At 64.3% G+C, this 115,343-nt stretch carries 103 protein-coding genes and 3 pseudogenes (2 of these 106 running past the window's edge); 51 read left to right on the top strand and 55 right to left on the bottom strand.

Going from position 1 to position 115,343, the window contains the following annotated elements; all coding sequences use genetic code 11:
• From EDF69_RS17320 to EDF69_RS17275, 10 genes are all read right to left on the bottom strand, one after another.
• Positions 1-186 carry the start of a DUF2231 domain-containing protein gene (locus tag EDF69_RS17320; RefSeq protein ID WP_084718461.1) on the bottom strand. It extends 351 nt beyond the left edge of the window, so the window shows 186 of its 537 coding nt (coding positions 1-186); its start codon is at positions 184-186; the stop codon falls past the left edge of the window.
• Positions 187-533: 347 nt separating this feature from the next.
• Complete coding sequence (locus EDF69_RS17315; RefSeq protein ID WP_047100380.1) at positions 534-983, bottom strand: DUF411 domain-containing protein; 450 nt, start codon at positions 981-983, stop codon at positions 534-536.
• 58 nt (positions 984-1,041) lie between these two features.
• Positions 1,042-1,425: a DUF305 domain-containing protein gene (locus tag EDF69_RS17310; protein WP_037472990.1), complete on the bottom strand. Its 384-nt coding sequence runs from the start codon at positions 1,423-1,425 to the stop codon at positions 1,042-1,044.
• 48 nt (positions 1,426-1,473) lie between these two features.
• On the bottom strand, positions 1,474-2,751 hold the full coding sequence (locus tag EDF69_RS17305) for a copper resistance protein B (protein WP_047100381.1): 1,278 nt from the start codon (positions 2,749-2,751) through the stop codon (positions 1,474-1,476).
• On the bottom strand, positions 2,741-4,801 hold the full coding sequence (locus EDF69_RS17300) for a copper resistance system multicopper oxidase (RefSeq protein WP_132884042.1): 2,061 nt from the start codon (positions 4,799-4,801) through the stop codon (positions 2,741-2,743). Before EDF69_RS17300 ends, EDF69_RS17305 begins: the two co-directional genes overlap by 11 nt.
• Before the next feature lie 87 nt (positions 4,802-4,888).
• Positions 4,889-5,461, bottom strand: a complete 573-nt coding sequence (locus tag EDF69_RS17295; RefSeq protein WP_088181961.1) for an RNA polymerase sigma factor — start codon at positions 5,459-5,461, stop codon at positions 4,889-4,891.
• The gene (locus tag EDF69_RS17290) at positions 5,458-5,877 is read right to left on the bottom strand and encodes a periplasmic heavy metal sensor (RefSeq protein ID WP_037473048.1); all 420 of its coding nucleotides are present in this window, start codon (positions 5,875-5,877) and stop codon (positions 5,458-5,460) included. Before EDF69_RS17290 ends, EDF69_RS17295 begins: the two co-directional genes overlap by 4 nt.
• Before the next feature lie 20 nt (positions 5,878-5,897).
• Entirely contained in the window at positions 5,898-6,182 is a 285-nt protein-coding gene (locus EDF69_RS17285) for a hypothetical protein (RefSeq protein ID WP_043150728.1), read from the bottom strand.
• Positions 6,183-6,766: 584 nt separating this feature from the next.
• Positions 6,767-8,917 carry a TonB-dependent receptor gene (locus tag EDF69_RS17280; protein ID WP_339538884.1) on the bottom strand — a complete coding sequence of 717 codons (2,151 nt, stop codon included), beginning with the start codon at positions 8,915-8,917 and terminating at the stop codon, positions 6,767-6,769.
• 210 nt (positions 8,918-9,127) lie between these two features.
• A complete protein-coding gene (locus EDF69_RS17275) occupies positions 9,128-9,724 on the bottom strand; it encodes a recombinase family protein (protein WP_021245550.1) in 597 nt (198 codons plus the stop codon).
• Between the two features lie 94 nt (positions 9,725-9,818).
• Here EDF69_RS17275 and EDF69_RS17270 point away from each other — a divergent pair, with 94 nt between their 5' ends.
• On the top strand, positions 9,819-10,697 hold the full coding sequence (locus EDF69_RS17270) for an APC family permease (RefSeq protein ID WP_081764078.1): 879 nt from the start codon (positions 9,819-9,821) through the stop codon (positions 10,695-10,697).
• 23 nt (positions 10,698-10,720) lie between these two features.
• On the opposite strand, the gene EDF69_RS17265 is transcribed toward EDF69_RS17270, so the two are convergent.
• The 8 genes from EDF69_RS17265 to EDF69_RS17230 form a co-directional block, all read right to left on the bottom strand.
• Positions 10,721-11,158: a DUF411 domain-containing protein gene (locus EDF69_RS17265; RefSeq protein ID WP_043150644.1), complete on the bottom strand. Its 438-nt coding sequence runs from the start codon at positions 11,156-11,158 to the stop codon at positions 10,721-10,723.
• 76 nt (positions 11,159-11,234) lie between these two features.
• Positions 11,235-12,479 carry an MFS transporter gene (locus EDF69_RS17260; RefSeq protein WP_132884043.1) on the bottom strand — a complete coding sequence of 415 codons (1,245 nt, stop codon included), beginning with the start codon at positions 12,477-12,479 and terminating at the stop codon, positions 11,235-11,237.
• Entirely contained in the window at positions 12,473-13,459 is a 987-nt protein-coding gene (locus EDF69_RS17255; protein WP_204991460.1) for a copper resistance protein B, read from the bottom strand. The genes EDF69_RS17260 and EDF69_RS17255 overlap by 7 nt, the downstream gene beginning before the upstream one ends.
• Positions 13,456-15,162, bottom strand: coding sequence for a copper resistance system multicopper oxidase (locus EDF69_RS17250; protein ID WP_043150648.1), 1,707 nt, complete (start codon positions 15,160-15,162; stop codon positions 13,456-13,458). Before EDF69_RS17250 ends, EDF69_RS17255 begins: the two co-directional genes overlap by 4 nt.
• Before the next feature lie 420 nt (positions 15,163-15,582).
• Entirely contained in the window at positions 15,583-16,212 is a 630-nt protein-coding gene (locus EDF69_RS17245; RefSeq protein ID WP_132884044.1) for a superoxide dismutase, read from the bottom strand.
• Between the two features lie 43 nt (positions 16,213-16,255).
• Entirely contained in the window at positions 16,256-17,779 is a 1,524-nt protein-coding gene (locus tag EDF69_RS17240; RefSeq protein WP_081764079.1) for an efflux transporter outer membrane subunit, read from the bottom strand.
• On the bottom strand, positions 17,772-20,858 hold the full coding sequence (locus EDF69_RS17235; protein WP_132884045.1) for an efflux RND transporter permease subunit: 3,087 nt from the start codon (positions 20,856-20,858) through the stop codon (positions 17,772-17,774). Before EDF69_RS17235 ends, EDF69_RS17240 begins: the two co-directional genes overlap by 8 nt.
• Position 20,859: 1 nt before the next feature.
• A complete protein-coding gene (locus EDF69_RS17230) occupies positions 20,860-21,993 on the bottom strand; it encodes an efflux RND transporter periplasmic adaptor subunit (protein WP_132884046.1) in 1,134 nt (377 codons plus the stop codon).
• 167 nt (positions 21,994-22,160) lie between these two features.
• On the opposite strand from EDF69_RS17230, the gene EDF69_RS17225 reads away from it, so the two are divergent.
• Together EDF69_RS17225 and soxR are read left to right on the top strand one after the other, a co-directional pair.
• Complete coding sequence (locus EDF69_RS17225) at positions 22,161-22,853, top strand: helix-turn-helix transcriptional regulator (protein WP_239556193.1); 693 nt, start codon at positions 22,161-22,163, stop codon at positions 22,851-22,853.
• A gap of 84 nt (positions 22,854-22,937) precedes the next feature.
• Positions 22,938-23,405, top strand: coding sequence for a redox-sensitive transcriptional activator SoxR (gene soxR, locus EDF69_RS17220; RefSeq protein ID WP_043150653.1), 468 nt, complete (start codon positions 22,938-22,940; stop codon positions 23,403-23,405).
• Positions 23,406-23,661: 256 nt separating this feature from the next.
• Here the strand turns inward: soxR and adhP are convergent, their stop codons facing one another.
• From adhP to EDF69_RS17200, 4 genes are all read right to left on the bottom strand, one after another.
• Positions 23,662-24,690, bottom strand: coding sequence for an alcohol dehydrogenase AdhP (gene adhP / locus EDF69_RS17215; RefSeq protein ID WP_132884047.1), 1,029 nt, complete (start codon positions 24,688-24,690; stop codon positions 23,662-23,664).
• A gap of 26 nt (positions 24,691-24,716) precedes the next feature.
• Positions 24,717-26,237: an aldehyde dehydrogenase family protein gene (locus EDF69_RS17210; protein ID WP_043150655.1), complete on the bottom strand. Its 1,521-nt coding sequence runs from the start codon at positions 26,235-26,237 to the stop codon at positions 24,717-24,719.
• 253 nt (positions 26,238-26,490) lie between these two features.
• Complete coding sequence (locus tag EDF69_RS17205; protein WP_132884048.1) at positions 26,491-26,820, bottom strand: hypothetical protein; 330 nt, start codon at positions 26,818-26,820, stop codon at positions 26,491-26,493.
• 154 nt (positions 26,821-26,974) lie between these two features.
• Positions 26,975-27,391 (bottom strand): hypothetical protein, encoded by a 417-nt coding sequence (locus EDF69_RS17200; RefSeq protein WP_043150657.1) that lies wholly within the window; start codon positions 27,389-27,391, stop codon positions 26,975-26,977.
• Positions 27,392-27,789: 398 nt separating this feature from the next.
• On the opposite strand from EDF69_RS17200, the gene EDF69_RS17195 reads away from it, so the two are divergent.
• Positions 27,790-28,011 carry a hypothetical protein gene (locus EDF69_RS17195; RefSeq protein WP_037479748.1) on the top strand — a complete coding sequence of 74 codons (222 nt, stop codon included), beginning with the start codon at positions 27,790-27,792 and terminating at the stop codon, positions 28,009-28,011.
• A gap of 621 nt (positions 28,012-28,632) precedes the next feature.
• On the top strand, positions 28,633-30,099 hold the full coding sequence (locus tag EDF69_RS17190; RefSeq protein WP_132884049.1) for a multicopper oxidase family protein: 1,467 nt from the start codon (positions 28,633-28,635) through the stop codon (positions 30,097-30,099).
• 1,331 nt (positions 30,100-31,430) lie between these two features.
• Here the strand turns inward: EDF69_RS17190 and istB (EDF69_RS17185) are convergent.
• The 6 genes from istB (EDF69_RS17185) to EDF69_RS17160 all read right to left on the bottom strand — a co-directional run bounded on the left by istB (EDF69_RS17185) (position 31,431) and on the right by EDF69_RS17160 (position 37,944).
• Positions 31,431-32,237, bottom strand: coding sequence for an IS21-like element helper ATPase IstB (istB, locus tag EDF69_RS17185; protein ID WP_165890053.1), 807 nt, complete (start codon positions 32,235-32,237; stop codon positions 31,431-31,433).
• A gap of 20 nt (positions 32,238-32,257) precedes the next feature.
• Positions 32,258-33,757 carry an IS21 family transposase gene (gene istA / locus EDF69_RS17180; protein ID WP_132884051.1) on the bottom strand — a complete coding sequence of 500 codons (1,500 nt, stop codon included), beginning with the start codon at positions 33,755-33,757 and terminating at the stop codon, positions 32,258-32,260.
• Positions 33,758-33,814: 57 nt separating this feature from the next.
• Positions 33,815-34,834 (bottom strand): Cj0069 family protein, encoded by a 1,020-nt coding sequence (locus EDF69_RS17175; protein WP_162182219.1) that lies wholly within the window; start codon positions 34,832-34,834, stop codon positions 33,815-33,817.
• Positions 34,835-34,922: 88 nt separating this feature from the next.
• Positions 34,923-35,591, bottom strand: a complete 669-nt coding sequence (locus EDF69_RS17170) for a superoxide dismutase (RefSeq protein ID WP_017184236.1) — start codon at positions 35,589-35,591, stop codon at positions 34,923-34,925.
• Between the two features lie 74 nt (positions 35,592-35,665).
• Positions 35,666-37,063, bottom strand: a complete 1,398-nt coding sequence (gene chrA, locus EDF69_RS17165) for a chromate efflux transporter (protein WP_017184237.1) — start codon at positions 37,061-37,063, stop codon at positions 35,666-35,668.
• 2 nt (positions 37,064-37,065) lie between these two features.
• Complete coding sequence (locus EDF69_RS17160) at positions 37,066-37,944, bottom strand: chromate resistance protein ChrB domain-containing protein (protein WP_232307676.1); 879 nt, start codon at positions 37,942-37,944, stop codon at positions 37,066-37,068.
• A gap of 240 nt (positions 37,945-38,184) precedes the next feature.
• Here EDF69_RS17160 and EDF69_RS17155 point away from each other — a divergent pair, with 240 nt between their 5' ends.
• The 7 genes from EDF69_RS17155 (at position 38,185) to EDF69_RS17130 (ending at position 42,487) form a co-directional block, all read left to right on the top strand.
• Positions 38,185-39,075 (top strand): DUF1259 domain-containing protein, encoded by an 891-nt coding sequence (locus EDF69_RS17155; protein WP_008603797.1) that lies wholly within the window; start codon positions 38,185-38,187, stop codon positions 39,073-39,075.
• Positions 39,072-39,476 carry a PepSY domain-containing protein gene (locus tag EDF69_RS17150; protein ID WP_239556187.1) on the top strand — a complete coding sequence of 135 codons (405 nt, stop codon included), beginning with the start codon at positions 39,072-39,074 and terminating at the stop codon, positions 39,474-39,476. Before EDF69_RS17155 ends, EDF69_RS17150 begins: the two co-directional genes overlap by 4 nt.
• Positions 39,477-39,551: 75 nt before the next feature.
• Entirely contained in the window at positions 39,552-39,878 is a 327-nt protein-coding gene (locus tag EDF69_RS19975; protein ID WP_223178489.1) for a Rap1a/Tai family immunity protein, read from the top strand.
• A gap of 182 nt (positions 39,879-40,060) precedes the next feature.
• Entirely contained in the window at positions 40,061-41,410 is a 1,350-nt protein-coding gene (gene zwf, locus EDF69_RS17145; RefSeq protein ID WP_081912901.1) for a glucose-6-phosphate dehydrogenase, read from the top strand.
• 34 nt (positions 41,411-41,444) lie between these two features.
• The gene (locus EDF69_RS17140; RefSeq protein WP_037476108.1) at positions 41,445-41,639 is read left to right on the top strand and encodes a hypothetical protein; all 195 of its coding nucleotides are present in this window, start codon (positions 41,445-41,447) and stop codon (positions 41,637-41,639) included.
• Complete coding sequence (locus EDF69_RS19970; RefSeq protein ID WP_409592948.1) at positions 41,548-41,808, top strand: HAD hydrolase family protein; 261 nt, start codon at positions 41,548-41,550, stop codon at positions 41,806-41,808. Before EDF69_RS17140 ends, EDF69_RS19970 begins: the two co-directional genes overlap by 92 nt.
• Complete coding sequence (locus EDF69_RS17130) at positions 41,741-42,487, top strand: HAD-IIB family hydrolase (protein WP_009824013.1); 747 nt, start codon at positions 41,741-41,743, stop codon at positions 42,485-42,487. Before EDF69_RS19970 ends, EDF69_RS17130 begins: the two co-directional genes overlap by 68 nt.
• A gap of 146 nt (positions 42,488-42,633) precedes the next feature.
• Here EDF69_RS17130 and EDF69_RS17125 read toward each other — a convergent pair whose 3' ends face one another.
• From EDF69_RS17125 to EDF69_RS17085, 9 genes are all read right to left on the bottom strand, one after another.
• Positions 42,634-43,074: a four-helix bundle copper-binding protein gene (locus tag EDF69_RS17125; RefSeq protein ID WP_037476106.1), complete on the bottom strand. Its 441-nt coding sequence runs from the start codon at positions 43,072-43,074 to the stop codon at positions 42,634-42,636.
• Positions 43,075-43,088: 14 nt separating this feature from the next.
• Positions 43,089-43,532, bottom strand: coding sequence for a DUF1622 domain-containing protein (locus EDF69_RS17120; protein WP_037476104.1), 444 nt, complete (start codon positions 43,530-43,532; stop codon positions 43,089-43,091).
• The gene (locus EDF69_RS17115; protein ID WP_043150670.1) at positions 43,519-44,241 is read right to left on the bottom strand and encodes a hypothetical protein; all 723 of its coding nucleotides are present in this window, start codon (positions 44,239-44,241) and stop codon (positions 43,519-43,521) included. Before EDF69_RS17115 ends, EDF69_RS17120 begins: the two co-directional genes overlap by 14 nt.
• Positions 44,238-44,966 (bottom strand): hypothetical protein, encoded by a 729-nt coding sequence (locus tag EDF69_RS17110; protein ID WP_043150673.1) that lies wholly within the window; start codon positions 44,964-44,966, stop codon positions 44,238-44,240. The genes EDF69_RS17115 and EDF69_RS17110 overlap by 4 nt, the downstream gene beginning before the upstream one ends.
• Entirely contained in the window at positions 44,966-46,876 is a 1,911-nt protein-coding gene (locus tag EDF69_RS17105) for a 2Fe-2S iron-sulfur cluster-binding protein (RefSeq protein ID WP_132884055.1), read from the bottom strand. The genes EDF69_RS17110 and EDF69_RS17105 overlap by 1 nt, the downstream gene beginning before the upstream one ends.
• 23 nt (positions 46,877-46,899) lie before the next feature.
• Positions 46,900-47,220 (bottom strand): hypothetical protein, encoded by a 321-nt coding sequence (locus EDF69_RS17100; RefSeq protein ID WP_132884057.1) that lies wholly within the window; start codon positions 47,218-47,220, stop codon positions 46,900-46,902.
• Between the two features lie 58 nt (positions 47,221-47,278).
• Positions 47,279-47,500, bottom strand: coding sequence for a hypothetical protein (locus EDF69_RS17095; RefSeq protein WP_062345065.1), 222 nt, complete (start codon positions 47,498-47,500; stop codon positions 47,279-47,281).
• Positions 47,497-47,976, bottom strand: coding sequence for a heavy metal-responsive transcriptional regulator (locus EDF69_RS17090; protein WP_062345064.1), 480 nt, complete (start codon positions 47,974-47,976; stop codon positions 47,497-47,499). The genes EDF69_RS17095 and EDF69_RS17090 overlap by 4 nt, the downstream gene beginning before the upstream one ends.
• A 142-nt stretch (positions 47,977-48,118) precedes the next feature.
• On the bottom strand, positions 48,119-48,457 hold the full coding sequence (locus tag EDF69_RS17085) for a hypothetical protein (RefSeq protein ID WP_132884076.1): 339 nt from the start codon (positions 48,455-48,457) through the stop codon (positions 48,119-48,121).
• 260 nt (positions 48,458-48,717) lie between these two features.
• Between EDF69_RS17085 and EDF69_RS17080 the strand changes: the two genes are divergently transcribed.
• The 7 genes from EDF69_RS17080 (at position 48,718) to EDF69_RS17050 (ending at position 57,312) form a co-directional block, all read left to right on the top strand.
• Positions 48,718-49,080: a hypothetical protein gene (locus EDF69_RS17080; RefSeq protein WP_132884058.1), complete on the top strand. Its 363-nt coding sequence runs from the start codon at positions 48,718-48,720 to the stop codon at positions 49,078-49,080.
• Between the two features lie 77 nt (positions 49,081-49,157).
• Entirely contained in the window at positions 49,158-49,415 is a 258-nt protein-coding gene (locus EDF69_RS17075; RefSeq protein ID WP_132884059.1) for a hypothetical protein, read from the top strand.
• Positions 49,416-49,477: 62 nt separating this feature from the next.
• Complete coding sequence (locus tag EDF69_RS17070) at positions 49,478-50,740, top strand: TolC family protein (protein WP_132884060.1); 1,263 nt, start codon at positions 49,478-49,480, stop codon at positions 50,738-50,740.
• A complete protein-coding gene (locus EDF69_RS17065; RefSeq protein WP_132884061.1) occupies positions 50,737-52,227 on the top strand; it encodes an efflux RND transporter periplasmic adaptor subunit in 1,491 nt (496 codons plus the stop codon). Before EDF69_RS17070 ends, EDF69_RS17065 begins: the two co-directional genes overlap by 4 nt.
• Positions 52,224-55,367: an efflux RND transporter permease subunit gene (locus EDF69_RS17060; RefSeq protein WP_132884063.1), complete on the top strand. Its 3,144-nt coding sequence runs from the start codon at positions 52,224-52,226 to the stop codon at positions 55,365-55,367. Before EDF69_RS17065 ends, EDF69_RS17060 begins: the two co-directional genes overlap by 4 nt.
• Entirely contained in the window at positions 55,364-55,768 is a 405-nt protein-coding gene (locus tag EDF69_RS17055) for a copper-binding protein (protein WP_132884065.1), read from the top strand. Before EDF69_RS17060 ends, EDF69_RS17055 begins: the two co-directional genes overlap by 4 nt.
• 281 nt (positions 55,769-56,049) lie before the next feature.
• Positions 56,050-57,312, top strand: coding sequence for a type II restriction endonuclease (locus EDF69_RS17050; RefSeq protein WP_132884067.1), 1,263 nt, complete (start codon positions 56,050-56,052; stop codon positions 57,310-57,312).
• A 122-nt stretch (positions 57,313-57,434) separates the two neighbouring features.
• Here the strand turns inward: EDF69_RS17050 and EDF69_RS17045 are convergent, their stop codons facing one another.
• Complete coding sequence (locus EDF69_RS17045; protein ID WP_339538966.1) at positions 57,435-58,547, bottom strand: site-specific integrase; 1,113 nt, start codon at positions 58,545-58,547, stop codon at positions 57,435-57,437.
• Positions 58,548-59,041: 494 nt separating this feature from the next.
• Here EDF69_RS17045 and EDF69_RS17040 point away from each other — a divergent pair, with 494 nt between their 5' ends.
• A complete protein-coding gene (locus EDF69_RS17040; RefSeq protein ID WP_190288249.1) occupies positions 59,042-59,815 on the top strand; it encodes a hypothetical protein in 774 nt (257 codons plus the stop codon).
• Between the two features lie 1,086 nt (positions 59,816-60,901).
• On the opposite strand, the gene EDF69_RS17035 is transcribed toward EDF69_RS17040, so the two are convergent.
• The 3 genes from EDF69_RS17035 to EDF69_RS17025 all read right to left on the bottom strand — a co-directional run bounded on the left by EDF69_RS17035 (position 60,902) and on the right by EDF69_RS17025 (position 64,575).
• Complete coding sequence (locus tag EDF69_RS17035) at positions 60,902-62,245, bottom strand: replication initiator protein A (RefSeq protein ID WP_030541358.1); 1,344 nt, start codon at positions 62,243-62,245, stop codon at positions 60,902-60,904.
• Between the two features lie 99 nt (positions 62,246-62,344).
• Positions 62,345-63,379, bottom strand: coding sequence for a ParB/RepB/Spo0J family partition protein (locus EDF69_RS17030; RefSeq protein WP_030541359.1), 1,035 nt, complete (start codon positions 63,377-63,379; stop codon positions 62,345-62,347).
• Positions 63,376-64,575, bottom strand: coding sequence for an AAA family ATPase (locus EDF69_RS17025; protein ID WP_051585712.1), 1,200 nt, complete (start codon positions 64,573-64,575; stop codon positions 63,376-63,378). The genes EDF69_RS17030 and EDF69_RS17025 overlap by 4 nt, the downstream gene beginning before the upstream one ends.
• A gap of 263 nt (positions 64,576-64,838) precedes the next feature.
• Between EDF69_RS17025 and EDF69_RS17020 the strand changes: the two genes are divergently transcribed.
• The 5 genes from EDF69_RS17020 (at position 64,839) to EDF69_RS17000 (ending at position 71,838) form a co-directional block, all read left to right on the top strand.
• A complete protein-coding gene (locus EDF69_RS17020) occupies positions 64,839-65,693 on the top strand; it encodes a DUF7146 domain-containing protein (RefSeq protein WP_030541361.1) in 855 nt (284 codons plus the stop codon).
• Positions 65,694-65,770: 77 nt separating this feature from the next.
• On the top strand, positions 65,771-68,224 hold the full coding sequence (locus EDF69_RS17015) for a strawberry notch-like NTP hydrolase domain-containing protein (protein WP_132884068.1): 2,454 nt from the start codon (positions 65,771-65,773) through the stop codon (positions 68,222-68,224).
• A gap of 145 nt (positions 68,225-68,369) precedes the next feature.
• Complete coding sequence (locus EDF69_RS17010) at positions 68,370-69,917, top strand: tyrosine-type recombinase/integrase (RefSeq protein WP_016510927.1); 1,548 nt, start codon at positions 68,370-68,372, stop codon at positions 69,915-69,917.
• Positions 69,911-70,825: a tyrosine-type recombinase/integrase gene (locus tag EDF69_RS17005; RefSeq protein WP_043059022.1), complete on the top strand. Its 915-nt coding sequence runs from the start codon at positions 69,911-69,913 to the stop codon at positions 70,823-70,825. The genes EDF69_RS17010 and EDF69_RS17005 overlap by 7 nt, the downstream gene beginning before the upstream one ends.
• Positions 70,822-71,838, top strand: coding sequence for a tyrosine-type recombinase/integrase (locus EDF69_RS17000; RefSeq protein ID WP_043059021.1), 1,017 nt, complete (start codon positions 70,822-70,824; stop codon positions 71,836-71,838). Before EDF69_RS17005 ends, EDF69_RS17000 begins: the two co-directional genes overlap by 4 nt.
• Here the strand turns inward: EDF69_RS17000 and EDF69_RS16995 are convergent.
• Complete coding sequence (locus tag EDF69_RS16995) at positions 71,828-73,132, bottom strand: hypothetical protein (protein WP_239556180.1); 1,305 nt, start codon at positions 73,130-73,132, stop codon at positions 71,828-71,830. The two genes, EDF69_RS17000 and EDF69_RS16995, sit on opposite strands and share 11 nt — an antisense overlap.
• Before the next feature lie 312 nt (positions 73,133-73,444).
• On the opposite strand from EDF69_RS16995, the gene EDF69_RS16990 reads away from it, so the two are divergent.
• From EDF69_RS16990 to EDF69_RS16970, 5 genes and pseudogenes are all read left to right on the top strand, one after another.
• Positions 73,445-75,148 (top strand): strawberry notch C-terminal domain-containing protein, encoded by a 1,704-nt coding sequence (locus tag EDF69_RS16990; RefSeq protein ID WP_425336692.1) that lies wholly within the window; start codon positions 73,445-73,447, stop codon positions 75,146-75,148.
• Between the two features lie 110 nt (positions 75,149-75,258).
• Positions 75,259-76,332 (top strand): type IV toxin-antitoxin system AbiEi family antitoxin, encoded by a 1,074-nt coding sequence (locus EDF69_RS16985; RefSeq protein ID WP_037471312.1) that lies wholly within the window; start codon positions 75,259-75,261, stop codon positions 76,330-76,332.
• On the top strand, positions 76,329-77,198 hold the full coding sequence (locus tag EDF69_RS16980) for a nucleotidyl transferase AbiEii/AbiGii toxin family protein (RefSeq protein ID WP_030540690.1): 870 nt from the start codon (positions 76,329-76,331) through the stop codon (positions 77,196-77,198). Before EDF69_RS16985 ends, EDF69_RS16980 begins: the two co-directional genes overlap by 4 nt.
• Positions 77,195-78,061 carry a restriction endonuclease gene (locus EDF69_RS16975; RefSeq protein WP_204991458.1) on the top strand — a complete coding sequence of 289 codons (867 nt, stop codon included), beginning with the start codon at positions 77,195-77,197 and terminating at the stop codon, positions 78,059-78,061. Before EDF69_RS16980 ends, EDF69_RS16975 begins: the two co-directional genes overlap by 4 nt.
• 101 nt (positions 78,062-78,162) lie before the next feature.
• Positions 78,163-78,390, top strand: a pseudogene (locus EDF69_RS16970) (ParB/Srx family N-terminal domain-containing protein); the annotation flags it as partial.
• 140 nt (positions 78,391-78,530) lie between these two features.
• Here EDF69_RS16970 and istB (EDF69_RS16965) read toward each other — a convergent pair.
• Together istB (EDF69_RS16965) and istA (EDF69_RS16960) are read right to left on the bottom strand one after the other, a co-directional pair.
• Positions 78,531-79,364, bottom strand: coding sequence for an IS21-like element helper ATPase IstB (istB, locus tag EDF69_RS16965; protein ID WP_204991410.1), 834 nt, complete (start codon positions 79,362-79,364; stop codon positions 78,531-78,533).
• A 14-nt stretch (positions 79,365-79,378) separates the two neighbouring features.
• Entirely contained in the window at positions 79,379-80,866 is a 1,488-nt protein-coding gene (gene istA, locus EDF69_RS16960) for an IS21 family transposase (protein WP_132884630.1), read from the bottom strand.
• Between the two features lie 80 nt (positions 80,867-80,946).
• On the opposite strand from istA (EDF69_RS16960), the gene mobF reads away from it, so the two are divergent.
• The 4 genes from mobF (at position 80,947) to EDF69_RS16940 (ending at position 85,572) form a co-directional block, all read left to right on the top strand.
• The gene (mobF, locus tag EDF69_RS16955) at positions 80,947-83,787 is read left to right on the top strand and encodes a MobF family relaxase (protein ID WP_339538848.1); all 2,841 of its coding nucleotides are present in this window, start codon (positions 80,947-80,949) and stop codon (positions 83,785-83,787) included.
• 31 nt (positions 83,788-83,818) lie between these two features.
• Positions 83,819-84,034: a hypothetical protein gene (locus EDF69_RS16950; RefSeq protein WP_226998467.1), complete on the top strand. Its 216-nt coding sequence runs from the start codon at positions 83,819-83,821 to the stop codon at positions 84,032-84,034.
• A gap of 57 nt (positions 84,035-84,091) precedes the next feature.
• Positions 84,092-84,649 carry a DUF2726 domain-containing protein gene (locus EDF69_RS16945; RefSeq protein WP_066547538.1) on the top strand — a complete coding sequence of 186 codons (558 nt, stop codon included), beginning with the start codon at positions 84,092-84,094 and terminating at the stop codon, positions 84,647-84,649.
• Between the two features lie 275 nt (positions 84,650-84,924).
• Positions 84,925-85,572 (top strand): hypothetical protein, encoded by a 648-nt coding sequence (locus tag EDF69_RS16940; RefSeq protein ID WP_051585638.1) that lies wholly within the window; start codon positions 84,925-84,927, stop codon positions 85,570-85,572.
• Between the two features lie 19 nt (positions 85,573-85,591).
• Here the strand turns inward: EDF69_RS16940 and EDF69_RS16935 are convergent, their stop codons facing one another.
• The 3 genes from EDF69_RS16935 to EDF69_RS16925 all read right to left on the bottom strand — a co-directional run bounded on the left by EDF69_RS16935 (position 85,592) and on the right by EDF69_RS16925 (position 86,975).
• Complete coding sequence (locus EDF69_RS16935) at positions 85,592-85,885, bottom strand: hypothetical protein (RefSeq protein ID WP_223308181.1); 294 nt, start codon at positions 85,883-85,885, stop codon at positions 85,592-85,594.
• Between the two features lie 74 nt (positions 85,886-85,959).
• Positions 85,960-86,193: a hypothetical protein gene (locus EDF69_RS16930; RefSeq protein ID WP_030541288.1), complete on the bottom strand. Its 234-nt coding sequence runs from the start codon at positions 86,191-86,193 to the stop codon at positions 85,960-85,962.
• Between the two features lie 203 nt (positions 86,194-86,396).
• On the bottom strand, positions 86,397-86,975 hold the full coding sequence (locus EDF69_RS16925; protein WP_239556178.1) for an SOS response-associated peptidase family protein: 579 nt from the start codon (positions 86,973-86,975) through the stop codon (positions 86,397-86,399).
• On the opposite strand from EDF69_RS16925, the gene EDF69_RS16920 reads away from it, so the two are divergent.
• The 10 genes from EDF69_RS16920 to zwf (EDF69_RS16875) all read left to right on the top strand — a co-directional run bounded on the left by EDF69_RS16920 (position 86,968) and on the right by zwf (EDF69_RS16875) (position 102,907).
• The gene (locus tag EDF69_RS16920) at positions 86,968-87,579 is read left to right on the top strand and encodes an SOS response-associated peptidase (RefSeq protein ID WP_037486161.1); all 612 of its coding nucleotides are present in this window, start codon (positions 86,968-86,970) and stop codon (positions 87,577-87,579) included. The two genes, EDF69_RS16925 and EDF69_RS16920, sit on opposite strands and share 8 nt — an antisense overlap.
• A gap of 2 nt (positions 87,580-87,581) precedes the next feature.
• On the top strand, positions 87,582-88,007 hold the full coding sequence (locus EDF69_RS16915) for a DUF1810 domain-containing protein (RefSeq protein WP_037486162.1): 426 nt from the start codon (positions 87,582-87,584) through the stop codon (positions 88,005-88,007).
• A 66-nt stretch (positions 88,008-88,073) separates the two neighbouring features.
• Positions 88,074-88,850, top strand: coding sequence for an ImuA family protein (locus EDF69_RS16910; RefSeq protein ID WP_132884018.1), 777 nt, complete (start codon positions 88,074-88,076; stop codon positions 88,848-88,850).
• Entirely contained in the window at positions 88,768-90,609 is a 1,842-nt protein-coding gene (locus tag EDF69_RS16905) for a DUF6504 family protein (protein ID WP_132884019.1), read from the top strand. The genes EDF69_RS16910 and EDF69_RS16905 overlap by 83 nt, the downstream gene beginning before the upstream one ends.
• On the top strand, positions 90,609-93,869 hold the full coding sequence (locus tag EDF69_RS16900) for an error-prone DNA polymerase (RefSeq protein ID WP_132884038.1): 3,261 nt from the start codon (positions 90,609-90,611) through the stop codon (positions 93,867-93,869). Before EDF69_RS16905 ends, EDF69_RS16900 begins: the two co-directional genes overlap by 1 nt.
• Before the next feature lie 670 nt (positions 93,870-94,539).
• Complete coding sequence (locus tag EDF69_RS16895) at positions 94,540-95,472, top strand: YfdX family protein (RefSeq protein WP_051768283.1); 933 nt, start codon at positions 94,540-94,542, stop codon at positions 95,470-95,472.
• A gap of 95 nt (positions 95,473-95,567) precedes the next feature.
• Positions 95,568-97,640 carry a transketolase gene (gene tkt, locus EDF69_RS16890; RefSeq protein WP_132884020.1) on the top strand — a complete coding sequence of 691 codons (2,073 nt, stop codon included), beginning with the start codon at positions 95,568-95,570 and terminating at the stop codon, positions 97,638-97,640.
• Positions 97,641-97,642: 2 nt separating this feature from the next.
• A complete protein-coding gene (locus EDF69_RS16885) occupies positions 97,643-100,447 on the top strand; it encodes a bifunctional transaldolase/phosoglucose isomerase (protein ID WP_132884021.1) in 2,805 nt (934 codons plus the stop codon).
• A gap of 16 nt (positions 100,448-100,463) precedes the next feature.
• A complete protein-coding gene (gnd, locus tag EDF69_RS16880; protein WP_037486173.1) occupies positions 100,464-101,450 on the top strand; it encodes a phosphogluconate dehydrogenase (NAD(+)-dependent, decarboxylating) in 987 nt (328 codons plus the stop codon).
• A gap of 11 nt (positions 101,451-101,461) precedes the next feature.
• Positions 101,462-102,907, top strand: a complete 1,446-nt coding sequence (gene zwf / locus EDF69_RS16875; protein ID WP_204991457.1) for a glucose-6-phosphate dehydrogenase — start codon at positions 101,462-101,464, stop codon at positions 102,905-102,907.
• A 158-nt stretch (positions 102,908-103,065) separates the two neighbouring features.
• Here zwf (EDF69_RS16875) and EDF69_RS16870 read toward each other — a convergent pair.
• The 4 genes and pseudogenes from EDF69_RS16870 to EDF69_RS16855 all read right to left on the bottom strand — a co-directional run.
• Positions 103,066-103,320, bottom strand: a pseudogene (locus tag EDF69_RS16870) (2,3-bisphosphoglycerate-dependent phosphoglycerate mutase); the annotation flags it as partial.
• On the bottom strand, positions 103,305-103,481 hold the full coding sequence (locus EDF69_RS16865; RefSeq protein ID WP_425336682.1) for a hypothetical protein: 177 nt from the start codon (positions 103,479-103,481) through the stop codon (positions 103,305-103,307). The pseudogene EDF69_RS16870 and the gene EDF69_RS16865, both read right to left, overlap by 16 nt.
• A gap of 9 nt (positions 103,482-103,490) precedes the next feature.
• Entirely contained in the window at positions 103,491-104,471 is a 981-nt protein-coding gene (locus EDF69_RS16860; protein WP_116462799.1) for a mechanosensitive ion channel family protein, read from the bottom strand.
• Between the two features lie 52 nt (positions 104,472-104,523).
• Positions 104,524-106,332, bottom strand: a complete 1,809-nt coding sequence (locus EDF69_RS16855; RefSeq protein ID WP_116462798.1) for an SLC13 family permease — start codon at positions 106,330-106,332, stop codon at positions 104,524-104,526.
• A 182-nt stretch (positions 106,333-106,514) separates the two neighbouring features.
• On the opposite strand from EDF69_RS16855, the gene EDF69_RS16850 reads away from it, so the two are divergent.
• A complete protein-coding gene (locus EDF69_RS16850) occupies positions 106,515-106,739 on the top strand; it encodes a DUF2171 domain-containing protein (RefSeq protein WP_116462797.1) in 225 nt (74 codons plus the stop codon).
• Between the two features lie 71 nt (positions 106,740-106,810).
• On the top strand, positions 106,811-107,368 hold the full coding sequence (locus EDF69_RS16845) for a DUF305 domain-containing protein (protein WP_116462796.1): 558 nt from the start codon (positions 106,811-106,813) through the stop codon (positions 107,366-107,368).
• Here the strand turns inward: EDF69_RS16845 and EDF69_RS16840 are convergent.
• The 3 genes and pseudogenes from EDF69_RS16840 to EDF69_RS16830 form a co-directional block, all read right to left on the bottom strand.
• Positions 107,365-108,621: a cation:proton antiporter gene (locus tag EDF69_RS16840; protein ID WP_116462795.1), complete on the bottom strand. Its 1,257-nt coding sequence runs from the start codon at positions 108,619-108,621 to the stop codon at positions 107,365-107,367. The genes EDF69_RS16845 and EDF69_RS16840 overlap by 4 nt on opposite strands.
• 5 nt (positions 108,622-108,626) lie before the next feature.
• Positions 108,627-110,033, bottom strand: a complete 1,407-nt coding sequence (locus EDF69_RS16835) for a DUF2254 domain-containing protein (RefSeq protein WP_132884023.1) — start codon at positions 110,031-110,033, stop codon at positions 108,627-108,629.
• Positions 110,034-110,336: 303 nt separating this feature from the next.
• Positions 110,337-110,678 (bottom strand): annotated as a pseudogene (locus tag EDF69_RS16830) (DUF4158 domain-containing protein); the annotation flags it as partial.
• A 192-nt stretch (positions 110,679-110,870) separates the two neighbouring features.
• Between EDF69_RS16830 and EDF69_RS16825 the strand changes: the two are divergent.
• The 4 genes from EDF69_RS16825 to EDF69_RS16810 all read left to right on the top strand — a co-directional run bounded on the left by EDF69_RS16825 (position 110,871) and on the right by EDF69_RS16810 (position 113,810).
• Complete coding sequence (locus tag EDF69_RS16825; protein ID WP_132884024.1) at positions 110,871-112,214, top strand: IS1182 family transposase; 1,344 nt, start codon at positions 110,871-110,873, stop codon at positions 112,212-112,214.
• 93 nt (positions 112,215-112,307) lie between these two features.
• A complete protein-coding gene (locus EDF69_RS16820; RefSeq protein ID WP_132884025.1) occupies positions 112,308-112,928 on the top strand; it encodes a recombinase family protein in 621 nt (206 codons plus the stop codon).
• Complete coding sequence (locus EDF69_RS16815; protein ID WP_132884026.1) at positions 112,925-113,455, top strand: GNAT family N-acetyltransferase; 531 nt, start codon at positions 112,925-112,927, stop codon at positions 113,453-113,455. Before EDF69_RS16820 ends, EDF69_RS16815 begins: the two co-directional genes overlap by 4 nt.
• Before the next feature lie 79 nt (positions 113,456-113,534).
• Entirely contained in the window at positions 113,535-113,810 is a 276-nt protein-coding gene (locus tag EDF69_RS16810; protein WP_132884039.1) for a hypothetical protein, read from the top strand.
• Here EDF69_RS16810 and EDF69_RS16805 read toward each other — a convergent pair.
• A complete protein-coding gene (locus tag EDF69_RS16805) occupies positions 113,777-114,355 on the bottom strand; it encodes a lytic transglycosylase domain-containing protein (RefSeq protein WP_239556176.1) in 579 nt (192 codons plus the stop codon). The genes EDF69_RS16810 and EDF69_RS16805 overlap by 34 nt on opposite strands.
• Positions 114,356-114,915: 560 nt before the next feature.
• On the opposite strand from EDF69_RS16805, the gene EDF69_RS16800 reads away from it, so the two are divergent.
• A protein-coding gene (locus EDF69_RS16800; protein ID WP_029623217.1) for a ParA family protein crosses the window boundary here: on the top strand, positions 114,916-115,343 show its 5' portion. It continues 202 nt past the right edge of the window; the window shows 428 of its 630 coding nt (coding positions 1-428); its start codon is at positions 114,916-114,918; its stop codon lies beyond the right edge, outside the window.

Here is a 115,343-nt window from a genome sequence, read left to right as displayed (position 1 = left end):
CCCGAACGCACCGATGAACAGTGCGATGGGAAAATGAATGACCATGGTGTGCAGCCGACCCAGCCAACTCACAAGACGTTCGCCGAAACTCTTGTTCTTGTTAGCGGTCTCCTCGTGCATGCCGCCCATGTCCATGTCATCGCCGGCGATGTCGCGGCCGGCCATGTTCATGTCCACGGTCGACATAGAGCCCATCCCCATGTGACCGTCGCCAGCGTCTGCTCCATCCTTTTTCTGAGTCTCGCCTGCGCTGTTAGCGGCCGGCCCGGGACCGGCCCCGAGCGCATCGTGATCTTCATGAGCCGATGCCGACGTGCTTACTGACATTGCAACCGCAAGGAGCAAAGCGAAGGTCCCGCCTCGTTTACCGCCCATCACCCGACCCCTTGATCCGTGTTCATCGATTCCCGTTTTCCTCACCCGTCCGAATCCTTTTGTGAACTCTTCGCCTGCTCTTTCAGACGAACTGGACCGTGGAGCTACGCCGGCTGCGGCGGCCGGGTCCTGCGCCGCTAGCCTGAAAAAACCGCCGATCAGCTGCCGTGGCGCGCGAACAGGCGGCGCCCGCCGGGACCGAAGGCGACCACGTCATAGGCCTGCGTCTTGACGCCCGGCACTTCCATTCCCGGCGAGCCGAGCGGCATACCGCCGACCGCGAGGCCTCGCACACCCTTGGGCCGGGTCGCGAGAGCCCGCTTCATATCGGCAATCGGCACGTGGCCCTCGAAAGCCATGCCATCGGCGATTGCTGTGTGGCAGGACGAGACGTCCGCAGGGACCCCCGCGCGCTTCTGCAGCGCCGGGCGATTGGAATCATCGACGACGCGCACCTGGCGCCCGAGCTGCCGCTGCACCTGCGCTGCCCACTTGGCGCAACAGCCGCAGCCGGGATCGCGGTGCATAACGATCGGAGTGGCCGCGCTGACGGCAACCGGAACCAACAAGGCTGCGGCAGTAAGCGCGGATCGTAAAGCTGTCTTCATGGAAAAACTCCTTGGTCATTCCTCCCGCCCCCTCGTGGGGCGGGAGGAACGAAGATTATCACTGAGGTCGCTTGCTCATCGACCGGAGCATCGCCTGGAGTTCACCGATGCTCTTGTTTTGCTCGGCAATAGACTTCTGAGCCATTTGCCGGGTCTTCGCATCGGGCGCCTCGCGGAGAACGATCTGCGACATGGCAATCGCACCGCGGTGATGCTCGATCATCTTGCGGGCCCACGTCTCATTTGCATTGGCGCCTTTGGCCCTCATCATCTTCTCGTGCATCGCCATCTCGGCGGGCATGAAGGGCGTGTTCATGCCAGGCATGTTGTCGTGGTTCATGCCCTGCATTTTCGAGTGGTCCATGCCTTGCATCTGCTGCTGAGCCAAAGCCGGGCTCGCTGCCATCGCCGCCAGAGCCAGAGCTGTAAGTGTCTTAAACATTGCCTGCTCCTTCTTGGACTTAGTCAACGCAACAAAGCCCAATCGGCCTCAAAACCATGTGCGAATGCCCAGAACAAGGCTGGTCGATGACGCATCCTCGCCGTCCTCGCGTGCAAAACGAGCAGAGCGGCCCACTCTGCGCTCGTATGAAACACCGATATAAGGGGCAAACTCGCGCTTCACCTCGTAGCGCAGCCGCAAGCCAAGCTCGAGGTCCGACAAGCCCGAGCCGATCCGGTCTTCCGGAACGTCTTGCGCCGCAAATTCCGCTTCGAGACGAGGCTGGAGGATCAGGCGCTGGGTGATACGCTGATCGTAATACCCTTCAACGCGGCCGAGCACGTCACCCTTGCTAGACAAGAACAGTGCGCCCTCCACATCGAAAAAGCCTGGGGCCAGGCTCTCGAACCCAACCGTAGCGTAGACACGGGAGGGGTTGGGCTTGAAGTCGTAACGAATCCCGGCCTGGAAGTCGGTGAAGGGTCCGATCGCCCGTGCATAGAGCGCCTGCAGCTCCGCCCTTTCCAGGCTTCTCCCAAAGTTCCCTTCGCCTTCGGTTTTAAGAACCAGGCGATTGATGTCGCCACCGTACCAGGCACCGCCATCCCATCGATAGGCGTCGCGACCGTCGCGGACCTGGTATTCGGCCAGGTTAAATATGACCTGCGAGAAATTCTGGCCGCCGTGCATCGACTGCAGATGCTGCTGCGAATGCGCCATGGCGGGGGCAGAGTAGACTTGGTCTGCGGCCCGATCCATCGGGATGGGCGGCGGCGGAGCGTTGCCGGCCGGCAGGTTGGTCCCGACCATTGTCGTGCCGGTCGCCGAAGGAGGCATGCTTCCCATGTCGTGACCTGCCATGCCTTGCATAGCGCCCGAACCATGGTCCATGCCCTGCATGGCACCTGGCTGGCCGGGGGCGGCACCGCCGGAGGTATCTGGCATCGCCGACATGTCGTGCCCGGCACCAGGATTGGGGTTGGCTCCAGGCGTAGTCATGCCCGGCATGGCCGTCATGTCATGACCGGCGTGAGGATCGGCAACGACCGCTCCAGGGGCCGGCGGCTTGGCGGACCGACTTGCGGCGGGCTTGGCCCCCGATCCCGCCTTCGCGCGCGGTGTCGACTTGGCGGCGGGCTTCACGGACTTCTTGCGCGCGGCGGGCTTGGTCGCTGCTGGCTTCTTAGCGGCAGGCTTTTTCACCGCTGGCGTCTTTGGCGGCGGCATCTTCATGCCGGGCATATTGGAATGGTCCATCTGCGCGGCCGCCGGGGTTGCCAGGCCGAGCGCTGCGCCGCTCGCGATCAGGAGGAGCTTAAGCTGCATCGCGATTCTCCTCGCCCATCGGGCGAACGGTCACGACACGCATCATCCCTGCGGTCATGTGATAGAGATTGTGGCAGTGGAACGCCCAGTCGCCGACCGCATCGGTCGTCACGTCGAACGTCATCTTGCCGCCAGGCGCTACATTCACCGTGTGCTTGCGAGGCGCCAAGTCGCCATGCCCGGTCACCAGTTCAAAGAAGTGCCCGTGCAAGTGGATTGGGTGCGGCATCATCGTGTCATTGATCAGGGTGACGCGCGCGCGTTCGTCCTTGCGGAACGGGATGGGGTCGGCGGGGTCGCTGAGCTTCTGGCCGTCAAAGCCCCACATATAGCGCTCCATATTGCCCGTCAGGTGGATCTCCAACTGGCGCGCCGGGGCACGAGCGTCCGGGTTGCGATCCAGCGCGACAAGGTCGCGATAGGTGAGCACGCGATGATCGACGTCCTCCAGCCCCTGCGGCGGCTCGGCCGTGCGGTCCTTCGGCATCGGCGAGATGGTCTGCACCCCCGGCCCCATCTTGACGCCGGGCGCGTTCTTCGGGTTGCGCATGTTCATGTCCATGCCCCCGGAGCCGTGATCCATTCCGGCCATCCCACCGGCCTGCCCTGCACCGCCTTGCATGGCGCCGTGGTCCATCCCCGCCATGCCGCCGCTGCCCGTCTGGCTTGGGGTTATGCCCGACGCGCTGGCACCCATTTGGCTGTGGTCCATTCCCGCCATCGCGCCGGAGTTCATTTGGCCATGATCCATGCCGGCCATGCCGGCCATCCCGGACGCAACCGCGACCGCCCCGTGGTCAGTCGGTCCCTTCCAGCCGGTTAGCTTCCACAGGTTACGCGATGCGTTCTGCTGGACCGTGGGGTCGAGGCCGCGCTTCGCCACCGGGTTCTCGTCGGACATCCCCGACATTCCCTCCATCCCCTTCATGCCTCCCATATCCATGCCCATGTCGGTCATGGTCAGGAGCGTGCGCGGGCGAAGCGGCGGGACTGGGGCGATCATGCCCTCGCGCGGTGCCAGGGTGGCGCGCCCCATGCCGGAACGGTCGATCGCTTCGGACACGAAGCTGTAGGCGCGGTCGCCGGGCGTCACGATCACGTCGAACGTCTCCGCGACCCCGATCTGGAACTCGTCCACTTCGACGGGCCGGACGTTCTGGCCGTCGGCCTGCACCACTGTCATTGGCAGGTCAGGGATGCGGACGTTGAAGTTGGTCTGCGCCGCGGCGTTGACGATGCGTAGCCGGACGCGCTCCCCCGGCCGGAAGAGACCCGTCCAATTGTCGTAAGGCCCAAAGCCATTGACCAGGAAGGTGTAGGTCGAACCCGTGACGTCCGCGATGTCCGCCGGGTCCATCCGCATCTGCCCCCACTTCAGGCGATCCTTGAGGGGCATTTCCCGTCCGGCGAGCAGTCCACTCAGCGTCGGGCGCTGATAGTTGAAATAGGCACCGCCCATCTGCTTGAGCTTGCGGAAGATCTCCTCACCGGTCATCTGGCTGTGATCGGAGAGCACGATCACATGCTCGCGGTCGAATGCGATCGGGTCGGGTCCCGCGGGATCGATGACGATGGGGCCGTAGAGCCCGCCCTGCTCCTGCTCGCCCGAGTGGCTGTGGTACCAGTAGGTGCCTGACTGCACGACTGGAAATTCGTACACGAAAGTCGAACGTGCCTTGATGCCGGGGAAACTGATGCCCGGCACGCCGTCCATTTGGAACGGCAGAATGAGGCCGTGCCAGTGGATCGAGCTATCCTCGTCAAGATTGTTGGTCACCGCGAGCCGGACCTTCTGGCCCTCCTTGAGGCGGACGAGTGGCGCCGGGACCGTGCCGTTCACCCCGATCGCGGGCGTTGTAATTCCGTCCATGACCAGCTTCATCCGGTCGATCGTCAGGGCGATTTCCGTACCCGATACGATCGGCAGCGGCTTGGCGATGCCGCGCGACACGGGTTGCGCCCAAGCTGGCAGGTAGGCCGACATGGCCAGCGTGCCGCCGAGCATGGCGGTTCCGCGCATCACGTCGCGCCGGTTCAGATTGCGGCTCATGCCGTTCTTTCGCTCCATTCAATGCTTGCGGCCGGCGGGAGGGGCCGCCGTCGTTACCCTTCATTACGCGCGAACCGGCCCATCCCCTCATGCGAAGTCGAAAATTTTCGACAACTTCGCGCGCGCGCGCCGGAGCCGCATCTCTACGGCCTTGCCGCTGATCCCCAGCGCGGCTGCGGTCTCCGCTTCGGACAAGCCTTCCACGGTCCGCAGCAAGAGCGTCTCCTTGAGCGTTGCCGGCAGCTCGGACACCGCGCGCGAAAGCCGGGCAAGTTCTGCGCGATCGAAGGTGACGGTGTCGGCACCTGGCGCCTCGTCTCGCTCACCCTCGATCGTCTCAGGCGGCAGCGAAGAGGCGAACGATAGTATCTGGCGTATGCGTCGCCGCCGAAGCCAATCGCGGCTCTTGTTGATTGCCACGCGGGCCAGCCACGCAGCGAGCGGCCGATCTCCGTCATACTTTCGCAAGTTCTGAAAGGCGGCCGCGAAGCATTCCTGAGTGAGGTCAAGCGCCTCTTCGGCATCGCCGATATGTGCACGGATCAGGCGGTAAACCGGCCCCTTGTGCCGGCGCATGATCTCGGCGAAGGCGGCCTGACGTCCAGCGAGCGTCAAGGCGGCGAGTTCGCCGTCCGTGCAGGCCGAAAGTTCAAGACTCACCGCGCGTCTGCGGTCAGCGCCTTAACCACCGCGCGGTCGAACGTCCTCGCCTGGTCGGGCCGCAGGATCTGCCGCATCGCGAACATATGGTTCAACGTCTCCTTTTGGAGCTCGCCCATCGCGCCGTGCGAACGATCGACGGCCGCCGCGACCTGCGGCCCGTTACCATGTTCGGCCTCGATGGCGTCGGCAAGCCGGGCGTTGTCGGCCCTGAGTTCAAGCTCCAAGGCACGCCTTCGAACGGCGAAGCGTGACTCCAGCGTCTCGAGCTTGGTCCGTTGAGCTTCGTCCAGCTCGAGCCCGTCGTGGAGCAAGCTATGAAGTTCCACGCCCGGGCTCGGTGGGGAAGGGAACAACTCGCGCCCAGCCCACACGCCTGCGATCGCTGCCAAGAACACGACGGCCGCGATCAGCATCGTTCTCCGGGCGCTGCTCGTCACTGGAACGCCAGCAAGGTCGAAGGCGCTAGCGGCGTGGCGGGCCCGAAAGGTGTCAGCGCCGGCACCTGCGCAGTCGCCGCTGCGGACGACAAGCCGCCGCCCACCACTCCCAAGGCGACTGCGCCTACCGCTGCCAGCATGCCAGTCCGCAGTGTCACTCCGCCGCCGGCGCGCCGCTCCGCCGCGATCAACCGCATGACATCGCCTTCCAGTTCAGCGAGCCGGGGGTGAAGCGGCTGCTCGGCAAGGCGGCGCAAGGCGCTGTCCAAATCCATATCCATGTTCATTCCTCCGCCGTGCTCACATCCTTTACGCACGGCCGGCGAACACCCCTCGAATCCGACGTGAACGAATGTCACTAAGCGGGAACGCCCCCGGGCGCGGCGGCGCACTTTTCCATTGCGTCCAATCGTTCACAGCTCGCACGCAGGCCGGCGATCCACGCGTCCCGCTGTTTCAATTTCCCTGATTAACCTCTGTTGACATTCCGAGCGCAGCTACGGCGGCAACCATGGTGCTCGTTAGGTCAAGCGAGGCGGCGACTATTATGTGCGTAGCGGCTGCCGGCAAGGGCATGGCCGTACATATGCCGACGTTTATCGGGGCCACATAGCGCGATTGGCGACAAGCCGCCGATATTGCTCGTGAGCCGGGCAGCGGCACATGGCCATGCCGCTGCCCGCAGGAGCTGGACGATGGCCAGCGGAATCGTCAAAGAATGGTAGCGGCTCGGTAGATGGACCGACACTATCGACTTCTGGAGGAAATGAATGGGGCGGTTCAGTGTGCCCCCCCAACGAGGAGGCGGTTTAGCGCATGCTGAACGACTGTGGTGAAGCATCCAGCAGCAACGGGAACTCCTTGTCTAAAAGCTCATTCTAACCGTCGCTCGCGCCGTCGTCGGCGCACCGGGCATGATGTTGTTGTCGTTGTAGGCGGACGAAAAATAGCTGCTATTAAGGAGGTTTTCGACGTTGATTTGCGCCTCAATCTGGGGGGTGAGCTTGAAGAATGCGGCCGCATCGACGCGAGTAAATGCGGGCAGGATGGCCGCATTGCTGACCGAGGTGAAACTTTTCGATTGGTGGTAGATACCCGCCCCGGCCCCGAGGCGAGGGGTGAAATCGTAGCGGGTCCAGAGCGAGGCCTGCTGCTTGGGTACAAGCGGGACATCGCGGCCGGCAGGAGCCGCACTCGTTGTCTTGCGGATTTCCGCGTCCTGCAAGGCATAGCCCGCACTAACCTGCCATTGGGGTGTGATCGCGCCGCTGAGGCCGATCTCTAGCCCTTTGCTGCGCTGCGCGCCCGTAAGTACCGTTCGCGTGGCGTCGTTGAGATCGGTCGCGCGGGTGTTGGTGCGGTCGAGTTGGTAGACGGCAGCCGTCAAGTTGAGCGTTGGAAAGATATCCCATTTGAGGCCGAGTTCGTAATTGTCGAACTTCTCCGGCTCCAGCGCGGCGCTTGTAATGTCGAGCGATGAAAACTGATCGCCCGATTGCGGTAGGAAGGACCGGCTGTAGCTGGCGTAAATCGATACAGGTTGCACCGGCTTCAACACCACGCCCAGACGAGGAGACCAGAGCGTGTCCGTCCGGCTATAGCTCCGCCCGGCGACGAGATCGTCGATGCTAAGCTTGAAGCGGTCGCGGCGAACGCCGCCGATGACATCGACATGTTCGCCGATCGAGATTTGGTCCTGCACATAGAAGGCAGTGGCGTCGGTATTTGCCCGGATCGACCGGTAGCCGGTATTGGCAGTGGTGCGCAGCGTGACCGGCGGCACCGTGATCCGGTCGGCTAATCCCACAAAGACGCGCCGGCCCCCGTTCACGATATCGCCGCTTTCGAAAAAGCCATTGATCCGCTGGTTGCGCGTGCGCTGATCGCCGAACTCGAAGCCGGCGAGCAGCACATGGCGAACGGGTCCGGTCGTAACCGTCCAGACGAGATCGTTCTGGTTGAGCAGGTTTTTGCGCGTCGTGGGATCGCTATAGGCTTCAAGGCCGACGCTCTGGACGCCCCCGCGCAGGGTGACCGGGGTTACCGCGAAGGCATTTCGATAGAGCTTGTCATAGTCGCCATACAGGACCCGACTTGTCAGAATCAGGTTGTCGCCGAACCGATGCTCGATGCGCCCGCTCAGAACCTTGGCCTCGAAATCGCTGACGTTGAACCCCGGCACACCGAAGAAGGTGTCGCGGAAGCCGGTGAGGGGGCGGGAGGGGCTCGTCAGAGAGCCTTGCGTAGCTGAGGGGACGCCCCGATCGATCGTGCGCTTGTCATTATTGTATTCGAAGCCCAGGTCTATCCGGGTGGTGGCGCCAAGTGAGAGCGCGACGGTGGGATTGATCGCAAACCGGCGTCCGTCGTAGAAGTCGCGGTTGCTGCTGAACTCCTCGTAAACGGCGTTCAGCCGAGCGGAGGCGGACCCACTGATCGGCTGATTGATGTCGGTATCGACATACCATGCGCCATATGTGTCCGCCGAGCCGCTGCTGCTGATGAAGGCGTTGGCACCCGGGCGCTTGGTGACGCGGTTGACGATCCCGCCCCCACCGCCGCGCCCGAAGATCATCGCGTTGGGGCCTTTCAGAACCTCGATCCGCTCTGCGTTGTAGAGGCCGCGGTAATATTGCACGTCGTCACGCAGGCCATCGACGAAGAAATCCGCGGTGCTGTTGTTACCGCGCAGGATGATCTGATCGCGGTGGCCTTCGCCTTGAGAGATCACCGCGCCGGGTACATAGCGAAGCACGTCGGCGATCGAGCGCATCGCCTGATCGTCAATCTGCGCTTCCGTGATAACGGAGACTGATTGGGGGACGTCGTTGAGCTCCGTCGGCGTGCGGGTGGCGGTGCTGGTCGTATCAGCCTGGTAGCCGTCCCGAACGCCGGTCACGATGATCGTCTGCGAGGGACTTCCCTGCGCCAAGGCAAGCTGATCCTGAGCCTGAGCCGCTGCTGGGACGGCAATCACCCCAAAGCTGAACATAGCTGCAAAACCAGATTTTTTCACCACACCGCCCCTTTGCGAACTATTCTCAACTGAGTAGAGAAGTTGGTAATGCATCGCAATAGACAATCCGGGAGGCATTGCGTCGATTTCGAGTAATCTCCCGCGAACGGTCGTTCGCGCGACAGCCCCGCCGATCGCGGCCGGAGCTGTCGGTTTTCAAAGTCGATGTCAGCTATATGTCAGAGACGATGACAGCCACGACGTTACGGCTCATTCTGCGGCGTTGAGTGCGGGCGTGGTGGGTGCCTCGGTTTTGAGTGCAGCGAGTTCGCGGTAGAGAGTGGATCGGCCAAGCCCAAGCTGCTTCGCCGCCTGCGCCGGACGCACGCCGGCCTCGATCAGCTTGAGCGCCGACGCCAGCTTGTCGGCGTCGAGCGTAGGGCGTCCAGGCACTTTTCCCCGCGCGCGCGCCGCGGCGATGCCGTCGCGGGTGCGCTCGACGATCAGCCGGCGCTCGAAATGCGCGATGGCACCGAACACATGGAACACCAGCTCGCCTGCAGCCGAGGATGTATCGAGCCGTTCCTCCAGCGAACGGAATGCGAGCCCGCGCGCCTTGAACATGTCGACGGTTTCCAGCAGCTCCTTGAGCGATCGGCCGAGGCGATCGAGCCGGACGACGCAGATGATATCGCCGGGTCGGCAGAAGCCAATCAGCTCGTTTAGGCCGGGCCGATCGAAGCTCTTGCCCGAGATCACATCGTCGAACACGCGGATCGCGCCCGCTTCGTCGCGCAACCGGCGACGCTGCACCTCCAGGTCCTGGTCGCTGGTGGAGACGCGGGCATAGCCCAGCACGTCCGGCATCGTGGTGTAACCCCTGTCCCTAATCCGCTCCCGACGAAGACGGTGTCAGGCGAGCTGAACGGTAGCTTCGGGACGGTCAACTCTTCTGAATGCCATGGGCGTGCGCGCCGGTATGACGGTCCTGTACCTGATCAGCATCCTGAAACTCGCCCCATTGCTGCTACTGATCGTCATCGGCTTCCCCGCCATCGAGTGGGCACGTGTCGTCGACAGCGGTCTGATCGCGCCCACGCAGCTTGGCCAGTCGATGCTCGTCCTGATGTACGCCTTTATCGGCTTTGAGTTCAGCCTCATCGCCGCGGGTGAAACACGGAATGCAAAGGCAACCGTTCCCCGCGCCTTGATCGGTACGGTGATCGCCATCGCCCTTTGCTATGCTCTGATCCAGCTCGTAGCCGTCTCGGTAGGCCCCGACCTCGGGAACAGCGCCTCACCACTCGTCGAGCTGGCGAGGCGATTGACAGGAGCGACCGGGGCAATAGCCCTTTCGCTGGGCGCTATATTCTCGATTGGCGGAGGCAGTCTGACGTCTTTGCTCACCGCGCCACGCCTCACCTTCGCACTGGCCCGCGATGGAACGCTCCCCATGTGGTTCGGTATTGTGAACGAGAGAACCCGCACGCCGGCGAACTCGATCCTGTTCTGCGGAGCGCTCAGTCTGGCGCTTGCCGTCGGGCAGCAGTTCGTGTGGCTCGTGCTCTTGAGCACCTCGGTCCGCTTGATGACCTACGCCTTGTGCATTGCAGCCTTGCCGAAGATCGAGAAGAGCTTGCCGAAAGATCCAGGGCAATTCGCGCTGCCCGGGGGGCTTGTCATTCCTGCATGTGGCCTCCTTCTCACGATCTGGCTTTTGAGCCATTCAAGCATGGAATCCTTTGCCATCATGGGCATTGTCGTCGCCCTTGGCAGCATCATCTATTGGGCCTGCATCAGCCGGTCAGGCGATGCCTTCCCTATAGACAGGCAATCCTGACCAGACCTGTGACGCGAGCGATATCAGTGCCGGGCGAAAGTACGCTGACCGGCGCTGCCGAACGACACTACTGTATAGGGTTGGTGGGCAGCGCCTGCCACTTCCATGCCCTCCGAACCGATCGGCATCCCTGCAACCGCAATGCCTTTGACACCCGCAGGACGGGTCGCCAGCAAGCGCTTGACGTCGGATATCGGGACATGGCCCTCGATCATATAGCCATCGACGATCGCGCTGTGGCAGGACGCCAGCGTCCGGGGCATGCCGGCCCTGCGCTGAAGCTCGTTGCGCGACGCATCGTCACGCATGACGACCTTGCGTCCCAGCTTCTCGCGCACGGCCTGCGCCCACTTCTCGCAGCATCCACATCCCGGATCCCGGTGGACTACGACATCACTGGCCGCAAGCGCTACGCCGGGCATGGCGAGGAACAGCAAGGCGGCGGATAGGCGGGTCTTCATGAAATGACTCCCGGAAGAACGATGAGCATGGGACAGTGGCCCCTCCTTTACTATACGCATCAATGCGCCCCTCCCCTCATCGCGCAGATGATTTTCCGATGGCGGGCGGCCTCCAGGCTAGCGGCAGGGACACAAGCAGCGCTAGCGATAGACCACCAATCCCCCACAAGACTAAGTGCTGTGCCCCCGGAGCGACCACAGCGATCGCCAGCGGCGCGAGCGCCTGCCCGATGCTGGCGGCGGAATGCTGGAGACCGAGCTTCAGACCCGAAGGGGCTGCCGCACCGCTGATCCAGAAGCTGGTGACCAATCGAAGGGTTGCCGAGCTCCAGCCGGCAGCAACGATGATCCCACTGAGCTCGGCCATGCTCGCGGCGACAGGGAACAGGAAGAGCGCCACGGCCAGCAGGCCGAGCGTCAGCCCCGCAAGCCGCCTCGGCATGGTCACCAGCCAATCGAGCCTCGCATGGAAGATCTGTGCCGCCAGCATGCCCAATCCGCAAAGACTGAGCATCCAGGCGATCTCTTCGCGGCTCAGCGAAACGGCGCTCCGCGTCACCAGGAGATTGACATGCATCGCCGCCAGCCCGCCGCCCGCGACGATCGTGACGAAAAGCAGGATCAACGTCGCGCCGAGCGTCGGCGCGGGCAGGTCTCCGCCATCGTTGCAGGGTGCACACCAGCGCGGCAGACGCACGGCGCAAAGCGCCGCCCCGACGGCACCGATGCCGAGAGCGAGGATCATGAGGGGAGCGCGGGGCAGGATCGCGGCCGAGACCTCCGCCACCAGCGGACCGGCGAGATCGCCCAGAAACACGAAGGCGGTCAGCCAGGTGAAGCGCCGCGCCTGGCCCGCGCGCCCCCTTGCGGCAAAGCTCGCGCAGAGCAATCCCAGCGGTATGATGGCGGCGGCCGCCATCCCCGCCACCAGGCGCAATGCATAAAGCTCAGGCAGCCCGATGAGGCCGATCGGCGCGGTCACCAGCGCGAGGATGACCAGCGCTGCGCGCAACATCGCCCGATAGTCGACCCGGTCCGCGATCCAGCCCCAGAGCGGCGCCGCCAGCAAGGCAGCGAGGGGGTGGACCGCGGTCAGGCTCGCGACATGAAAATCATGAGCGCTTGACGATAGCGCGCCACGAGCCGGGTCGACCAGTGTCGGAAGGAAGGCGAGAATGGCCGTCTGTCCCGCCGACGCCGCAGCCGCCGCGAGCAGCAAGACGAAAAAAGAGGCCGGCCAGCGACCGTTGGCTTGCGATCCAGCCTTGTCACGCGGCGCGTTCGCGGTCGATCCCTCAAGTCGCCATCCGCGGATCACCACCAGGCGCGCAAGCCGATCACCACCCTGTGTTCGGAAGGCCCTTCCCCGCGCAGGCGACGGAAATCGGCCGTGCCGTCAAATGCGCGCTCCCAGACAAAGCCGATATAGGGCGCGAACTTGCGCGACACTTCGTAGCGCAACCGCCCGCTCAGCTCGACATTGCTGAAACCGCTGCCGAGCTGCCGATCGCTCGACCGCTTCGAATAGATATTGGCCTCTACCTGCGGCGTGAGGATCAACCGATTGGTGAACAGGACCTCATAGGACGCCTTGGCGCGCGCCGCGAGACGCCCATCGGTTCCTACATAGCCGGTGAGCTGGACGTCGAACCAATAAGGCGCCAGTCCCTCGACGCCGGCGGCCAGCCAGGTGGTCGCACCCTTGCCGAGATCCTGCCTGACCCCGAGCAGCGTGCCCCAGAACGGGTTCTTGCTGTGCCACCACAGCGCCTCGACGCTGCTCTCCGGATCGAGACGTTGGTCGCGGGAGTTCTTGAGCCCCTGGCTGCGCAGCCAGAGCTTGTCATTGTCCTGACCCTTGGTCACGAGCACGGTCCAGCCCACGCCCTGACCCTCGTTGCCGCTGGTGAATTCGAGCTCATCCACAAGTATCTTGGGGATCGACAGCTTGTCGGCCATCTCATAGCCCGGCAGCGTCGAGTTGCGATAGCCGTCGGCATAATCGTCCGAGTTGCGCGCGTCCGGCGGGGCCTTGCCACCCTGCATCGAGCCCATGTCCATCGTGGCGCCGTTACCGGACGCCGTCGTGTCGGTCATATCCATGCCCGGCATGTCCATGCCCGCATGGTCCTGAGAGCCTTGCGCGGAAGGAGTCTGCGGAGCGGGAGTGGCCGTTTGGGCAGGGGTGGTGGCGGGCGACGGGGGCGAGGCATCCTGCGCGAGAGCGGGAGCCGTGATCGCCGGCGCCAGGAAGAGGGCAGCGCCAAGAGCGATGCCGCGCGAGGGGAAAATCCGGATCATGCGACCACCACCTCCCGGAACATGCCGGCCGCCATGTGATAGAGCAGATGACAGTGAAAGGCCCATCGACCCAAGGCGTCGGCGGTGACGCGGAAGCTCACCCGTTGGGCGGGCTGGACCACGACCGTATGCTTGCGGACCTGGAAGGCGCCGTCCGGGCCTTCGACATCGCTCCACATGCCGTGCAGATGCATCGGATGCGCCATCATCGTGTCGTTGACGAAGGTGACGCGCAGCCGCTCGTTCGGCCTGAAATGGAGCGGCCTGGAATCGTTGAGCTTGATGCCGTCGAGCGACCAGATGAACCGTTCCATATTGCCCGTGAGATGCAGCTCGATGTCGCGCTCGGGCTCGCGCGGGTCGGGATCGCCGCCCGGCGTGCGCAGGTCGGCCAGCGTCAGCACGCGCCAGTCGCGCCCGCGCAGGCCTGCGCCCGGATCGTCGAGATTGGTGCGCGGATAGTCGACGCGCATGTCGGTATTGGAGCCATATTCGGTGCGGGCGTGCCGTGCCCTGGCCGGCATCTCGGTCATGCCGTGCCCGGCATGCGCGTCGCCTCCCATTGCGCCCATCGTCGCCATCGCGCCCATCATGTCGACCGGCTCGAGCCAGGTCCGGGCATCGAGCGGCGGCACGGCTGCCGCCATGCCCGGGGCCGGTGCGATCGTGCCACGCGCATAGCCGCTCCGATCGATCGCCTGCGCGAAGATGGTGCGGGCGCCGCCCTCGGGCATGGTGAACTCGACGTCGTAGGTCTCGCCCGGGCCGATCCGGAATTCCTCGACCGTGACCGGCTCGACCGGCTGCCCGTCGGTCGATACGACCGTCAGCTCGACCCCGGGGATCCGCACGTCGAAGAACGTCGCCGTCCCCGCGCCGACGAAGCGCAGGCGCACGCGCTCGCCGGGCGCGGCGATACCGGTCCAGTTGCCGGCGGGCGGCGCGCCGTTCATCAGATAGGTGTAGGTCGCGGCAGAGACATCGCTGTAGTCGGTCGGGTTCATCCGCGAGCTGTTCCACATCCGCCGGCGCTCGAGCGCCTTGCCCAAGCCCATGGCGCCGACATCCTTGAGGAAATCGCCGGCGGTCGGCTGCGCAAAATTATAGTAGCTGCTCTGCTTCTTGAGATTGAGGAAGATCTGCAGCGGCGGCTCGTCCGACCAGTCGCTGAGCACGATGCAATAGTCGCGATCGGGCGCCCGCGCCGTCGGCGCCTGTTTCGGCTCGACGATGATCGCTCCATAGAGTCCCGTCTGCTCGGCGAGCGTGTGAGCGTGATACCAGTAGGTTCCGCTCTGGCGGACCTCGAAGCGATAGGTGAAGGTCTCACCCGGCGCGATGCCGGCAAAGCTGATGCCGGGCACGCCGTCCATCTCCGCCGGCACGATGATGCCGTGCCAATGGATGCTCGACATCTCCTTGAGGCCGTTGCGCACGCGCAGCGTGACCGTGTCGCCTTCGCGCAGGCGCAGGACCGGCGCGGGCACGCTGCCGTTCACGGCGGTCGCGATACGGCGCTTGCCGGTGAAGTTGACCGGCAGCTCGGCGATCTCGAGGTCGAACTCGGTCCCGCTCAGCTCAGCGGGCGAGACTGGGGCGGATCGCGCGAGAAGCGCCGGGGCGAAACCGGCGACCGCGCCGCCGATCGCCAGCCCCTGGACGAATTGGCGCCGCGCAATCGGGCGGGCGTTCAGGTCGAACATGGATCGTGCATCTTTCTGGAACAGGGTTTGCCTGCGGCGCCAGGCGCGCCGGCTTGTGCCATCTCGCCGACCGTCAGGGTGCGCTGGCGAGGGGGCGTGATCTTCACCCGCGAACTGGGGCAAGACCGTAGCGGCACCGGCTTCACGGCGCGCGATCAGAACCTTGTTCCAGTGAGGATTGTCGTGTTTGCATGGGCGATCTCCAAGAGCCTGCGCCGCGGTCACCGGCTTGCGAACCGGGTGGCGCTGGCCCCTCCATGCGATGTCATCACGTCGAGCAGTATACGTATGTTACGAAGCGGGCGCTTGGCTGACGCCCCGCCGCGCAGTTGGCGGTCGGCTCTGCGGCCTCGCCGTCCTGATTCTCCTTTCGAACCCCACGCCCATCGCGCGACCAGCTCGATGAGCGTGGATGCCTGGTCAACCGCCTGGTATTTGGTCGGCTCGAGTCAGTCCCAGGCCGTCGAGGTTCAGGGCGACAAAATCCCAGTCGATCGCATTGCGCAGAATCTTGTCGGCATAGTCGGGTCGCGCGTTGCGATAGTCGACATAATAAGCGTGCTCCCAGACATCGAAGATGAAGAGGGGCGCCGCACCATGCGCGACAGGGGTGTCGGCATCGTGATAGGAGGTTACCTCGAGCTTGCCGTCCTTGAGGTTGAGCGCGGCCCATCCGCTGCCGAAATGACCGACGGCCTCAGCCTTGAGCGTGTCGATCAGCCCGTCCACCGATCCGAAGGCCTGGGTGATGAGATCGAGCAGCGGGCCGGTCGGCTGCTTCTTTTGCGGGCTGAGACCGCGCCAGTAGAAACTGTGGTTCCAGATCTGGCCGACCTGATTGAACAGCCCCCTGGGGCCATTGGTAGCAGCAAGCTCGATCAATTCCACGAGCGACTTGCCCTGCAGCGCGGGATCGGCCGCGACCAGTTCGTTCGCCTTGACGACATAGGCGTTGTGATGCTTGCCGTGATGATAGTCGAACGTCTCAGGTGAGATCAGGTCACCAAATGCATCCTTAGGATATGGCAGGGGCGGGAGGGTGAAGCTCATTCCTGGTCTCCTTGGTGTCTTCAGATGGCGCTCGAAAAGCGGGTCAGTGCCGTAGCGCCTTCGTGGCATCCCTGAACGGAAGGGAGTCCTGCTCTGTCGCGGCAGATGCGTCCCCAGACCCGGCCGGCTCTTGCACAGGGCCCTGTGCGCTTTGGATGCCCTGCCATCCCCCGCCCAGCGCCTTGAAGAGATCGACCCGGGCCGAGGAAAGCCGCTGGATGGAGCCGGCATAGCTGCTGCGGGCGTTGAGCATCTCGCTTTGCGCCACCAGCACGTCGAGATAGGCGACAGAGCCAGCGCGATAGCGCAGGTCGGCAAATTCATACGCCTTCTCCGCCCGGGCCTGCGCTTCGCCCAGCGCATCGAGCCTGCGCTGTTCGGTGGTGACCACCGTCAGCGCCTGCTCGACCTCCTTGAGCGCAGTGATAAGCCGCCCATCAAAGGCCGCGAGCGAGGCCTCGCCCTGCGCCTGCGCCTGCCGGATACGCGTGCGGGCGACCGCGATATTGGGGAAGCTCCAGGAGATGAGCGGTCCCAGCGAGAAGGAGAAGCTGTTGGCACCGCGCACCTGGTCGTTGCGAAAGAAATTGCCCGAGCCGCCCAGGCTGATGCGCGGATAAAGATCGGCGGTCGCCACACCGATGCGCGCCGTATCGGCCGCAAGCTGACGCTCGGCTTGCCGCAGGTCAGGTCGGCGGCGCAGCAGGGCGGCGCCATCGCCGACGGGGATCGACGCCTTCGGTTCGGGTGGGGTCGTACAGCGCCGGGCAGATTCCGGCACCTGATCGGGCGTGGTGCCAAGCAGCGCCGCCAGTTCGAAGAGCGCCACCTGCTGCTGGCCTTCGAGCGCCGGGATCGCCGCACGCGCCGTCGCGGTCGCGGCGCCCGCGCGTTCGACGTCGAGCTTGCCGACCGAGCCCGCCTTCTCCTGTTCCGAGACAAGCCGGAAGCTGTCGCCACTCGCCTTGTAGGACTGGCGCGCGACATCGAGCGCATAGGCGGCCGCGCAGGCGTTGAGATAGGCACGCGTCGTCTCGGCCGCGACCGTCACCCGCACCGTGTCGCGCGCCGCCTCGATCGCGCCGGCATCGGCGCGGGCGGCCTGGATGGCGCGGGACACGCGGCCGAACAGGTCGGCTTCCCACGATAGCGACATGCCCGCGAACTGCGACCATTGCGCATCGCCAAGGTTGCCTGGAAAGCCGCTTTGCCCGGCTCCCTGGATGCCGTCGCCATAGGGAGCGCCGCCGTTGAGGGTGGTGGAGGGCAGCCGCCCCGCCCGCGCCTCGCTCAGCACCGCGCGCGCCTTGGCGAGATTGGCGGACGCGACACGCAGGTCGGTGTTGGCAACAAACGCTTGTGTGACCAATGCGTCGAGTGCCGGATCCTCATAGAGCTTCCACCAGTCGTCGGGCAGCGCGGCGGCCGCATCGATCCGGGGCGCGGTGGTGACGAAGGCTCCCGCAGCGGCCGAAGGCGGCGCGGGCGGCCGGTAATCCGGTCCCACCGCGCAGGCAGAGAGCGCCAGCCCGGCCAGCGGCGCGAGGACATGAGGGAATTTACGCATGGGCCAGCCCTCCTTCGAGCGGCGGGACGGTGGGTTTGCCGTCCGGCTTCGGCTTGGGCCGATGGTCGGCGGCGAGCAGGGTATAGATCGTCGGCAAGACGAAGAGCGTGAAGAGCGTGCCGATCAGCATGCCCATCACCACCACGATGCCGATGGCAAAGCGGCTGTTGGCGCCCGCACCCGATGCGAACAGCAGCGGCACGAGCCCTGCGACCATCGCCGCGGTGGTCATGAGCACCGGCCGCATACGCACCGCGGCAGAATGCCGGATCGCCTCGATCTTGTTCCAGCCTTGCGCATGCTGCATCTCGTTGGCGAAGGACACCATCAGGATGCCGTGCTTGGAAATCAGCCCGATCAGCGTGACGAGGCCGATCTGGGTATAGATGTTGAGCGTGGTAAAGCCGAGATAGAGCGGCACCAGCGCCCCGCAGACCGCGAGCGGCACGGTGACGAGGATCACCAGCGGATCGCGGAAGCTCTCGAACTGGGCGGCCAGCACCAGGAAGATCACGATCAGCGCGAAGCCGAAGGAGATGGTGAGCTGGTTGCCTTCATGGACATATTGCCGGCTGTTGGAGAGCCAGTCGACCGTGGTGCCCGGCGGCAGGGGCTGACTTTTCAGGAAATCGACCGCCTGGCCCATGGTGACGCCGGGCAGCAGCACCGCCGAAAGCGTCGCCGAGTTCATCTGGTTGAACTGCGGCAGGCGGTTGGGCTGCGGGCGCACCTCGACATGGGCGACCGTCGAGAGCGGCACGAGCTTGCCCGAGGCGGTGCGCACATAGAATTGTCCGAGATTGTCGGGGCTGATGCGCTTGCCCTGCGGCACCTGCGCGATCACGTCGTAGGAGCGATCGTGCCAGTTGAACCGGTTGACGTAATTCTCGCCGACCATCACCGCCAGCGTATCGGCAATCTCCGACATGGTGACGCCGATCTCGCCGGCCTTGGCCCGATCCACGCTGATATGCGCCTCGGGGCTGTCGAAGGCGAGATCGCTGTCGACGAAAGCGAAGAGGCCGCTGCCCCAGGCCGCACCCTTGATGCCTTCCAGTGTCTTGTAGATCGCCGGGAAGTCGTCGGCCGAGCGGATCACCATCTGAACCGGCAGGCCGCCGCTGCCCGCGGGGAGCGGGCTGTCCTGGAAGACGGCGGTATAGACGCCCGTCACGCCCGCGGTGCGTCCGGCCAGCTCGCCCTGGATCGCGTCGCCATTGCGCTCACGATCGGCCCATTTCTTGAGGACGATGCCGCCAAAGCTGCCATTGGCATTCTGATCGCCGCCGATGGCGAAGAAGCTGCCGGCATATTCCGGAAAACCGTGAAAGATCCGCTCGATCTCGGCGGTGAAGCGCGCCGTATAGCCGATATTGGCATATTGCGGCGCCTTGGCCTGGACGAAGACATAGCCCATGTCCTCCTGGGGCGCCAATTCGCTCTTGGCGCCCGAGAACAGCACGACGATGCTGCCCATGATGACGACGCCGACGATCAGTACCGCGGCTCGAGCCGCCAGCGTCCTGTCGAGCAGGCGGACATAGCCCGAGGTCACCTTGTGCATGGTGCGCTCGACCGCCTGCGCCAGGCGCCCCTCGCCTATCTTCGAATGGAGCAGCATGCCGCTCATCATCGGCGAAAGCGTCAGTGCAATGACCCCCGAAACGATCACCGAACCGGCAAGCGTGAAGGCGAACTCGCGGAACAGCGCGCCGGTGAGCCCGCCCATGAGCCCGATGGGCGCATAGACGGCCGCCAGCGTGATGGTCATGGCGATGACGGGACCGATGATCTCGCGTGCGCCCAGGAGCGCGGCATCGAGCGGTGTCTGCCCATCCTCGATATGGCGGTGGATATTCTCGACGACGACGATGGCGTCATCGACCACGAGGCCGATCGCCAGCACCATCGCGAGCAGGGTCAGAAGATTGAACGAGAAGCCGAAGGCCAGCATCAGCGCGGCCGTGCCGAGCAGCGACAGCGGGATGGTGACGACGGGGATGATCACGGCGCGAAAAGTGCCCAGGAACAGGAAAATCACGATGATGACGATCACGATCGCCTCGACCAGTGTATGTTCCACCTCCTCGATCGCCGCCTCGACGAACTGGGCGCGGTCGAACTGATTGTTGACCTTGAGGTCGGCGGGCGCGACGCGCTGGATCTCGGGAAGAAGCGCATTGACCGCTTTGACGATCTCGAGCGGGTTGCCGTCTGGCGTCGGCGAGATCGCGATCGAGACGGCGGGGCCGCCGGCGACAAGGAAGCCGCTGTCATAATTCTGGCCGCCCAGTTCGACGGTCGCGACATCCCGGATGCGCACGACGCTGTCGGCACCTGTCTTGATGACCATCTGACGGAACGACTCGATATCGCGCAAATCGGTGCCCGCGGTGATGTTGATCGCCGTATCGCCGCCCTTGAGCTGGCCGGGCGCCGCCTGAACGTTATTGGCCCGCAGGGCGTTGGCGATGTCGCTGGCGGTAAGGCCACGCGCGGCGAGCTTCACCGGGTCCACCCAGACGCGCATGGCAAGCGGGGCGCCGCCGTTGATCTGGGCGGAGGCGACGCCGGGCACCGAAGTGATGAGGGGCTGCGCCACGCGCGACGCGAAATCCGCCATCTGCGAGGCGGTCATCTTCTTGCTGGCGAAGCCTACATATTGGATCGCCGATGCGCCATCGGTGATCTTGGCGATGACCGGATCGGTGACACCGGCAGGCAGTCGATATTTGACCTCCTGCACCTTGGCGAGAATCTCGGTCATCGATCGGTCGGCGTTGGCATTGAGCACCAGCTTGGCGTTGATCTGGCTCTTGCCCTGCAGGGACGTCGAGGTCAGATATTCGATGCCGTTGGCGGTGGCGATCGCCTGGGCGATCGGCGTGGTGACAAAGCCCTGCATGACGTCCTGCGACGCGCCAGGCAGCGACGTGTTGATGGTGATCGTCGCGCTTTCCATGCCCGGATACTGGCGGATCGGCAGCGCGAACATGGCGCTCAATCCCACGAGGAGGATGAGCAGGCTGACCACGATCGCGAGGATCGGGCGCCGGATGAAGATATCGGTAAAGGCCATATCAGCGCGCTCCGGTGCCCAGAAGTTTGTTCACCTTGACCTCGGCGCCGGGCTGGACCCGGAGCTGGCCTTCGGAGACGATGACGTCGCCGGCTTTGAGGCCCTTCTCGACCACGACCTCGTTGCCGAGCCGGCAGCCGGTCTGGATCGGCACGATCTCGGCCTTGCCGCCCTTTCGTGCATCGGCCCCGCGAATGACGATCACGCTGTCGCCCTGCGCCGAGGTCTGGATCGCGGTGGCCGGGACCACGATCGCGCCGGTCTGCGGCGGCAGCGCCAGCGAGGCGGTCACATACATGCCGGGACGCAGCGCGCCGCCGGGATTGGGAAGCAGCGCCTGAACACTCACATTGCGCGTATCCTCGCCGATCTTGGGTTCGATGGCGTTCACGCGGGCGGTGAAGCTGCGCCCCGGATAGGCGTCACTGGTAACCGACACCATGGAGCCGGGCCTCAGGCGGGCCAGTTCCTGCTGCGGCAAGGCGAACTCGACATAGAGCTGGTCGAGGGCCGTCAGCGTCGCGACCGCATCTCCCGGATTGAGATATTGGCCGAGATTGACACGGCGGATGCCGATCTCGCCCGAGAAGGGCGCCTTCACCTGCTTCTGCACGATGCGTGCATCGATCTGGCGCACCGCCGCCTGGGCCTGGTCGCGCTCCGCGCGACGCTGTTGCAGCAGCTCGCGCGGCTCGGCCCCGGTCGGGGCAAGCTGCTCGGAGCGGGCAAGCTGGACGCCAGCGAACGCTGCACGCGCGCGGGCAGCGTCGCGATCCGCCCGTTCGGGACCGTCGAAAAGCTGAACAAGCAGCGATCCGGCCCGAACCTGCGATCCGGCGCTGAAGTTGATGGCCGTGACGCGGCCTGCGACTTCGGACGAGAGCGTCACCTCGCGCACGGCGGTCAATGTGCCGACCGCGTCGAGCGACACCGGTACGTCGCGCGGCGCGACCAATGTGGCGGCGACCGGCACCGCCTGCTGCTGCCAACCCTGCCCCTGGTCTGAGCGCAAGCTGCGCCAGAGGAAAAGCCCACCCAAAAGGAGGACGAGGACGATTACCGTAACGATTATCGTGCGCGTCTGCCCATGCCGGACGGGCTCCTGGTCGGGGATGTCGTGAAGCGAATCGCTCATGCCGCCGCTCCCTGGCTGCAAGGGCATGAGGCGAGCGCGATCGAGACCTCTGATCCCGAAGGGGGCGCATATGCGGGAGGCAGGGCTTTCATCGCAGCGTCTTTCTGTCTGGCTTCGATCCCGCGCCGGTCTTGTCGCAGAGGGCGGGAGTCGCTATTAAACAAGTCATGGCTTTGAAAACTGAATCGCCGAATATGTCAAGTTATGACTTGGAAAACTATTCGTCGCGCACGAAGACGCCTGCCGATCGGATCCTGATGGCGCTCAAGATGCACGGTGCGCTCTCGTCGGCGGCGCTCGGCAAGCAGCTCGGCATTACCGGCGAGGCGGCGCGTCAGCAGCTGCTGCGCCTCGCCGAACAGGATCTCGTCGTGTCATCCAGCGAGGCAAAGGGCGTGGGTCGCCCACTTCTCCTCTGGGACCTGACGTCAGCGGCGCAGTCGCGCTTTCCTGATACGCATGCGAGCCTCACCGCCCAGCTTCTCGGCATCATTCGAACGCATATGGGCGAAGGCGCGCTCGAGACGATTATCGACGTGCGCGAGGCTGAGACCCGCACGCGCTACCAGAGCGAACTTGCAGGCAAGCAGGACCTTGCCGACAGGGTGGCCGCCCTCGCCGCGCTCCGCACCGAAGAAGGCTATATGGCCGAGTGGCGCGAGGAACCCGATGGATCTTTCGTCCTCATTGAAAATCATTGCCCGATCTGCGCCGCCGCCGCGGCCTGCGTCGGTTTCTGCCGCGCCGAGCTCGAGGTTTTTCGCTCGGCTCTTGGGCCCGGCGTTTCCATTGCAAGGGCTGAGCATATCATCAGCGGCGGGCGTCGATGCACCTACATCATCAGGGCCAATCCACAATGACGCACGCTCTTCGCACCCATCGGGTTCGCCGGAAGCGATCGCCGAGGCCATGCACGCGCGCAAGTTCAGCCAAACAGCCGCGCCATGGCCAGGCAGTCTGAGCCGGAACGACTGCCGGCAGAGCAGCTGACGGTGGGCGATATCGCGCGGCGGAGCGGCGTCGCGGTTTCGACCCTTCATTTCTATGAGGCAAAAGGCCTGATCGAAAGCACGCGCACGAGTGGAAACCAGCGGCGATACGAACGCACGGTCTTGCGACGGATTGCGATTATCCGCCTGGGCCAGCGGGCCGGGCTATCGCTCGCCTTCATCAAGCAGCATCTGGGCAAGCTGCCACACGGACCGGTCGATCAAAGCGCCTGGCGAGACCTTCGTGAAGCGTGGCGCTCCGACCTCGATCAGCGCATTGTCAGCCTGGTTCAACTGCGTGATCAGCTTGACCATTGCATCGGCTGTGGATGCCTTTCGCTGGCCGAGTGCCAGATGCGCAATCCGCAAGATATTTTAGCTGGCGAAGGCTGCGGGCCGTGCCTCCTCGACGCGGACAGATAACAAGCGGTCCCACGCATCACGAGCGATGGAGCCCGCCCATCCATCGGCCCAGCCTTCATTCGACGGCCGGGCAAGACCCCGGTCGTGCCGTCGCCGGGCCGGATGAAGGCAAACACCCCTCGTCCCTACCCATAGGCAATCTGACCCTATGCGCGGCAGCGCCAGGAGCCGGTAAGATCCGCGGCTGTGCGGTTCCCACAGCCGCGAGGGTGCGCCAGGCTGGTTCAGCCTTGCATGAAGAGGCGCCCCCTGGATCTTACCGCTCCATATCGATGACGATCCTGCCCTCGATATGGCCATGGTGCATGCGCGAGAAGACGTCGTTGATGTTCTCGAGCCTGTCCGCATGGACCGTGGCCTTGACCTTGCCCTCGCCGGCGAACGCCAGTGCCTCGAGCAGATCGAGCCGCGTGCCGACGATCGAGCCGCGCACGGTAATGCCGTTCAGCACGGTGTCGAAGATCGACAGCGGGAAGTCGCCCGGCGGCAGGCCGTTGAGCGCGACCGTGCCGCCGCGCCGGACCATGCCGAGCGCCTGCTGGAACGCCTTGGGCGAAACGGCGGTGACGAGCGCCCCGTGCGCGCCGCCAATGGCTTTCTTGAGCGCTGCCGAAGGGTCCTCGTTGCGCGCGTTGACCGTCAGTGTGGCGCCAAGGCGTGTGGCGAGGTCGAGCTTGCTGTCGTCGATGTCGACCGCGGCCACATTGAGACCCATGGCTCGGGCATATTGCACCGCCATGTGGCCGAGCCCGCCAATGCCGGAGACGACCACCCACTCGCCGGGCCGGGCCTCGGTGGCCTTCAGTCCCTTGTAGACGGTGACGCCCGCGCAGAGGATCGGCGCAATGTCGAGGAAGTCGACATTGTCGGGAAGGTGACCAACATAGTTGGGATCAGCCAGGACATATTCGGCAAAGCTGCCATTGACCGAATAGCCGGTGTTCTGCTGTTCGTGGCAAAGCGTCTCCCAGCCACCCAGGCAATGCACGCAGTGCCCGCAGGCGGTGTAGAGCCAGGGCACGCCGACCCGGTCGCCTTCCTTCACATGGGTGACGCCCGCACCGACGGCGGCGACATGCCCGACGCCTTCATGGCCGGGAATGAAGGGCGGGTTGGGCTTGACCGGCCAGTCTCCTTCTGCCGCGTGCAGGTCGGTATGGCACACGCCGGTTGCCGCAATCTTGACCAGGATCTGCCCGGGGCCGACCGTCGGGATCGGCGCCTCCTCGATGACCAGGGGCTTGCCGAATTCGCGGACGACCGCCGCCTTCATGGTTTTCGCCATGTCCGTTTCTCCTTTTGAGCGAGGGGTCAGAACAGGCCGAGCGCGTGCTCGTCATAGGAGACGAGCAGGTTCTTGGTCTGCTGATAATGGTCGAGCATCATCCGGTGATTTTCACGCCCGAAGCCCGACGCCTTGTATCCGCCGAAGGCGGCATGGGCGGGGTACTGATGATAGCAGTTGGTCCAGACCCGCCCGGCCTCGATCGCGCGGCCGAGCCGGTAGGCGGTGTTGCCGCTCCGGGTCCAGACGCCCGCGCCAAGACCGTAGGCGGTGTCGTTGGCAAGTGCGATCGCCTCCTCGACCGTCTTGAACGTGGTGACCGACAGGACGGGACCGAAGATCTCCTCCTGGAAGATGCGCATGTGGTTCTGACCCACGAACACGGTCGGCTGCACGAAATAGCCCTGGTCCAGCGCACCGCCCGGCAGCGCCCTGGCGCCACCGACCAGACACTGCGCGCCCTCGGCCTTGCCGATATCGATATAGCCCAGGATCTTGTGGAGCTGGTCCTCCGACGCCTGCGCGCCGACCTGGACCGAGGGGTCGAGCGGATCGCCCTGGCGGATCGCGGCGACGCGCGCCACGGCGCGCTCGATGAAGCGGTCGAAGATCGACTCATGGATCAGCGCGCGCGACGGGCAGGTGCAGACCTCGCCCTTGTTGAACGCGAACAAAGTAAAGCCTTCGAGCGCCTTGTCGAAGAAGGCATCGTCCTCGTCGAGCACGTCCGCCATGAAGATGTTGGGCGACTTGCCGCCAAGCTCCATCGTCTGGGGGATCAGATGGTCGGCAGCCGCGTGCATGATCTGCTTGCCGGTGACGGTCTCGCCGGTGAACGAGACCTTGGCGATGCGCGGATTGGCGGCGATCGCCTGGCCGACGGTCCGTCCCGGGCCGGTGACGACATTGAGCACGCCGGGCGGCAGGATGTCGGCGGTGAGCTCGGCGAACATCAGCAAGGTGAGCGGCGTCTGGGATGCGGGCTTGATGACGGTGCAGTTGCCCGCCGCCAGCGCCGGGGCGATCTTCCACGCCGCCATCAGCAGCGGGAAGTTCCACGGGATGATCTGGCCGACGACGCCGAGCGGCTCGCGGAAATGATAGGCGATGGTGTCCGCATCGATCGTCGAGATGCCGCCTTCCTCCGCCCGGATGCAGCCGGCGAAGTAGCGGAAATGGTCGATCGCAAGCGGCACGTCGGCAGCGCGGGTCTCGCGGATCGGCTTGCCGTTGTCGATCGTCTCGGCAAGCGCCAGCAGCTCCAGATTATCCTCGAGCCGGTCGGCGACGCGATTGAGAATCCTGGCGCGCTCGGCGGGCGCGATCCTTGCCCATTGATCCCTGGCGGCGTGCGCCGCATCGAGCGCGCGCTCGACATCTTCCGGCGTCGACAGCGCGAACTCGGCGATCTGGGCGCCATTGATCGGGCTCGTGTCCGCGAAATACTCGCCGCCCGCAGGAGCGCTCCAGCGGCCTCCGATGAAATTATCATAGCGGTGTCGGAAGGAGGCCGCCGCATTGATGGTCCCGATCGCCTTCTCGAACATAACCTGACTCCATCTCTATCGATAGCCTGACGGAGTAATCTCTTTGCCCGGGCGGCCTATAAGTAAGTTCCGCAGAAGGTAGTCTGGTGTCGCTGTCGCGGGCTTTGAGGGTCAGACACGCCGACGGAGCCGATGAGTATTCATCGACTCCCGAACCTATTCGCGCACGCCTGATCGGAATTATGCCGAGACAGGCGTTACTCGGCCGCTTCTTCTTTTGGCGAGGGCGGCGCTTGGCATTCCAATTCTGGCGTTACGCCCGGACGCGCTTTAGGCTCACCCAATCGCCTTTCTGAAGCGTCCCGTCCCTCACGCGGAAATGAGCGTAATGGTCGTCGAAAATCTGGTCGACTTCGACATGACCGACAAGGCGGCGGTGGCGCGGCCTTGCGTGATAGACGTCGAGTATCTGCCCGATGTGTGCGCCATCGGCTTTGCCCAGGCAGGCCACTGTGCCGCCCGCATCCATACGGACGATCTTGCCGCGCATGAACAAGCGATGGCCGATACCCTGTGCGAGGAGCGGCGTGCTGCCAAAGAGCAGAAAGCCAACGGCAGCACCGACGCCAAGATGTTTTCGCATCACTGTTTCCTCTGTCACGTCAGACGCTCGGACCCGGCTTTGAAGGCCGGGAGCACGGGGCGACGCTGGGCATCGTCAAAGAACTGGCCCGCCGCGGGGGCGGCGGCGGGCCCTCAGCCCCGGGGGGGGGGGTGTTTTATCGGGGCTGGAAACGTCACATGTCGCTCATCGGCTTGTCGGCCATGGGCTTGTCGGCCATGGGCTTGGCGGTCTTCTTCTTCGCGGCCGGCTTGGCCTTCTTCATCGGCATCTTGCAGCAGCCACTCTTCGCCTTACCGGCCATGCCCGAGCCGTTCGATGCAGGCGACCCGCCGGACATGCCGGCCATCCCCGACATGCCCTGTTGATCCTGCTGGGCCGGTTTCCCCTGCTGCTTCTGCGCGCCGGCCTGATGATCCTTCATCATCTGATCGTGCATCTGCTGCCCGCCATGATCCATGCCCTGCTGGTGGGCATGGGCCGGCGCAGTCTGCGCGGGCGCGGGCGTCGACTGGGCGAGAGCGGTGCCGGCGGCGAAGGTTAGCGTCACGAAGAGGCTGATGGTCGCCGCGCGAAATGTCGTCTGTCGCATTGAGGGTCTCCGAGTGTTCGTCCTGTTGCCCGATCGACGTTCCGATCCCGGCAATTCCGAAGCTTCAATGCTGCTAGCGAGACGCAGTCTGTATACGTAACTTACGAATCCGCTTTTGATCGCGACAAGCATGCGCGGGATCGTGCGGGGTGGACCATGGTCCAAGGTCAAGCCAATTCATGATCCCGCTTGATGGCGGCCGGCAGCGAAGTGCAAAAACCAATTGGCCCGCCGTGGGAGAACGGCGGGCCAAAGCTGCGGTTGAACCAGGCCACGGTCGTTGGCCACCCCGCCTCGTGGTCGGAGCTGGCTTAATTGCAGGGTCAGCAACCGCCCCGCGACCTATGCAACATGCGGGAGGCTCCGTCCTGGGTCCCCATCTCCCGCGTAGCGATCCGATGGTCCTGCATCATCTCACCGGGCATCCGCACTTCGCGGTGTCGCATGCCTTGCATCTGGGCCGTGTCGGACCGAGCCGGCGCCGGCTTCGCCTTGAGCGTCTGTTCAAGGTCGGGCATGCCCGGCGGCATCCCATCGGCGAGAACTGGCCCGGCGCCGACGGCAAGGACGCCAAAGGCTGCGAGCGAAGCGATAATCGCTGCTTTCTTGCGCAAATATGATTCCTTCAAGTCTGAGTTTCAGTTCGACCGGACACATGCCCGGTCGATTCTCGCTCCCCAGGGAGCTTGCCGTTGAGATGGTATCGGCCTGGAGGTGGCAGTATGCGTAATTTGCGAAGCTGGCGGTCAGCCTGCAATGTCAGCTTTAGTTCGGCTACTAGCAAAAGCTGGGCGCGGATGACCGAAGACGGCGGCCATCAAAGCCTCCGCCTAGCCCGAGCACTGGAAAGCGACGCCGCCTGCTGCAGTGGCGAACAGCGAAACGTAAATCGCACGCCGCTTTTGCTTCGGCGCGATCGTGGCAAGGCCCACCGCCGAACCAGCCACTCGGACTGGCCCAGGCTAAATTGTCGGAATAGACGCTCGCTCGGATCGGTGCCGCAGTGATTGAACGCTCGCCTGGCTGATTATTGATCAACTGGCGAGGGCCGCAACCAGCTTAGAAGGGCAATTTTGTCTTCCCAGAGGGGGCGGGCACAAAAGCGATCGGTTCGGGTATTACGGATATTGCCCTCCCGCGCGCCCTTTAAGGGAAGAGCGGCGCTTCGCCTCGGTGGATCTCATCGGATCGAGAAAAGCGCGTTTGCGTCAGTTTCACGATTGCTCAGGAGGGGCTTCGAAATGACTTTTCTGAGCCGGCGAACTGTCTTGGCGGGCGGAGGCCTCCTGCTGGGGGCGGCATGCACGCGCAGATTTGCGACGCCGGACCAAGCAGGCACGCTGCCCATTCCTCGCCTGTTAGATGCACGCGACCATGGGCAGAGAATTGGACTGAGGGCGCAGGAAGGGGAAACCACTTTCTTCCCAGGGCGGCGGAGCGCCACCATGGGATACAACGGAAGCTATCTCGGCCCGACTCTGCGGGTACATCGCGGGGACGACGTGACGGTGACTGTCAGCAACAATCTGTCTGCTGATACCACGGTTCACTGGCACGGGCTGCTCGTACCGGGAGAGCTGGACGGCAGCCCCCACCAGACCATTAGTCCAGGCGAGACTTGGCGTCCGACGCTGCCGATCCGTCAGCCGGCGGCCACTCTCTTTTATCATTCGCATGCACATGGCCGAACGGCGGAGCAGGTCTATGCAGGCCTAGCGGGATTGCTCTTCGTCACCGACGAGGAAGAGCAAGGTCTCGGTTTGCCTTCGGATTACGGCGTCGACGATCTACCAATCTTGATCCAGGATCGGCAGTTCGTGGATGGCCGTCTGGTGTTACCGGCGGGCATGATGGTGGCGCTGGACGGGAGGCGGGGCAACGTTATTCTCGTAAACGGCGCGTACAACCCGCGAGCAGACGTTCCCAGAAGCTTAGTGCGGCTGCGGCTTGTAAATGGTTCGAATGCCCGGACTTACGATCTTTCGTTCAGCGACGGACGAGCCTTTTATTGGATCGGCACCGAGGGCGGCCTTTTGGAAAAGTCCGTCGAATTGCAGTCCCTCACTCTGGCCTCCGGTCAGCGGGCTGAGATCTTGGTGGACTTCAGCGATGGCAAACCGGTCTCGTTGGTATCGGCTCCGGACCAAAGCACCCTCAGGGTGCATGGCATGGGCATGATGCATCGGCACGAGGCTAGCGAAAACAACGCAGGGAATGAAACTGTCCTCACATTTTCACCGCGCTTGGCATCGAGTAAGCGAGGTAGCACCACGCTTCCGCTCCTCCTGGCGTCCCGCGCGGTGCCAGATCCGGCGACGGTCGTCGCACGGCGACGTCTGGTGCTCAACATGAGGCTGGGAGGTATGATGGATAGCGACGAAGAGCCGCTAACGATCAACCACAGGCGATTCGATATTGATCGCATCGATGAGGAAGTCGAGCTTGGCGCCGTCGAGATATGGAAAGTCTCCGGGCAGAAAATGGCCCATCCCTTCCACATTCATGGAGTGCACTTCGACGTGCTACGTCGCGATGGCGAGGAACCAGATCTTCTTGATCAGGGGCCACGTGACACCATCGTCGTGGACGAACCGGTCGAGTTATTAATCCGCTTCGACCAGCCTGCTCCAAAAGCGCCCTTCCTGTTCCATTGCCATATCCTGGAGCACGAGGACGAAGGCATGATGGGTCAGTTTTCCGTGACGTAGTGGGAACAACTCAAGAAGCGAAATCCTGCATATGCCAATAAGGGGGCAATGCTCGACGTGTGACTTCGAACTCCGCTCTCGTTTTTGTTCCCTTTTCGGGCTTGGGCCAGAACGTTTCGCACATCTCGATCGAAGGCATTCGATCATCCCGGACACTTGTGCATCACATGACGAACCCTGCGGTTCGTCACGGCCACCAGGCGCCGCGGGCCGCGCTCTATAATGACCATACGCTTGTCGGGCCGTCCCGCGGCCGCTGTCAGTACTCGCGGCAATGAGTAATAGATGGTATCGCCGCGTTCATACCACTTTCCTCCGCCAAGCGGCGTCTGGTCAGGCAATCGGATTTCGCTGTAAGATCCGTTGCGATTAAGAACCCAGGCCATCCCCGACTTACAGCCGGATCGGCCATCAAATGACCAGACACCCGCGAGCTTGGTGGTCGAGGTATCTTCCCCTGCGGGAACGACCCTGGCCGGCGAAGGTAGCGTTGGCACAGTGAGCGCGGCGAAAATCGCCCAGATGGAACACGACCACCGTGTGAAAGTGAGCAGCCGGCATCGATATAACCCGTTAAGCGCGATCGTCATACTGTTCCCTTCCGATCCACACTCACTCCGCTGCGAGCTTCGTTGGTTGCCCTGGGCAGACTATGCCGACCATCTGCCGGTGGTAATGCGTATTTGTCGCTAGACAGAAGAGACGCCTGCGATGGCATCTGATCGCAGATCGCCCAGGACAAGGCAGCCGGCGCAGAACTTGGGATGACGGTGATCGTCTCATGCGCAGTGCAAGCGAGCAACCACATGAGCGGTAACGGGGGTGACGAGTTCGCTTCCGGACGAGGAAAAGGTGACCAGGTGACCTTCATTCTATCCCGACATGTTGGTTTGGACGCTCAAGCCGGGTGCCGAGGCGGAGGCATATAGGCCCGCCCGATGTACTAATCGCAAGCGACCGGTTTTCGGTTCTGATGCTCTTGCGCCCCAGTCAACCGACCGATCGCCATTCGTATATATCACAATTTCGCGGGTCGTTCGCCCCAGATAGGGTCAGAGCAGGTTCGAGTCGTGGAGGGGACGCCAGGCCGAAATGCCGGTTGTTCCCGCTGTCCTAGCCGCCACGAATTCGATGGAGATCCAAGGCAAGAGGAGCATTTGATGTCAGCCGCTTCAGCATTTCCAGCTCTGGCGCAGGCGTCCCCCCGACTGTCAACGGCGGTCGGATTTTAGGCCAGCATGGCGGAGTAAAAGCAGGCCAGTGAATGTGGCGCGGATGATATGCAAAGGGCCCCGATCGGGGCCCTTTGCATATTGGCCGTTTTCGGCATTTCAGTCGGGCGTGGTGGCCTGGTTTTGGTCCGCCCCGGCGGTGCGGCGGCGGCGGGCAGACTGCTTGAGCCGGTAGCTGTCGCCATTCATGGCCAGGATGCTGACGTGGTGGGTAAGGCGATCAAGGAGCGCGCCAGTCAGCCGCTCAGAGCCCAGGACCTGGGTCCAGTCCTCGAAGGGTAGATTTGAGGTCACGATCGTGGAGCCGCGCTCGTAGCGCTGGGAGAAGGTTTCGAACAGCAGTTCGGCCCCCGTCGGCGAGAGCGGGACATAGCCCAGTTCATCGACAATCAGCAGTTTTACGGCGGCAAGTTCGCGCTGCATCCTCAGGAGCCGCTTTTCATCGCGGGCCTCCATCAACTGGTTCACCAGGGCGGCAGCGGTGGTGAACAGGACGCTGAAGCCCTTCTGGCAGACGGCCAAGCCCAGGGCGAGCGCTACATGGGTTTTGCCTGTCCCGCTGTTGCCCAGCGCGATGATGTTTTCCCGCCGCAGGATATACTCGCAACGCGCCAGTTCGAGCACGAGCATCTTGTTGAGGCTGGGGATGGCCGTGAAGTCGAAGGTGTCCAGGCTCTTGACCGCCGGGAACCGGGCGGCGCGGATACGGCGCTCCACCGTGCGCCGCTCCCGGTCGATGAGTTCCAGCTCGATAAGGCGCAGAAGATAGCGGGTATGATCCACGCCATCGCGCGCACATTCCCGGGCCAGCTTCTCATACTCGCGCAGCACGGTGGGCAATTTGAGCTGCTTGAGATGATGCGCCAGCAGCACCTGCGGCGTGCCCGCCGTCGTGCCGATGGGCATCTTGTCATCCCCCGCCCGGCTCATGCAGCGATCCCCGGCAGCAGGCTGGCATAGTCGGCAGCGCGTGTGGTCTTGACCTCCATCCTGGGCAGGTGCGGATACGCTTCCAGGTCGAGCCGGGCGGGTCTACGCTCGATCCGCGCCAGTGCGATCTGCTTGACCGCATCGAAGCCGATAGCCCCGATGTGGATGGCCTCTTTCACCGCGAAGGTCACCACCTCCATCGGCATTGCCTCAAGCAGGCGCAGGACCTGAATGAACTCGCGCTTCCCCTTGTTGCCCATCCACACCTCAAGGAGATGCCGCAGGTGCTGGAAGTCCTCCGGCAGGGTCCAGTCCTGAAGCGCGGCGGCCTGATCGAGCGCGCCTGGCTTGGTCTCGATCAGCGCTAGATAATGCAGCGGGTTTGCCACAAACATGGCCTCGCCATAACAGCGCGGATGACGGGCAATCTCCTCGCCCCCGCACAGGATGACAACCCGGTCGACGAAGCCCTTCACTACAACGTCCTGGAAGCCATAGCAGGTCGGCACCGAGTAATCGTTGGTGCGGTAGCGCACGAGCGCGGTCGAGGAGACGCGTGCCCCCTTGGTCTCGCATGGTTCGAACGTGCCGGCGGGCAGCGGGCGCAAAGCCGCCAGATCTGCCGCCAGGCGCTCCCCGATCGTCTCGGTGTGGCGCCCGGCTCGCTCTTCCTGCCGGGCCCGGCACCGCCGTTCCAGCTCTGCGTTGAAGTCGTCATAGGTCGCCGCGCGCGGGATCGGCACCATGAAGTGCGAGCGCGCATACTTCACCAGCCCTTCGACCTTCCCCTTGTCGTTGCCCTTGCCTGGGCGGCCAAAGCGATCGGCAAACAGGTGGTGGCTGACCAGCCCCGTGAAGGCCTGGGTCCGCTCACGCTTGCCATCCCCGCAGATTTTGGCGACCGCGATCTTGGTATTGTCGTACAGGATCGAGAGCGGCACCCCGCCAAAGAAGGCGAACGCGCAAACATGTCCGTCCAGAAAGGCTTCCGTCGTCTCGGCAGGATAGGCCTTCACAAAACAGGCATCCGACTGCGGAAGGTCCATGCAGAAGAAATGCACCTTCTGCCGCACTCCACCGATCACGCCCACCGCTTCGCCAAAGTCCACCTGAGCGTGCCCTGGCGGATGCGCCAGCGGCACGAAGGTCTCGCGGCTGCGCACACGGCTCTGCCGCACGTAATCCTTCACCACCGTATAGCCACCGCCGTAGCCATGTTCATCGCGCAACCGCTCAAAAATCCGCTTGGCCGTATGCCGCTGCTTGACCGGCGCGACGTAATCCTCAGCCAGTATCCGGTCGATCACCGGCAGCAACAATCCTAGCTTCGGCTTGGCGACAGGCTTGGAGCGCGTGTAGCCAGGCGGCAGCGAGAAACGGCACATCTTCGCGATCGTCTCTCGGCTCAGGCCGAAAACCTTCGCTGCCTCCCGCTGGCTGTTCCCTTCAACAAACACAAAGCGGCGTACCGCTGCATAGCTCTCCACGGCAAACATCCCCGGCCGCTCCAAAAAGAGCAACCTTACCAATGGCTGGTTTTTACTCCGCCGCGCTCAGCAATTTGCCGGCGCTCCATTGGCCTGGTTTGTCACCGCCCTGCACACTGGCTGGACGGCGCTTGGCGGAAATGGTGCAACCGAACTAGCATTGATCTCGCAAAGCGCATAGGAGCCATCGCTGATGGCTTCACCAGGGCGAAATAGGAAGTCGGCGTCCCAAAGAAGCGGAAGATCGTGGTCGGCGATCGACAGCAACCTTTGCATCTCTGGAATCCAGCGATCCTCCATCGCTTTCCGTAAGGCTGCGAAGCGCGTCACCTCCGGTCCGAACATGGCGCGGCCCATCGGCTGTGGGGTTGACGACGTTGTATCAATGGCCGTTGGCGTCATCAGCGCAGTGATCAGGTTGTGCCCAAAGCCAACCACTCGGTGCCCGCACACGTAGCAGCGGACCATGCCCTCGGACGACTGCGGCTGATAAGCCTGATCGATCAGCACGCCGCCGTCGTTTAGAAACGGCACCCACCTTTCCAAGCACTCGGCTAGGCTGATGCGCTCCGATTTGCTTCCTTGGCGGGCCTCTTGAACTTTCACCGACGTTTTCAAAGCCGGAGCGTTTCCCGCTTCGTCTAGTTGGACACGCCATACATTCCTGCCGCCGTTGCCGTAGTTCGGCTTCAGCACGCGCGGGCCTGCGGCAAGATGTTCGGGGAAACGAGCGCGAAGGCCTTCAGCGTCCACGTATCGATCGACATCGCTGCCCCATTCCATGGATCGCGTTGTGTAGAGCACTTCCTTGACGCCGATTTTGGCGATCACGTCAGGATGCGCGCTGACGACAACGCCGCACCCCGCGACTTCGCGCAGCATTGGATCGAGCTGCGAGCGGTCGCCTGAAATGTCCAACGGATTCACCCAGACCAGCACTGCGTCGCACGACAGCAGCTCGTCCCGAATCTCGCGAACCGCCTCGTCCCTGTACAGTACAGGCCACTGCCGGGCTTCATGAAAGCGATGCGTCCACTCGGCTGCTTGCCCACGCCAAAGAAGAGCGATGTTCGGGCCGGATGTCATTGTTGCATCTCCCCATCGGACCTGTCCCCTTTGTGGTCGCGAACTCAGGTGTCGCGCAGCAGTGGGTGTTAAGCCACGGCGGTCGGGTTCAGCCGCCGCCGCGCAAAGCCGCGGCATAGCGCCGGTCGACCACTTCCCAGTCGATGTTGCGGAAGAAGGCGTCGACATATTTGGCGGCGGCGGTGCCGTAATCCATGTGGAAACTGTGCTCGTACATATCGAGCGCGAGCAGCGGCACGCCGGCAATCGCACCGTGCATATGATCCCACGCCCAATGGTTGTGCAGCGAGCGCGTGTGGAGATTGTAGACGAGCACGCACCAGCCCGATCCGCCGGCAAGGCTCATCCCGGTACGGCGGAAGTCGGCTTCCCAGCGGTCGAACGAGCCGAACGCCGCGCCCAGCGCGTCGCGGATGGAACCGGCTGCCTGGCCGTTGCCGCCGAGCCCGTCGAAATAGACCTCATGGAGCACGACCGAGCCGGTGCGGTGCAGCTCCTCGCGCTTCAATCCGCCATAGACCACCGGCGGCAGGTCCGTGTCAGCGAGCGCGGCGGCAAGTCGTGTCTCGATCATATTCAGGGCCTTGACCGAGCCCGCATAATTGTTCTCGTGGTGCGATGTGATCAGCCTTTCGGAGAGGCCGTGAAGCCTGGCGGGATTGAACCTGAGCGGCTTGACCTGATGATTTCCGGCAAAGGCGGGGACAGCCGCCGGCGCTGCGGCCGGCGTCTGCGCAGAGGCTTCGTTGATAGTCATGGCGGCGGCTCCGATGCCAAGAGTTGCGATTGCACTGCGTCGGGAAAGATGGTCGATCGTCACGCGTCACTCCTTCAGATGATCATTACATATGCGGCCCCGAGGACCGAGCAGACGCCGAGCACCGGCAGCATGCCGGCCTTGAACCGGAACATGGCGAGTATCGCACCCACCGCGAGCGCCAGCGCCGGCCAGTTGACGGACGTTAGGACTGGGAGATCGATGGTGCCGGCTGCGAACGGCACTTCGCGGACTTGCTCGAACAGAGTGTGGATACCAAACCAGACCGCCAGATTGAGGATCACGCCGACCACTGCGGCGGTGATCGCCGAAAGCGCGGCCGACAATGCGCGGTTGCCGCGCAGCCGCTCGATGAATGGCGCGCCGGCGAAGATCCACAGGAAGCATGGCAGGAAGGTAACCCAGGTGGTGAGGATTGCGCCGAAGGTCGCGGCGACGAGCGGCGGCAGCCCGGTCGCTTCGCGGAAGGCCGCGAGGAAGCCGACGAACTGCGTCACCATGATCAGCGGCCCGGGCGTGGTCTCGGCCATGCCGAGCCCGTCGAGCATCTCGCCGGGCTGGAGCCAGCCATAGGTCTCGACTGCCTCCTGCGCGACATAGGCGAGCACCGCATAGGCGCCGCCGAAGGTCACCACCGCCATCTGGCTGAAGAAGGTGGCGATGCGGCTGAACACGTCGTCGGGGCCGAACGCGAACAGCAGCGCTGCGACCGGCCCGAGCCAGAGCAGCAGCAGGACGCCGGAGATGCGCAGCGACCAAGAGAGGTTCGGCCGGGCATGGTCGGGAAGGCCCTCGCCAAGAGCGGTGTCGCGGTCGTGGATTATCTCAGCGCCGGCGGGACCATGTCCGCCGCCGCCCTTGAATGCGGCGTAACCAGCGCGGCCACTGAAGAAGCCGATCAGCGCGGCGGCAAGCACGATCAGCGGGAAGGGCACGTCGAGCACGAAGATCGCGACGAACGCCAGCGCGGCAAAACCGCGCATGACGTTGTTCTTCAAGGCACGCGAACCCACCCGGACCACCGCCTGTAGCACCACCGCCAGCACGGCGGCCTTCAATCCGAAGAACAATCCCTCGACCAGCGGCACTTCGCCGAGCAGCACATAGACATAGCTGAGCCCTAAAATCGCGAGGAAGCCGGGCAGCACGAATAGCGCGCCCGCGACCAGGCCGCCCTTGGTCTTATGGAGCAACCAGCCAATATAGACAGCTAGCTGTTGCGCTTCAGGGCCGGGCAGCAGCATGCAATAGTTGAGCGCGTGGAGGAACCGCTCCTCGCCGATCCAGCGCTTCTCCTCGACCAGGATGCGATGCATCACCGCTATCTGGCCCGCCGGTCCGCCGAAGCTGAGCAGCGCGACCCTGATCCAGACGCGCACCGCCTCGCCAAAGCTGATGCCGTGCTCGTGCAGCGTCTCGACTGCGATTTCAGCGCGTGCGCTGGCCTCCATCTTTAGTCCTCTTTTCGCCGGGTGAAGTGAGCATAGAATCCGTCGAGCGCGGTCGATCCGCGCGCGATCCGCTCCTCGTCGTCGTCGGTGCCGGCACAGATGCCGGCGATAAGCGCGCTCACTCCCGGAGTTTCCGGGCGCTCGAACCGAGCATCGGCAATATCAAGGTCGTGAACAATTTCGCCGAGCGCCCGCAGCGCGGGGTCGGTCTCGAGACCGGTGAGGAACACCAAGGTCTCGAAGGAGCAGCGGTCGCCTTCGTGGGTGAACTCAGCGTCCGCCATGTCGAACCTCAGTTCGTCAGGCTCCGGCACATATCCTTTGCCCTCGACGAACTTGAAGCTCGCCTCGGGGTCGATGAAGCGGCGAATGAGCCAGGCGGACGCGATGCGATCGACATGGACATGGCGGCGCGTCACCCAAACGCGGCGCTTTAGCTCCGCCGGGGTCAGCTCGGGCGCACCGGGGCCGCTCACATCGGGATGTTGGTGAGAGCGGCGGTCCGCCTCGGTGATGGCGGCCTGTGCCGCCTGCCGACCATGCGCACCGAAAAAGTCGATCGCGGCGACCTCGTTCAGGCGTTTGCGCAGGCGGCCCACATCCGCCGCCGCGACATACTCGCCCTCACACAGCGCGCGCGCCTCGCGTGCCAACTCCTCATAGTCGGCGTCACGCGCAGCGTCGAACACTCCGCGCAGCTCCGCATCGCCCATGCCGCCGACAAGGCGCGCTTCGAGGATCAGCGCCTCGCCGCCATTTTCGGTGATCTCGCGATGCAGTTCTTCGAACAGCGCGCGCGTGTCCTCGCGATTGGGGAGCGCATGGACGGCGTTCTTGAGCGGCGCGGCCCCGATCGCCTGCAAACGCCGCCAGACCTTCACCCGCAAATAGGCAGGCTTAGCCGGAAGCTGCGGGATCAGGAGCAACCAAGGGGAAGCTTGTGTATTTGTCATAGTTGTATCGTCACTAGCCTACAAGTGTAAGGGTTGCATCACAAGCCTCATGAGCATAGGACTGCTTATCCCGAAGAAAGAAACCGGAGCGCAATGTCGCGGCTCGCCGGCGGCGCGCTCGCATGACGTGAGGCTTTCCGTGTCGAGTGCGCTGCTGAAGGATCAATTATGCTGAAAAAGACCATCGCCTTGGGATTCGCCAGCCTCCTGCTGGCAAGCCCGGCATGGGCAGCGCCGGACTGGTCGGCTGTCGACCGGGCGATAGGACGAGCGGGGGCCGAACAGCCGGGGGGCGTTCACCGCTACAGCTTCCCGCGTTCGGACCTGAGCGTCACGCTGGATGGGGTGACGATCAAGCCCTCCCTCGCGCTCGGCTCTTGGGCGGCGTTTCAGCCGATGGGCGACGAGGCGATGGTGATGGGCGATCTCGTGCTGACCCACGACGAGGTGAACCCCGTTTTGAGCCGCCTGCTCGCAAGCGGTTTTACGATCACCGCGCTCCACAATCACCTGCTCCGCTCTTCGCCTGCGACCATGTACATGCACATTGCCGGCCACGGCGACCCGGTGAAGCTCGCGGCCGCGCTCCGGCAAGCGCTATCAGCCAGTCGGACCCCGCTCGCCGCGCCGCAATCGCCTTCGGCCAGCGCAGCCGCATCGCGGCTCGACCTCGATGTGGCCGCGCTCAACCGGTTGATGGGCGGTGAGGGCAAGACGGCCGGTGGCATCCTCCAATACAGCTTTCCGCGCGCCGAGCGGCTGATGGACGGCGATATGGAGACTCCGCCGACGATGGGCACGGCGACCGCGATCAACTTTCAGCCAACCGGGGACGGCCGAGCCGCCATCACCGGCGATTTCGTACTTGTCGCAAACGAGGTCGATCCGGTCCTGCGCGTGCTGCGGACGAACGGGATCGAGGTCACGGCGCTGCATAATCATATGCTAAACGACGAGCCGCGGCTGTTCTTCATGCACTTCTGGGCCAACGACGACGCAGCCAAGCTCGCCCGTGGGCTGCGCGCGGCGCTCGACAGGATGAACAATCAGAGGAGTTGAACTCGGACGACGGCTCATTGGGCCGTAACCGCCGCCCGCCCGACCCCACGGCCCTTATGCAGGAAGTGGAATGGAACATGGCTAGCAAACGAACTCTCACTGTTGTCGCAGGCGTGGGCGCGGCCGCGCTGGCGATCGCGGGCGTGGCGATCGCGCAAAACCACGAGGCGAACGAAAACCGGATAATCGGCAAGCACAGCGAACGAGACATCCCGCTTGCTCAGGTGCCCGAGGCCGCGATGGACGCGGCACGCGCGCAACTCGCGTCAATAAGCAAAGCGGAGCAAGTCACCCGAAAGGCGGACGGAAGCACGCTCTATGAAATCAAGGGCAAGAACAGCGACGGAAAGACGATCGAACTGTTCGTCACGCCCGAAGGCCAGGTGCTCGGCCGCGAATGATGGATCAGCACGGGGCGCCGGCCGTCGAGGGCCGTGCGCCCCTTCCGAAATGATACTGCGGAATAGGAGACGAAAATGCGGCCAAGGCGATGGATATTGTTATGCGCCGCTTTGGCCGCCCTGCCTGATAGTGCGATCGGCCAAACCGAACCCGCGTCGGCGACGGGCTCGGCGTTGTTCGTAAGCTGTCAAGCGAATGAGCCGCGATGCGGCGCTTACCTCCAAGGCGTGCTCGACATGATGATCGTCGCGCGAAAAGCGGAATGCCGCGCTCCACGCTATGACCGATCGGCGCTGCGCGCGGCATATTTACGCTGGGCGGAGCAGAATAGCTATTTTATGAGTGTTCATATGGTGGCCGGAGCTGAACGCTCGTTAGCGAAGGCTTGGCCATGTCAGTAGCATCGTACCCCGCGGCGTAGCCTGCCCGGCGGCTGCCTTTGAGGGCAGGCGGAGCGTCCGCCTGGCGGTGAATTCCGCCAGCTCAACGATCCCATGTCGCGCCTCAAGCTCGCTAATTAGCCGATGTTCGCATTATGTCTGCCAAATCGTTGTCTGGCGCACAAACCTTGAGGTGACGCCATCTGTGCACCGACGGATTACTGGGAAAGGAATTCACCATCCTCGGCATCGGCCGCAGCGATGGCGATGACGAGACGTTGCGCGCCAGCCTGGATAAGTTCGCGACCGAGGGCGATTGCTGGCGTGATCTGCGCAAGCGCATCGCCTACCTCCAGGGCGATTTCACCGCAGACCGGGTGTTCGACGATGTCGCCCAGGCGTTGGGCGACCGAAGCGCGGTCTTCTACCTTGCCACGCCGGCGCAATTCTTCGGCGCCATCGTCGAAAAGCTTGCCGCCAAAGGCCTGATGGCGGAAGCGGGCAGTCGGTTCCGCCGCGTCGCGATCGAAAAGCCGTTCGGCCACGACCTCGCCTCGGCCAAGGCGCTTGACGCCCGAATCCTCGCCTTGCTCCCGGAAAGCCAGATCTACCGGCTCGACCATTTCCTGGGAAAGGAAACTGTCCAGAACATCCTGGTCGCGCGCTTCGCCAACCAATGGTTCGAAGCGGTGTGGAACAATCGCTATATCGACCATGTCCAGATCACCGCCGCCGAGACGGTCGAGGTCGGATCGCGCGGATCTTTCTACGATGCAACCGGCGCGCTCCGCGACATGGTCCCCAACCATCTGTTCCAGCTGCTGGCGATGATCGCGATGGAGCCGCCCAACAGCTTCGATGCCGACGCGATCCGCGACGAAAAGGCCAAGGTGTTGCGCGCGATCCGCAAGCCCACCGCAGTCTGCGCAGTGCGCGGCCAATATGGCAAGGGCCGTGTCGGCAGCCGCAACGTGCCGGCCTATCGTAAGGTCCCGGATGTCGCTGCCGACAGCAGGACCGAGACCTATGTCGCACTGAAGCTGGAAGTCGACACCTGGCGCTGGGCCGGCGTGCCCTTCTACCTGCGCACCGGCAAGGCGCTGGCAGCGCGCGATACGGAGATCGTCGTCACGTTCAAGGCAGTGCCCTACGCTTTATTCCGCGATTGTCCGATCGACCGCCTGCCAGCCAATCGCCTGATCTTCCAGCTGCAGCCGGACGAAAGCATCGTCTTAGACATGCTGGTCAAGAAACCGGGTCCAGTGATCAAGACCGCAGGAACAACGCTCGATTTCACTTATGCCGACCACTTCAAGCTGTCGGGCCGGACCGGCTACGAAACCTTGCTCTATGACATGATGACCGGCGACCAGACATTGTTCCAGCGCGCCGAGCAGATCGAGGCGGGCTGGGCCGCGGTCCAGCCGATCCTCGATCGCTGGGCCAAGGGCAAGGGCAGGCTTGAATCCTATGCACCAGGCAGCGCCGGCCCGGCCGGCGCAGATGCCCTACTCGAACGCGATGGCCGCTTCTGGCACAGGATCGGCCAATGATGCTTGGCCTCGTCATCTCCGACATCGACGGACTTTGGTTCGCAAGGACAAGAGCCTGGCGTCGGCGACGACTGCCCGGTCGCGGACCTACTATCTGGACATCACCAACTCCTATGCCAACAAGCGAGCTGGCGTCGATGCCCTGGCGCGGGCGCTCGGCCACATGCCCAATGACCTGCCCTTTGCTCGTGCGCACCGGGCTATCGATCGCCATGGGCAAGACGCCTGAGGAGATCCGTAGCGCAGCGCACTACATTTCAACCAGCAACGACAAAGATGGCATCGCCGATGCCATCGACGCATTTCTGCTGCCGCTTGTGGGAGATCATCATGAAGCGACTGGCCGCTTTCGACCTCGACGGAACGCTCGCGCTCAGCAAGCAGCCGCTCGACGATGAAATGGCGGATCTGCTTACCCGCCTGCTCGACGTGACGATGGTAGCGATCATCTCCGGAGGCGACTGGCCGCAATTCGAGAAACAGGTGGTGTCACGCATGCCTGCCCGGGCGCGGCTCGACAATTTCATCATCCAGCCGACCACGGGCACCAAGCTCTATCGTCACGCCGACGGCCAATGGACGCGTATCTATGCCGATCTGTTCACCGGCGACGAAAGCCAGCGCATCCGCGAAGCACTGACCAAGGCGGTCGAGCAGGCGGGCTATGCAAACGAGAACATCTGGGGCGAGCAGATCGAGGATCGCGGCAGCCAGATCACATTCTCCGCGCTCGGTCAGCAGGCGCCGCTCGAGGCCAAGGACACGTGGGATCCGGATCACGCCAAGCGCAAGAAATTGCAGGCCCTGCTCCAGCCGTTGCTGCCAGGCTTTGCCATCAATATCGGCGGGGCGACATCGATCGACATCACCCGCGAAGGCATAGACAAGGCCTATGGCCTTAAGCGCCTTTCCGAGCAGACCGGCGTCGCACTCGACGAGATGATCTTCTTCGGTGACGCGATCTTCCCGGGCGGAAATGATTATCCGGCCAAGCACCTCGGGCTGGATACCGTGCGAGTCCGCGACGTTGCCGAAACCAAGTCGGTGGTTGGCGCGATCGCTGCCTGGCTGGTCTAGATGCGCTACCGCCGATCCTTAACCAGTCCCGCTTTCGCACCCATACGACCCAGCTTCGCAGCGGCCCCACATTGTGGAGCCGACGGATCGCTTCAATAGTGCCGGATCTGCTTGACCCCACTACGCCTGGGCGTGTCCGAGGAAACTCAGCTCGCCATGTCCGCCATCATCCGACAGCTGGCGGCGCAGTCCTTGCAGGTAGCCGAGCAACGCTTCATCCGCTCGTCCACGACGTGGCTCAGGCATTCCCGCGCACATCGTTCGCAGGCGTCAGCGCAGGCGCGACACAGGATGGTATGGAGGGGGGATTCGCGCAGCATCGAGTTGGCGGACGCCTGGCACAGTTCCGCACAGTCGTTCAGCATGGCGATCAGCGACGCCGTGGCTGACGCGCCGCCTCGCTTGGTCAGCCAGGTGGCGGTCTCCAGGCACATGCGGTGCGAAGCCACGCAATCGTCGATGCAGTCCGTCATCGACATCGCCATCCCTTCCATTGGATGCTGCTGCCCCGCCGCCGGCACAGCCAGCGTTCCAGCGGCGGCAAGGCCGGCGCCGGCCATCAGCAATTCGCGTCTCTCGATCATCATGCACCTCCCATCTGCTATCCCTTGAGCGCTGTACCGCATCCGGCGGCCTCAGCCGTCGCAGGCGACCCATCCCACGCCGCGCGTGCCTTCTCCCGCGCCATCCGGGTTTCCTCCCAAGGCCAGTGGCCGTTGATCTCGACCCCGAGCGAGATGCTCAGGAAGGTCCGCACCAGCACCAGCCCTGCCAGCACGATGAGATCGTCGAGCGTCGGGTTGATCACCAGCGACTTGACGATGTCGCCGGCGACCAGGAATTCCAGGCCGAGCAGGATGCTGCGGCCGAGCGCCGAGCGGAACGCGCTATAGGCCTCGGTCCGGTCGCCCGCCCTCGCCCGCCGCGCAAACAGAAAGGTTGCGAGCCCCGCGCCGACCAGGATGGTCAGCGTACCCGCCAGTTCCAGGCCGATCACCGCGAGCCGGAAGAAGGCGCTCAGCCAGTCGGCCTCAATGGTGATCATACCAGCCTCGCTTGCGGATATTGTTGAAGCTGTCGGTGGCGTGACAGGCATAGCATTGGTCGACGCGCGCCTTCGATCCGGCTGCGCGCTGCGAGACCATGCTGAAATGCTCCATGAAGTGACTGGGCGGCGCCTTGTGGCACTCGGCGCACTGCGTCGAATTGACCGACGGATGGCGATAATTGGCGATCTTCCAGCTGTCGGTCTTGTGGCAGCTCGCGCAGTCGGTGCCGAACAGGCCCTGGTGCGGATCGCGGAACGCATGGCAGCTCGCGCAATTGAGCGCGGTCTCGGGGGTCAGGCTTCGAATGTTTGTCGACATGCCCGCCAACGGCTGCCGCCACTTCGCCATGTCGAGCAACGCGGCGTGATCCATGCGGATGATGCCGCGCTCTCCCTCATGTTCGACGTGGCAGGAGGTGCACTGCGTCGCTTTCGCGTGGAACTGCGTCGACTGCTTCGTCCCGAAATCCGTGCCTGCATGGCAGGTGAGACAGGTCCGGGTTTCGACGCCCTTGCCCGGCGTGTGACAGGCCGTGCATTGGCCGGCGAAGGACTGGTGCGCGCTCGAGAGCGGGCCGGGCGAGACGAGCTGCGCCACCAGGCCGGCATCCCTAGGCGCGTCCGATCGCATCCGGATCGCGACCGCGGCGACCATCACCAGCAGGGCTGCGATGAAGACGGCGTAGGAAAGACGCTGCCAGCTCATAGCCAGCGCAGCCCGTAATAGATCGCCGCGCCGACGTGGAGCGCGAGCAGCGCGAAGATGAGACAGCCCAGCAGGATGTGCAGGAACCGCCATCGCGCGAACAGGGTGTTGGTTGCCTCTTCGGCGCGGATCGCGAATTCGGTATCGGCCAGCGCCGCGGCGATCCCCGCCTTGTCCTGGGGGTGCTGGCCCGCGGGCGCATCCCCGGCGACGAACAGATAGCGCTTCCAGCCCGACAGCGGCGCGGCTGCGGTATCGGCCTGCGTCGGCGCCGCCGGCTCCTCGAGGAAGGCGGCGCGAAGCGAGGCCAGTTCCGACCTGCGTCCGCGCAGCGCCCGACCAAGCTGGGCAAGCAGGTAACGGCCGATGAAGCCGGTGATGACCGTCATCAGCAGGAGGACGGTCAGAAGCAGTCCGACCGGGCTTTCGAGCTTGTGCGCGGCGTGGACCAGACCCAGGATCGGCGCCAGCACGCCGGCATAGATGTGGATGGCGAGCAGGGTCGGCTTGCTGACGAGCCGGGAGAGCAGCTTGTCGACCCAGGCGATGTGCTTGGCCGCGACATAGGGAAGCGTCAGCAGCATCAGCACGAGCGCTGCGATCCCGATGATCCCGCCAGCGAGGCTGCCCGGAAAGCGCGGTGACACATGCACGAGGTAGCCGAACGGGAACAGCAGCAGGAACGCGACCAGCAGGCCGACGGCGATGTCGCTGCGTTCGCGCATCAGGCTTCGACCACGAGTGGCGTGCCCGTTCCCTTCGCCTGGCACGCGAGCACATAGCCTTGCGCCTTGTCGGCGGGCGCAAGGCCGGACTCGACCTCCATCGTCACCTCGCCCTGCAGTAGCTTGACGACACAGGCGCCGCATGTGCCCGCACGGCAGGCATAGGGGATCTCGACGCCCGCGCCCTCGGCCGCCTCCAGCACGGTCTCGTCCGCGGGCAAGGCCGCCGACACCCCCGACACGGAGAAGGTCACCGTGCTCGGCGCCACCTCGGCGCTCGGGGCCGGCTTATCCGCTGGCGCGGGCGCGGGCTTGACCTCGAGATCCTCGTGGTCGGCCGGCAGCGAGGCCGGACCGAACGCCTCGGTGTGCAGCTGCGCTTCGGGGACGCCGAGCTCCGCCAGCACGCCGCGCATCGCGCCCATCATCGCCGGCGGGCCGCACATATGGATCCGCCGGCTCGCGATCTCCGGCACCGCAGCCAGGATCATCTCGCGGGTGATCGGCCCTTCGGGGCCCATCCAGACGGTGCCGGGCGCGCGCTGCATCGCGGCGACGACATGGAGGTTGGGAAAGCGGCGTTCGAGCCGCTCGAGCTCGTCGCGGAACACGAATTCCTCGGTCGACCGTGCGCCGTAGAAGAAGAAGATATCGCCCTTCCACGCGGTGTCGGTGAGATAGCGCAGCACCGACATCATCGGGGTGATGCCGACCCCGCCCGCGATCAGCACGATGCTCTGCGCATCCGTTCCCGTGAAGGTGAAGGCGCCGAACGGTCCGCTGACCTTCAGCAGATCGTCGGCGACGACCTTGTCGTGCAGATGTCGCGAGACCACGCCCTGCTCCTCGCGCTTGACCGTCAGCTCGACATAGGCCCGCTGGGTCGGCGAAGAGGCGATCGTGTAGGAACGGCGCGCGGTCTTGCCCGCTTCGGGCTCTACCTCAACCTGCAGAAACTGGCCCGGCAGGAAGTCGAACGGCAGCCGGTCGGCGGCCGGGTCCGCGAGCCGGAAGGTCAGCACGCTCGGCGTCTCTCGCACGATCTGGACCACGCGCAGCTGCCCCGCCCAGCTTTTGGGCTTGCGCAGCGAAGCCCCACCGGGTGCGGCCGCATTGCTCGGCGCGAGCCCAGCGCTGTCGGCAACGGGTGCAGGCGCGGGCGCAACCCTGGTAGCGGGAGGGGCAGCCGTCGGCTCCGGTTTTGCTGGAACCTTGGCGGTGGCGACACCGCCGGCGATCGCTCCGATCCGCCGCAGGCGGAAGATCTGCAGCGCGATCAGCGTGGCGCTCACCAGCCCCAGGAACAGCATGAGAAGCAGGTGCGAGGGCGAGATGCCGAACCAGTGACCGGCATGGCCGGGCGCGGCCTGGTCGATGTCGAGCTGATCGCGCAGCCAGGCAAGCCCGACCTCCCGGGGCGGCTGCAAGCCGCCGATCGCGCCCTGCGCGGCGGTGCCGGAGCGGAACAGGTCGGTTCCCTCGCGCAGGCGCCGCGCCGCATCGAGCCGGGCTGAGACCGTGGTTGCACGCGCGCCGTCGGCCGAGGCGGCGTTGATCATCGCCAGGCCCGTGCTTACCCGTTCGCCAGCCTGCGCAGCGACCCGCTGCCTTGCCGCTTCGTCGAGCGCGGGAAAGGCGAGCAGCTGCGAGATGAAGCCGGTCCGGCGCGATTCGTGGCCGTGCTCATTCTCCCCTTCCCCATTGATCATGCGATCCATCATGGGGTTCATCATCTTCGCCATGTCCGACGACCCCGGCTCTGCCGGTGCGGACATGCCCCCGCCGGCCGGCATGCCTGCGCCATGATGCGCGGCATGATCCCCGCCCTCCTGCGCGCCCGCGCTCGCGGACAGGCTGAGAGCGATTGCGCAGCCGAGGCTCAAGCGTCGAAGGCTGATCCGCCTGGACATCCTCATCCCCTTTTTCAGCGCGCTTACATATCCTTCATCGGCATCGCCGAATTGCTCGGCGCGGGATCGGGTGCCGGCACGGTCTGGTTGCCGGCCCCGGCGCGCATCGCGTCATGGTCCATCGCCTGACGGTGATGCCGCTCCATCTCGGCCTGGTTGCTCATCGCGTCCATCGGCGCCGCGTCTGCAGCGTTGCCGCTGTCGGTCAGGACCGGGGTGGCGGCGACGCTGTTCGCCGCGGGCGGCACCGTCTGGTCGGCCTGGCGGTCGCAGCCCGAAAGCGCGAGCGCCAGCAACAGGCTTCCGCCGACAAGCGGAAGGGCTTTTTTCGCATGGTTGATCATAGCTTGCTCCTTGGCTTGAAAACTGTGTCCGGGCGCCAGGGATGGCGCCCGGACCCGATCATTGCGCGTTGCGCAGGATCTGAAGGCACCGGTCGTGCGAGAGGTTCATCGGGTTGCGCCCCTGCCCCTTCATCTCGCCATGATCATGCGGCGTCTGGAGACCCATATTGCCCTCCATCGCCCGGCAACTCTCGACCTGCGCCGAGGTCGGCCGCGTGGTCACACAGGCGCCCAGAAGCAGCGCCGGCGTGAGGACGGCGATCAAACGCATTTTCGTCATGACAAAACCCCTTTCGCTAGTGATGATCGTTCGTCCTGCGCTGCCTGAAGTTTCTTGTTATGCTGCTGGTCTTTCCGCCGCGCCGTCAGGAAGGCGAGGATCGGGCAATCGGAGACGGGTACTTCACCCGGGCATTCATCGGCGAGCATCCGCAGCATGTCGCGGATATCGGACAGGCGCTCGAGCCGGGCTTCGGCATCCGCGATCTTGGCGAGCGTGATATCGAGCACGGCCTGGGCATGCGCGGTGTCCGACGCCCTGAGCGCCAGCAACTTCCGGGCCTGCTCGAGTGTGAAGCCAAGCTCCTGCGCCGAGCGGATGAAATTGACGCGCTCGAGGTCGGTCGCGTCGTAGAGCCGGTAGCCCGCCGCCGTGCGCGCGGGCTCGCGCAGCAAGCCCATCCGCTCATAATAGCGGATCGTGTCGCGGCCCACGCCCGCGGCGGCGGCGAGTTCGCCGATCTTGAAATTGCCCATGTCATCCGCTCGATCATGCCGGTTGGACCATGGTCCAGGGTCAAGCGGTTTCGCCTCGAGCCCGAACGGTCCCATGCCGCCGGCAACCCGCTGCCCCGACGCCTCGCATCACGGCAGCGTGTGCCGCCGGGCCACCGGCGCGTCAGTTCTTGCGAAGCTCGACGATGTCGTGCTTGGCAGGCGTACCGTCGGCGACGGACACGTGCGCGAAGTGATCATCGAAGATATGATCGATCGTCACATGGCCGACGAGCTGGCGGTGGTAGGTCGGCGCCACGCCCTTGGACGGACCCGGATGGGTCACGACGCGATAGACCTCGAGCTTCTGGCCGACCTCGGCGCCATCGGCCTTGCCGATGCAGACGACCGTGCCGTTGCTGCCCGTGTCGACGATCGAGCCGCGCATGAACAAGCTGTGCCCGATGCCCTGGGCCATAGCGGGGACGGCAGCAAGCATCGAAACGCCGGCAAGCGCGACCATGAGAGTTTTTCTGACCATATTCACCTCCTTGGATGGTAAGCCACCGCCCGGACCTGCCGAGGGGAAGAGCGTCTCTTCAGGCTTGGGACTACGGTCCCGGGTCCAGCCTCGATATACGTAGAGGCCGCAGCCGGTCTTCTTTCCCGGGCCGGGTCTTTATTGACGCGGAGTTGACGGAATCGGCCGTCAGCACTTCAAAATCCGCGCGGCGCGAGACTTTGGTTGGCTGCGCCCGCGAAACCCGCTAGATATCAAGGCTCGTGAAACGCCTGCTCGCCCTTCTGCTCGTCATCGGAGCGCTGTCCGGTCTCTTCGGAGCCCAGATGGCGGCCGCACACAGCGTGCCCCAGGCGGCAAGCGCGCCGCTGGCCAAGGGTATGGATGCGGACTGCATGGCGATGATGGCCAAGCAGCAGCCTGCGCCCAGCGAAAAGCCTTGCAAGGGCCTGACGCTCGATTGCATCGCCGCGATGGGGTGCGTGATCCCGCTGGTCGCAGCTGACCTGGCAGGCGGCGTTGCGCCTGCGCGTCTCTACGACGCGCCCAGCTTCTGGACGACCGACACGATATTGACCGGCAAGGCGGTTGTGCCCGAGCCGGATCCTCCCACCAGCCTTGCCTGATTGAACGAGCACGGGCTGCGCGCATCGATCGATGCGTGCGCGCCCGGTTTCCTTCTTTTCAGTCAAAGGTCTTCGTGATGATCAAAATGCTTCCGGCCGCCCTTGTGGCGGCCCTCGGTCTCGCCGCGCCTGCGCTTGCAGCCGACGCGAGCAGCACGCCGCAAGGCCATTGGGAATGGCGGTCGGCGCCGCAATATGGTCCGCGGGCGACCGGCCCTGCGCGTGTCCGCATATGGGTGCCCCAGAGCCGGGACATCGCCAGCTGCGATTGCGCGATGATGCAGGCAAGCGCCGCCGACTGCATGCGCGGTGCAGTCAGGTCGGACAAGGGTTAACCCACTCCAGAGCGGCGCGTCACATGTTGGCGCGCCGCCTCTGTCATGAGGGGCGGATATCCATGATCATGATGCCGAGGCGCGCTGTGCGACGCCTGTTGCTCTCTCTCGGTGCGACGCTTGCGAGCGCCTGGGCCGTGCCGGTGTCGGCCGGCCCGCTCACCTACGAGCAGGCACTGAGGCTCGCTGCCGCCAATGCGCCGAGCCTCAAGGCGCGCGCGGCGGCGACAGCTGGCGCCCGCTCGTCGGCGGTCGCCGCCCATCGCCTGCCCGATCCCACGCTCGACCTGGGCCTGCAGAACTTCCCGGTGAGCGGCCCCAATGCCGGCAGCTTCACGCGCGACGATTTCACCATGGCGACGATCGGGTTAAGCCAGGCCTTCCCCAATCTTGCCAAGCGCCATGCACGCGCCGCGCGCGCCGCGGCCGATATCGGTGTCGCCGAGGCCGGCGAGCTGGTCGAAGGCCGCAACGTGCGGCTCGAGACCGCCCTCGCCTGGGTCGATCTCTATTATGGCGAACGCCGGCTCCGGCAGCTCGACCTGCTCGATGCCAGCCTCGACGACCTGCAGAAGACCGTGACCGCGCGCCTGGCGTCGGGCAGCGCCCGACCGAGCCAGGCGCTCGAGCCCGACCAGCTCCGCGCCGCCATCGCCGATCGCCGCGCCGAGATGGCTGCGGTGGTGGCGCAGGCGCGGGCCCGGCTCGCGCGCTATACCGGCGACCCCGACCCGCAGGCGATGGGCGACCCGCCGATGCTCGATGTCGATCCGATCCGGCTGCGGGCCGGGATCGATGCGCTTCCCGCCCTGCGCGCGCAGGACGCGCGGATCGCAGTCGCCGAAGCGGACGTGCGCCTCGCGCGCGCCGACAAGCGCCCCGACTGGAAGGTCGGCGTCACCTATGGCCGGCGCGATTCCATGTACGGCGACATGGCCTCGGTCGGCGTGTCGATCGACCTGCCGCTGTTCGCCGGCAAGCGCCAGAATCCCAGGATCGCTGCCAGCGAGAGCCTCGTGCAAGGGGGGCGGTTCGACCGCGAGGCGATCCGCCGCGAACTGGTGGCGCAGCTCGACGCCGACCTTGCCGATCATGCCATGCATCTCTCCCGGTTGCGCAATGCCCGCGAGACGCTGGTGCCCCTCGCCAGGCACCGCGCCGAGCTCGACCGCGACAGCTATGGCGCCGGCAAGCTCGACCTTGGCGCCGCGCTGCTCACGACGCTCGGGCTCGCGGAGGCCGAGGTCGAGGCGCTCAACCGCGAAGCCGACGTCGCGCGCGACGCGGTCCGCATCACCATCACCTATGGGGAGGAGCGGCCATGACGCTCGATAAATCCGCACTGCGCTGGGGCGCATCGATCCTGGCTGTCGCGCTGCTGGCCGGCGGCACAGGCTATTGGGCAGGCCATCGCCAGGCACCGCAATCGGAGGCGACCACGCCCGCCGGGGCAGGCAAAGTCCTTTACTGGTACGATCCGATGTTCCCCAACCAGAAGTTCGACAAGCCCGGCAAGTCGCCCTTCATGGATATGCAGCTCGTGCCGCGATACGCGGACGGAGGAAGCGCCGGCGCGGCCCCCACGGTCGCCGTCGATCCCGCCGCGCGGCAGAGCCTGGGATTGCGGGTCGTCGCGGCGAAGATGGGCAGCCTTGCCTCGGCCCTCGAGGTCACCGGCACGATCGACTTCAACCAGCGCGACGTCGCCGTCATCCAGGCGCGTTCGGGCGGGTTCGTGAGCCGCGTCTATGCGCGAGCGCCCGGGGACGTGGTCCGCGCCGGCGCGCCGATCGCGGACCTGCTCCTGCCCGAATGGGGCGGCGCGCAGACCGAATATCTGAGCGTCAGGCGGCTCGGCAAGCCCGATCTCACCGCGGCCGCGCGCCAGCGGCTGCGGCTGATGGGCATGTCCGACGGCCTCATCGCCAGCGTCGAGCGGAGCGGTCGACCGAACGGCGTGGTGACGATCACGACGCCGATCTCGGGCACCATCCAGACGCTCGACGCCCGTGCCGGCGTGACGCTCGCCATGGGCCAGACGCTCGCCCAGGTGAGCGGGCTCGGCACCGTCTGGCTCAACGCCGCGGTGCCCGAAGCGCGCGCGGGCGATGTCCGCGTCGGCCAGAATGCCAGCGCCACGCTGGCGAGCTTCCCCGGCGAGCGCTTCGCCGGCCGGGTGATCGCGATCCTGCCGACCACGCAGGCCGACAGCCGCACGCTCACCGTGCGGATCGCGCTGCCCAACCGCGACGGCCGGTTGCGGCCGGGCATGTTCGCCACCGTCGCGCTTGGCGGCGATGCCAAGCCGGCGCTGCTGGTGCCGAGCGAGGCGGTGATCCGCACGGGCAAGCGCACGCTCGTCATGCTCGCCGCAGGCGACGGGCGCTATCATCCCGCCGAGGTCCGTATCGGCCGCGAGGCGGGCGGCGAGACCGAGATCCTTGCCGGCCTGTCGCCCGGCGAGAACGTCGTCGCCTCGGGGCAGTTCCTGATCGATTCCGAGGCGAGCCTGTCGGGCATCGAGGCGCGGCCGATCGGCGGCGGTGCGGCATCGGCGACCCTCGCCGCGCCGGCGTCGAAAGCCACGCTGTACGAGACGACGGGCAAGATCGAGCGGATCACGGCCAATTCGGTGACGCTCAGCCACGAGCCGGTCCCCGCGCTCGACTGGCCAGCGATGACGATGACCTTCGCACTCGCCGATCCGGGCATCGCGCGCGGCTTCAAGGCGGGTGACCGGGTTCGGTTCGGGTTCGACCGGCCCCCGGCGGGACCGACGCTGCGGCATATGGCGAAGGTGGCGGGCCGATGATCGCCCATCTCATCCGCTGGTCGGTCAGGAACCGCTTCTTCGTTCTGATCGGGATGCTGGCGCTGATCGGCGCGGGCCTGTGGGCGGTGCGCTCGACCCCGATCGATGCCCTCCCCGATCTCTCGGACGTGCAGGTCGTGATCCGCACCAGCTATCCCGGCCAGGCGCCGCAGATCGTCGAGAGCCAGGTCACCTATCCGCTCACCACCACCATGTTGTCGGTGCCCGGGGCAAAGACCGTGCGGGGCTACAGCTTCTTCGGCGACAGCTTCGTCTATGTGATCTTCGAGGATGGCACCGATCTCTATTGGGCGCGCAGCCGCGTGCTCGAATATCTGAACCAGGTGCAGGGGCGCCTGCCGGCGAACGCCCGCAGCGCGCTCGGTCCCGACGCGACCGGGGTTGGCTGGGTCTATGAATATGCGCTGGTCGACCGCACCGGCCGGCATGACCTGTCGCAGCTGCGCGGGCTGCAGGACTGGTTCCTGCGCTATGAACTCAAGACCGTGACCGGCGTCGCCGAGGTCGCCAGCATCGGCGGCATGGTCAGGCAGTATCAGATACTGCTCGATCCGGTGAAGCTCGCCGCCTACGGGGTGACCCACGCCCAGGCGGTCGAGGCGATCCGGCAGGCCAATCAGGAAGCGGGCGGCTCGGTGCTCGAGCTGGCCGAAGCCGAATATATGGTTCGCGCCTCGGGCTATCTGAAGACGCTCGACAATTTCGGCGCGATCCCGCTGAAGACGGCGGCCGGTGGCGTGCCGGTCCGTCTCGGTGACGTCGCCACGATCCAGGTCGGTCCCGAAATGCGACGCGGCATCGGCGAACTGAACGGCCAGGGTGAGGTCGCCGGCGGCGTCGTGATCCTGCGTTCGGGCAAGAATGCCCGCGAGACCATCGCGGCGGTCAAGGACAAGCTCGCCGATCTCAGGAAGAGCCTGCCGCCCGGCGTCGAGGTGGTGACGGTCTATGATCGCTCGCAACTGATCGATCGCGCGGTCGAGAACCTCACCCACAAGCTGGTCGAGGAGTTCATCGTCGTCGCCCTGGTCTGCGGCCTGTTCCTCTGGCATGTCCGCTCGGCGCTGGTCGCGATCCTGACGCTGCCCTTGGGCGTGCTCGCCGCCTTCGTCGTGATGCGCTACCAGGGCGTCAACGCCAACATCATGTCGCTGGGCGGCATCGCCATCGCGATCGGCGCGATGGTCGATGCGGCCGTGGTCATGATCGAGAACGCCCACAAGAAGATCGAGCGCTGGGAACAGGACCATCCGGACACCCATCTCGACCGCGAGACGCGCTGGATCGTCGTCACCGAGGCGGCGGCCGAGGTCGGGCCCGCGCTGTTCTTCAGCCTGCTGATCATCACGCTGTCCTTCATCCCGGTGTTCACGCTGGAAGCCCAGGAAGGCCAGCTGTTCGCGCCGCTCGCCTTCACCAAGACCTATGCGATGGGCGCCGCCGCGATCCTGTCGGTGACATTGGTGCCGATCCTGATGGGCTGGCTGATCCGGGGACGTATTCCGGCCGAGCAGGCCAACCCAGTCAACCGCTGGCTGACCGATCTCTACCGGCCCGCGATCGACTGGACGATGCGGCGGCCCAAGGCGGTGCTGCTGATCGCGACGCTGGTATTCGCGACCACGGCCTGGCCGCTGTCGCGGCTCGGCGGCGAGTTCATGCCCAACCTCGACGAGGGCGACCTACTCTACATGCCCTCGGCATTGCCCGGCCTCTCGGCGGCTAAGGCGAGCGAGCTGCTTCAGCAGACCGACCGGCTGATCAAGACCGTGCCCGAGGTCGAGACCGTGTTCGGCAAGGCGGGTCGCGCCGAGACTGCGACCGATCCCGCGCCACTCGAAATGTTCGAAACAACGATCCAGTTCAAGCCGCGCGACCAATGGCGGCCGGGTATGACGCCTGAGAAGCTGGTCGACGAGCTCGACCGCACGGTGAAGCTCCCGGGCCTCGCCAATATCTGGGTGCCGCCGATCCGCAACCGCATCGACATGCTCGCGACGGGCATCAAGAGCCCGATCGGGGTCAAGGTGTCGGGCAGTGATCTCGCCGAGCTCGACCGGATCGCCCATGATGTCGAGACGGTGGCTAGGACCGTGCCCGGCGTCAGCTCGGCGCTCGCCGAGCGGCTGACTGGCGGACGCTATGTCGATGTCGACATCGACCGCGCCGCCGCCGCGCGGTTCGGGCTCAACATGGCCGACGTGCAGGCCATCGTCTCGGGCGCGATCGGCGGCGAGACGATCGGCGAGACGGTCGAGGGCCTCGCCCGCTATCCGATCAGCGTGCGCTATCCGCGCGAATTGCGCGACAGCCTCGAAGGGCTGCGGGCGCTACCGATCCTGACGCGGGCGGGCCAGCAGATCACCCTGGGCACCGTGGCAAACGTCTCGATCGCCGAGGGCCCGCCGATGCTCAAGACCGAGAATGCCCGGCCTTCGACCTGGGTCTATGTCGATGTGCGCGGGCGCGATCTCGCCTCGGTGGTCGGCGATCTGCAGCGTGCGGTGGCGAAACAGGTCAGGCTCTCGCCGGGCGTCAGCATCGCCTATTCGGGCCAGTTCGAATATCTCGAGCGCGCAGTCGACCGGTTGAAGCTGGTCGTGCCCGCGACGCTGCTGATCATCTTCGTGCTGCTCTACCTGATCTTCGGCCGCTTCGACGAGGCTGCGCTGATCATGGGCACGCTGCCGTTCGCGCTGACCGGCGGCATCTGGACGCTCTATCTGCTGGGGTTCAACCAGTCGGTTGCCACCGGGGTCGGGTTCATCGCGCTCGCCGGCGTGTCCGCCGAGTTCGGCGTGGTGATGCTGATCTATCTCAAGAACGCGCTGGCGGAGCACACCGCAAATCCGGACGCCGCCGAAGTCGAGGCCGCCGTGCGCGAAGGCGCGCTGCTGCGCGTCCGGCCCAAGGCCATGACGGTCGCGGTGATCCTCGCCGGCCTGCTGCCGATCCTGCTGGGATCGGGTGCAGGCTCGGAGGTCATGAGCCGGATCGCGGCACCGATGATCGGCGGCATGCTGACCGCGCCCTTGCTCTCCATGTTGGTGCTGCCCGCCGCCTATCTGCTGCTGCGCCGGCCCAAGACCGATCCTATCCTTCAACCCGCTTCATCATGAAGGAGAAGACGATGAACCATGCACGACTGACCATTGCCCTCGGCCTCGCCGCCCTGACCGCCGCCTGCGGCAAGAAGGACGAGGCGCCGGTTGCGGCCGAGACCAACCAGGCGGCCGCGGCTGCGACGATGGACGGCGATATCGACAATAGCACGACGGTGTCTGGCGTGAGCGGCGCAATCAAGGCCAAGGGCCATGGCACCGTCACCGCGATCGACAAGGCGGCGGGCACCATCACGCTCGATCATGGTCCGATCCCACAGGCCAAGTGGCCCGCGATGACGATGGCGTTCAAGGCGGCGCCGTCGATCACCGATGCGGTCAAGGTCGGCGACAAGGTCGATTTCGACCTCTCGCTCAAGGGTAGCGATGGCGAGGTCACCGCGATCGCAAAACAGTGATCCGCTAAATTCGACCGGAAAAAGCTGGTTGCGTCGCCGCTCCCGGGCGGCGGCGCCCGTGCCGGCCGTCTGCCTGGCCGTGCGCCCGGTCTACGGATGCGACCGGCAACACCCATGCCAGCGCCGTTTCCCTGCACGATGACCGGCAGTTTGAGCACGCTTCGCGGATCGCACATTGAACGTGCAAGCCGCCCTTGCCCGCGATAGCCTGAACGGCAAGGAGCCCAGTTCAGATGACCCAGCCAGTACCGAACTTGTTACCCACGACACATCATGATCTCGTGAGCGAGCTTGTCCGTCGTTGGCGAGACGATCCCGGCGCCACCTATCGCTCCTGGTTTCTTTGGGACGAACGGCTGAAAAACTTCCGCTCCATCCGTCGCGGGCTGCAGCAGGTGGTCGCGGAAATCGAAAGTGGGCGGTTCGGCGTCGCCTATCGCGGCTCGTCATTGGAGACGGTTGTCCACTCGATCGCCGAACAGCGGCAGATCTTCAAGGGCGCCGACCATGCCTGGCTGTGGAAGCCCAAGCTGCGCATTCCCGACATTTACGAAAGCCCGGACAATCAGCGGGCGTTCGGCCGCCTGCTCGACAATTGCTCGTGCTGCGATACCGCCGAGGAGATCATCAGCCACATCCGCAGCATAGACGCGCTCAAGATCAAGGGGCTGGGGCCGGCGGCGGCCAACCTGCTCTATTTCCTTCACCCGACGCTGGTGCCGCCCTTCAATACCGCGATCGTGAAGGGCTACAATGCCGTCACCGGCGCCAAGGTGAAGCTCGGGTCATGGGATCATTTTCTCGCCATGCGCGCCGGCATCCTCGACCTCAACGACCGTTACCGCGAGTTGCTCTCCAACGATCTCGGCGCGATCGGCGGACTGCTGTTCGACATCGGCTCGGGCCGCTATCCGGCGCCACCGCTGCAGGATGACGCAACGGCGGCCGACCACTGGCTCGGCAGATTGGAACATGCCAGAGCGGAGGCAAGCCGGCTCGACAAGACAGCCGCCGCGCAGGGCGAAACCGATCGCACGCACGCCGAGATCCAGGCATGGCTGCGCGATCTCGGCCATGCCCTCGGTTACGATGTGTGGATCGCCGCCAATGACCGCGGTCGGCTTCACGCCGGCTGTCCCCTTGGACAGGGATGCCTCGAGCGCCTTCCAGACGCCATTGCGACCTCTCCCGGAGCGGACTCGATCCGCCTCATCGACGTGTTGTGGCTGGCGAAGGGTGGCGACGGCGTCGCCGCCGCGTTCGAGGTTGAACATTCGACCTCGATCTACTCGGGGATCGTGCGCATGCTCGATCTGGCGCTGTCGGGGAGCGATCTGCACGCTGCCGCCGGGCTGTTCCTGGTCGCACCGAATGCGCGCGAGCAGGACGTTCGCGCGCAACTCCGTCGCCCGGCCTTCAGCCGTATTGCCGATCTCGACTTCGCCTATCTGCCCTATGACGAGTTGGAGAGAAACAGGGACGCGATCGCTCGTTTTGGAACGGGATTGAAGGCCATCAAGGCAATCTCAAGCCCCCTTCCCTGAAACACGGACCAATCGTGCCGCTGCGGGCAAGGGCCACCGGCCAGCTCCATAAGCTCATGCCGGTCCGATGAGGTTGCTTGGGGAGCGACGCCCTCCCGCAATCGAGTCGACCAGCGACCCCATCAGCCGATCTTCGCCATCAGCCGGCCCGCTGCGCCCTGCTCTGCAGCAAGGTTGCGATTATAGGCGAGCGGCATTCGCGGCGACTTCCACCGCAGCGCGTCCATTATCCCGGCGAGATCCTCGCCGCTCGCAAACAGATCCTGGTTGAGCCCGATCCGCGTCGAGTGCGCGCTGATCCCTTTGAGGAGCCGGGCCAGATCCTCGGCCGTCAGATCGGGAAGCCCGCCGAGATTGAACGCCCGCTGGGTGATCGACCGGAAGATCGGCCCGATCGAGCCCGGATGCAGCGCGACGGTGCCGATGTCATATTCGACACGTGCCTGCACGGCGGGCTTGGAGAGGGTCTTGCGGAGATCCCAAGTCTCCCGGCCCGATATGCTGTCGATCGGGCGCCCGCGCACGGCGGCGCGGGCCTTGTAGCGCCGCACCTGCACCCGCCGGAACAGTGGCCCTTCCGTGATCTCGGCCGCCTCCGTCCAGGCCGCGATCGCCGCGACCGTGCGCGGGCTCAGGTAGGCGGTCGCCCCCTCCCCTTCCTGATCGCCCTTGCTCCGCAAGATCCGCAGCAGGCGGGCGTCGGGATCGATCGCTTCCTCGATATGCTCGACGGCGACCGCCACCAGCTCGGAAGCGCGCAGGCCGGTGTCATAAGCGGCAGACAGCAGCGCCCGATCGCGCAGCCCGGGCAGTTCCTCCCCGCAGCTCTCAAGCAGCGCACGGATGTTGAGCCCGCGCGCCTTATCGCGCTCGACGTCGCGCACCGGCCCTTTGAACCGCAGCGGCCGCGCCTGCTTCTGCGCCGCCCCCTTTTCGCGGCGCACCGCCTGCAGCCGTAGCTTCACCAGCGGGGCCAGCGTTGGGTCTTTCAAATCGAGCAGCTGGTGGATCTTGGCGATCGACGCCTTGTAGCGGGATAGCGAGGCCGGGCGGCTCCCCTTACCGGCCCGCGCATCGAGATAATCGACGACCGTCTCGGCCGTCGCCGGGAGAGCGATCCGATTGGTGCGACGGCACCAGGCATCGAACGCTTTAATATCGGACTTCAGCGCGCGGATGCTGTGGGGCGATGACGCGCGCTGGTAAGCCGCAATCAGCGCCTCATTGATGATGATCCGCTAGCCCGCCCGCATCTGCACGATCGCCCAGCCAAGGTCGCTCGGCGCCGGGACAGCCGGCAGGGCCGCCTCAGAAGGCGCTACAGCGGATTCTGGCCCTCCCCGGGCGGTTTCGGTGCTCACGACGCGCCTCGCTCCTCAGCCCCGCTTGTAGCGCACCATATAAAGAACGGTCAATTCCGCTTATGCGATAACTGCAATTATCAGAAGTCCCCTGCGGGCATCGTGATTGGCGCAACAACAAACCGGTGACTTACGTTGAGAACGTGATATCAGAAATTGTGAGCACTTCACCCCCGTTACCTACTCTGCTCGCCCTCGGCCGCCTCGATGGGCGTCTCGCCAACAGCCCGGCTCGAGACATTTGGCTGGCGCGGGAAAGGGTCAGTGGCGCCGCGACCATCGCGGGAATCGCCGGGGTTCCCGTATCGATTGACGATATCATGAATTGGATTTGCGGACGAACGCCACCGCCGCGCCACAGCGAGGGCTTGAACGATCCGATGTCTGTGGCAGCCGTGATGCACTTCGCTCTAGCGGCTCAGCAAACGCCGGCGGACGATCTTACCGCAGCCACGTTCAGGATTCTGCGCACGCTGCTCGACGATCGGGCCGAAGCCGAGCTCTGGGGTCCGGAGGACCTTGCTCGCTGCTCAGGCGCATTCAGGGCGGCTCAGGTGGCCATTGCAGCCCCCTACCCTTCCCCTACCCTCCTCGCGGTCGCTGAGCGTCTCCTGGAGGTCCATTCAGCGTTGGAGGTCTCACCGGCCTCGGACCGAACTGTCACGACGATCGATGGCCGTCGAATGAGCCTTGAACCGGTGAGCTTCGGTACGACATGGATGATCGCCTGCCAGCTGCCTCGAGCATTGGTTGCGGCCGGCATGGCAACGCAGATTCTTCCGTCCGCTGTCCACCTTCCCCGGTATCTTCCAAACTCCGCAGGGGAACTCATGCGCGAGCTTGAAAGCACGATCGGGTTGGCAAGCAGGCAGGGCCTGGCGGAGCTCGACAGGCTCGAGGGAAGGCTTGAAAATCTCCCGCGCGTCGTTGAGGTGACCAAACGCAGCCGGCTTCCGGAGCTGTTGCGTTTGGAACTGGCCTATCCCGGACTTCGGGTGCCGGCCATCGCACGCCTGCTGGGTGTGACACCGCAGGCCGCGGCCAAGCTCGCTGTGCGCTCCAGGGCGTTAAAGGATAGCAGCCGGCTCGACCGGATGGGGCCAGGTCGGGAATGGCGTCCCTCCCCTTCCATTTCCCTCTAACAATAAGAAATCTCAGAATCCGCCGAAGGCGTAAGCGTTAAGCGGGTTATATCTTTGAGTTAAAAGGTTACTGCCGCGGCGTTCCCGGAAAAAGCTAGTGAATCCGGCGATTCGCTGCCTGTGGACAGATTCCGATAACACGACGGCCGAGCTCCGATAACACGACGGTCAGATTCTAATAACACGACACTTTCGCTCTGATACCACGATGCCACCACTTGGGGGCTGTGGATAACCCGGTCTCGGTCGGGGCTGCGCCTACCCGTGTTGGCAGCAGTTAGCGTTCCGATTCGCTTTTCGTGCTTCAACCCCAAACCAGTAATTGTCCATCCGAGATCGTTGCGCGGGTCCGGCGTGTTATCGGAAATGTCGCGTACCTCCTTCAACGTGTTTTTGGGAATGGCTTTTCGGCCCCCTTCCCCGAGCGCCGCATCTAGCCCTATGCTTCGATGCAGTGAGATAGGCCTGTAGACGTGCTGGAACTTCGCCGGGGCCTCATCACTGAGACCGTATCCACGCTCACCCAAGGTCCGCAATTGGCGACTGGCACCCCGTCGCGCGATCGTGTTTTTAGAATCAGCGACATGGATTTCCGCGTCCGCCCTAAAGCCCCGGATTTCAGCCTCTTTCGCAAATTGTCCATTTGCAAGATGACGCTTTGAACCAATTCCTGAAAACACGTCGCGACCCAGAGCGGCAATTGTCGCCGCGGGACGCGATGCCAACCGTCCTCTCGCGCTGCCAGGCTGATAATCCGGTCTCCAGCTGACGATCGCGGGGCTCAGCTGACGGTCGTCCCGGCCGGATGTTTGACTCAAGCCGTATCAAAATCGGTCATCTTGGCTCGACATGAAGGCCGCCCGCGGCACTACCGTAAATCGGAGCGGCCGCGGCATTCGTCCCGCTCGAAGGTGCAGCCAGGCGTTCGAGTTTAGGTGGAAGGGCCGCCATCGTTTTCCAACAATAGCCGTCGATGATCGTGCCATGATCCGCCGTCGATCAGCGCGGCATCGGATTGGTGGCAGGGTCATTTATCCCCGCGCGCCCTCGATCGGCTTTTCGCGGGGCCGGATCAGATCGATCCAGTCAGAAGCCTGGGAGCGTATATTTATTGCGCTCGTGGTGCTTCTTCATGAAGCCATAAAACCGTTTCGAGTAGTTCCTGGGCATCTCGTCGGGATTGCTGTTCAGGAAAGCGTCGAACTGCTTGATCAGGACGTCCAGATCCCAGCCAGGGCATTCCGCCTTGATCGCCGCATAGGTCTCGGGATCGAGTACCTCATGTGCCCGTCCACCCCGGCGGCGCGGCGTGGAAACTGCGGCGGCAGCGTAGCTTTGGTCGTGCGGATCTTGGCTAGGCTTTGGATCGGTGGCCTTGAGATCTGCGACTGCACGCTGCACCAGGCTGCGAACGAGGCTCGGGTCAACGGGCATTTCTGCGGCTTCCTCGGCCGGCCGTTGCTGGAGCTGCTTGGAAGAGCCGACAGTCTTCGAACTTTCGGCTGAGCGGGCGGGGGAGGGGGGTGTGGCGCGCTTGCGGGAGGGGACCTCCTGGTGCCCTCCCATGAAGCGACGCATCACCATCTTCAGCTTTGGTCGGGGTGTTTCCGCCCCGATCACCTCCAAGTTGATCTCGGGCAGGGTGTTGGCCCGCGCCAGCTCAAGGATCTTATTCTTGAAGGACGGCAGCGAGCTCTCGCTTCCGCTTTTTTGGTGAAGCGTTTCGAACCCGATCGTGAACCCTTCGGCGCCGTTGCCGCCGGCGTGCTTGCGGCTGGCGCGGTACAGCCACTTACCGAGCCCGCTTGTGATCTCGAAATAGAGCGGAGAAATCGCGAGTACGTTCCGCTTGTCCATCACGCCGTCGAAGAACCACTTCGAAAGGGTGATCTCCATTCCAAGGGACCGTTGGGTTCGCTCGTCTACGAGGTGCGTATAGCTGTCGATCCACGAAAACGTTGTCTCACGGGTCTTCGAGTTGGCCCGGATGTTCGTCTTGATCGTGGTTGCCTGCAGCCTGTCGAGCGCTCCGATAAGGCGTTCGTAAGCACGTCCGCTGACGCCCCAGCAGATGCGCTTCAGCAAGTCGCCTGGTTGAACACGGATCGTCGGCGAGAGATCATTGTCTCCGCGCTCGCGCAGCTCATTCAGATGAGAGGCGAGGTAGATCATGATGTCCGCATCCCAGATCGTCGCCATGCCATATTCCGGATTGGCCGAAACATGGACGGTGACCTGCTTGTCTGGGCTTACATATTCGATCGGTTTGACCCGCTTCTTCTTCGAAAGGCTGAAGAAGGGGCGCTGCATCGTTTCTTGATAATCGCGCAGGGAGATTTCGCTGAAGTCGGGAAGCGTGAAGAACATCTCAAACTGCACGCGGCGGCCGCCGACCACCGTCGCAACAGCCTCGTTCTCGCCCTGGCTCATGCCGCGTCCCACGCGTGGGACAAAGGCGCTAAGCCACTGGAAACAAACCAGAATACCCCACTTTTCAGAGTGGCAAAATCCAAAGAATTACAGATTGCTTCAGGCCCCATCAGAGACCCGCTTTTTCAGAATCTTTGCCCTCTCGACGAGCGGGCGGATAGCCTCCAGGATATCGTCAGCCGACAGGTCGGTCGGGTTGATGGTGATAGTCAGCCCTCGCGCCCGATCTCGATCAACCTGTCCAATCGTCATCCCCTTGGCTTCGATAGAAGCCTTCTGGAGACGGCTGCTCCGGCTGGTTGTCGTCGCCTTGATCAAACGCGCGACGACTTCAGCACCACTGATAGGCTCTTCGTCACCCGACTGTCGAAAGCTCTGTTCCGCGGCAATGTCCTTGGCGGCCGCCTCCATCTTCTCCCGCATCGCGGGCGTGCGGACCAGGGGAAGCAACTTGTCACCGTGACGCACCTGAAGGTCCATCGGCGAGCTAAAAGCACTGACGATCGATTGCGGAATTTCCGTGAGCCCGATGTACCGCGACAACATGGATTTCGAGAGTTTCACACGGTCCGCCAACCGGGCTTGTACGCCATCATAATAGGCATCGACGGCTGCCTTGTAGTTGGTACCGCGTTCGAGGTCGGAAATGTCCTCTCGTTCCCGGTTTTCGATATCGGCAAGCCTGAAGGCGGCTTCGTCGTCGAGATCCTCGATGATCGCGACAAGCTCGATATCGGGATAGTGGTTCGCATTGAGCCACGAGATAGCCCAATGGCGCCGTGTGCCGATGACGAGCTCATATTCCAGCGCGGCATTCTTCACCCGCCGGACCACGACCGGGATCCGGTTGCCATTCTCCGCCTGGATCGAGTCTATGAGACTTCGGACACGATCCTCGGTCAGCAGCGCATAGTCTCGCGCATTCCCAGGCCAGATCGAACATTCAGATGGCTTCAGCCGGATGGTCGGCCGTTTCACCATCCGAGCGGCCTCGGTGAAGCCCTCAAGCCGCCGTGCCGTGAAATTGCGGGCCGCTCCGCCTTGCGCTGCGTCGACCTGTTCGGGAGCAAGCTCGGAGGCCGGCGTCGGCGCTGGGGCTGCCAAGGCTTCACTGATTGCGGAGCGCCGGCTCATGCTGCTGCACTCGCGACGGAATCGTTGGCGCGCTTGGAGATGCTCTGCGACGGCCATTGTTCGCGGATCTGTTGCAGAACCTCTCCGAATACGGAGTCAAGATTGTCGCGGCACCTCTGGTAGGTCGCGTGCGCCGCCGAGGGCTTGCTCTCATAGATTGACCGGAACGCCTGCGTCGCGTTCTTGATCTCCTCCGACGCAAGGATCGGCTGGCTCAGGAGGAAATTGGCATAGGTTGCCTGCATCATCTTCCACATGTCCGCTTCACCCGGTTTGCTAGGCGTGTAGGCTGAGCAAACTACGCGAATAAAACCATAATCGACCGGAGTGCCATTCTCTTCGAGAATCTCGATATTGTCAGCGATCGTGTCCATGAAGTGAATTGTGGATAGATAATCGAGTTGCCGAGCCGGAACAGGGACAAGGAGGCCGGTCGCCGCTGCCATCACATTAAGGCCCAGAAAGCCCATCGCGGGCGGCGGATCGAGCACGATAACGTCGAAGTCTTTGACTATGCTTTGGATACCGATGCGTAGTCTCTGCAAACCCTCACGGACGGCCTGACCGCCCTCGCGCAATGTGGCTGTCAGGTCCCACTCTGCGTCCTGAAGTCCGAGGCTCGATGGGACGATCTTGATCGTCGGCCATGCAGTCTCATGAATCGCCTGCCGAAAATCGTCGAAGGTGCTGCGAGGCGACAAGAAATTGCCGAGCGTCTTATCTTCGTCGAAGAGAGTTTCCGGCTGAATATCGAACATCGTGGTGGTGGAAGCCTGCGGATCGCAATCGATGACCAGCACGCTATACCCATGAAGAGCCAAATAATCTGCGAAGTGCTTCGTAATCGTACTCTTGCCGACGCCACCCTTGAAGTTCTGCACCGCGACTACGACAGCGTCTTCATCTGCCGCTTTGCCCGGACGAATGTGCAGTGCCTCGCGGATCTTGGTCAAATCCTCGAGCGTGTAGTAGCGCCGCCCGTTGCCCAATTGCTTCGGCGACGCGAGCCGGCCTTCCTTCTCAGCCTTCGCCAACGCTTCGGGGGTACGCCCGACCAGTTCAGCCGCCGCCGTCGGGCCAAAGGTGAGATCGAGAACCTTCCGGTCTTCCGGCTTGAACACGACCGACTTCACGCGATCGCGCATCATTTCGCACGAACGGGTCATCGTCCGAAGCGTGTTTACGGTAAAGGACATCCCCGCGTGCCTCCCTCCGAATCAAGCCAGCGCGATCCGGTTTGCCTTTCATGAGCAAAACTACCTGCAAAAGTCAAACCGGCACCCGAAACAGCCAGCCATCGCCGAATCGGCGGCTTCCGAATCCTTCGATCGGGAATCGGTGATCGGATCAAGTTGAACGATCCAACCACGAGAACGGCGGAGCAGATCTCGAAGTTGCCGGGAGCGCGCCACGCAGAGGAGGAGAGCGGGAGGGAGGCAGCGAACATGAGGTGCAGATCATGCCGCTGGTAGCGAACCGTCCATCCCAAGAACTTGTCGATCTCGTCGGCGCTCTGCGCGGCCGCTGGAGCGGCTACATCGCCATGTGCCGATGCCCAGCCCACAATGATGCGGAACCAAGTCTTTCGATTCGGCAAGGCGATCGAGGCATATTGGTGACCTGCTTTGCGGGTTGCGCTCGCGAGGACGTGCTGCGTGAGCTCAGCCGCATCCGCCCCGGTCGCCATCACCCGATGCCTCTCGCAACCCAGCCTAGCCGCTCTTCCACTGGCGAGCACCTCTGGAATGAGGCCGCCCATGTCAGGAATACCCTTGCGGAACGCTATCTCGGCCGCCGCAACCTTCTTCCACCGCCGCCTGATGTCCGTTTTCACCCACGGTGCCCGTATTTACCGAAGCCGAAAACAGTGTTCCTGCCGGCGCTCCTGGTTGCGGTCCGCGAAGTCCGGAGGCTGGTCGCCATCCAGCGCATCTTTCTCGATCCCGCTACCGCCGACTACGTGCGTAAGCTCATGCTCGGTGTCCCCGGCTCAGGTGCCTGGCGGGGGAGAGCTGGCGGTGCGACCCTCGCAATCGCCGAAGGTTTTGAGACCGCCGACGCCTATAGTCGTCTCCGTGGGGTTCCTTGCTGGGCGTCTCTCGGCGCGCGCCGCCTGGATCAGCTCATCATCCCTGAGAGCGTGACGACCCTGTACATTGCAGAGGACAACGACGCCGAAGGTCGCCGTGCCGCGCAGAATGCCGAAGACCAATACGCCAGGCCCGGACTCACGATTCGTCGCGATCCGCCTCCCGCGAGACACAAGGACTGGGCGAGGGTGCTCGACGCCGCGGCTCTGCAATCCCGCGCCTAAATGCGCCCGGACAGAAGAGGGGAGGGGGGTCGAAAGCGTGATGCTGCCGAGGGTGCAGCCACGCAGGAGATCCCAAAATGACCGACCTCTTCCACGCGGCCGCCACGGCGGACCATGATGCCGCGCGCCTGCTCCTTCCACATCTCGGATCAGGCCGCCCGATCACCCGCCGCCTGCTCAACGAGGTAATGGCCTCCGCCTACGGTGGCTCCGACGCCGACGGGCGCTGGACACAGCGAACAAGCTTCGAGGTTCTCGAGCACGCGCTGGCTCTCCATCTTCGCGCGGCCGGCTCTGGCTTGCGCTCGTTCGCCGATGTGAGCGCCATTGTCGCGCTCTCGGATCGCCTTCCTACCCAGACCGTGCGGAGCGAGGAGCAACTCGACTGGCAGCAATTTTCGACGCCGATCGACATCGCCGCAGTTGCGGTGCTGTTGGCCGACGTACAGGCGGACGACGTCATCCTTGAGCCGAGCGCTGGCAACGGCCTGCTCGTCGCTCATTTGGGCTCATACAAGGTTCTTCAGCTCAACGAACTCGACCCCGTCAGGCGGGCGCGGCTGCATCGGGTGTTCCCGGAAGCCACGATCTCGGGTGAGGACGGTGCGACGATCAACTCGACCCTTTCCGCGGCCGAACCGCCAACCCTCATTCTCATGAATCCGCCGTTCTCGCGGTCCCTCGGACGTGGTGCCGATGACTATGCGGCGGTCCGCCACCTCCAGGCGGCCCTCCGTCGCCTCCGATCAGGCGGGCGAGTGGTTGCGATCATGCCCGACTGGTTCGGCCCGAGCGCCAGGATGCGCGACCAATATGAGACCGTGCTTCGCGACGTTACCGTCCGCACCGCGATCCGCCTCGAGAAATGCTACCTTAAGCACGGCACGTCTGTCGCCGTTCGGCTGTTCGTGATCGACAAGGCGCCCGGCAATGCACCGCCGGCGATCATTCAACGATCTTCCGTCGGCGAGCTTCTGCCCGCATTACGCGTTCCCGAAAGATCGACGCTCAAGAGCGACGCCCCGATGCCTGCGCCGAGACGATCGGCCGGTATCTCGATCTTCCGCGCCCTCAAAAGCAGCCGCCCAGAGCCCCGCGCCTATCACGCGCCCGTTCGCAACGACGTCCTCCCCGTCGACTACGAAAAGCTCGCGACCCCGGCGCCGCTCCTTGAACAAACGGGCGTCTATCTTCCCTACCGTCCGAGCCGGATCAGCTTTGCCACCGCCGGCGAGCATCCAACTCCCCTCGTAGAATCCGTGGCGATGGGTTCGATCCCGGCCCCGATCCCCGACTATGTCCCGTCGCTCCCCGAGCGTACGGTCGCGGAGCGGCTCCTCTCCGCCTCCCAACTCGAGACGGTCGTCTATGCCGGGCACGCCTGGTCCCAGACCATCCCGGGCAGATTCAAGCCGAACAAGGAAGGCGTTGGCCTGACACTTGCCGAAGACGGGGACATCTATCGCAAGGGTTTCTTCCTGGGCGATGGCACCGGCGCGGGGAAAGGCCGGCAGATTGCGGCCTGCATCCTCGACAATTGGCTTCAGGGTCGACGGCGCAATATCTGGGTCACGAAAAATGCCCCGCTCCTCGAAGATGCGCGGCGCGACTGGACCGCATTGGGCGGTGTCAGCGGCGACATTCAGCCGATCTCCAACTGGAAGATCGACGAACCTATCAGGCTCGACCAGGGCGTCCTGCTCGTCACCTATCCGACATTGCGCTCGATGCGCGGCAACCACAGCCGGCTGAGGCAAATCGTCGACTGGGCTGGCGCCGACTTCCAGGGCGTGCTGGCGTTCGACGAGGCCCATGAGATGGGCGGCGTCGCCGGCGGGGAGGGGGCGCTTGGCGCCAAGGAGGGCTCGCAGCAGGGGATCTGTGGCGTCCTTCTCCAGAACCAGCTTCCCGGCGCACGTGTACTCTATGCGTCGGCCACGGGCGCGTCAGACGTCAACAACCTCGCCTATGCGGTCCGCCTCGGCCTCTGGGGACCCGAAACAGCCTTCGCGGATCGCGAGCAATTCATCAGCAGTATCCGCCAAGGCGGCATCGCAGCGATGGAGCTGGTCGCGCGCGACCTCAAGGCGACTGGCCTCTACATGGCGCGCGCGCTGAGCTTCGCCGGCGTCGAATATGAAATTCTCCGGCACGAGCTGACCCCCGCCCAGATCGAGATCTACGACACCTATGCGGATGCATGGTCGATCATCCACCAGAATATGGAACGGGCCCTCGAACTCACCGGCATCGTCGACGGGCTGGAAAACGCGACACTGAATAGCGGCGCCAAGGCGTCGGCCAGATCGCGCTTCGAGTCGACCAAGCAGCGTTTCTTCGGCCAGGTCCTGCTTTCGATGAAGCTGCCGACCGTGATCGCGGCTGTGCGTCGCCACCTGGCGAATGGCCAGTCGGTGGTCCTCCAGCTCGTGACCACCGCTGAGTCTATCCTCGATCGCCGGCTCGATGCGCTGAGCCCGGATGACCGGGCCGATCTCGAGATCGACCTCTCGCCCCGCGAATATATGTAATGTTGAGCTCAACATTACAGGAATTCTTTGCAGTCGCAGTTTATGTCGAGCGTGGTGGCGGGAGGCGCAGGTTTCCTTCGGTTTTCCATGATTTCACTCCAGATAATTACGGTTCCCTCGACCTCAACAAGTCGAAGGAACCAACATGCGATCAAGATCATCATTGCCGTTTCGAGCGGCCCCGCTCCGGGTCGAAGACCCGCCCAGTCACGGCGCCCTTCTCACCGCATTCCTCTCCTCTCTGTCGCTCGACGAGAAGTCAGGCTGTGCGGTTCTGTATGGCGCGGCGGTCCGCCATTTCCTGCATTGGCTGGGCCTGCATAAGATCGCGATCCGCACGATTGACGATCGGGCTGTCCGGCGGTTCGAGAAGCATGGGTGCCGGTGCCACCGGTATTCGGCGCAGCAAGCGCACTACAAGGCTGACCAAGCAGCAAGGGTCAGGCGCTTCGTCCGGTTCCTGGAAGATCAAGGCTACGTCGAAGTCGACGACGGGATCGACGATCTGCCACGGCACCTCGCCGACTATTCCGATGCGATCGATCGCCTGCAACTTGCCGAGGGACCGGCACAGGCCTATCGGTCCGAGGCCGAGCATTTCGTGGCCTGGCTTCGCATGGCGCGGCGCCAATGGATCGAGATCGATGACGCGATCATCGACCACTATGCAGCGCATGATTGCCGATGCCCGGTCTGGCGCAAGCGGGGCAAGCTGGTCGCAACGGGCACCAAGCGGCGGCGGCGATGCGCACGGCACTTCGTCGAGTTCCTGCGAGGCCGGGGCGCCATCCCATTGGTTGAACCGGTGGCGGACGATGACCCGCACATGTCGGCTTACTTGGCATGGCTCAAGCAACACCGCGGCGCCACGGACGAGACGATCCGGCGCTACCGGACTGATATCAGACGGCTCATGCCAATGCTGGGCGAGCCTGCGCAATGGGATGCCGCCGGACTCAGGAGCGCATTCCAACGACGAAGCAAGGAGACGCCGGGCTCGGCATCGCTGCTCGTCACGATAATGAGGAGCTACATCCGGTTTCTGGTCGTGCGTGGCGAGTGCCGGCCGGCTTTATTGCATGCAGTTCCATCAGTGCAGCGCTACCGCCTTTCGACGCTGCCGCGCCATGTCGACCCGGCAACGATCGAGAGGATCATTGCGGCCTGTCCGACAGATCGTCCGGTGGAAGTCCGGGACAAGGCCATCATTCTCCTGCTCGCCAGGCTCGGCCTGCGGGCTGCCGATATTCAGGACATGCGTCTCGACGACATCGACTGGCGATCCGGCCACCTGACGGTCAAGGGCAAGACGCGTCGACCGGACCGCCTGCCATTGCCGCAGGATGTTGGCGACGCGATCCTGGCATATCTTGCGGCAGCCCGCCCGAAGACCGCCGAAAAGCATCTGTTCCTGCGTGCACAAGCACCGTTTCGGCCATTCCGCTCGTCCGCTGAGATCGCGGGCATCGTCGCTCGTACGCGCGACCGCGGTGGAATCGAAGGAGTGCCGACCGGGTCACACATATTCCGGCATTCGCTTGCCACCAACCTGCTGCGCGCAGGCGCAGGCCTGGAGTCCGTCGGGACCATCCTGCGTCACAGCTCGCCCGAGACCACTGCCATCTACGCCAAGGTCGATCTGCCGATGCTCATGAAGATCGCGCAGCCCTGGCCGGGAGAGCAGTCATGCTGAACATCCACATTTCCAGATACGTCACGCTGCATCGCAACCTGGGTCGCAAGTATTCCGAACAGGACCGGATGCTCCGCCAGTACGCTGCATACGCCGAGGGTTTCGGCGATCAGCACACTCAGGTCCAGCGCATCTACGACTGGTGCCACACGTCGAGCTCACAATATGTGGCTCGCCGGAGGTTCGACACCGCACGTAACTTCAGCCTTTTCGCGCACGCCGAAGATTCAGGCCACGAAGTTCCGCCTGCCGGCGTATTCGGCCGGGGCAAGCGGCCACGCCCGACGCCGAAGATCATTGAACCGGACCAAGTGCGGGCGATCATGACTGCTGCATTGGACGTTCCACCCCAAGGCACGATCAGCCCATACACGTACCACTACCTGTTCGGGCTGCTGGCGGCGACAGGTCTCCGGATTTCTGAGGCCCTCGCATTACAATGCAACGATCTGGTCGAGGATGGCTTGATCGTCCGCAACGGCAAGTTCGGCAAGCAGCGGCTGATTGCCTTGCAGCCGTCGACCCGTCAGGCGCTCGAAGCATATCTCGCCACCCGGGCAAGGCTCGGCGCCACGGGCAATGACCTGTTCGTGACCATCCGCGGAAGAGCCCCCCATAAAGTGCGCGCGCACATCGTGTTCGTCAGGCTGGCCCGACAGCTTGGATACCGCGGACCAACTGGAACGGCCGGGATGCGGCTACACGACTTGCGGCACACTTTCGCCGTGCGTTCCCTTGAGTCCTGCCCACCTGACAGGGAGGCGATCGCACACCACATGGCCGGACTCAGCGTCTATCTGGGGCACGCGTCGGTCGCCAACACTTATTGGTATCTCGAGGCCACTCCAGTGCTGCTGCGCGATATCGCTGCCGCCAGCGAGCAACTTTACCGAGGAGAAGCGGCATGACGGCTCTCGCTCCGCATCTCTCGACCTACCTGCGTGAACATCTGCCACGCGAACGTGCTGTTAGTCCGCACACGGTGAAGACCTACGCCAACTGCTTCGTCCTCCTGGTCCAGTTCGCTGCCGATCGGCTGAAGCGTCGGCCGACCGATCTCGAGATCGAGGATCTCGGCACCGACATGATCATGGCCTTCCTTGACCATGTCGAGAACGGTCGCGGCAGCTGTGTTCGGACTCGCAATGGCAGGCTCGCCGCGATCCGGTCCTTCTTCCGCTACATCGAGTATCGTATTCCGGCCTGCCTAGATCAGGCCCTTCGCGTCAGATCGATCCCTACCAAGAAGACCGACAAGGCGCTGATCGACTACCTCGACCGGGCAGAGATCAAGGCTTTGCTCGACGCCCCGGATCCCCGGACACGCCTTGGCACCCGCGATCGCGCAATGCTGCATCTGGCCTATGCTGGCGGGCTGAGGGTGTCGGAACTCGTAACGCTACAACTGCGCGATTTCCCGGACCGCTCCCTGTCCACCGTGCACATCATGGGCAAGGGTCGGCGTGAACGGGTCCTCCCGCTCTGGAAGGAGACTCAGTTCGCATTGCGCGCGTGGCTTGCGATCCGCCCCGATGCGCAAGCTGCCGAGATATTCCTCAATGCCAAAGGGCAACCCATGACCCGCGACGGATTTGCGTTCCGTTTGGCGGAGCACGTCAAGGCCGCGGCAGAGAAGCAGCCGTCGATCTTTGGAAAGCGCGTAACACCGCACGTGCTGCGCCATTCCTGCGCAATGCACACGCTCGCGGCGACCGGGGACATTCGCAAGGTCGCATTATGGCTCGGGCACGCCAGCATCCAGAGCACCGAGACCTATTTGCGCGCCGATCCCGAGGAAAAGCTGCAAATTCTCGCGGCGCAGGGCGCCCCTGCCATCAGGCCCGGGCGCTTCAAGCCGCAAAGCGACGATCTACTATCAATGCTTCAGGAAATACGTGCAGGAGGTCATGTCAAAATTTGACACAGGTCCGCATCGCAGTCCGAAGCGCCAGTGGCGCTCCCGCCAACAAAGCTTCGCCTTCGAGGCGGCCGTTGATGCGTAGCATAACCGAACCGTTTTGACGGAGAAGCATCGGAATGAGTTGGGAACCAGTGAGGTTGGCCTGCCAAAACGTGCTCTGAGCGTTCGCGCGGCCGGTCGGAATGTCAATTAATCGACCAGCAAAATTCCATGTAACCGTAACGCGCTGCACCGCCGCGGGCTTGTTAAGGAGCATGGCCATCATGGGGCGGTTGCCTTCACAAAACAGGCTAAACGACTTGATGTTTGGCGAAGCAGCTACATCGACATAGGCCATTGGGGCGCGACCTTGGACCGGCACGACCTCCCAAGCAGTCCCAGGCAGCGGCACTGCGTCCTCAGGTGGGCTGTCCATAAGCAGGCGAGCAATGTCCTGGGGCACGGGCAAGCGGCCTCCTTGAGGCGCATAGACCGTCAACTTTCCCTTTTCCCAAAGGCCAATTTGAACGGCACGGCGATTTGCATCAAGCAAAACATAGGCTTGCTCTACACCGCCTTGATGCGGCGCATTTCCCGTAACCCAATAGAGAGACCCTTGTCGTTGGAGACTGGATATCGCCGAAAGATTGCTGGCCAGCAGGTCCATTTTGCGGCCCAAACGCGAACGTATCGCGTCAGCTATCGGACCACTTGTCAAAAGATCTATTCCGTTGGGATCGGAATCACTTTGGAATTTCCCTATGGAACTGGCAAGATTGGTCCAGGCTAGCGGCGTCGGTTTTCCTAAAACTGGCCTTGCTTGCAGCGGTGCTTTTGAAGCAGCAGATGCCGGCCCAGACCCCTTGCATAAGAGCAGTGGGGATTGCGACACGAGCGCTGACTTGAACGGATCCAGGCGCTGTCCAGGCGCGACGTCTGCTTCAAGGCGGACTACGCCTCGCTTTTCGTCGTCATTAACCGTCAAGATCACGCGTCCGAAATCGTTGGCATTGACAGGAAAAGGAAAAAAGACCGCACTAATGCCTTCATAGGTCGGGCCAAGAAACGAAGCCGCGTACTCAAACCGGGTGCTTTTTACAGTCTGACCAGACGCTTTGAAAGTAAAACCGGTTTCGTTGATCTCAAGGCTCGCCCCTCGAGAGCAATCGCCACGCGGCGCATACGAGCCATAGCTTCCTTCGAGATCCATGCCCTTTAATGACGTCAATGTCACTGCGCCCGCGACGCCGGGCAAGCCCAGAAAAATCCCTGCGAGAAAAACGGTAATGGAGCGCTTGGGCAGTTTGCTCGGCATGGCAGATCTCCATGGCGGACAGCCTTGCATCGGGACCTCGATTGAAAGCGACGAACGACTGCCTCTGGGATTTTCTACAACCTGCACCATTCCAGCGGTGCCGACAATCCTAACGGCCCCAGCATTCAACCTTTTCAGGCAATTATCTGGAGTGAAATCATGGAAAACCGAAGGAAACCTGCGCCTCCCGCCGCCACGCTCGACATAAACTGCGACTGCAAAGAATATGTGATCGATTATCTCGAGCGCGCCTTCCCGACCCGGCAAATGCAGGTGTTCACCGACGACACCGGCACGCAGCGGTCTACGCCGATGGTCGATGAGGCGGGTAACCCGGTCTACAATCCGGAGGCGGAAGCGGCACGAGCACAGCTCATCGAGGACCTGTGCGCGTTGCCCCCGATCACCTCCGCGCTCGATGGTCTCCTCGAGCAGTTCGGCCATGAGACCGTCGCCGAAGTGACCGGCCGGACCAAGCGGCTCGTCTCGACAGGTGATGGCCGGCAGAAGCTCGAGACCCGCTCGACCCGGACCAGCCAGGCCGAGGCGGCCGCCTTCATGCAGGGCCGCAAGCGGATCCTCATATTCTCCGACGCCGGCGGAACGGGCAGGTCGTATCACGCATCGCGCGACGTTCCGAACCAGGAGCAGCGCGTTCACCTCCTGCTGGAGCCAGGTTGGCGCGCGGACCGGGCCATTCAGGGTCTCGGCCGCACCCACCGGACGCATCAGGCGAGCACCCCGCTGTTCCGGCCGGTGACAACCGACTGCAAAGGCGAACTTCGCTTCACGAGCACGATCGCGCGCCGTCTCGACAGCCTCGGTGCTCTCACTCGCGGGCAGCGTCAGACGGGAGGGCAGAATCTCTTCGATCCTGCGGATAACCTGGAAAGCGAGTACGCCTGCGCGGCGCTGGTCAGCTGGTTCCACCTGCTGGTCGGCGGCAAGTTGACCAGCATCTCCCACAGCGACTTCGAACGGCGCACCGGCCTGGAGCTCTGCGACAAGGACGGCGTGATGAAGGATGAGCTCCCGCCCATTCAGCGATGGCTCAATAGGATTCTGGCGCTGCCGATCGCTCTGCAGAACAAGATCTTCGACGAGTTTCTCTCGCTCGTCGAAACTCGTGTCTCGGCCGCGCGCGATGCGGGCCGGCTCGATGTCGGCGTCGAGACGATCCTCGTCGATAGTGCGACGCTGATCGATGATACGGTGCTGAGGACCGATCCAGTCAGCGGGGCGACATCGCATCTCCTGTCGATCGAGATCGCGCACCGCAGGACCCCGCTCTCCCTCGACCGCATCCTCCACATCGCCGACAACGACGGCACGGCCGAATCCCTGGTCAACGCCAAGTCAGGCGGGGTCGCGCTGCAGATCCGGGCCCGCGCACTCATGGAGGAGAAGGAAGGGACTCCCATTCCGCGCTTCGAGCTTCTGCGGCCGACGCGGCGCCAATATATGCGGGAACAGGAACTGCTCGAGAGTGCGTGGACGCCGATCGACCGCGACGCATTCTGTGAAAAATGGCTCGAAGAGGTCGGAATCGCGGCGAACAAGGTCGACACCGAGACCATCCGACTTGCCACCGGTCTGCTGCTCCCAATCTGGTCGGCGCTTCCGAACGATCATCTCGTGGTCAATCGGATTGCCGACAAGGCCGGCAACAGCTGGCTCGGTCGTCTCGTCTTTGACGAACATGTCGTGCAGCTCTTCACGAAGCTCGGCATCGACCGCGTCGAGAACATGCCAGCCTCTGACATCGTCAAGTCCGTGTGGTCAGGGCGTAACGTCGATGTCGCTCGGCCCTTCGCCATGACGATCAAGCGCTCGCTGGTGAACGGCAGCCGCAGGATCGAACTGGTTGGAGCGCCGGTTCAGCAGCTGTCCTGGCTCAAGTCCGTTGGCTGCTTCACCGAGGTCATCCAATATCGCACACGCGTTTTCATCCCCGTAGATCAAGCTGCCGCGGTGGTCGAAGGGATCACGCAGGCGGCAATCGCCGCGCCGGGCTGATCCGCTTGGCGGATGTTCATCATATCGCGACGTTCAACGCGATGTTGAACGCGCCTTCTGAGTGAACGCAGGGTTGCCACGTTCACTAAATACGTATATTCAACGCGCTGATGAAAGCGCAAAATTCACTGAACGTCGAGCGTCAGGCGGCCGAGGAGATGAAGGCCTTCCTGGCCGGTCTGCCGAACCTGACCCGTAGCCATGTCGAGCGTCATGGCACCGCGGGCAAGCCGGACGACGGAGTCGACCTCGTCGCCGAAGGCAGCTTCGCGGGAAAACCTCTCCACCTCATCGTTGAGGTGAAAAGCAGTGGGCAACCGCGCATGGTGCGCAGCGCGGCCGAGCAGCTTCACCGCTACATGCGCAACCATGCGGGGCACGCTGTACCCGTCGTGATGGCGCCGTATCTCTCGAAGCAGGCCCGAGACGTGTGTCGGGAAGAGGGCGTCGGTTACCTGGATTTCATGGGCAATGCTCTGATTGCCTCGGGCACGATCTACATCGAACGCGAGGTACCTGGTCAGCCGGAGCCGGAACGGCGCGCGCTTCGCTCGCTCTACAAGCCCAAGTCAGCGCGCGTTCTTCGTCGGCTGTTGCGCGAACCAGATCGTCGCTGGCGCACCGCAGAACTCGCCGACGCGGCCGGGGTCAGCAGCGGGCTCGTCAGTAATGTCGGATCGGCGCTTCGCGAACGCGGTTGGGCGGAGCAGACCGACGAGGGGCTCGCATTGATAGACCCTGACGCTCTGCTCGACAGCTGGGCGGACAATTACGAGCCCCCTCGTGGCGAGGAACATCGTCGCTACACCAGCCTTCATGGCAAGGCGCTGGCGGACCGTCTTGAGGGGCTGTCGAGTTTGGAAGGGCGGGTCGCGCTCGCTTCCTTCTCAGCGGCGCAGCAACTGGCGCCCTATGTCCGCCACCCCAATACCTATTTCTACGCCGACGAGATGGGCCTTGCCTCGCTCGACGATCTGCTTGGTGCCAGCGATGCCCCAAAGGGCGCCAACGTCACGATAGTGGTCCCCGAGGAGGACGGAGTCCTCGACGACGCCGTCCATGTCGGCGAGGGCATCCTCGTGACCAGTCCGGTCCAGACCTACCTCGACCTCATGCAGATGGGCGACCGCGGTAGCGAGGGTGCGGCCGAACTGCGTCACCGCCTGCTGGGCTGGCGCGCATGACCGACGATCTGCAGTCTGCAAACCAGTATGACGACCGCACCAGCAATGCGGTGAGATCGGTCCTCGTCGAGATCGGCCAGACGCTCGGCAGCTATCGCGGCAAATTTGCCGTCATTGGCGGTGCGGTGCCATGGCTCCTCCTTGAGGACAGCGAGATGCGCCATGTCGGCACCGCCGATATCGACCTCAGCCTCGATGCGGAAGCGCTGGCCGAGGACGCCGAATATGCCGGTCTGGTCGAGTCCCTCCATAAGCAGGGCTATGCGCCGGGTGAAGACCTCAAGAACTTCCAGATGATGCGTACCGTCGACCCCGGTGATGGGGGGGCTCCCATCACCATCGTCGTCGACTTCTTGCGGCCCTATGACTCGGTGATCGAAAAGAACAGGCCGCCCCTCACGACCGATTTCGCCACCCAGCGCGCTTTCGGCGCGGACCTCGCGACGCGCTTCTACGAAATGGTCGCGGTGGAAGGGGCAATGCCCAACGGCGGCATCAACCGGGTGATGATCGCCGTCGCCTCCATCCCGGCGCTTCTCGCCATGAAGGGACATGCGCTCGACGGTCGCGACAAGCCGAAAGACGCCTACGATGTCTACTTCTCAATCCGGAACTTTCCAGGCGGTATCGAGGCCCTGGCCGCTGCGTGCGTTCCCCTGCTATCAGAGCGCAGCGCGGCCGAAGGCTTCGCTAAGATCGCCGGCAAGTTCCGCAGCTTCGAGGATTTCGGTCCCACCAGCGTGCGACGTTTCGTCGAGGGCACGGACATTCTCGAAGACCGGTCCCCGGACGAATGGCAGCAGGACGCGTTGGGCCAGGTCCAGGCATGGCTGGCAGCCATAGGCTACGGCGAGAGGGCCTCGTGAGCAGCATCAACCGGGCCGACTTCCGCTTTATCGAGGAATTGGTCGAGTTCATCCGCGGCCGGGGTTACGTGCTTGATCTCTCCGATGCGACGTTTTCGGAATTCTTTGCCGACGAGCTGAACGTCGACATCGATGATCCCATATACGCCGTGAACGGCGGCTCGAAGGGCAAGCGACTGCGCACCTTCCTGTCGACCGTCGATGACGATGCCGCGGCTCGTGCGCTCAAAGCCTTATGGGATCACCGTGTCCAGTTTCTCGCCAGCACCGGCAACAGCGATCCGGTGCACAATGCCGAGGGACGCTATCTGACGCTGGTGGGCAAGCTGGCTAACGGCACATCGTCCGGCACAGGGGAGCCACCCCGGCCGGCTCATGACCGGGCGAAGATCGAAGCACTTCGGTCTGAGCTTTACGAATTGCGGGATCTCGAGCCCCAGCGTCGCGGCTATGCCTTCGAAAGCTTCCTGCAGCGCATCTTTGCCGAGGCTGGTCTCGCTCCCCGTCAGCCATTCCGAAACGTGGGCGAGCAAATCGACGGCAGCTTCGTCCTCGATAATGAGGTCTACCTTCTCGAGGCGAAGTGGACGCGCTCCGAAATCGGCGTCGCGGATCTTCGCGCCTTCCACGGCAAGCTCGAGAAAGCGGCTTGGACCCGAGGCGTGTTCATCAGTTATGACGGCTTCACCGAAGTCGGTCTCGCAGCGTTTGGTCCCGCCCGCCGCATGTTCTGCGTCGAGGGTCGCGACATTTACGAAGGCCTCGATCGGCAAATCCCCTGGGTTGAGATTCTCCGCGCCAAGTTCAGACATGCCGCTGAGACGGGCGAGCCGTTCGTGCCGTTGGCGAAGCTGTTCCCGTAGGCACTACGGCGGCCGGCGTGCCGCCTCGGCATCAGGGCGAGAGGAAAGGGGAAGCGGGGATGGTGTCCGGATTTTGCCGGGCGCCATGAGGAGTTCCCCCCGTGATCCAGACCGTCAAACTCAGCAAACTGCGTCTCTCGCCGATCAACGTTCGTACCGCGCCGGACGAGCAGCTTCAGATCGGCCCAATGGCCGCGAGCATCGAGGCCAAGGGTGTCCTGCAGAACCTTCTCGTCACGCCGGCAAAGAAGCCGCGCGGCACCTTCGAGGTGTTCGACGGGGGCCGCCGCTGGCGCGCGCTGCGCCTCCTGGCAGAACGCGGCACCATCTCTGAGGCGGATGTCAACGGCGGAGCAAAACCAGGCCAGCGGGGCGGAGTAAAAGCAGGCCACTTGAGGCGCGCGCTGACGATATGAAAAGGGCCCCGATCGGGGCCCTTTTCATATCGTTGCCGTCCTCGGCCTGATGGTCAGGAAGATAATATCTCACCGGTGTCCGGGTCGGACAGGGCACTGGCCTGGTTTTGCTCCGCCCCGCGACGTTTGCGTCCGGTGGACTGCTTGAGGCGATAGCTGTCGCCGTTCATGGTCAGGATGGTGGCATGGTGGGTGAGCCGGTCGAGCAGTGCGCCGGTCAGCCGCTCGGAGGCGAGCACCTGCGTCCAGTCCTCGAACGGCAGGTTGGAGGTGATGATGGTCGAGCCGCGCTCGTAGCGCTGCGACAGCACCTCGAAGAGCAGTTCGGCGCCGGTCGGGGACAACGGGACGTAGCCGAGTTCATCGACGACGAGCAGCTTCACGGCCGCCATCTCGCGTTGGAGCTTGAGCAGCCGTCGCTCGTCTCGCGCCTCCATCAACTGGTTCACCAGCGAGGCCGCGGTAGTGAAGGCGACTGTGAAGCCCTTCTGGCAAGCCGCCAGGCCGAGCGCGAGGGCTACATGCGTCTTGCCTGTCCCGCTGTTGCCGAGCGCAATGACGTTCTCGCGGCGCAGGATATATTCGCACCGTGCGAGCTCGACCACCATCATCTTGTTCAGGCTGGGGATGGCGGTGAACTCGAAGGTGTCGAAGCTCTTCACAGCCGGGAAACGGGCTGCGCGGATCCGTCGCTCGATGGTCCGGCGCTCGCGGTCGATGAGCTCCAACTCGATAAGCCGCAACAGGTAGCGCGTGTGGTCGACCCCGCCTTGCGCGCATTCGCGCGCGACCTTTTCGTACTCGCGCAGAACGGTTGGCAGTTTGAGTTGTTTGAGATGATGGGCGAGCAGCACCTGTGGCGTACCTGCGGTCGTGCCCACCGGCATGGCGTCCTTGTCCGTCATGCTGCCAGCACCGCATAGTCGGCCGCGCACGTCGTTTTGACGTCCATCTTGGGCACGTGCGGATACGCCGCTAAATCCAGGCGCGGCGGACGGCGCTCGATACGCGCCAGCGCGATGAGTTTTACCGCGTCAAAACCAGGTGCGCCCAACTGGACTGCCTCGGTCACGGCATCCGTGACGATGGGAAGCGGCATCGCCTCGAGCAGCCGCAGCACCTGGATGAACTCGCGTTTACCCTTGTTGCCCATCCGGGCCTCGAGCAGGTGGCGCAGATGCTGGAAGATGTCCGGCAGGTTCCAGTCCTGAAGGGCTGCCGCCTGGTCGAGCGCACCGGGCTTGGTCTCGATGAGCGCGAGATAGTGCAGTGGGTTGGAGACGAATACGCCTTCGTCGTAGCAACGCGCGTGCCGGGCAATCTCTTCGCCCGCGCATATGATGACGACCTCGTCGACGAACCCCTTCACCATCACGTCGCGGTAGCCGTACGCGGTCGGCACCGAATAGTCGTTGGTCCGGTAGCGCACCATCGCGGTCGACGACACGCGCGCCGCGCGTTTCTCGCATGGCTCCAGTGGTACGGACGGCAGCGTGCGCAATGCCGATACGTCTGCCGCCAGCCGCTCGGCAATGGTCTGCGCGTGCTGACCGGCATGCTCGCCCTGGCGCGTACGGCAGGACTCCTCGAACCTGGCGTTCAGGACATCGAAATTGGCAGCGACCGGCACGGGCACCATGAAGTTGTTGCGCGCAAACTTCACCAGCCCCTCGACCTTGCCTTTGTCGTTGCCTCGCGCTGGACGCGCAAAACGGTCCTGAAACAGGTAGTGGCTGACCAACTCGGTGAAGGCGCGTGTGCGCTCGCGCGTTCCATCGCCGCAGATCTTTGCCACGGCGATGGTTGTGTTGTCGTAGAGGATGGACAGCGGCACGCCCCCGAAGAACGCGAATGCCGACACGTGCCCGTCAAGAAACGCCTCGGTCGTCTCGCGCGGATACGCCTTGAAGAAGCAGGCATCCGACTGCGGCAGCGACATGCAGAAATAGTGGATCTTCATCCGCTCCCCGCCGACGACCGCGACCGCCTCGCCAAAGTCGACCTGTGCATGCCCCGGCGGGTGCGCCAGCGGCACGAAGGTCTCGCGCCCGCGGGCCCTGCACAGCCGCACATGGTCCTTCACCATCGTGTAGCCGCCCGTATAGCCATGCTCGTCGCGCAGCCGCTCAAAGATCCGCTTGGCCGTGTGCTGCTGCTTGCCCGGCGCCTCGCGGTCGGCTGCCAGGATTGCGTCGATAACCGGTAGCAGCGTCCCGAGCTTCGGCTTGGTCGGAGGTTTCGTCCGGCGGTATCCAGGAGGCGCCGAATACAGGCACATCTTGCGTACCGTATCCCGGTTCAGCCCGAACACCTCCGCCGCTTCCCGGCGACTATGCCCCTCGACAAATACAAACCGTCTGACCGCTGCGTAGCTCTCCACGACAAACATCCCCGCCGCTCCGCAAAGGGAGCAGCTTACCAACTGGCCGGATTTTACTCCGCCCCCGACGGCACTGCGCCGGCGGTCCTGTGGCCTGGTTTGTCACCGCCCTTCACACCTTTTCGGCCCCGAAATCCGTTTCGGTGCTCGCCTATGTCGCCGGCGACAAGCGCATCCTCGGTCCCGACGGCGCCAACATGAAAGCCGTGACCCGCGCAATGGCCTGGGTAGAGAGCAACCTCGCCGAGGGGCGCAAGGACATCGAAGGCCGCAAGGTTCCGATGCGGAGCGGGAACCTCGTCTACGCGCTCTTCCAACACGACACGAGCCGCGCCCTCGACCCGCAGGCCCATGTCCACGCCGTCATCGCCAACCTGACCAAAATGCCCGACGGCAAGTGGCAGGCGCTCCACGCAGACAAGATCTGGTCTAACAACTCCGTGATCGGCTCGATCTACCATGCCTTCCTGCGCGAGGAGCTCGAGAAGCTCGGCTACCAGGTGGAGCTCAAGGGCAAGCACGGCACGTTCGAGATCGCCGGCGTGCCCAAGCCGGTGCTCGACGCGTTCAGCCAGCGCCGCGAGGCGATACTCGAAAAGGCGGCCGAGCTCGGCATTGTATCGGCCAAGGGGCGGGACGGCGTCACCACCAACACGCGCGATCCCAAGCTCAACGTCGAGGATCGCGAGGCGCTGCGGCAGGCATGGATCGACAAGGCGGCAGCGCTCGGTTTCGACGGCAAGTCGCTCCTCGACGCAGCCCTCGCCCGGGCGGCGCAACGCGATCCCGGCAGCGCGCTCGAACGCGGCTACCGCGCCGTATCGGAAGCGGTGTCGACGGCATGGGACAAGCTCGGGTCTGCCCTGCGCGCGCACGATCCTCTCGTCGATCGCGGCCTTGCGCGAGTGACCACCTCGCCGGCCGAAGCACGCGCGCAACTGGCGGTCGCCTCCGCCGTCCGGATGCTGTCCGAACGCGAAGCCGCCTTCAGCGTCCACCAGCTTGGCAAGACCGCGCTCGACCTCGGGCTGAAGGGAGTGACAGTCGACCATGTCGAGCGGCGGATCGAGCAGCTTGTCGGGCGTGGCCAGCTCATCGCGGGCGAGGCGCGGATCGGCGACACGCGCCCGCGGATGGTCACGACCCGCGAAGCCCTCCTGACCGAGGAGCGGATCCTCGGGGCGGTCGAGGAGGGCAGGGGGCTCGCCTCGCCCATCCTGGCCGCGCAGGACGCTCCAGAGCGGCTCCAGGCGGTCGCAGACAGAGAGCTCAACGCCGGCCAGCTCGGCGCGGCCGCGCTGATCCTTTCCTCTGAGGACAGGACCGTCGCGATCCAGGGCATCGCCGGCGCCGGCAAGTCGACCATGCTGCAGGCGGTCGCGCGCGTCGCGGAAGCCGAGGGCCGCGCCGTCATAGGCCTGGCCTTCCAGAACAAGATGGTCGCCGATCTCGCGGAAGGGGCAGGGATCAGATCCCGGACGATCGCCTCGTTCATCCTCGCCAACGAGCGCCACGTTCAGGCCGGGGGACCCGCATACGACGAAGCTCGCGCCGCGCTCGCCGGCTCCATGCTCATCGTCGACGAAACCTCGATGGTCTCGTCCGACGACATGCTGAAGCTCCACCAGATCGCCGCCGCGCTCGGCGTCGACAAGCTCGTCCTCGTGGGCGACCGCCAGCAGCTCTCTTCAATCGACGCCGGCAAGTCGTTCGCGCTCATCCAGGCGGGTGGAGGCACGATGGCGCGAATGGACGAGAATATCCGGCAGCGCACGGATCAGCTCCGCACCGTCGCGGCGCTCGCCAACCTCGGCGAAGCGTCCAAAGCGATGAAGGTGCTCGGCGAAAGCGTCGTCGAGCATCAGAGCCCGGCGCTCCATGCGGCCGAGATGTGGCTCGGCCTTTCGCCGGCCGATCGCGACGCGACGGCCGTGTTCGCCTCGGGGCGCGCGGCGCGAGCGGTCATCAACCAGCGCATCCAGGACGGCCTCGCGACCGAAGGCAGCGTGCGAGGGGAGGGCATCCACCTCACGGTGTACGAGCGCGTCAACACCACGCGCGAGGAGCTGCGCTATGCGGCCACCTATCAGGCCGGGCAGACGCTCGAGGTCGGCCGCGGCGGCGGCCAGGACGTCGGCCTGGCCGCTGGCCGCTATGACGTCGCCAAGGTCCACCCGAACGGCAAGGTCGACCTGAAGCTCGGCAACCGGTCCATACGCTTTGATCCGCAGAAGCTGTCGCCGACCGAAAAGCGCGACCGGCTGCAGCTCAGCGAGAAAAAGGACCTCCACCTGCGTGAGGGCGACCGCATCCGCTGGACCGCCAACGACAAGGAACGCGGGCTCCACAACTCGGCTCTGGCGCGGGTGCTCGCGGTCGACGCCGACGGCGTGACCGTCGAGACCGCCGGCAAGGAGCGGCTGACGCTCGATCTCGGCGACCCGATGCTGTCGCGGCTCGACCTTGCCTACTCGCTTAACATGCACATGGCGCAGGGCATCACGACCGACAAGGCGATCACCGTCATGTCGAGCCAGGAGCGAAATCTCTCCAACCAGCGCCTGTTCAATGTCGGGGTGACGCGCGTGCGCGATGAGCTCACGATGGTGGTCGACGACAAGGAGAAGCTCGAGCGCCAGCTCGACAACAATCCGGGCAACAAGACGTCGGCACTCGAAACCGTCGGTCGCCTCGACGTTGATCACGAACGCACACGCGGCAAGAGCAGCGGACCCCGCGAGAAGCTTCATGTCGGCCCGGTCGACCTGGCGGACCTGCCGCCGTTGCCGGGTGAGCTGCCGTCCCCGGCCCACACGCAAGGCGCCGCCGCCGCTGCTGCCGGCGCTTCCAAGTCACCGCCCGACCTCAAGCCGGACCGTGGCGACGCTCTGCCGCCGCTGCCGGAACGGAGCCTGGGGCTCGACCTGTGAAGACCGGCCGGCCGGACGCCGGAGCTTGATGATGGAGACGACGATGAGTGGATGGGATTTTGACGAGGTGGGTAAGTTCGGGAGCGCCAAGGCCGCCGAGGATTTTGCCAAGCGCAACGATGTCGATCCGCGGGACATCCGGACGCGCGACACCCGGGACGGTGTCGAACTGGAGATCCGGCGCTCGAGCCTCGATCGGCGCGGGCTCAAGGACAGCGGCGAGGGCCGCCGCGACGGCTGGAGCTGACTTTCAAAGCGGGCGCGGCTGCGCCTGGACATCGCCCACAATGAGGGAGCCTGACATATGCCCAGCCTCATCGGATCGTCCCTCGCGATGATCATATTCCTCGGCTGCGCGTTCGCGCTGCTGATATTGCTCAACAGCAGCTCGTCGCGTCCCGATGGTCAGCCCGAGCCGGTCCCAGCGCAAGCAGAACCGGTCGCGCGGCAGTTCCTAACGGAAAGGGAGGAGGCCATGCTGGCCGCGATCGAGCAGATACTGCCCGGCCATCGCATCCACGCCCAAGTATCCATGGGAGCGCTCCTGCGGGCACCCCGCCGCGATGGACGCAAGGCCAGCGCGGCGGATCGCAACAGCTTCTCGCAAAAGATTGTCGATTTCGTCGTGCAGGATCGCTTGAGCGGATCCGTCGTCGCCCTGGTCGAGGTCGACGATTCCTCTCACGTCGCGCGTCGCGACCGGGAACGCGATGCGATGACGCAGCGCGCGGGCTACACGACGATCCGCATTCCGGCCCGGGCCAAGCCGGCCCTTCCAGATGTCCGGCTCGCGCTCGCGCCCCTCCTTCAGTCGAGAACGAGCATCTCGGCGGCTGAAGACCGGCAGGCGGGCGATGCTTGATCAGCGGCCGGCGCCGACGAAGCTCCCCGCTCGGCGCACCAGTTTTCGCGAGCCTACCGCGACCCCTGAGCTTCCGCGCCCACGGCCACGCGCTATGCCATCGGAGCGACACTTGAAGGCGATGGGTGGGCCCGGCCCCGCGATCCTGTTGCTTCGGCACCCTTGCATCCACTGGAGCCGGACGGCAGCCTTTTGCATGCGCCCCGCGCCTCTGCCGATATCGAAGCGCGCCGGCTGCGGCCGTGTCCCCCGAACCTCACCACGGGAGGGTTGCCGTGGGCCTCGATGACAGGGACTATATGCGCGAACGGCGGCGCAGGGAGGGACGCTTCGGAGGCGCCCCGTGGTTCGATGGTACCAACCGGGGTTTCGACTATCAGAAGGGCCGCAAGGTGCAGTTCGGTCCCCACCCCATGCAGAAGTGGATCATTCTGCTCTCCGCCGCCTCCTTCCTTTATCCGATGTACCGGGAAGCGAGGCGCAGTGGCTGGCTCCCCGATCAGGAAGCAGCCTTGCCTTTTCCGCCCTCTGGAAGCGTCACGGTGAACGCGGCCATAGACCCGCACGATGCCACATCGCGCATGCGGGTGGTGACGGCATCGGCCAATGCTGTCGTGCAACTGTTCGACCCCGGATCCGACCACCACGTCATCTCAGTCTACGTTCATGGCGACGATGACGTCACTGTCCCGGTTCCGTCTGGCACCTATCGGATGCGTGTCATCGAGGGCGACAAATGGCATGGGCCCGTGAAGTTCTTCGGACCATCGACGACTTATGAAAGCGTCGTGAAGCTCATGACATTCACCCGACGGCATTTCGGAGGGATAGACCTGCATCGACGCCCCGATGGAACGTTGAAGACCCGGGTTAAGATAGGCGACCCGCCGCCTTTGCTTCCCGCCGAGGGGAAGGGGAGGTGACCCGCCGAGCCGGCGCGGTTCAGCGCTCCCCACCGATGGCGGCATCGAGCGCCGCTTCAAGTCGATCGATCACTGCGGCCCGGCTCGCCATTTTGGGGAGTTCGCGGCGCGCAAAATCCTGGAGCCGCCGCACATCCCGCACTGGCAGGCGCAACGTCAGGATCGTCCGGTCCAGCGCGGACGGATCAATCGCATCCGCCTCTTTGCCGGCTACGAGAAAGTGCTCGAGCAGACGCTTGCGGGCGGCGAAGCTCCAGCCCAGCGCGGCAAGCTCATCCGGCGTGAGTGCGAGGAGCGCGAGCGCGACATCCATGATATCTTCGAAGGGCAGCAGGAGGCGTACGACCCGTCCGCCCCGCTCGCGCCAGCGCCTAAGCGGACCGCGCTTCACTGCAAGGTCGGCCTTGCATCCTCACCGTCCAACGATCGTAGGGCCGCCAGTATCTCGTCGACGGACACGGGCTGTCGGGCCCCTGGCGGCCGGCGGAGCGCCGGCTGGCCCTCGACCGCGACGCGATCGGATGCCCAGGACGCGAGGATGGCGCGCTTCACCTCCGGTTCGAGCGTCGGGTGCCCCGCAACCTCGAACGGATGGAGATATCGGGAAACAGGCTGCGACATGAATACCTCCTTTCGCTTCGTCGCGGCTAGCTTCAGGCTCAGCTTATCGCCGAGATTTGGAAGCGATTTGAACCAGATCAAGAGGCGAGGGCAGTGGAAAGACACGGCTGCGATCCTCTCGGCGCAGGCGCTTGTAACGCCGCTGCCTTAGACGCTGAACCGATGCCTCGGGATGCGAGCCGCGCGCAGCCGATCAACCACGCTTACAGCGCCAGCATCTCCTGGACCGGTCCCGCTCCGATCTCTTCGATGAGGAACGTTCGCGCCGCGGGCGTCTCAAGCAGATCGATCTCCGGCACGCTATGGTCGAGCCACTGCATCACCTGGCGGCGATGGATGATCGCGCCGTGCCGTTCCTGGTAGCGCGCTACCTCAGGGTTCGCGGCGACGGTCACGACACGATAGCAGAGCGGCCAATCGCCCATCGGCGGCTCCCAAACCGCAGCGAGATAGAAGTGGTTGCCGCCGTCGAGCATGACGCGATAGCGCTTCCGTCCGACGGTCATATGGAACTCGCTTGCCGGAATCAGACAGCGATGGGCCGGGAACGTCCGCCCTTCCGCCCGCACGAAGCGGTAGCTGTCGCCGTCGCTGAACCGCGGGTTTGATCCCCAGGTCGCCTCGACCATCTCGATTTCGCTGGCATCGTCCGGATTTCGCCGGATGATGGCGCGGCGAGCGCCCAGCGGCGCGTCCGAATCGAAAGGTGTTGGCGGTTCCACGCCAAAGAACATAATGGGAACGATAAAGCGTCGCAAGGAAGGCTGACGAACGGTGTGCAACGATTATCGCCTGGAGGTGGATATCGCCTCGATCGCCGAGGATTTCGACAATCTGAAGATCAAGATCAGTATGCCCGAAGGCACGCCGAACGTGCCGGCACGCGAGGATATCAAGATCAGCGATACCGCGCCGATTGTGCGCAGCGTCGAAGGCGAGCGCCGCGCTGGCGAAGTGGTCAACCGCAAGTGGAGCTGGCCAGGCCAAGGCGGCAGGCCGGTTTATAATTTCCGCTCGGAGGGCCGCGAGTTCACCAGCGGTCGCTGCCTCATATTGGCCGATGGCTTTTATGAATTCACCGATCCCCAGCCGGGCCAGAAGCGGAAAACCAAGTGGCTGTTCACGATGAACGATCATGACTGGTTCTGCATAGCCGGCATCTGGCGCTCGCACCCCCAGGCCGGCGAAGCCTTCACCATGCTGACGATGGAGCCGGGCGAGGACGTGAGGCCGTATCATCATCGCCAGATCATCCCGTTGAAGCGCGATCAATGGGCGGATTGGTTGGACCCGTCGGTGCCGGCATCGGATGTGCTGACCGCGCTTCCGAAAGGCACCCTGACGGTCACGCGCGTATTCCCGCCCAGCGAGCCGGCACTGCTCTGACGATGCCCGACGCGACCTCCCTCGACCGTTTCGTCGAAGCACAGACACTGGCCTATGCCGGCGCGCTTGCCGAGATCCGTCGCGGCGCCAAGCGTTCGCATTGGATCTGGTACATCTTCCCGCAGCTCGCCGACCTCGGTCGAAGCTCAACAGCAAAGCATTTCGGCATCCGCTCGGCCGATGAAGCGGCCGCATATCTCGATCATCCGGTGCTCGGAGCGCGCTATCTCGAGTGCGTGGCCGCGCTACAAGATTTGCCGACCAGCGACCCCGTAGCGGTGTTCGGCGAAGTCGACGCGATGAAGCTGCGCTCGTCGCTGACCTTGTTCGAGGCAGCCCGGCCGGCGGCATTGCTGGCGGCGGCACTCGACCGCTGGTTCGGCGGCAAGCGTGACGAGATGACGCTACGGCTGCTTGGCGGCGTCTGACTCTGCTTGACGAAGATCGGATAGAGGGGGAACATAGGGCGAACAAATGAGTCATTAGCTTGCCCGATGTTTGCCCAACCGCCACCTCTCGATCGGCCGCGCGCCGATCAAATCGCTGCGCTTCGCGCACAGCTTGCGCACGCCCAGAGCCGGCACGGGCCGGCGCTGGCGTTCGGGCTGGCGGCGCTCGACGACCGATTAGCCGATCACGGCCTCGATGGTGCAGGCCTCCACGAGATCGCGCCGGCGCGGCCGTCGCTGAGTGACGACGCTGCCGCGACGCTGTTCGCAGCGGGTATCGCCGCCCGCTTCGCATCGCAACCCGGCTTCACCGTGCTGTGGGCGCTCTCGAAATTCGACTTGTACGCGCCTGGCCTCGAACAGGTCGGGCTCGGCCCCGATCGCATCCTCTATGCCCAAGGCCGCAAGGATGCCGAGGTGCTGGCGATGGCAGAGGACGCTCTGCGCGATGGCTCGGTCGCCTGCGTGATCGCCGAAGTCAGGGCGGCGGATCAGACCGCCACACGCCGCCTCCAGCTTGCGGCATCGGACGGCAAGACGCCGATGCTGCTCTACCACCGACACCGCACTCGCGACCGATGCCCGCTCGATCAGCCCTCGTCGGCGATGACGCGCTGGCGGATCGGCTGTGCGTCGTCGGCGCGGCTGCCCTATCCCGGTGTCGGCCGCGCCCGCTGGTTCGTCGAGCTGGTCCGCCAGCGGAACGGCAATCCTTTTTCCCTCGAACTCGACGCATGTGATGATCAGGGTCGCCTCGCTCTACCTGCCGCAACTGCCCATAGAGCGACTGCGACGGCTGGAGCGGCCAGCCAAGCCGCCTGAGGCGCTGCCGGCCCCATCAAAGCCCATACCTCGAGCGCCGGTCGACGACGATCCCGGCGCCTGCTCGGTGCCGCGCGGCGGCGGCTGGCGGCCGGGCGCGCGATGGGCGCTCGCCAGTCACGGCGGCGCAACCTGGCCGCGCATTGGCGCGCTGCCTGACAAGCCTAGCCAGGGCGAGAGCGGTGCACTCCCGGCGCACAAGCGGCCGACCATGCGCGAGATGGGACGACGCAGCGAAGCCGCCGACAATCCGTTCAAGGCAATGCCGCCCGACGAAGGCGCGCGCGGCGATGCGCCCGTCGCTGCCGCCCTCATCGGGACATGGGCGCGGCCGACCATCCTGGTCGAACGTGTCGGCCAGCGCGATGTCGTCACCGCCGCCTGTCCGCAAGCGCTGGACCTCGGCTTACGCTCCGGCATGGCAGCCGCGCACGCCCGCGCGCTCGTCGCCGAGCTCGATGTGCGCGACGCTGAGCCCAAGAACGATCGCGGCGTGCTCGACCGCCTCGCGCTGCATGCGGTCGGGCACTGGACACCGACCGCCAGTGTCGCCGGAGCCGATGGCCTGTGGCTCGACCTCACGGGCACGACCCACCTGTTCGGTGGTGAGCAGCGCTTCTGCCGACGGCTGCTCCGCTTCCTGCACCGGCTCGGATTTACAGCGACCATCGCAATCGCCGGCTCGCCCGGCGCGGCGCATGCGCTCGCACGCTACGGCGGCGAACGCGTCACCATCCTCCCGCCCGGCACCGAGACCCAGGCGATTGCCGACCTGCCGCTGGCGGCGCTGCGGCTTGAGCCCGACGCCCTGGCTTCTGCGGCACGCTTCGGGCTGGAGCGGGTGGCCGATCTCTATCCGATCGCGCGCGGACCACTTGCCCGGCGGCTGGGCATGAAGACCGTCACCCGACTCGACCAAGCGCGCGGGCTGGTGGCCGAGCCGATCGTGCCGGTGATGCCGTTTGAGGTGCCGCGCGTCGAGCGCCGCTTGCTCGAACCGATCGGCACGGCCGAAACGCTCACGCAGGTCATCGGTGACCTCGTCGACGATCTGGTCTGCGTGCTGCAGGCGCGGGGGCTCGGTCTGAGGGCTGCGGTTCTCACCTGCGTTCGCGTCGATGGAGTCGAACAGCGGATCGGGCTCGGCGCGGCCAAGGCGACGCGGGAGGCCAAGCATCTCAAGCGGATGCTCGCCATGCGGGTCGAGCGGATCGAACCCGATCTCGGTATCGAGGCGATGTCGCTCTCGGCGCCGCGGGTCGAGGATTTGATGCCCGTGTCGCTCGGCGCTGGGCTTGCCGAGCCCCGCGTTCCCGATCTGGCGCCGCTGGTCGACCAGCTCACCGTCCGCGCTGGTGATGGAGCGCTGTTCCGCATCGGGGCGCAGGAAAGCGACGTACCCGAGCGCGCCACGCTGCGCGCCGCCGCGCTGGCGTGCCCGGCGGGCTGGCCAAAGTGGAAGCGGCCGGCGCGACTGCTGCGCCGCCCTGAGCTGCTGTCCAGCGTCGTGGCGCTGCTCCCTGATCATCCGCCGCGCCGGTTCGTCTGGCGCGGCCAGCCCTATCGCGTGGTCGCCGGCGATGGCCCCGAGCGCATCCACGGCGAATGGTGGCGAACCGAGCGGGAAATGTGGGCGGTCCGCGACTATTTCCGGGTCGAGGTTGAGGGCGGCGAACGCTTTTGGCTGTTCCGTCGCGGCGATGGCGTCGAAGGCAGCACCGGCGATCTGAGCTGGTACATGCACGGGCTGTTCGGCTGATGGGGACCTACGTCGAACTTCAGGTCACGAGCCATTTCTCGTTCCTGCGCGGCGCGTCTTCGCCGGAGGAGCTGTTCTCGGCCGCCGCGCTGCTAGGTCACAAGGCGCTGGGCCTGACCGATTGGGGCGGCGTGCCCGGCGTCGTGCGCGGCTGGCGCGGCCAGAAAGCGACCGGCGTCCGGATGATTGCCGGAGCGCGGCTCGATCTGACCGATGGCCGCGCGTTGCTGGTCTATCCGACAGATCGGGCGGCGTGGCCGCGGCTCACGCGGCTGCTTTCGGTCGGCAAAGCGCGCGGCGGCAAGGGCTGCTGCATTCTCGACTGGAGCGATGTCGTCGCGCATGCCGAGGGACTGATCGCGGTACTTGTGCCGGACGTGCCCGACGACACCACCGCCGGGCAACTCGCCGAGCTGCACGAGACGTTCGGGCCGCGTGGCTATTTAGCCCTGTCACTGCGTCGCCGCCCCGATGATGCCCAGCGCCTGTTCGAACTGGATAAGCTGGCCCGGCGCATCGGCACGCGCAGCGTCGCGACCGGCGACGTGCTGTACCACACACCGGCGGCGCGGCCGCTGCAGGACGTGATGACCGCGATCCGTGAGAAGACCACGATCGACGCGCTCGGCTTCCGCCGCGAGCGGTTCATGGATCGTGACCTAAAGTCGCCCCAGGAAATGGAACGGCGGTTTGCCGCATATCCCGATGCCATTCGGGCAAGCGCCGACATCGCCGCGCAATGCACATTCGACCTCGGCGAAATCCAGTATCAATATCCTTATGAGCAAGCCATGGCCGGCCGTAGCGCTCAGGAGGCGCTGACCTTTCTGACCGAGGAGGCGGCCGCCCGCGCATTTCCCGGGGGCGTGCCGCAGCGTTATCGCGATCAGATTACCCATGAGCTGCGATTGATCGATCAGCTCGGTTACGCGCCCTATTTCTTGACCGTCAACTCGATCGTTGCGGAAAGCCGCCGCCGCGGCATTCTGTGCCAGGGCCGCGGGTCGGCCGCCAATAGCTGTGTCTGCTACGTGCTCGGCATCACGTCGATCGATCCGATCAAGCATGAGCTGCTGTTCGAGCGTTTCGTGTCGGGCGAGCGCAAGGAACCACCCGATATAGACGTCGATTTCGAGCACGAGCGCCGCGAAGAGATCATCCAATGGATTTATGAGACCTACGGCCGCGACCGCTCGGCGCTGACTGCCGTCGTGACCCGCTTTCGAACGCGCGGCGCGGTGGCAGAAGTCGGCAAGGCACTGGGGCTCCCTCGCGATCTTACCAAGTTGCTGACCGGCCTCGTCTGGGGCTGGTCGGTCGACGGCATCACCGACGAGCAGATCGCCAGCCTCAACCTCAACGCCGAGGACCATCGGCTGAAGCTCACCCTGCTCCTCGCCCGCCAGCTCATCGGTACGCCGCGGCACCTGTCGCAGCATCCAGGCGGCTTCGTACTCACGCAGGACCGGCTGGACGATCTCGTGCCGATTGAACCGGCGCGGATGGAGGACCGGCAGATCATCGAATGGGACAAGGACGACATCGACGAGCTGAAGTTCATGAAAGTCGACGTGCTGGGTCTCGGCATGCTGGGCTGCATGAATCGCGCCTTCAATCTGCTGCGGGACTGCAAGGGCATCGAGATTGGTATGGCCGACCTGCAGGATGACGACCCCGACGTCTATGCGATGATTCAGAAGGCCGACACGCTCGGCGTCTTCCAGATCGAGAGCCGTGCGCAAATGTCGATGCTGCCGCGGATCAAGCCCAAGGAGTTTTACGATCTCGTGATCGAGGTCGCCATCGTCCGGCCTGGCCCGATCCAGGGCGACATGGTGCATCCCTATCTTCGCCGCCGCGAGGGCAAGGAAAAGCCTGAATATCCGAAGGCCGAGCTGCGCGCCGTGCTCGAGAAAACCCTGGGCGTGCCGTTGTTTCAGGAGCAGGCGATGAAGGTCGCCATCGTAGGAGCGGGCTTTACCCCGGCCGAAGCCGATCAACTACGCCGTGCGATGGCGACCTTCAAGCTGACCGGTGGCGTCAGCCACTTCTATGACAAGCTGGTCGGCGGAATGGTCGAGCGCGGCTATCCCAGGGACTTCGCCGAGCGGACATTCAAGCAGATCGAGGGGTTCGGCAGCTACGGTTTCCCCGAAAGCCACGCCGCCTCTTTCGCCAAGATCGTCTATGCGAGCTGCTGGATGAAGCACCATCATCCGGACGTCTTTTGCGCGGCGCTGCTCAACGCTCAGCCGATGGGGTTCTATGCGCCCGCGCAGATCGTCGCCGACGCGCGTAAGCATGGTGTCGAGGTCCGGCCGGTGTCCATCAACGCCAGTCATTGGGACTGCACGCTCGAGCACGGCAGCGGCGGCTACAGGGCGGTGCGGCTCGGGTTCCGGCAGGTGCGCGGGCTCGCCAATGTCCATGGCGCGGCGATTGTCGGCGCGCGCGGGCCGGCGCCATTCGAGAGCGTCGAGGAGGTGTGGCGCCGGGCCGGTGTGCCCCGCGCCGCGATCGAACGGCTCGCAGAGGCCGACGCGTTCCACTGCATCGCGCATGACCGGCGCCAGGGATTATGGAAGGTAAAGGGTCTCGGCGAGGCACCGCTACCGTTGTTCGCCGCGGCTGACGAGCGGGAAGCGAAATTCTCGCCGGAGGGCTTGGAGCCCGTGGTCGCTCTCCGACCGATGACCGACGGCCGCGAGGTGGTCGAGGACTATCGCTCGACCCAGCTTTCGTTGCGGGGGCATCCCGTCAGCTTCCTGCGCGACCAGCTCGATAGGATGAAGGTCGTGCGGTGCGCCGATCTCGCCGCTATCCGCGACGGGCGCAATGTCGAGGTCGCCGGCGTCATCCTCGTGCGCCAGCGCCCCGGCTCGGCCAAGGGCGTGCTGTTCGTGACGATCGAGGACGAGACCGGCATCGCCAACGGCATCCTGTGGCCTGACCGGTTCGACATCTACCGGCATCCGGTGATGTCCGCATCGATGATCGCGATGCGCGGTCGGCTGCAGAAGGAGGGCGAGGTCATCCACATCATCTGCGACCGCATCACGGACCACGACGAGTTGCTGAGGTCCGTTGGCCGGATGGACTTCCGTTTTCCGGCCGGCCATGCCGACGGGGCGAAGAACGGTGGTGGCCCCGATCCGCGTGACCCGCATTTTGCGCGCGCCCGCACGCTCGCCTCGGCGCCGTTCGGAACCGCGATCGACGAAGCCGAGGTTCTGCCCATCCGCAGCCATGACTTCCACTGACAGGACCGCACCCTGCCAGGGCCGCGGTGATCATGGGCTTTGATCATCCGCAGACCGGATGTGCGGTAGCGCCGCCTCAACCGCTGTTCTGGCGCCGCTGAGATAGCTCCTCCACATCGGCTTACCCTCGAACTTGATATTCTCGGGATGCCCATCAAGACGGCAAAGGGCACGAGCCGCCGCTTCGATCGCGCGTCAAGATCAGGCATTGAAACTCTCCTGCCACGGCGAGAGCGCGCGCTGACCACGCGGAAAAGACCCGGCCCAGGCGTCGCTCTCATCGCCTAGGCCATTTCGAACACTGTCGTGGACTCCATCCCTCTGACGGGTGCGATCGCGATCTACGCCGTGCGGCAAATCGGCCGGGTCGCCGGCTGAACCCGGGAGCTCGCAGCGCCGAAAACAAGGCGCGCGCCGGCTTCCTGACCACGGCGAGATTGCCGAAACCGGGCTGAGATATGTCAGCGCAGCTAGCAGACGGCGTCTCCATAGCAATGCTCGCGCGATGCTTTGCAAACAAGAGCAGGTGCCGAGTGACGACGATAGGCCGCAACAACTTGCCGGTTCGAAGGGGCAGCGAAGCACTGCCGTCCCGTCCGAAAGCACTTCGCCGTACTCGGCAGCACGCGTTGTGAAATCCGAACTTTAACTCACAAACGGAGGATGGACGATGCGGAAACACCTAATCATCTCGACAGCCCTCGGCGCCCTCGCCATTTCGGCGTGGTCGAGCGCCGCGGCGGCCCAGGCTTCTGCAGCCAGTCAGCAAACGCAGCCGCAGACTTCGACTCAAGCGGCTCCGCCGGGCGGAGCCCAAGCGCAGTCGAATCCCACCAATCCACCCGAGGCGCAGCGGGACAAGCTCGTCGACGAGGCGGTCGCCGCGGTGCGCGAGACGCAGAACGCGTTGACCGCAATCGACCAGAACAAGAACGACGACGCGATCGCGGCGCTGGAGCGCGCGACCGGCAAGCTCGAGATCGTCCTCGCCCGCACACCGACGCTTGCGCTCGCTCCGGTCGATGTGAGCGTCGTGACGCACGACGTGATCGGAACCCCGGCCGACGTCGAGAAAATCCGCGGAGAGGTGGGCGCCGCGATCGCCCAAGGTCGCCTGCAGCTGGCGCGCAAGCTCATCTCCGACCTGGGTTCCGAAACGGTCGTGAACATCAGCAAGCTCCCGCTCGGCACCTACCCCGCCGCACTCAAGCAGGCGGCCGCGCTGCTGCACCAGGGCAAGCCGCAGGAGGCCAAGGCGGTCCTTCAGACCGCACTGGGCACGATCGTGATCGACCAGATCGTGATCCCGCTCCCTCTCGTTCGCGCGCAGCTCGCGCTCGAGGACGCGCGCAGCCTGCTCGAGAAAAGGAAGCGGACCGATGCGGAAAGCGCCCGCATGCGCCAGCTGTTGGGAACGGCCCGCACGCAGCTCCAGCTCGGCAAGGCGCTGGGCTATGCCACTGACAGCGAGATGACCGACCTGATCGCCTCGGTCGACGATCTCGAGCGTAAGACCGCCGGCTCGCAATACGCCAAGGGGTTGCTCGATCCCTTTGGTCCCAAGTTCGACGAGGCCAGGCGGTCGAGCCAGCGCCCGCGCTAGGCAGCGCTCAGCATTCGATCGTCTCCCGCGCGGCGGGCTGGTCACCACAAGCACAAGGGGGCGTTCAACCTGGCGAACGCCCCACGGGAGGTAACATGTTGCGCCAGCCCGCCAGCGCACGCGGCGCGTCCGAGGCCCTCGATCGTCTAGCCATCAACACGATCCGTACGCTCGCCATGGATGCCGTCGAGAAGGCGCAGTCCGGCCATCCCGGCACCCCCATGGCGCTGGCGCCAGTGGGACACACGCTGTGGGCGCAGTTCCTGCGGATCGATCCCGACGTGCCCGACTGGCCCAATCGAGACCGTTTCGTGCTCTCGGTTGGGCATGCCTCCATGCTTCTCTACGCGCTTATCCACCTCGCCGGCATCAAGGAGGTCGATGCGGAAGGCAGGGCCACTGGCTTGCCTGCGGTGAGCCTCGACGACATCAAGAACTTTCGCCAGTTGGGCTCAAGGACGCCGGGCCACCCCGAGTATCGGGTGACGACCGGCGTCGAGACCACGACTGGCCCACTCGGCCAGGGCTGCGGCAATTCCGTCGGAATGGCGGTCGCCGAACGCTGGCTCGCCCAGCACTTCAATCGCGATGGCTTCACCCTCTTTGACCATGACGTCTACGTGCTGTGTGGCGACGGCGACATGATGGAGGGCGTGTCGGGCGAGGCGGCAAGTCTCGCCGGACATCTCAAGCTTTCCAACCTCTGCTGGATCTACGATTCGAACCGTATCAGCATCGAGGGCCATACCGACCTCGCCTTCACCGAGGATGTGGGCAAGCGCTTCCAGTCCTATGGCTGGAACGTGCTCCACGTCGACGACGCCAACGATACTGAGGCGTTCGCGCACGCAATCGAAAGCTTCAAGGCGACCGACGACCGACCCACCTTCGTCGTCGTCCACTCAATCATCGGCTGGGGCAGCCCCAAGGCGGACAGCGAGAAGGCTCACGGCGAACCGCTTGGTGCCGACGCGATCGTCGCCACCAAGAAGGCGTATGGCTGGCCGGAGGACAAGACCTTCTACGTGCCCGACGGCGTCGCCAAGCGCTTCAACGAGGCGATCGCCTCGCGCGGGCGCCCGCTGCGCGAGGAGTGGGAGGCGACCTTCGCCGGCTATCGTGAGACCTATCCCGGCATGGCGGCCGAGCTGGACGCGATGCGCAAGGGCGCGCCGCCGCCGGGCTGGGAGACGGGCCTGCCGAGCTTCGACCCGGATCCCAAGGGCGTCGCCTCGCGCGATTCCGCCGGCAAAGTGCTGAATGCGCTCGCCAGCAACGTGCCCTGGCTGGTGGGCGGATCGGCCGACCTGTCGCCGTCCACCAAGACCGACCTAAAGAAATTCGGCTCGTTCCAGGCGGACAATCCTAGCGGGCGCACAATGCACTTCGGCGTGCGCGAGCATGCGATGGGCGCGATCGCCAACGGAATGGCGCTGTCCTACATCAAGCCCTTTGCCGCCACCTTCCTCGTCTTCGCCGACTATATGCGAGCGCCGGTCCGGCTTGCGGCGATCATGGAGCTGCCCGTCACCTTTGTCTTTACGCACGATTCCATCGGGGTGGGCGAGGACGGCCCGACCCACCAGCCGATCGAGCATCTGGCGACACTGCGCGCGATGCCCGGGCTCGACACCATCCGCCCGGGCGATGCGAATGAGGCGGCCGAGGCGTGGAAACTTGCCGTCCGCCAGACCCGTCGGCCGAGCGCGCTGATCCTCTCGCGCCAAGCGCTGCCGACCCTCGACCGGAGCCGCTATGCCGCCGCCGCCGGGGTCGCGAGGGGCGCGTACATCCTTGCCGGCGCCGATGATCCGGAGCTCATCCTGATCGGCACCGGGAGCGAGCTGAGCCTTGTGGTCGGCGCCTATGAGAAGCTGGCAGCGGAGGGCGTACGCGCACGCGTCGTGTCGATGCCGAGCTGGTCCCGCTTCGAGGAGCAGGACGACGCCTACAAGGAGTCGGTCCTAACCCCCGGCATAGAGGCGCGCCTGGCGGTGGAGCAGGGCGGCGCGATCGGGTGGGACCGCTATGTCGGTGCTCGCGGTCGAACAATCACGATGTCGACGTTCGGGGCGTCTGCCCCGCTTGCTAAACTCCAGGAGAAGTTCGGCTTCACCGTCGACCATGTGGTCGAGGCAGCGCGCTCGATGATCTTGCAGGAGGCGTGACGATGGCGAGCCGGGTCAGGAAGCTGCACGATTTTGGCCAGGCGCCCTGGTTGGACTTTGTCGACCGCCGCTTCCTCAAGGAAGGTGGGCTGCAAAGGCTCGTCGAGGAAGACGGCGTCACCGGCGTGACCTCCAATCCATCCATCTTCGAGAAGGCGATCGCGCATGGCGATGCCTACGACGCGCAACTCCTGGCTCTTCTCCAGAGCCGGCCCGGCACGAGCATCACCCAAGCCTATGAGGCGCTCGCGGTTCAGGACATCCAAGACGCGGCCGACACGCTGCAGCCGGTCTATGACCGGCTGAACGGGAGGGACGGCTACGTCAGTCTCGAGGTCTCCCCCTATCTCGCTGAGAGCACTGATGAGACGGTCGCGGAAGCACAGCGGCTGTGGCGACAGATCGACCGTCCCAACCTGATGATCAAAGTGCCCGGTACCCAGGCGGGTGTCCCTGCCATCCGCCAGCTGATCGAAGATGGCATTAACATCAACGTGACGCTGCTGTTCGGCCAGCAGAGCTATGCCGCGGTTGCGATGGCCTTCGTGGAGGGGTTGGAAGCACGGCTCGCCCAAGGCCAGCCGATCGACCGTATCGCAAGCGTGGCGAGCTTCTTCGTCAGTCGGATCGATGCCGCGATCGACAGGAAAATTGCCGAACGCCTGAAAAGCGCTGACGCGGAGGCCGAGGCGCTTACGGGACTGCGCGGACAGGTCGCCATCGCCAACGCCAAGCTCGCCTATCAATGGTATCTCGGCTTGGTAGCTTCGGAACGCTGGCAGGCGCTCGTGGAGCGCAGGGCGATGCCGCAGAGGCTCCTCTGGGCCTCCACCGGCACCAAGGATCCGAGCTACCCCGACACCTTTTACGTAGACAACCTGATCGGGCCTGAAACCGTCAACACGTTGCCGCCCAAGACGATGGACGCCTTCCGTGATCATGGCACGCTCGCGCCGTCCCTGACCGCCGAAGTGGAAAGCGCGCGTCGGATTCTCCGCGAGGTAGACCGTCTCGGGCTCGACTTGCCAGCGGTCGCGGACGAGCTCGTGCGAGACGGCGTGAAGCAGTTCGCCGACGCAGCCGATGCGCTCCTTGGTGCCGTTGCTGCCAGGCGCTCCGCCATTGTCGGAGACGGGCTGAACAGCATGCACGAGGCACTGCCGCGGGAGCTCGACGAGGCGGTAGAGGCGCGGCTCGAGCGAATGCGTCAGGAAAGCTGGTCCAGACGGCTATGGGCAGGCGATGCCACGCTATGGACCGGCGGCGAGGAAGCCAAGTGGCTCGGGTGGCTTGCCGCAGGTAAGGGCGAGCAGATCGACCCCGAGGCATTGAAAGCTCTCGGCGCTCAGGCAGCCCAGTATCGGTCCGCGGTGCTCCTCGGCATGGGCGGGTCGAGCCTCGGCCCGGAGGTCTTGGCCGAGATCGTGGGGCCGCGGAGCGGCAGCCCGATGATCCATGTGCTCGATACCACCGATCCGAAGCAAATCGCCGCAGTGGCGGCGGCCATCGACCCCGAGCACACGCTGTTCATCGTTGCCTCCAAGTCGGGCTCGACGATGGAGCCGGAACTGCTGCGCGCCTATTTCTGGAATCTGGCGGGCCAGGACGGCAGTCGCTTCATCGCCATCACCGACCCGGGATCGCGCCTGGCAAAGATCGCGCACGATCATGGCTACGCGGGCGTCTTCCTGGGCGATCCAACGATTGGCGGCCGCTATTCGGTTCTCAGCGTCTTCGGGATGGTGCCCGCGGCCGTGATGGGCATGGACGTGGCCGAGTTCTTCACCAGGGTTGCGCCGATGGTGCAGAGCTGCGCGCCCGACGCGCCGCCCGCCTTCAATCCTGGCGTGCGGCTCGGTGCGATCCTGGGGGAAGCGGCGAACCGCGGGCGCGACAAGGTGACGGTGCTGACCTCGCCCGCGCTTCGGGCATTCGGAGCGTGGCTCGAACAGCTGTTGGCCGAGTCCACCGGCAAGCAGGGCAGGGGCATCGTTCCCGTCGACCTGGAACCGCCGGTACCGCCGGCGCACTATGGATCGGACCGCCTCTTCGTACTGCTGTCGCTCACGGGCGACGATCACGCCAGGCTCGACGCCCATGCCGATGCGCTCGTTACCGCCGGCCAGCCGGTCGTGCGGATAGCGCTCTCGTCAAAGGAGATGATCGGGCAGGAGTTCTTTCGCTGGGAGATCGCTACCGCGGTAGCCGGCGCGGTGATCGGGATCGACCCTTTCGACCAGCCCGACGTCGAGGATGCCAAGATCAGGACGCGGGTGCTGATCGACGCCTACGAAGCCACCGGCAGCCTGGCGCCCGAGACCCCATTTTTCGAGGATGGCAGGGTGGCCTTCTTCGGGCCCGCCGACCGAGGCCATTCCGGCGACAACGCGGTCCAGATCCTGCGCACCCATTTAGCGCGTCCCGGCCCCGGCGATTATGTAGGGTTCCTTCTTTACGTCGAACGCAACCCGGCGAACGAGGCTCTCGTCGCACGCATGCGCGAACGGGTCGTGAAGGCGCGACACGTCGCCACCGCCGCGGGCTTCGGGCCGCGTTTCCTCCACTCGACTGGTCAGGCGTACAAGGGAGGGCCGCGCTCGGGAGTGTTTCTCGAGATCACCCGCACGCCCGATCCCGACGTCCCGATCCCAGGACGTAAAGCCAGCTTCGGCACGGTCCAGCTCGCCCAAGCGCGAGGCGATCTCGACGTGCTCGCCAGCCGGGGCCAGCGCGTCCTGCGGGTCCACCTCCAAAGCGCCAGTCTGAGCGACCTTGAAGAATTGCTCGACGAAGCACTCCGGAATTGAGCGGGAGCCTGGAAATATGCGGATCGGAATGATCGGCCTCGGCCGGATGGGAGGCAACATCGCCCGTCGGCTTCAACGCTCCGGACATCAGCCAGTGGTCTTCGACCGCAATCCTGAGGCGGTGGCGGAACTCGAGCTTGAAGGATTCGAGCCGGCTGACTCGCTTGAGGAAATCAAGAAGAAGCTGGGCACGGAGGCAGTCTTCTGGGTCATGCTGCCCGCGGGCGAGCCGACCGAGAAGACGATCCAGATCCTCCGCACGATCGCCGAACCTGGCGACGTCGTCATCGATGGCGGCAACAGCTTCTACAAGGACGATATTCGCCGGGCGAAGCTGCTGGCCGACAAGGGCATCCACTATATTGATGTCGGTACCTCGGGAGGCGTGTGGGGCCTCGAGCGCGGCTATTGCATGATGATCGGCGGACCGAAGGAGGCCGTCGACCATCTCGATCCGATCTTCGACGCGCTCGCGCCGGGCATCGGCACCATTCCGCGGACGCCGAACCGGATGGAGCATGAGGGAGAGGATGCGCGCGCGGAGAAGGGCTATATCCACGCCGGGCCCGCCGGCGCGGGTCACTTCGTCAAGATGGTGCACAACGGCATCGAATACGGCCTGATGCAGGCATATGCCGAAGGCTTCGACATTCTGAAGTCGAAGCAGTCCAGCAAGCTTCCCGAGGATGAGCGCTACGTTCTCAATCTCACCGACATCGCCGAGGTGTGGCGGCGCGGCTCTGTCATATCCTCTTGGCTTCTGGACCTCACTGCGGCGGCGCTCGCCAAGGATCAGATGCTCTCGCAGTTCTCCGGGCGGGTTGCGGATTCGGGCGAGGGGCGCTGGACCGTCGAGGCGGCCATGGAAGAGGCGGTTCCCGCTGTGGTCCTTACCGCTGCGCTGTTTGCCCGGTATCGGAGCCGGGTCGAGCACACCTTCGCCGACCAGGTGCTTTCCGCGATGCGCTTCGGGTTCGGCGGGCATGTCGAGATCCCGCAGTGAATGGAGTGACCGTGCCGGGGCGCCCGGCGACGATCGTCATCTTCGGCGCGACAGGAGACCTCACCCGCAGGCTGCTGGTTCCGGCGCTGGCCAACCTCTGCTTCGACGGACTCTTGAGCGAAGAGCTCAACGTCATCGGCATAGCCCTTCGGGATGGCGATGATGAAAGTCTGCGCGTGAGCCTCGATGAGTTCGCGCCGCAGACACAGTGCTGGCAACGATTGCGCCAGCGGACCAGCTACCTCCCCGGCGACTTCACGCTTGGGACTGTCTACGAAAGGCTCAAGCAGCGGCTGGGCGAGGACGACGCGGCATTTTATCTGGCCACGCCGCCGCAGTTCTTCGGGGTCATCGTGGACAGGCTCGCCGACGCCGGCCTCACGGAGGAACATGACGGCGGCTTTCGGCGGGTGGTGATCGAGAAGCCCTTCGGTCACGACCTCGAATCCGCACGGGCTCTCAACCAGCGGATCCTGTCGCGAGTGAACGAGAGCCAAGTTTACCGGATCGATCACTTCCTGGGGAAGGAAACCGTCCAGAACATCCTGGTCGCGCGGTTCGGCAACGCCTGGCTGGAGGCGGTATGGAACCACCGCTACGTGGACCACATCCAGATTTCAGCCGCCGAAGCGATCGGCATCGGCACCCGCGGGGCGTTCTACGACACAACCGGTGCGCTCCGGGACATGGTTCCCAACCACCTGATGCAGCTTTTGTCGATGATCGCAATGGAGCCGCCAAACAGCTTCGACGCCGAGGTCATCCGCGACGAAAAGGCAAAGCTGCTTCGGGCCGTCCGTCGCATTACCCCGGATGAGGCGCGAAGCGACGCGGTGCGGGGCATGTACGCAGCCGGCCAGGTCAACGGCCAGATGATCCCCGCCTATCGCGAGACGCCGCACGTGGACCCGAACACCGCCACCGAAACTTATGTGGCGCTCAAGCTCATGGTCGACACCTGGCGCTGGACCGGCGTGCCCTTCTATCTGCGCACGGGGAAGGCGCTCGCCGCACGGGACACCGAGATCGTGGTCACCTTCAAGCCCGTGCCATATGCGACGTTTCGGGAGACCCCGGTCGCTCATCTCCCGGCCAATCAGCTCATATTCCAGATCCAGCCGCACGAAGGGATCGACCTTGGTTTCCTGGTCAAACGGCCGGGTCCGCAAGTGGAGGCGGTCCCCGTAGCGCTCGATTTTGCTTATGCAGAGAAGTTCGCCGTCGCGCACCGGACGGGGTACGAAACCCTCCTGTATGACATGATGATGGGCGATCAGACGCTCTTCCAGCGTGCCGACCAGATCGAGGCGGGATGGGCCGTTGTGCAGCCGATCCTGGACGCCTGGGCTCGGGGCGAGGGGGTGCTGGAGGAATATACGCCAGGCACTTCCGGACCTCGCGCCGCCGACGCACTGATCGCCCGCGATGGCCGGCAATGGCACGCATTGGGTCGATAAATGGAGCGAACGAACTCCGGTCAGAAAGGGAGGCGGGACAAGGCCGGCACCTTTTTCCGCGAAGGGTTCGGAGCGCCCCAAGCTGCGCTGACTTGGATCGGCTACCGCGCTGGGCTCCACGCGACAGGCGGGCTCCGAGTGGCATTTCAGTAGTCGCCCTACCGCTCGTACAGATAATAGCGGTCTGTTGCCGTAAGATCGTGCGCGAGCTCATACACGATCGGCTCACCCGTCGGGATCTCGATCGTGGGGATCTCATCGTCCGGGATGCCAGACAGATGCTTCACCAGCGCGCGCAGCGAATTGCCGTGCGCCGAGATCACGACTCTTCTGCCGGCCTTGAGCTCCGGCGCGATCCTTGCCTCCCAATAGGGCAGCACGCGCCCGATCGTGTCCTTCAGGCTCTCGGCGTCATGAAGGCGAAGCGCGGACTCCAGCCACTTTCCTCGACGATACGGGCAATGACGGCTTCATGATCGACGCGGCCGACGATCGCGCGCCGCCACCATCGATAGAGCGCCAGGCGGGCCAACCGGGTGCTGAGGTCGGTCCGCGCAGGTGCTACATCGCTCATGCCATTCACCTATGCCTGATCCGCCGTTCGATCATCATCGTGCTGGCGCTCGCTACGCCGCGGGCGGGGCGGATTGGCACCGGCGGGCCAGCCTTCCCGCTGCCGCGTCCGGTCGCCATCGGTTTCCTCGGTCTGGTCGTGGAAGAGGATCTGCTGCGTCGGGAACGGCAGGTCGATGCCGTTGTCCGCCGCGGCCTGCCAGATCGCGAGAATGACCCGCGCGCGCAGATGAACGATGTTGGTGCGCTTGGATTCCGACCACCAGCGCGCGCGCAGCGTCACCGAGCTGGCATCCAATCCCCAAGGCAGCACTTCCGGCGCTGGGTCCGCCTCGACGCCTTCTACGTTCGCGATCGCTTCGGCGAAAACGGTCATTGCCCGATCGGGTTTGTCGCCATAGCCGATGCCAATGTCGAACTGGTCACGTCGCACCGGGAACGCCGTGTTGACCATGACAGGCGAGGTGTAGACGTCGGAATTGGGGATAATAACCCGGCGACCGTCATAGGTTTTGATGAGGGTCGCGCGACTCTGAATGTGCTCGACGGTGCCCTCGAAATCCTTGACCACGATCTGGTCGCCGCGCCGATAGGGACGGTTGATGAGCAGCAGGATGCCGGCCAGCAAATTCTGGAGGATGTCCTTGAACGCGAAGCCGATCGCGACCGAACCGATACCGAGGCTGGAGATGATCGTCGCGGGCTTTACGCTCGGGAATACGATAACGCAGGCGATCAGGACAGCCGCTGCAACGACCAGACCGAAGGTCAGCGACGCGAGAACGCCGCCAAGATCGATCAGCCCCTTGTGATGGAAAGCTCGTCGCACCCCGTTGGCGATGAGTTTACCGGCAAACCAAGCGACAATGACGAAGACGATCCCGCCGATGATGTTCGGCAACTGCAGGAAAAAGTCGTTCGAGGCGACGTGGAGCTTTGCCGTGATGAGGTCGAGCGGATTTTTCGCCGGCGGGGGCGTGACGGACTGCATTGTTGAAGAACGGGATGTCAAAACCGTTGTTCCGCAAGCGATATGGTTACGTTCATGGGAACAGCCACGTGATCGCCACACAGGTTGCCACCCCGACGACGATATTCATCGGCAGGCCGATCTTCACGAAGTCGGAGAAGCGGTAGTCGGCTGCTGCATAGACCATGGTGTTGGTCTGATAGCCGATCGGCGTGGCGAAGCTGGCGGATGCCGCGAACATGACCGCGACGATCAGTGCGCGGGGATCGTTGCCGGTCGCCTGCGCGATTCCGATCGCGACCGGCGTCATGATGACGGCGACGGCATTGTTGGTGACCGTCTCGGTCAGCAACGACGTCAGGAAATACAAGACCAGGATCAGCATCAGCGGCGACAGTCCGCCGATCCACGGCGCGATCGTGTCGACCACGAGCTGCACCGTGCCGATCGCCTCCAGCCCGCTGCCGATGCCGAGCATCGCGAAGATGAGGACGAGAACGCTGCCGTCGACCGACCGCCACGCCTCTTCAGGATCGATGCAGCCGGTTATGAGGACGATACCTACCCCGATCAGGGCGAGGAGCACGACCGGCATCACGCCCAAAGCAGCGAGAGCAATGACGCCCGCAAGCGTTCCGATCGCGATCGGAGCACGACGCCGGCGAAAGCGGCGAACGTGGCTGGTGTCTTCGGCGATGAGGTTCGTGTTTTCGTGCAGCGCCGCGATCGCTCCGGCATCGGCCGCGACGAGCAGGCTGTCGGCTGCGCGCAGGCGTACGCTGCCGAGATCGGGGCCGGGCAGATGCCGCGCGCGACCGATCCCGAGCACGCGGGCAGGCAGATTGGACAGGAACGGGATGTCGCGCAGTTCGCGCCCCAGTGCGGGGTGGGATGGCGCGATCGTGAGGCCGATCAGCCGCACGTCGTCGGCGCGCTCGTTATCGGCAAGGCGGATGGGGCGACCGACATTCTGGAGGCCGACGATCACGCCCTGGCTTCGGGCAAGCCCATCCAGTTCGTCAGCCGAACTGGCCACCACCAGGCGGTCGCCGCGATTGATCCGTAGGTCGGGGGCCGGCTCGCGCAGCAATTCGCTGCCGCGCCTGATCGCGACCAGGCGGACGGCGTCACGCTTGAGGAAGGCCAGGTCGGCAACGGTCGGGCACTTGGCCGCTTCATTGTCCGACAGCGTCAATTCGGTCAGGTAGCGGAGCTGGTGACGATCCGCGATGTCGTTGTCCGGCCGTGAGGGCAGCAGCTTGGGGCCGAGCACCAGCATGGTGGCGATGCCGGCTGCCATCGCGACGAGGCCGACGCCGGTGATCTCGAAGATGCCGAACGCCGCCTGCCCGTTCGCGCGAGCGACACCGTCGACCAGCAGGTTGGTCGAGGTGCCGATCAGCGTCAGCGTGCCCCCCAGGATCGAGAGATAGGACAGCGGGATCAGCAGCCGGGTCGCCGGTATGCCCACGGTCTTCGCCAGTCGGCGCACCAACGGGATAAGGACGATCACGACTGGCGTGTTATTGATGAAGGCGGGTGCAGTCGCAGCGCCGGTGAGCATTTCCGCTACGGTCCGCCTCGGTGCCGCGGCCGCTCGGCGGACGACGATACTGGCAAGCGCCTCGATCGTACCGGTGCGGACGAGCGCACCCGACAAGACGAAGAAAGCGGCGATCGTGATCGGTGCCGAATTGGCGAAGGCGGCCGTGACCAGCGAAGGCGTCAGCCAACCGAAGACGATCATAGCACCGGCGCCGACGATCGCGATCGTGACCGGCGGAAAGCGTTCGCTGGCAAAAGCGGCGAACAGCGCCACGATGAACACCAAGCCGATCACCGGCTGATGCGCCTGAAGCACCGTAGCAACGACGTCGAACAAACCCCCTCCCGCTTTTCTCAGGTATGCGTTCGATAACGCGCGTGCGAACCGATTGCCCCCGCGACAGGCAAATTTGGTCGTCAGTGTTGTGCCTGTTCGACCGTTTGTCGTCGACGTTTTGCGAAAAGCGATGAACCCGTCCGGTTGCTGTGACGTTCGGACTGCTTCAACTAGGAGGTAGCATGTTCGAGAAGCTGCGGATTAAGGAACATATGGAAATCGCTGGTTCGGACGGCGAGCATGTCGGCACCGTCGACAAGGTCGAGGGCGAGACGATCAAGCTGACGAAGACGGACTCGGCCGACCACCAGCACCACACGCTGCCGTTCGACATGGTCGATCGGGTCGAGGACAATCGCATCTATCTGAAGGTCACCAAGGCAGAAGCGCAGGCAGCGAAGGCCTGATCCATCGGCGCGCCACGAGCCCTCGGGGTTCCGTGGCGCTACAATGGCTGCGAAACGGGAGGTCATCGACCATGGGCTACGCACGTTTCGCAGGCATGATAGCCACCTCTACGGTGGTCATGTTCGGGCTGATGTACCTGAACACCTACGCCCTCAGCCACATCGAATTCAGCCAGACCCGCATGTGGATGGCGCTTGTCATGGGTGCGGTCATGGCGCTCATCATGATCGGCTTCATGTGGGGCATGTACAAAAACGCCCGCGCGAACATCGGCATCGTCGCGGCAGCAATATTGGTCTTTGGTGGTGCGCTCTGGCTGGTCCGCTCGCAGGAGACGGTGGACGATGTTGCCTGGATGAAGGCGATGATCCCGCATCATTCCATCGCCATCATGACCAGCGAGCGGGCGCATATCCGTGACCCTCGCGTCCGTCTGATTGCCGACCGGATCATCGATGCACAGGTTCGTGAAATCGCCGAGATGAAGCGCGAGATTGCGAGGCTGGAGGCAAATCCGGTTCCCGCTGGTGCACCCGACCTTCCCTCTTATCGTGATCGCGGCGTGGCTCCGCCCTCAGGCGAGACGGACGCCGACGCGAACGTCAATACGCTGGTGCCGATCCGCTAGGCTTGTCGTTCCCCCGTATCCATCCGGCGCAATATCCGCTCGATGGTCCCACCCTGGATGATGACGGAGAACAGCACGACGACGTATGTCGCAGCCAGCGCGATCGACCGTGCCGGCCCGTCTGGCAGTCCCAGCGCCAAAGCGACCGAAATGCCACCCCGCAGCCCGCCCCAGATGAGGGTCACGGGCGCCAGACGGCCAAGCGACAGGATGGGTTTGAGCAACGTCAGCGGTGCAGCGACGGCTATGACCCGGGCCAGCAGGACCAGCGGCACGGCCGCCACGCCCAATGTGACGAGACGCGGATCCCAAGGGATCGCCACCACCTCAAGGCCGATGATGAGGAACAAGACCGCATTCAGGATTTCGTCGATCAGCGACCAGAATTTGAGCAGATAGTCGCGGGTGACATCGCTCATGGCGTCGGCCACGCCCTTGTTGCCGATCAGCAGACCGGCGACGGCCATTGCGACCGGGCCGCTGAGGTGGAGCTGCGAGGCCAGCGCGTAGCCGCCCATCACCACCGCGAGACTTATCATCACCTCGACATTGTATTCGTCGATCGATCGCATCGCGCGGTAACCGATCCACCCGACTGCGAGCCCGAGCAGCACGCCGCCCCCCGCCTCTTGCAAGAACAGGGCACCCGCATGTCCGATCGACAGCGGTTCGGTGCCGAGCGCGGCTTCCAGCAGGATCGCGAACACCACGACGCCGACGCCGTCGTTGAACAGGCTTTCCCCGGCGACCGTCGCCTTCAGCGTCGGCGACACATCGGTGCGACCGAGCACGCCCATGACCGCAACCGGATCGGTCGGGCTGATGAGCGCTCCGAACACCAGGCACCAGATCAAAGGCACGATGAGGCCCAGCCAACCAGCGACATAGTGGAAGCCGAAGCCGATCACCGCCGTCGAGAGCAGGACACCCCCGGTACTCAGCCCGATGATCGGCCAGCGTCCACGGCGCATATCGTCCCATTTGACGTGCAGGGCACCCGCGAACAGCAGGAACGACAGCATGCCATCCATGAGCGTCGTATGGAAGTCGATGCCGGCGATGAACCCGACCACCTGTTCGCCGACGTCGCTGCCGGGCAGAAGATGATCGAGGCCGATGACGAGCAGCGACGCGACCAAGCCCATGACCGTCAGGCCGATCGAGGATGGTAGCTTCAGGATGCGGTGGTTCAGATAGCCGAGGGTGGCGGCAAGCACGATCAAGATCGCGGCGGCATCGAAGGGTGTCAGCATGGGGATCAAGCCGTTCCGGCAAGCCAGGCGGTGCCGTCCCGCAGGCGGCGCTTGAAGTCGGGCGCGTCGAGCGCGCGGCGCAGTTCGTCGGCACGCTCTCGGACGCGGGCGAGATTGAAGCCGCTCAGGCCCTCTGCCGCCAGCTCGACCAGCTTGTCGGCATAGTCCCGGACGACGGCGCGACGATCAGGCTGATCGCACTCCAGCGACACTTCGCCCAATGCGTTGAGGTAGCGCATGGCGGCGATCATGTCGGTCGCACAATATTGCGCCAGCGCGCCGAACGACCGGTCCATGAACGAGCCGAATGTCACGGGATGGGCGATGACGCGCAAAGTGCCTTCGTCATCGACGCGCAGGTGCGAGGGCAGCGACCGCTCGGCGAGATCCGATAGTGCCGCCCCCAGCCAGTCAAGGCAGGTTACGGCGGTAAAAGGGTCGTTCACGCCCGGAGACAGGGCGCGGGCGGCAATCTCGACTAGCTCGTCAATGAGGAACCGCAGATCCTGCAGCGCCGAGCGCCGAGAGCCGATGGTATATACCCCGCGCAGAGCGTCCGTGCAGTCATCGTCACACGGCGCTGGAGGCGATACCTCCATCAGTGTGCGCCCGACATGGACGAAGTCGCCCGGCTGATATTGCAGGCGCAGCACGAGATCATGCCTCTTGGCGAGGCGCATGACGGCTTCGTCGTCTAGGAACTGGATGTAGCCGGTATCTTTGGCTTTGACCGATTGCCGCTCCCGCCCGGCCGCTGCGTCCGCATTGTCGCGGAACGTCGCGGGGATGTCGGACGATGCAGCCTGATGATCGTCCGGCGCCTCGCCGACGAAGCGAGGAAACCGGTCGTCGACACCGCGCAGCAGCCGATCACCCACATCCTCGAGCACACTGTTGATGTGAATCTTGGATGGCACATGGTGAATGAAATAGATCAGCACGCCGATCGAGCAGAGTGCGAGCGCTACGCCGACGAGCAAGGCCAGGTTCGGTACGAAGCCGGCCCCGTCGGATTCTTCCGGCGAATGGATGGTGCGCAGGACGAGAAGGCAGTACAGAAACGTCGCGATGAAGGTGCCGAGCGTCACCTGATTGCCGCGATCGCGCATGAAATTGGTGAGCAGGCGCGGCCCATACTGACCGGATGCGTACACCACAGCCGCAATGGTCACCGAGAAGACGGTGCCAGCGACCGTAATCATCGAACCGCCGATCGAGGACAGCACCTGGCGGGCGCCATCCGGGCGCGAGGCGTAGAGCCAGACGTAGCCGTCCATCCATGCCGAACCAATGTAGCTGTCCAGCGCCACCATCCCACCGGCTAACAGGATGGCGGCGAAGGCCATGAGTGTGGGCACGAACCAGTAGCTGGAACCCAGATAATCAGCGAGGCGGCGGAGGCCAGCATTCATGCGCGTGCTTTCGATGTCGGCCGGCTTCGACCCTTTTCGGAATCGCGAAGCGAAGCAGGCACGCGATCATGCCGACTTTCCCGCTTTCGCTCGTTTTAACTGTGAAACGACCGAGGCAGTTCCGATGATCTCGTGTAGCGAGTAGCTCGAAAGCCGGTCCCAAATGCAAGGCCCACAGGCTGTGGGACGGGTAGGTTTTTCCTGAAATGCCATCCCATGCGAGACGGGATCGCTATGCGTTGGGGTGTCATTCCGCCCCCAACCGGACCCGGCCACCAGCGGCGCATTTTTCAACAGCCCCGAGCGATAGCCGTAGATTCGGCGAAGGTCCGCCAGATGCTCGTGCCGGGTCTCCTCGCGCGCGGCATAGAGGAGTAGATCGTCGCTGGTCAGGCCGAGCTGGGCCGCGACGAAATCCGATACCTGCGCCGGGATCAACTCGCCAGGTGCGAGCACCCGGCCCGGGTAGCGCAGGACGCACAGTTGCAGCGCGAAGCCAAAACGATTTTGGGCGCGCCGGCGCTGGCGGATATGCCCGAGATCCTCATCGCTGAGGGTATAGTGCCGCAGCAGCTCACCTTGATCGACCGGCAAGTGAAGCAGCGCCTCGCGCTGTCGATCGGTCAGGGTCACGCGACGCGGCATACATGCTCCTTATTCTTTCCGAGCTACGGTTTGAGATAGCTTGATTGAGATGCTGGTTAAGATACACAATAGCCCAATCTTATGTGCTCATGTTCGTCACCGCCTCAAACCTTCGAGACTGTTGAAAAACGCGTGCTTGCGACGGCGATGGAGGCGTGATTCACTCTTGGCAGACGGCAAGGGATCACGGACATGATGGGACGGCAGGTGGCACAGGGCGCGCTGTTCTACGGCTTCCGGCTTGATGAGCATGTGCCGGTTGACCACCTGCTCCGACGCATCGACGGCGTGTTGGACTTCGGCTTCGTGCGCGAGGCACTGGCGTCGAGCTACAGCGCGAGTGGGCGACCCTCGATCGACCCGGAGCTGATGCTCAGGATGCTGCTGGTTGGCTATCTGTTCGGCATCCGCTCGGAACGGCGTTTGTGCGAGGAGGTGCACCTCAACCTCGCCTATCGTTGGTTCTGCCGGCTTGATCTGGCCGACCGGGTGCCCGACCACTCCACCTTCTCCAAGAACCGGCACGGCCGCTTCCGCACCTGCGACCTGCATCGCCTGCTGTTCGAGCAGGTGGTCGCACGATGCGCCGTGGCCGGGCTAGTGGCGGGGCGCAACGTGGCGGTGGACGGCAGCACGATCATGGCCGACGCCAGCCGCGAGAAGAAGCTGAAGGGGGCCGACGCCGCAGACGAGCTTCGTGGCAGGGAAAGCATATCGCGACCCGTCGCCGAATACCTGGCGGCGCTCGATGCCGCGTTGCCGCCGGGCCCCGACGAACCGGCGCCCGTCGATCCGACCAGCATATCGCCGACCGACCCGCAGGCGGCGCTCACCTGCAAGCACGGACCGGCGCGATACGCATACGCCATCAACCCCCTGCTTGACCTCGACACCGACTGCATCCTCGACGTGGAGGCCACGCCCGCCCGCTTCGCAGCCGAGGTGGCGGCGACCCGGACGCTGGTGTCACGCGCCGGCACCAGGCTGGGCATCGAACCCGCCAGTCTCTCGGCCGACAAGGCGTATGGTAGCGGTCCGCTGCTCCGCTGGCTGATCGACCGGAACATCACGCCATACATCCCGGTCATCGACCGGACCCGCCAGCGGGACGCCTTCTTCACCCGGGATGCCTTCCGCTACGACCGGGAAGCGGATGCCTACCGCTGTCCGGCGGACAAGCTGCTCGGCTATTGCGGCACCAACCGGACCAAGCAGGTGCGCGTCTACCGAAGCCGGCCGGCCGATTGCGCCGCCTGCGAGCTGAAGCCGCAATGCACCATCGGTCCGAAGCGGGGTGTCACCCGGCTCGTCAGCGAGGAAGCCCGCGATACCGTGCGCGCCCTTGCCGGCACCGACGCCTATGTGCACGCACGGCGTCGAAGACAGCGGATCGAGCGCGTGTTCGGCCATCTGAAACGCAACCTGGGGCTACGAACGCTCAAGCTGCGGGGCCTGTCAGGAGCCGCCGAGGAGTTCACCATGGCTGCCGCGGCATACAACCTTCAGTTGCTCGCCCGGCAGGCCGCGGCGGCCTGATACGCGGCGTATCCCCGGTGGCCGGCGTCACCAGCCATCCGCCACGCCGATTTCGCGCAAGCCTTTTTCAACGGTCTCCTTCGTTTGTGATCCATGCTGATCGGCTACGCCCGCGTGTCCAAAGCCGACGGCTCGCAGTCGCTCGACCTGCAGCACGATGCCCTTCGCGCTGCCGGTGTCGAGCCAGGCAATATCTATGATGATCGTGCATCCGGTAGCCGTGATGATCGCCCCGGTCTTGCCGCCTGCCTGAAATCGTTGCGCGACGGCGATGTCCTCATCGTTTGGAAGCTCGACCGGCTCGGCCGAACGCTCACCCACCTGGTCAGCACGGTGCAGAATCTGTCGGATCGCGGTATCGGTCTGCGGGTGCTCACCGGCAAGGGCGCGCAGATCGACACCACGACGCCATCGGGCCGGATGGTGTTCGGCATTTTTGCCACACTGGCGGAGTTTGAGCGGGATATGATCCGCGAGCGCACCATGGCTGGCCTGGCCGCTGCCCGCGCGCGGGGACGCAAGGGTGACCGCAAGTTCGCCCTCTCCAAGGCCCAGGTGCGGCTCGCTCAGGCTGCTATGGCCCAACGCGACACGTCCGTTTCCGACCTCTGCAAGGAACTCGGGATCGAGCGCGTCACTCTCTACCGCTATGTCGGTCCCAACGGGGAACTCCGGGATTACGGTCAGCGCGTGCTTGCTGCCAAAACGCGATGATGATGACGGGAGCCCCGATCAAACTTACCCAAGCGGACGCCGCAGACGTTGCAGACCTGTACAACCGTTGCAGCGACTATTTCCTGTTGCAGGACGGGGCCGCGCCCACGCTGGACGATGCTCGCGAGCTTTTCTCCGATGTGCCGCCCGAAAAGAGCGCCCACAATCAAGCTGTCCTGGGATGGAAGGGGCCTGGCGGCCTATATGCAATCGCGGCCATCCTCCGCGATTATCCGCGTGATGGCACATGGTATCTCGGCTTCATGATCGTAGATGCCGCACAGCGTGGTCGTGGCGTCGGACGCTCAATTTACTCGACGGTCGAAAGCTGGGCCGCTGCGAGAGGTGCCACAGAGATTCGGTTGGCCGTGCTGGAAGCGAATGAAGCGGCAGAGCGATTTTGGCGTTCTCTCGGCTTCGTTGAGTATCGGCGCGTTGGGCCAGACACCTTCAAAATGCGTAGCCATCGCCGGATAGAACTGAGCCGTCGCCTTTCTGGCGCGACCGTAGAAGGCAGCAACAAGTAAGATCTCGCGCCGGCTATCTGGGCGAGCTTGGCGTAGGATTCCGCCCCCTCCCGCAAACGCCCCCTGCTAGGTGGTCGGCATGCCCCAAGCGACACTTCAGGCCTGGCTTTCACTCTATGCCGCGGTCGGCGTCATGGTGGCGATGTGCGCTGTCCTTGCGATGATAAAGACCGCCCACGATTATCGTACGGGAACCAGTAAGCTCCCCACCGCGACCGTCCTCGACAAGGTACTCGTTGCACCCCGGTTATGGATACGTTGGCAGATCAACTATCTGCTCGGCGCGCCGGCGATCCTCGGAATTGCGATCTATTACGCGCACTACCTCGGGTTCGATACTCTTGTAGACGTGTAAGCGAGTAACTGGACCCCCCTGCCCCGGAATTCCTGTCGATCCACTGCCAAACCGGCGGTCTGAATCGATGCTGTCCTGAACGATCCGGTGCTCCACCCTCGAGTGATCGCTGTGACATAGTCCATCGTCTCGCGAAACGGCGGAATACGGCGCATCGATCGAATGCGTCCTGGACCTGCATTGTATGCGGCCAAGGCTAGATCGACCCGCTTGAACTCATCCAGATGCGCGCGGAGGTATCTGGCCCCTCCCCTCAGGTTCGACAACGGATCTCTCGAATTGAAAACTCCAAGTCCACGCGCTGTACCGGGCATCAATTGGGTAAGGCCAACGGCGCCCTTCGGTGATACGATCAATGGGTCATAGCGGCTTTCCTGGGCCACCAGTGCATCGAAAAGCCCGACTGGCACACCAGCTTCGCACGCCACGGCCTGGATCAAAGGATAATATTGAGCCCGCCGAGCTTCGAGCCAGCCTGGAAAATCGCCGCGTGGATGGTAGGGCGTGATCGAGCAAGCCTGTGGGGTGTAGAGATAACTTGCCATATCGGACATCGCCGCCCGGCGAGCTCCCCCCGAAACCTGGCCAGTCTGCATCCAAAGGGGCACCGATATATGCGACGTGCTTATTGCCTCCTCTTGGGGTTCCATTACGGGGCTGCCGAATGATCTGAAGTCATTGCCTAAAACGGCTTCCATGCTTGGTACTGGCGGCGTTCCGTCTGTTGGCATACCCCGCATTCTCGGGCCCACATCGATGACGGCTTCAACTGCCTGCCCATCAAATGTCATTACCTCGGCCTGCTTAGCTGCCGATGTTTGCGCCCATAGCAGTGCCATAACACTACCCACTACGCATAAGCTCGAGTTCGATCGCGTGTTCATCGATCATTGAACATCATGTTTCGATCAACCGCACAACGTGGAAAAAAATTCCACTATCTCCCAGTGCTTGATCCAGACTAGGTCAGGCAAACCCCGTGGGTAGCAGCTAGCTCACAGATATCTGCTGGTTGGGTATCAGCTAGCTATCACATAGGTAGCGGTTGCCAAACTGCTAGAGAGCGGCTAGCTATCCAGTCGTTCGAACTATCACAGGATCGGTCATGGCTGCTGTCGTAGCATTCGTCTCACAAAAAGGCGGTGTAGGAAAAAGCACCTTGGCAAGAGCCCTTGCTCGCGAGGCGGCGGCAGGCGAACTGCGGGTTAAAATCGCCGATCTCGATACTCAACAGGGCACTTCGGTCGATTGGCACCGAGCACGCCTTGGCATCTCCATCGAGCCGATTGTGTCGGTTGAGGCATTCAAAACCGCGTCTCAGGCCCTGGCCGCTGCAGACGGCTTCGATCTGCTTATCATCGACGGCCCCGCTCGGACCAGCAAAGCTACACTTGAAATTGCACGGTCATCGTCACTCGTGGTTCAACCCACCGGCGCATCCTTGGACGATCTCAGGCCTGCCGTCCGCGAATACCATGCCCTTGTTAAGGAGGGTATCCCGACTGGACGGCTCGTTTTTGCGCTCAACCGCAT

This window comes from Sphingomonas sp. JUb134, assembly GCF_004341505.2.
In the GTDB taxonomy this organism is placed as follows: domain Bacteria; phylum Pseudomonadota; class Alphaproteobacteria; order Sphingomonadales; family Sphingomonadaceae; genus Sphingomonas.
Note: the sequence above shows the minus strand (reverse complement) of the source record. Positions and strands in the feature narration are given on the sequence as shown.

Bases quoted from the DNA above. Each gene is read 5' to 3' on its own strand.
- EDF69_RS17315 (WP_047100380.1), bottom strand. From the start codon at position 983: ATGAAGACAGCTTTACGATCCGCGCTTACTGCCGCAGCCTTGTTGGTT.
- EDF69_RS17310 (WP_037472990.1), bottom strand. From the start codon at position 1,425: ATGTTTAAGACACTTACAGCTCTGGCTCTGGCGGCGATGGCAGCGAGC.
- EDF69_RS17305 (WP_047100381.1), bottom strand. From the start codon at position 2,751: ATGCAGCTTAAGCTCCTCCTGATCGCGAGCGGCGCAGCGCTCGGCCTG.
- EDF69_RS17300 (WP_132884042.1), bottom strand. From the start codon at position 4,801: ATGAGCCGCAATCTGAACCGGCGCGACGTGATGCGCGGAACCGCCATG.
- EDF69_RS17290 (WP_037473048.1), bottom strand. From the start codon at position 5,877: ATGCTGATCGCGGCCGTCGTGTTCTTGGCAGCGATCGCAGGCGTGTGG.
- EDF69_RS17285 (WP_043150728.1), bottom strand. From the start codon at position 6,182: ATGGATATGGATTTGGACAGCGCCTTGCGCCGCCTTGCCGAGCAGCCG.
- EDF69_RS17275 (WP_021245550.1), bottom strand. From the start codon at position 9,724: ATGCCGGACGTGCTGGGCTATGCCCGCGTCTCCACCAGCGACCAGGAC.
- EDF69_RS17270 (WP_081764078.1), top strand. From the start codon at position 9,819: ATGGGCGTGCGCGCCGGTATGACGGTCCTGTACCTGATCAGCATCCTG.
- EDF69_RS17265 (WP_043150644.1), bottom strand. From the start codon at position 11,158: ATGAAGACCCGCCTATCCGCCGCCTTGCTGTTCCTCGCCATGCCCGGC.
- EDF69_RS17255 (WP_204991460.1), bottom strand. From the start codon at position 13,459: ATGATCCGGATTTTCCCCTCGCGCGGCATCGCTCTTGGCGCTGCCCTC.
- EDF69_RS17250 (WP_043150648.1), bottom strand. From the start codon at position 15,162: ATGTTCGACCTGAACGCCCGCCCGATTGCGCGGCGCCAATTCGTCCAG.
- EDF69_RS17245 (WP_132884044.1), bottom strand. From the start codon at position 16,212: ATGAGCTTCACCCTCCCGCCCCTGCCATATCCTAAGGATGCATTTGGT.
- EDF69_RS17240 (WP_081764079.1), bottom strand. From the start codon at position 17,779: ATGCGTAAATTCCCTCATGTCCTCGCGCCGCTGGCCGGGCTGGCGCTC.
- EDF69_RS17235 (WP_132884045.1), bottom strand. From the start codon at position 20,858: ATGGCCTTTACCGATATCTTCATCCGGCGCCCGATCCTCGCGATCGTG.
- EDF69_RS17230 (WP_132884046.1), bottom strand. From the start codon at position 21,993: ATGAGCGATTCGCTTCACGACATCCCCGACCAGGAGCCCGTCCGGCAT.
- EDF69_RS17225 (WP_239556193.1), top strand. From the start codon at position 22,161: ATGGCTTTGAAAACTGAATCGCCGAATATGTCAAGTTATGACTTGGAA.
- soxR (WP_043150653.1), top strand. From the start codon at position 22,938: ATGGCCAGGCAGTCTGAGCCGGAACGACTGCCGGCAGAGCAGCTGACG.
- adhP (WP_132884047.1), bottom strand. From the start codon at position 24,690: ATGGCGAAAACCATGAAGGCGGCGGTCGTCCGCGAATTCGGCAAGCCC.
- EDF69_RS17210 (WP_043150655.1), bottom strand. From the start codon at position 26,237: ATGTTCGAGAAGGCGATCGGGACCATCAATGCGGCGGCCTCCTTCCGA.
- EDF69_RS17205 (WP_132884048.1), bottom strand. From the start codon at position 26,820: ATGCGAAAACATCTTGGCGTCGGTGCTGCCGTTGGCTTTCTGCTCTTT.
- EDF69_RS17200 (WP_043150657.1), bottom strand. From the start codon at position 27,391: ATGCGACAGACGACATTTCGCGCGGCGACCATCAGCCTCTTCGTGACG.
- EDF69_RS17195 (WP_037479748.1), top strand. From the start codon at position 27,790: ATGGTCCTGCATCATCTCACCGGGCATCCGCACTTCGCGGTGTCGCAT.
- EDF69_RS17190 (WP_132884049.1), top strand. From the start codon at position 28,633: ATGACTTTTCTGAGCCGGCGAACTGTCTTGGCGGGCGGAGGCCTCCTG.
- istB (WP_165890053.1), bottom strand. From the start codon at position 32,237: ATGCCCATCGGCACGACGGCGGGCACGCCGCAGGTGCTGCTGGCGCAT.
- istA (WP_132884051.1), bottom strand. From the start codon at position 33,757: ATGTTTGCCGTGGAGAGCTATGCAGCGGTACGCCGCTTTGTGTTTGTT.
- EDF69_RS17175 (WP_162182219.1), bottom strand. From the start codon at position 34,834: ATGACATCCGGCCCGAACATCGCTCTTCTTTGGCGTGGGCAAGCAGCC.
- EDF69_RS17170 (WP_017184236.1), bottom strand. From the start codon at position 35,591: ATGACTATCAACGAAGCCTCTGCGCAGACGCCGGCCGCAGCGCCGGCG.
- chrA (WP_017184237.1), bottom strand. From the start codon at position 37,063: ATGGAGGCCAGCGCACGCGCTGAAATCGCAGTCGAGACGCTGCACGAG.
- EDF69_RS17155 (WP_008603797.1), top strand. From the start codon at position 38,185: ATGCTGAAAAAGACCATCGCCTTGGGATTCGCCAGCCTCCTGCTGGCA.
- EDF69_RS19975 (WP_223178489.1), top strand. From the start codon at position 39,552: ATGCGGCCAAGGCGATGGATATTGTTATGCGCCGCTTTGGCCGCCCTG.
- EDF69_RS19970 (WP_409592948.1), top strand. From the start codon at position 41,548: ATGCCCTGGCGCGGGCGCTCGGCCACATGCCCAATGACCTGCCCTTTG.
- EDF69_RS17130 (WP_009824013.1), top strand. From the start codon at position 41,741: ATGAAGCGACTGGCCGCTTTCGACCTCGACGGAACGCTCGCGCTCAGC.
- EDF69_RS17125 (WP_037476106.1), bottom strand. From the start codon at position 43,074: ATGATGATCGAGAGACGCGAATTGCTGATGGCCGGCGCCGGCCTTGCC.
- EDF69_RS17120 (WP_037476104.1), bottom strand. From the start codon at position 43,532: ATGATCACCATTGAGGCCGACTGGCTGAGCGCCTTCTTCCGGCTCGCG.
- EDF69_RS17115 (WP_043150670.1), bottom strand. From the start codon at position 44,241: ATGAGCTGGCAGCGTCTTTCCTACGCCGTCTTCATCGCAGCCCTGCTG.
- EDF69_RS17110 (WP_043150673.1), bottom strand. From the start codon at position 44,966: ATGCGCGAACGCAGCGACATCGCCGTCGGCCTGCTGGTCGCGTTCCTG.
- EDF69_RS17105 (WP_132884055.1), bottom strand. From the start codon at position 46,876: ATGTCCAGGCGGATCAGCCTTCGACGCTTGAGCCTCGGCTGCGCAATC.
- EDF69_RS17100 (WP_132884057.1), bottom strand. From the start codon at position 47,220: ATGATCAACCATGCGAAAAAAGCCCTTCCGCTTGTCGGCGGAAGCCTG.
- EDF69_RS17095 (WP_062345065.1), bottom strand. From the start codon at position 47,500: ATGACGAAAATGCGTTTGATCGCCGTCCTCACGCCGGCGCTGCTTCTG.
- EDF69_RS17090 (WP_062345064.1), bottom strand. From the start codon at position 47,976: ATGGGCAATTTCAAGATCGGCGAACTCGCCGCCGCCGCGGGCGTGGGC.
- EDF69_RS17085 (WP_132884076.1), bottom strand. From the start codon at position 48,457: ATGGTCGCGCTTGCCGGCGTTTCGATGCTTGCTGCCGTCCCCGCTATG.
- EDF69_RS17075 (WP_132884059.1), top strand. From the start codon at position 49,158: ATGATCAAAATGCTTCCGGCCGCCCTTGTGGCGGCCCTCGGTCTCGCC.
- EDF69_RS17070 (WP_132884060.1), top strand. From the start codon at position 49,478: ATGATCATGATGCCGAGGCGCGCTGTGCGACGCCTGTTGCTCTCTCTC.
- EDF69_RS17065 (WP_132884061.1), top strand. From the start codon at position 50,737: ATGACGCTCGATAAATCCGCACTGCGCTGGGGCGCATCGATCCTGGCT.
- EDF69_RS17060 (WP_132884063.1), top strand. From the start codon at position 52,224: ATGATCGCCCATCTCATCCGCTGGTCGGTCAGGAACCGCTTCTTCGTT.
- EDF69_RS17055 (WP_132884065.1), top strand. From the start codon at position 55,364: ATGAAGGAGAAGACGATGAACCATGCACGACTGACCATTGCCCTCGGC.
- EDF69_RS17035 (WP_030541358.1), bottom strand. From the start codon at position 62,245: ATGAGCCAGGGCGAGAACGAGGCTGTTGCGACGGTGGTCGGCGGCCGC.
- EDF69_RS17030 (WP_030541359.1), bottom strand. From the start codon at position 63,379: ATGAGCCGGCGCTCCGCAATCAGTGAAGCCTTGGCAGCCCCAGCGCCG.
- EDF69_RS17025 (WP_051585712.1), bottom strand. From the start codon at position 64,575: ATGTCCTTTACCGTAAACACGCTTCGGACGATGACCCGTTCGTGCGAA.
- EDF69_RS17020 (WP_030541361.1), top strand. From the start codon at position 64,839: ATGCCGCTGGTAGCGAACCGTCCATCCCAAGAACTTGTCGATCTCGTC.
- EDF69_RS17015 (WP_132884068.1), top strand. From the start codon at position 65,771: ATGACCGACCTCTTCCACGCGGCCGCCACGGCGGACCATGATGCCGCG.
- EDF69_RS17010 (WP_016510927.1), top strand. From the start codon at position 68,370: ATGCGATCAAGATCATCATTGCCGTTTCGAGCGGCCCCGCTCCGGGTC.
- EDF69_RS17005 (WP_043059022.1), top strand. From the start codon at position 69,911: ATGCTGAACATCCACATTTCCAGATACGTCACGCTGCATCGCAACCTG.
- EDF69_RS17000 (WP_043059021.1), top strand. From the start codon at position 70,822: ATGACGGCTCTCGCTCCGCATCTCTCGACCTACCTGCGTGAACATCTG.
- EDF69_RS16995 (WP_239556180.1), bottom strand. From the start codon at position 73,132: ATGCCGAGCAAACTGCCCAAGCGCTCCATTACCGTTTTTCTCGCAGGG.
- EDF69_RS16990 (WP_425336692.1), top strand. From the start codon at position 73,445: ATGGTCGATGAGGCGGGTAACCCGGTCTACAATCCGGAGGCGGAAGCG.
- EDF69_RS16985 (WP_037471312.1), top strand. From the start codon at position 75,259: ATGAAAGCGCAAAATTCACTGAACGTCGAGCGTCAGGCGGCCGAGGAG.
- EDF69_RS16980 (WP_030540690.1), top strand. From the start codon at position 76,329: ATGACCGACGATCTGCAGTCTGCAAACCAGTATGACGACCGCACCAGC.
- istB (WP_204991410.1), bottom strand. From the start codon at position 79,364: ATGCCGGTGGGCACGACCGCAGGTACGCCACAGGTGCTGCTCGCCCAT.
- istA (WP_132884630.1), bottom strand. From the start codon at position 80,866: ATGTTTGTCGTGGAGAGCTACGCAGCGGTCAGACGGTTTGTATTTGTC.
- EDF69_RS16950 (WP_226998467.1), top strand. From the start codon at position 83,819: ATGGAGACGACGATGAGTGGATGGGATTTTGACGAGGTGGGTAAGTTC.
- EDF69_RS16945 (WP_066547538.1), top strand. From the start codon at position 84,092: ATGCCCAGCCTCATCGGATCGTCCCTCGCGATGATCATATTCCTCGGC.
- EDF69_RS16935 (WP_223308181.1), bottom strand. From the start codon at position 85,885: ATGGATGTCGCGCTCGCGCTCCTCGCACTCACGCCGGATGAGCTTGCC.
- EDF69_RS16930 (WP_030541288.1), bottom strand. From the start codon at position 86,193: ATGTCGCAGCCTGTTTCCCGATATCTCCATCCGTTCGAGGTTGCGGGG.
- EDF69_RS16915 (WP_037486162.1), top strand. From the start codon at position 87,582: ATGCCCGACGCGACCTCCCTCGACCGTTTCGTCGAAGCACAGACACTG.
- EDF69_RS16910 (WP_132884018.1), top strand. From the start codon at position 88,074: ATGTTTGCCCAACCGCCACCTCTCGATCGGCCGCGCGCCGATCAAATC.
- EDF69_RS16905 (WP_132884019.1), top strand. From the start codon at position 88,768: ATGATCAGGGTCGCCTCGCTCTACCTGCCGCAACTGCCCATAGAGCGA.
- EDF69_RS16900 (WP_132884038.1), top strand. From the start codon at position 90,609: ATGGGGACCTACGTCGAACTTCAGGTCACGAGCCATTTCTCGTTCCTG.
- EDF69_RS16895 (WP_051768283.1), top strand. From the start codon at position 94,540: ATGCGGAAACACCTAATCATCTCGACAGCCCTCGGCGCCCTCGCCATT.
- tkt (WP_132884020.1), top strand. From the start codon at position 95,568: ATGTTGCGCCAGCCCGCCAGCGCACGCGGCGCGTCCGAGGCCCTCGAT.
- EDF69_RS16885 (WP_132884021.1), top strand. From the start codon at position 97,643: ATGGCGAGCCGGGTCAGGAAGCTGCACGATTTTGGCCAGGCGCCCTGG.
- gnd (WP_037486173.1), top strand. From the start codon at position 100,464: ATGCGGATCGGAATGATCGGCCTCGGCCGGATGGGAGGCAACATCGCC.
- EDF69_RS16865 (WP_425336682.1), bottom strand. From the start codon at position 103,481: ATGAGCGATGTAGCACCTGCGCGGACCGACCTCAGCACCCGGTTGGCC.
- EDF69_RS16860 (WP_116462799.1), bottom strand. From the start codon at position 104,471: ATGCAGTCCGTCACGCCCCCGCCGGCGAAAAATCCGCTCGACCTCATC.
- EDF69_RS16850 (WP_116462797.1), top strand. From the start codon at position 106,515: ATGTTCGAGAAGCTGCGGATTAAGGAACATATGGAAATCGCTGGTTCG.
- EDF69_RS16845 (WP_116462796.1), top strand. From the start codon at position 106,811: ATGGGCTACGCACGTTTCGCAGGCATGATAGCCACCTCTACGGTGGTC.
- EDF69_RS16840 (WP_116462795.1), bottom strand. From the start codon at position 108,621: ATGCTGACACCCTTCGATGCCGCCGCGATCTTGATCGTGCTTGCCGCC.
- EDF69_RS16835 (WP_132884023.1), bottom strand. From the start codon at position 110,033: ATGAATGCTGGCCTCCGCCGCCTCGCTGATTATCTGGGTTCCAGCTAC.
- EDF69_RS16825 (WP_132884024.1), top strand. From the start codon at position 110,871: ATGATGGGACGGCAGGTGGCACAGGGCGCGCTGTTCTACGGCTTCCGG.
- EDF69_RS16820 (WP_132884025.1), top strand. From the start codon at position 112,308: ATGCTGATCGGCTACGCCCGCGTGTCCAAAGCCGACGGCTCGCAGTCG.
- EDF69_RS16815 (WP_132884026.1), top strand. From the start codon at position 112,925: ATGATGATGACGGGAGCCCCGATCAAACTTACCCAAGCGGACGCCGCA.
- EDF69_RS16810 (WP_132884039.1), top strand. From the start codon at position 113,535: ATGCCCCAAGCGACACTTCAGGCCTGGCTTTCACTCTATGCCGCGGTC.
- EDF69_RS16805 (WP_239556176.1), bottom strand. From the start codon at position 114,355: ATGGCAAGTTATCTCTACACCCCACAGGCTTGCTCGATCACGCCCTAC.